The sequence below is a fragment of the Paraburkholderia caledonica genome (genome assembly GCF_000383275.1).
In the GTDB taxonomy this organism is placed as follows: Bacteria; Pseudomonadota; Gammaproteobacteria; order Burkholderiales; family Burkholderiaceae; genus Paraburkholderia; species Paraburkholderia caledonica.
Genome location: NZ_KB911034.1, coordinates 173,014 through 287,970, shown reverse-complemented (window position 1 = coordinate 287,970; position 114,957 = coordinate 173,014). Strand labels below are relative to the sequence as shown.

The 114,957-nt window shown below is 62.5% G+C and carries 104 protein-coding genes and 2 tRNA genes (2 of these 106 cut by a window edge); 53 read left to right on the top strand and 53 right to left on the bottom strand.

What is annotated here, in order from left to right; genetic code table 11:
- The 3 genes from H281_RS0101380 to H281_RS0101370 all read left to right on the top strand — a co-directional run.
- Positions 1-481, top strand: the 3' portion of a protein-coding gene (locus H281_RS0101380) for a PhzF family phenazine biosynthesis protein (protein ID WP_020065299.1). 422 nt of this gene lie to the left of the window's left edge; 481 of the gene's 903 nt are visible here — the last part of the coding sequence; its start codon lies off the left edge, out of view; it ends in the stop codon at positions 479-481.
- A 587-nt stretch (positions 482-1,068) separates the two neighbouring features.
- Positions 1,069-3,420 carry a bifunctional diguanylate cyclase/phosphodiesterase gene (locus H281_RS0101375; protein WP_020065298.1) on the top strand — a complete coding sequence of 784 codons (2,352 nt, stop codon included), beginning with the start codon at positions 1,069-1,071 and terminating at the stop codon, positions 3,418-3,420.
- A 200-nt stretch (positions 3,421-3,620) separates the two neighbouring features.
- The gene (locus tag H281_RS0101370) at positions 3,621-4,829 is read left to right on the top strand and encodes a chromate transporter (protein WP_027804198.1); all 1,209 of its coding nucleotides are present in this window, start codon (positions 3,621-3,623) and stop codon (positions 4,827-4,829) included.
- 84 nt (positions 4,830-4,913) lie between these two features.
- Here H281_RS0101370 and H281_RS0101365 read toward each other — a convergent pair whose 3' ends face one another.
- The 5 genes from H281_RS0101365 to H281_RS0101340 all read right to left on the bottom strand — a co-directional run bounded on the left by H281_RS0101365 (position 4,914) and on the right by H281_RS0101340 (position 12,992).
- Positions 4,914-5,372, bottom strand: a complete 459-nt coding sequence (locus H281_RS0101365; RefSeq protein ID WP_020065296.1) for a CopD family protein — start codon at positions 5,370-5,372, stop codon at positions 4,914-4,916.
- 341 nt (positions 5,373-5,713) lie between these two features.
- Entirely contained in the window at positions 5,714-8,038 is a 2,325-nt protein-coding gene (gene parC / locus H281_RS0101355) for a DNA topoisomerase IV subunit A (protein WP_020065294.1), read from the bottom strand.
- A 69-nt stretch (positions 8,039-8,107) separates the two neighbouring features.
- Positions 8,108-10,093 (bottom strand): DNA topoisomerase IV subunit B, encoded by a 1,986-nt coding sequence (locus H281_RS0101350; protein ID WP_020065293.1) that lies wholly within the window; start codon positions 10,091-10,093, stop codon positions 8,108-8,110.
- A gap of 408 nt (positions 10,094-10,501) precedes the next feature.
- A complete protein-coding gene (abc-f, locus tag H281_RS0101345; protein WP_020065292.1) occupies positions 10,502-12,451 on the bottom strand; it encodes a ribosomal protection-like ABC-F family protein in 1,950 nt (649 codons plus the stop codon).
- Positions 12,452-12,590: 139 nt separating this feature from the next.
- Positions 12,591-12,992 (bottom strand): DUF4399 domain-containing protein, encoded by a 402-nt coding sequence (locus H281_RS0101340; RefSeq protein WP_020065291.1) that lies wholly within the window; start codon positions 12,990-12,992, stop codon positions 12,591-12,593.
- 218 nt (positions 12,993-13,210) lie between these two features.
- Here H281_RS0101340 and H281_RS0101335 point away from each other — a divergent pair, with 218 nt between their 5' ends.
- Positions 13,211-13,402, top strand: a complete 192-nt coding sequence (locus H281_RS0101335) for a rubredoxin (protein ID WP_020065290.1) — start codon at positions 13,211-13,213, stop codon at positions 13,400-13,402.
- A gap of 365 nt (positions 13,403-13,767) precedes the next feature.
- Positions 13,768-13,842, top strand: a tRNA-Arg gene (locus H281_RS0101330).
- Positions 13,843-13,900: 58 nt separating this feature from the next.
- Here the strand turns inward: H281_RS0101330 and H281_RS0101325 are convergent.
- The 4 genes from H281_RS0101325 to H281_RS0101310 all read right to left on the bottom strand — a co-directional run bounded on the left by H281_RS0101325 (position 13,901) and on the right by H281_RS0101310 (position 16,571).
- Positions 13,901-15,001, bottom strand: a complete 1,101-nt coding sequence (locus H281_RS0101325) for an acyltransferase family protein (RefSeq protein ID WP_020065289.1) — start codon at positions 14,999-15,001, stop codon at positions 13,901-13,903.
- 67 nt (positions 15,002-15,068) lie between these two features.
- Entirely contained in the window at positions 15,069-15,773 is a 705-nt protein-coding gene (locus tag H281_RS0101320; RefSeq protein WP_020065288.1) for a glutathione binding-like protein, read from the bottom strand.
- A gap of 158 nt (positions 15,774-15,931) precedes the next feature.
- Positions 15,932-16,153, bottom strand: coding sequence for a hypothetical protein (locus H281_RS0101315; RefSeq protein WP_027775606.1), 222 nt, complete (start codon positions 16,151-16,153; stop codon positions 15,932-15,934).
- Between the two features lie 226 nt (positions 16,154-16,379).
- Positions 16,380-16,571, bottom strand: coding sequence for a CsbD family protein (locus tag H281_RS0101310; RefSeq protein ID WP_020065286.1), 192 nt, complete (start codon positions 16,569-16,571; stop codon positions 16,380-16,382).
- Positions 16,572-16,772: 201 nt separating this feature from the next.
- Between H281_RS0101310 and H281_RS0101305 the strand changes: the two genes are divergently transcribed.
- Together H281_RS0101305 and dcm are read left to right on the top strand one after the other, a co-directional pair.
- The gene (locus tag H281_RS0101305; RefSeq protein ID WP_020065285.1) at positions 16,773-17,099 is read left to right on the top strand and encodes a hypothetical protein; all 327 of its coding nucleotides are present in this window, start codon (positions 16,773-16,775) and stop codon (positions 17,097-17,099) included.
- 291 nt (positions 17,100-17,390) lie between these two features.
- Positions 17,391-18,665 carry a DNA (cytosine-5-)-methyltransferase gene (gene dcm / locus H281_RS0101300; protein ID WP_020065284.1) on the top strand — a complete coding sequence of 425 codons (1,275 nt, stop codon included), beginning with the start codon at positions 17,391-17,393 and terminating at the stop codon, positions 18,663-18,665.
- Positions 18,666-18,823: 158 nt separating this feature from the next.
- Here the strand turns inward: dcm and H281_RS0101295 are convergent, their stop codons facing one another.
- Both H281_RS0101295 and H281_RS0101290 read right to left on the bottom strand, forming a co-directional pair.
- Complete coding sequence (locus H281_RS0101295; RefSeq protein WP_020065283.1) at positions 18,824-19,519, bottom strand: alpha/beta hydrolase; 696 nt, start codon at positions 19,517-19,519, stop codon at positions 18,824-18,826.
- A gap of 159 nt (positions 19,520-19,678) precedes the next feature.
- Positions 19,679-19,852 (bottom strand): hypothetical protein, encoded by a 174-nt coding sequence (locus H281_RS0101290; RefSeq protein ID WP_241077827.1) that lies wholly within the window; start codon positions 19,850-19,852, stop codon positions 19,679-19,681.
- 43 nt (positions 19,853-19,895) lie between these two features.
- Between H281_RS0101290 and H281_RS34210 the strand changes: the two genes are divergently transcribed.
- Positions 19,896-20,498: a LysR substrate-binding domain-containing protein gene (locus H281_RS34210; RefSeq protein WP_020065281.1), complete on the top strand. Its 603-nt coding sequence runs from the start codon at positions 19,896-19,898 to the stop codon at positions 20,496-20,498.
- 77 nt (positions 20,499-20,575) lie between these two features.
- On the opposite strand, the gene H281_RS0101280 is transcribed toward H281_RS34210, so the two are convergent.
- The gene (locus H281_RS0101280) at positions 20,576-21,190 is read right to left on the bottom strand and encodes a hypothetical protein (RefSeq protein ID WP_027804197.1); all 615 of its coding nucleotides are present in this window, start codon (positions 21,188-21,190) and stop codon (positions 20,576-20,578) included.
- Positions 21,191-21,624: 434 nt separating this feature from the next.
- On the opposite strand from H281_RS0101280, the gene H281_RS0101275 reads away from it, so the two are divergent.
- The 5 genes from H281_RS0101275 (at position 21,625) to H281_RS0101255 (ending at position 25,380) form a co-directional block, all read left to right on the top strand.
- Positions 21,625-21,894, top strand: coding sequence for a hypothetical protein (locus tag H281_RS0101275; RefSeq protein ID WP_020065279.1), 270 nt, complete (start codon positions 21,625-21,627; stop codon positions 21,892-21,894).
- Between the two features lie 95 nt (positions 21,895-21,989).
- Positions 21,990-22,421 (top strand): hypothetical protein, encoded by a 432-nt coding sequence (locus H281_RS0101270; RefSeq protein ID WP_020065278.1) that lies wholly within the window; start codon positions 21,990-21,992, stop codon positions 22,419-22,421.
- A 222-nt stretch (positions 22,422-22,643) separates the two neighbouring features.
- Positions 22,644-23,090 carry a very short patch repair endonuclease gene (locus H281_RS0101265; RefSeq protein ID WP_027804196.1) on the top strand — a complete coding sequence of 149 codons (447 nt, stop codon included), beginning with the start codon at positions 22,644-22,646 and terminating at the stop codon, positions 23,088-23,090.
- Between the two features lie 159 nt (positions 23,091-23,249).
- A complete protein-coding gene (locus H281_RS0101260) occupies positions 23,250-23,753 on the top strand; it encodes a YbhB/YbcL family Raf kinase inhibitor-like protein (protein WP_020065276.1) in 504 nt (167 codons plus the stop codon).
- Positions 23,754-23,931: 178 nt separating this feature from the next.
- The gene (locus tag H281_RS0101255) at positions 23,932-25,380 is read left to right on the top strand and encodes an MFS transporter (RefSeq protein ID WP_020065275.1); all 1,449 of its coding nucleotides are present in this window, start codon (positions 23,932-23,934) and stop codon (positions 25,378-25,380) included.
- Positions 25,381-25,522: 142 nt separating this feature from the next.
- Here H281_RS0101255 and otsA read toward each other — a convergent pair whose 3' ends face one another.
- The 6 genes from otsA to H281_RS0101225 form a co-directional block, all read right to left on the bottom strand.
- Entirely contained in the window at positions 25,523-26,950 is a 1,428-nt protein-coding gene (otsA, locus tag H281_RS0101250) for an alpha,alpha-trehalose-phosphate synthase (UDP-forming) (protein WP_020065274.1), read from the bottom strand.
- 225 nt (positions 26,951-27,175) lie between these two features.
- Entirely contained in the window at positions 27,176-27,451 is a 276-nt protein-coding gene (locus H281_RS37180) for a hypothetical protein (protein ID WP_084690001.1), read from the bottom strand.
- 153 nt (positions 27,452-27,604) lie between these two features.
- A complete protein-coding gene (locus H281_RS0101240) occupies positions 27,605-27,820 on the bottom strand; it encodes a hypothetical protein (RefSeq protein WP_020065272.1) in 216 nt (71 codons plus the stop codon).
- Positions 27,821-27,911: 91 nt separating this feature from the next.
- Complete coding sequence (locus tag H281_RS0101235; RefSeq protein ID WP_020065271.1) at positions 27,912-29,312, bottom strand: sigma-54-dependent transcriptional regulator; 1,401 nt, start codon at positions 29,310-29,312, stop codon at positions 27,912-27,914.
- Between the two features lie 297 nt (positions 29,313-29,609).
- A complete protein-coding gene (locus H281_RS0101230; protein WP_020065269.1) occupies positions 29,610-29,873 on the bottom strand; it encodes a hypothetical protein in 264 nt (87 codons plus the stop codon).
- A gap of 206 nt (positions 29,874-30,079) precedes the next feature.
- Positions 30,080-30,397: a DUF883 family protein gene (locus H281_RS0101225; RefSeq protein WP_020065268.1), complete on the bottom strand. Its 318-nt coding sequence runs from the start codon at positions 30,395-30,397 to the stop codon at positions 30,080-30,082.
- Between the two features lie 307 nt (positions 30,398-30,704).
- Here H281_RS0101225 and H281_RS0101220 point away from each other — a divergent pair, with 307 nt between their 5' ends.
- From H281_RS0101220 to H281_RS0101210, 3 genes are all read left to right on the top strand, one after another.
- A complete protein-coding gene (locus tag H281_RS0101220; RefSeq protein WP_020065267.1) occupies positions 30,705-31,763 on the top strand; it encodes a sigma-54 interaction domain-containing protein in 1,059 nt (352 codons plus the stop codon).
- Between the two features lie 238 nt (positions 31,764-32,001).
- On the top strand, positions 32,002-32,616 hold the full coding sequence (locus H281_RS0101215) for a hypothetical protein (protein WP_027804194.1): 615 nt from the start codon (positions 32,002-32,004) through the stop codon (positions 32,614-32,616).
- Complete coding sequence (locus H281_RS0101210) at positions 32,613-33,155, top strand: hypothetical protein (RefSeq protein ID WP_020065265.1); 543 nt, start codon at positions 32,613-32,615, stop codon at positions 33,153-33,155. The genes H281_RS0101215 and H281_RS0101210 overlap by 4 nt, the downstream gene beginning before the upstream one ends.
- 105 nt (positions 33,156-33,260) lie before the next feature.
- Here H281_RS0101210 and H281_RS0101205 read toward each other — a convergent pair whose 3' ends face one another.
- The 3 genes from H281_RS0101205 to H281_RS36710 form a co-directional block, all read right to left on the bottom strand.
- Positions 33,261-34,607, bottom strand: coding sequence for an ABC transporter ATP-binding protein (locus H281_RS0101205; RefSeq protein WP_013338552.1), 1,347 nt, complete (start codon positions 34,605-34,607; stop codon positions 33,261-33,263).
- A gap of 94 nt (positions 34,608-34,701) precedes the next feature.
- Entirely contained in the window at positions 34,702-36,453 is a 1,752-nt protein-coding gene (locus H281_RS0101200; protein WP_020065263.1) for an ABC transporter permease, read from the bottom strand.
- Positions 36,454-36,741: 288 nt separating this feature from the next.
- Entirely contained in the window at positions 36,742-37,002 is a 261-nt protein-coding gene (locus H281_RS36710) for a hypothetical protein (RefSeq protein WP_020065262.1), read from the bottom strand.
- 241 nt (positions 37,003-37,243) lie between these two features.
- On the opposite strand from H281_RS36710, the gene H281_RS0101185 reads away from it, so the two are divergent.
- Entirely contained in the window at positions 37,244-38,929 is a 1,686-nt protein-coding gene (locus H281_RS0101185; protein WP_027804193.1) for a sensor domain-containing diguanylate cyclase, read from the top strand.
- A 113-nt stretch (positions 38,930-39,042) separates the two neighbouring features.
- Positions 39,043-39,309 carry a double-stranded DNA-specific endonuclease gene (locus tag H281_RS0101180; protein ID WP_020065259.1) on the top strand — a complete coding sequence of 89 codons (267 nt, stop codon included), beginning with the start codon at positions 39,043-39,045 and terminating at the stop codon, positions 39,307-39,309.
- Positions 39,310-39,460: 151 nt separating this feature from the next.
- Here H281_RS0101180 and H281_RS0101175 read toward each other — a convergent pair whose 3' ends face one another.
- Both H281_RS0101175 and H281_RS0101170 read right to left on the bottom strand, forming a co-directional pair.
- Positions 39,461-40,777, bottom strand: coding sequence for an ATP-binding protein (locus tag H281_RS0101175; RefSeq protein WP_020065258.1), 1,317 nt, complete (start codon positions 40,775-40,777; stop codon positions 39,461-39,463).
- Positions 40,761-41,486, bottom strand: coding sequence for a response regulator (locus tag H281_RS0101170; protein ID WP_013338547.1), 726 nt, complete (start codon positions 41,484-41,486; stop codon positions 40,761-40,763). The genes H281_RS0101175 and H281_RS0101170 overlap by 17 nt, the downstream gene beginning before the upstream one ends.
- 220 nt (positions 41,487-41,706) lie before the next feature.
- On the opposite strand from H281_RS0101170, the gene H281_RS0101165 reads away from it, so the two are divergent.
- Positions 41,707-42,243: a periplasmic heavy metal sensor gene (locus tag H281_RS0101165; protein WP_020065257.1), complete on the top strand. Its 537-nt coding sequence runs from the start codon at positions 41,707-41,709 to the stop codon at positions 42,241-42,243.
- 215 nt (positions 42,244-42,458) lie between these two features.
- Here the strand turns inward: H281_RS0101165 and H281_RS0101160 are convergent, their stop codons facing one another.
- Complete coding sequence (locus tag H281_RS0101160; RefSeq protein WP_027804192.1) at positions 42,459-43,169, bottom strand: pirin family protein; 711 nt, start codon at positions 43,167-43,169, stop codon at positions 42,459-42,461.
- Positions 43,170-43,571: 402 nt separating this feature from the next.
- Here H281_RS0101160 and H281_RS0101155 point away from each other — a divergent pair, with 402 nt between their 5' ends.
- From H281_RS0101155 to H281_RS0101130, 5 genes are all read left to right on the top strand, one after another.
- Positions 43,572-44,348 (top strand): ABC transporter substrate-binding protein, encoded by a 777-nt coding sequence (locus H281_RS0101155; RefSeq protein WP_020065255.1) that lies wholly within the window; start codon positions 43,572-43,574, stop codon positions 44,346-44,348.
- A 308-nt stretch (positions 44,349-44,656) separates the two neighbouring features.
- Positions 44,657-45,346 carry an ABC transporter permease gene (locus H281_RS0101145; protein WP_020065253.1) on the top strand — a complete coding sequence of 230 codons (690 nt, stop codon included), beginning with the start codon at positions 44,657-44,659 and terminating at the stop codon, positions 45,344-45,346.
- Entirely contained in the window at positions 45,343-46,056 is a 714-nt protein-coding gene (locus H281_RS0101140; protein WP_020065252.1) for an ABC transporter permease, read from the top strand. Before H281_RS0101145 ends, H281_RS0101140 begins: the two co-directional genes overlap by 4 nt.
- 42 nt (positions 46,057-46,098) lie before the next feature.
- Positions 46,099-46,878 carry an ABC transporter ATP-binding protein gene (locus H281_RS0101135; RefSeq protein ID WP_020065251.1) on the top strand — a complete coding sequence of 260 codons (780 nt, stop codon included), beginning with the start codon at positions 46,099-46,101 and terminating at the stop codon, positions 46,876-46,878.
- Positions 46,879-47,495: 617 nt separating this feature from the next.
- Positions 47,496-48,617, top strand: coding sequence for a porin (locus H281_RS0101130; RefSeq protein ID WP_020065250.1), 1,122 nt, complete (start codon positions 47,496-47,498; stop codon positions 48,615-48,617).
- 231 nt (positions 48,618-48,848) lie between these two features.
- Here the strand turns inward: H281_RS0101130 and glnK are convergent, their stop codons facing one another.
- A complete protein-coding gene (gene glnK / locus H281_RS0101125) occupies positions 48,849-49,187 on the bottom strand; it encodes a P-II family nitrogen regulator (RefSeq protein ID WP_006048444.1) in 339 nt (112 codons plus the stop codon).
- Between the two features lie 148 nt (positions 49,188-49,335).
- Positions 49,336-51,081: an NAD+ synthase gene (locus H281_RS0101120; protein WP_020065249.1), complete on the bottom strand. Its 1,746-nt coding sequence runs from the start codon at positions 51,079-51,081 to the stop codon at positions 49,336-49,338.
- A 156-nt stretch (positions 51,082-51,237) separates the two neighbouring features.
- On the opposite strand from H281_RS0101120, the gene H281_RS0101115 reads away from it, so the two are divergent.
- Both H281_RS0101115 and H281_RS0101110 read left to right on the top strand, forming a co-directional pair.
- Positions 51,238-52,407 (top strand): GNAT family N-acetyltransferase, encoded by a 1,170-nt coding sequence (locus tag H281_RS0101115; RefSeq protein ID WP_020065248.1) that lies wholly within the window; start codon positions 51,238-51,240, stop codon positions 52,405-52,407.
- A gap of 9 nt (positions 52,408-52,416) precedes the next feature.
- A complete protein-coding gene (locus tag H281_RS0101110; RefSeq protein ID WP_020065247.1) occupies positions 52,417-52,743 on the top strand; it encodes a GIY-YIG nuclease family protein in 327 nt (108 codons plus the stop codon).
- Positions 52,744-52,755: 12 nt separating this feature from the next.
- Here the strand turns inward: H281_RS0101110 and H281_RS0101105 are convergent, their stop codons facing one another.
- Together H281_RS0101105 and ppa are read right to left on the bottom strand one after the other, a co-directional pair.
- A complete protein-coding gene (locus tag H281_RS0101105; protein WP_020065246.1) occupies positions 52,756-54,864 on the bottom strand; it encodes an FUSC family protein in 2,109 nt (702 codons plus the stop codon).
- Positions 54,865-55,185: 321 nt separating this feature from the next.
- Entirely contained in the window at positions 55,186-55,713 is a 528-nt protein-coding gene (gene ppa, locus H281_RS0101095) for an inorganic diphosphatase (protein ID WP_027775628.1), read from the bottom strand.
- Between the two features lie 277 nt (positions 55,714-55,990).
- Between ppa and H281_RS0101090 the strand changes: the two genes are divergently transcribed.
- The 9 genes from H281_RS0101090 (at position 55,991) to H281_RS0101045 (ending at position 65,952) form a co-directional block, all read left to right on the top strand.
- Positions 55,991-57,430: an aldehyde dehydrogenase family protein gene (locus H281_RS0101090; RefSeq protein ID WP_020065243.1), complete on the top strand. Its 1,440-nt coding sequence runs from the start codon at positions 55,991-55,993 to the stop codon at positions 57,428-57,430.
- A 51-nt stretch (positions 57,431-57,481) separates the two neighbouring features.
- Positions 57,482-58,240, top strand: coding sequence for an SDR family oxidoreductase (locus H281_RS0101085; protein ID WP_020065242.1), 759 nt, complete (start codon positions 57,482-57,484; stop codon positions 58,238-58,240).
- Between the two features lie 222 nt (positions 58,241-58,462).
- A complete protein-coding gene (locus H281_RS0101080) occupies positions 58,463-59,782 on the top strand; it encodes an MFS transporter (RefSeq protein ID WP_020065241.1) in 1,320 nt (439 codons plus the stop codon).
- A 619-nt stretch (positions 59,783-60,401) separates the two neighbouring features.
- Entirely contained in the window at positions 60,402-61,079 is a 678-nt protein-coding gene (locus H281_RS0101065; RefSeq protein ID WP_020065238.1) for a CsgG/HfaB family protein, read from the top strand.
- Between the two features lie 55 nt (positions 61,080-61,134).
- Positions 61,135-61,500, top strand: coding sequence for a DUF4810 domain-containing protein (locus H281_RS0101060; protein WP_020065237.1), 366 nt, complete (start codon positions 61,135-61,137; stop codon positions 61,498-61,500).
- Positions 61,501-61,514: 14 nt separating this feature from the next.
- Positions 61,515-62,180 carry a DUF799 domain-containing protein gene (locus H281_RS0101055; protein ID WP_020065236.1) on the top strand — a complete coding sequence of 222 codons (666 nt, stop codon included), beginning with the start codon at positions 61,515-61,517 and terminating at the stop codon, positions 62,178-62,180.
- Positions 62,181-62,661: 481 nt separating this feature from the next.
- Positions 62,662-63,012 (top strand): hypothetical protein, encoded by a 351-nt coding sequence (locus H281_RS35795; RefSeq protein WP_084689999.1) that lies wholly within the window; start codon positions 62,662-62,664, stop codon positions 63,010-63,012.
- A gap of 190 nt (positions 63,013-63,202) precedes the next feature.
- A complete protein-coding gene (locus H281_RS0101050) occupies positions 63,203-64,225 on the top strand; it encodes an LLM class flavin-dependent oxidoreductase (RefSeq protein ID WP_020065235.1) in 1,023 nt (340 codons plus the stop codon).
- Between the two features lie 110 nt (positions 64,226-64,335).
- A complete protein-coding gene (locus H281_RS0101045) occupies positions 64,336-65,952 on the top strand; it encodes an MFS transporter (protein ID WP_020065234.1) in 1,617 nt (538 codons plus the stop codon).
- A gap of 60 nt (positions 65,953-66,012) precedes the next feature.
- Here the strand turns inward: H281_RS0101045 and H281_RS0101040 are convergent, their stop codons facing one another.
- From H281_RS0101040 to H281_RS0101025, 4 genes are all read right to left on the bottom strand, one after another.
- The gene (locus tag H281_RS0101040) at positions 66,013-66,729 is read right to left on the bottom strand and encodes an O-methyltransferase (protein ID WP_020065233.1); all 717 of its coding nucleotides are present in this window, start codon (positions 66,727-66,729) and stop codon (positions 66,013-66,015) included.
- Positions 66,730-66,833: 104 nt separating this feature from the next.
- Positions 66,834-67,130, bottom strand: a complete 297-nt coding sequence (locus H281_RS0101035; protein WP_027804190.1) for a 4Fe-4S dicluster domain-containing protein — start codon at positions 67,128-67,130, stop codon at positions 66,834-66,836.
- 2 nt (positions 67,131-67,132) lie between these two features.
- Positions 67,133-67,441 (bottom strand): hypothetical protein, encoded by a 309-nt coding sequence (locus tag H281_RS0101030; RefSeq protein ID WP_020065231.1) that lies wholly within the window; start codon positions 67,439-67,441, stop codon positions 67,133-67,135.
- A 12-nt stretch (positions 67,442-67,453) separates the two neighbouring features.
- Positions 67,454-68,035 carry an RNA polymerase sigma factor gene (locus H281_RS0101025; protein WP_027804189.1) on the bottom strand — a complete coding sequence of 194 codons (582 nt, stop codon included), beginning with the start codon at positions 68,033-68,035 and terminating at the stop codon, positions 67,454-67,456.
- 218 nt (positions 68,036-68,253) lie between these two features.
- Between H281_RS0101025 and H281_RS0101020 the strand changes: the two genes are divergently transcribed.
- The gene (locus tag H281_RS0101020) at positions 68,254-68,511 is read left to right on the top strand and encodes a hypothetical protein (protein WP_020065228.1); all 258 of its coding nucleotides are present in this window, start codon (positions 68,254-68,256) and stop codon (positions 68,509-68,511) included.
- Positions 68,512-68,710: 199 nt separating this feature from the next.
- Here the strand turns inward: H281_RS0101020 and H281_RS0101015 are convergent, their stop codons facing one another.
- From H281_RS0101015 to hemC, 3 genes are read right to left on the bottom strand one after another with little or no spacing between them, the layout of a single operon-like run.
- Positions 68,711-69,901: a heme biosynthesis protein HemY gene (locus tag H281_RS0101015; RefSeq protein WP_020065227.1), complete on the bottom strand. Its 1,191-nt coding sequence runs from the start codon at positions 69,899-69,901 to the stop codon at positions 68,711-68,713.
- A gap of 2 nt (positions 69,902-69,903) precedes the next feature.
- Positions 69,904-71,922, bottom strand: a complete 2,019-nt coding sequence (gene hemDX / locus H281_RS0101010) for a fused uroporphyrinogen-III synthase HemD/membrane protein HemX (RefSeq protein ID WP_020065226.1) — start codon at positions 71,920-71,922, stop codon at positions 69,904-69,906.
- Positions 71,922-72,959 carry a hydroxymethylbilane synthase gene (gene hemC / locus H281_RS0101005; RefSeq protein ID WP_020065225.1) on the bottom strand — a complete coding sequence of 346 codons (1,038 nt, stop codon included), beginning with the start codon at positions 72,957-72,959 and terminating at the stop codon, positions 71,922-71,924. Before hemC ends, hemDX begins: the two co-directional genes overlap by 1 nt.
- A 422-nt stretch (positions 72,960-73,381) precedes the next feature.
- On the opposite strand from hemC, the gene ppc reads away from it, so the two are divergent.
- Entirely contained in the window at positions 73,382-76,591 is a 3,210-nt protein-coding gene (gene ppc, locus H281_RS0101000; protein ID WP_020065224.1) for a phosphoenolpyruvate carboxylase, read from the top strand.
- 54 nt (positions 76,592-76,645) lie between these two features.
- Here the strand turns inward: ppc and H281_RS0100995 are convergent, their stop codons facing one another.
- A complete protein-coding gene (locus H281_RS0100995) occupies positions 76,646-77,398 on the bottom strand; it encodes a class I SAM-dependent methyltransferase (protein ID WP_020065223.1) in 753 nt (250 codons plus the stop codon).
- 173 nt (positions 77,399-77,571) lie between these two features.
- On the opposite strand from H281_RS0100995, the gene H281_RS0100990 reads away from it, so the two are divergent.
- The 5 genes from H281_RS0100990 to H281_RS0100965 all read left to right on the top strand — a co-directional run bounded on the left by H281_RS0100990 (position 77,572) and on the right by H281_RS0100965 (position 82,772).
- Positions 77,572-78,396: a helix-turn-helix transcriptional regulator gene (locus H281_RS0100990; RefSeq protein WP_020065222.1), complete on the top strand. Its 825-nt coding sequence runs from the start codon at positions 77,572-77,574 to the stop codon at positions 78,394-78,396.
- A 195-nt stretch (positions 78,397-78,591) separates the two neighbouring features.
- A complete protein-coding gene (gene argH, locus H281_RS0100985) occupies positions 78,592-79,998 on the top strand; it encodes an argininosuccinate lyase (protein ID WP_027804187.1) in 1,407 nt (468 codons plus the stop codon).
- 187 nt (positions 79,999-80,185) lie between these two features.
- Entirely contained in the window at positions 80,186-80,725 is a 540-nt protein-coding gene (locus H281_RS0100980) for an energy transducer TonB family protein (protein ID WP_027804186.1), read from the top strand.
- A 408-nt stretch (positions 80,726-81,133) separates the two neighbouring features.
- Complete coding sequence (locus H281_RS0100970) at positions 81,134-82,441, top strand: MFS transporter (protein ID WP_020065218.1); 1,308 nt, start codon at positions 81,134-81,136, stop codon at positions 82,439-82,441.
- A gap of 151 nt (positions 82,442-82,592) precedes the next feature.
- Positions 82,593-82,772, top strand: coding sequence for a hypothetical protein (locus H281_RS0100965; RefSeq protein WP_020065217.1), 180 nt, complete (start codon positions 82,593-82,595; stop codon positions 82,770-82,772).
- Positions 82,773-82,817: 45 nt separating this feature from the next.
- On the opposite strand, the gene H281_RS36705 is transcribed toward H281_RS0100965, so the two are convergent.
- Entirely contained in the window at positions 82,818-82,955 is a 138-nt protein-coding gene (locus H281_RS36705) for a hypothetical protein (RefSeq protein WP_164701812.1), read from the bottom strand.
- A gap of 534 nt (positions 82,956-83,489) precedes the next feature.
- Entirely contained in the window at positions 83,490-84,491 is a 1,002-nt protein-coding gene (waaC, locus tag H281_RS0100955) for a lipopolysaccharide heptosyltransferase I (protein WP_020065215.1), read from the bottom strand.
- Between the two features lie 209 nt (positions 84,492-84,700).
- Between waaC and H281_RS0100950 the strand changes: the two genes are divergently transcribed.
- Positions 84,701-86,218 carry a chloride channel protein gene (locus H281_RS0100950; protein ID WP_027804185.1) on the top strand — a complete coding sequence of 506 codons (1,518 nt, stop codon included), beginning with the start codon at positions 84,701-84,703 and terminating at the stop codon, positions 86,216-86,218.
- A gap of 80 nt (positions 86,219-86,298) precedes the next feature.
- Here the strand turns inward: H281_RS0100950 and minE are convergent, their stop codons facing one another.
- From minE to H281_RS0100910, 8 genes are all read right to left on the bottom strand, one after another.
- Positions 86,299-86,556: a cell division topological specificity factor MinE gene (gene minE / locus H281_RS0100945; protein WP_020065213.1), complete on the bottom strand. Its 258-nt coding sequence runs from the start codon at positions 86,554-86,556 to the stop codon at positions 86,299-86,301.
- A 14-nt stretch (positions 86,557-86,570) separates the two neighbouring features.
- On the bottom strand, positions 86,571-87,386 hold the full coding sequence (gene minD / locus H281_RS0100940) for a septum site-determining protein MinD (RefSeq protein WP_020065212.1): 816 nt from the start codon (positions 87,384-87,386) through the stop codon (positions 86,571-86,573).
- A 102-nt stretch (positions 87,387-87,488) separates the two neighbouring features.
- On the bottom strand, positions 87,489-88,313 hold the full coding sequence (minC, locus tag H281_RS0100935) for a septum site-determining protein MinC (protein WP_027804184.1): 825 nt from the start codon (positions 88,311-88,313) through the stop codon (positions 87,489-87,491).
- Positions 88,314-88,564: 251 nt separating this feature from the next.
- Positions 88,565-89,098 (bottom strand): GNAT family N-acetyltransferase, encoded by a 534-nt coding sequence (locus H281_RS0100930; RefSeq protein WP_020065210.1) that lies wholly within the window; start codon positions 89,096-89,098, stop codon positions 88,565-88,567.
- A 180-nt stretch (positions 89,099-89,278) separates the two neighbouring features.
- Positions 89,279-90,064: a type I methionyl aminopeptidase gene (gene map / locus H281_RS0100925; protein WP_020065209.1), complete on the bottom strand. Its 786-nt coding sequence runs from the start codon at positions 90,062-90,064 to the stop codon at positions 89,279-89,281.
- A 261-nt stretch (positions 90,065-90,325) separates the two neighbouring features.
- A tRNA-Ser gene (locus H281_RS0100920) sits at positions 90,326-90,415 on the bottom strand.
- 168 nt (positions 90,416-90,583) lie between these two features.
- A complete protein-coding gene (gene serS / locus H281_RS0100915) occupies positions 90,584-91,879 on the bottom strand; it encodes a serine--tRNA ligase (protein WP_020065208.1) in 1,296 nt (431 codons plus the stop codon).
- Between the two features lie 63 nt (positions 91,880-91,942).
- Entirely contained in the window at positions 91,943-93,256 is a 1,314-nt protein-coding gene (locus H281_RS0100910) for a replication-associated recombination protein A (protein WP_020065207.1), read from the bottom strand.
- Between the two features lie 259 nt (positions 93,257-93,515).
- Here H281_RS0100910 and cytX point away from each other — a divergent pair, with 259 nt between their 5' ends.
- Positions 93,516-94,832, top strand: a complete 1,317-nt coding sequence (gene cytX / locus H281_RS0100905) for a putative hydroxymethylpyrimidine transporter CytX (protein WP_027804183.1) — start codon at positions 93,516-93,518, stop codon at positions 94,830-94,832.
- 92 nt (positions 94,833-94,924) lie between these two features.
- Here cytX and speB read toward each other — a convergent pair whose 3' ends face one another.
- Positions 94,925-95,914: an agmatinase gene (gene speB / locus H281_RS0100900; protein ID WP_020065205.1), complete on the bottom strand. Its 990-nt coding sequence runs from the start codon at positions 95,912-95,914 to the stop codon at positions 94,925-94,927.
- A 193-nt stretch (positions 95,915-96,107) separates the two neighbouring features.
- On the opposite strand from speB, the gene H281_RS0100895 reads away from it, so the two are divergent.
- Complete coding sequence (locus tag H281_RS0100895; protein ID WP_020065204.1) at positions 96,108-97,019, top strand: LysR family transcriptional regulator; 912 nt, start codon at positions 96,108-96,110, stop codon at positions 97,017-97,019.
- Between the two features lie 83 nt (positions 97,020-97,102).
- Here the strand turns inward: H281_RS0100895 and lolA are convergent, their stop codons facing one another.
- Both lolA and H281_RS0100885 read right to left on the bottom strand, forming a co-directional pair.
- Positions 97,103-97,831 (bottom strand): outer membrane lipoprotein chaperone LolA, encoded by a 729-nt coding sequence (lolA, locus tag H281_RS0100890; RefSeq protein ID WP_020065203.1) that lies wholly within the window; start codon positions 97,829-97,831, stop codon positions 97,103-97,105.
- A 428-nt stretch (positions 97,832-98,259) separates the two neighbouring features.
- Positions 98,260-100,575: a DNA translocase FtsK gene (locus tag H281_RS0100885; protein ID WP_020065202.1), complete on the bottom strand. Its 2,316-nt coding sequence runs from the start codon at positions 100,573-100,575 to the stop codon at positions 98,260-98,262.
- Between the two features lie 354 nt (positions 100,576-100,929).
- On the opposite strand from H281_RS0100885, the gene trxB reads away from it, so the two are divergent.
- From trxB to H281_RS0100865, 4 genes are all read left to right on the top strand, one after another.
- Complete coding sequence (gene trxB, locus H281_RS0100880; RefSeq protein WP_020065201.1) at positions 100,930-101,931, top strand: thioredoxin-disulfide reductase; 1,002 nt, start codon at positions 100,930-100,932, stop codon at positions 101,929-101,931.
- A 192-nt stretch (positions 101,932-102,123) separates the two neighbouring features.
- Complete coding sequence (locus H281_RS0100875; RefSeq protein WP_020065200.1) at positions 102,124-102,897, top strand: Smr/MutS family protein; 774 nt, start codon at positions 102,124-102,126, stop codon at positions 102,895-102,897.
- Positions 102,897-103,517 carry a trimeric intracellular cation channel family protein gene (locus H281_RS0100870; RefSeq protein ID WP_027804182.1) on the top strand — a complete coding sequence of 207 codons (621 nt, stop codon included), beginning with the start codon at positions 102,897-102,899 and terminating at the stop codon, positions 103,515-103,517. Before H281_RS0100875 ends, H281_RS0100870 begins: the two co-directional genes overlap by 1 nt.
- A gap of 194 nt (positions 103,518-103,711) precedes the next feature.
- The gene (locus H281_RS0100865; RefSeq protein ID WP_020065198.1) at positions 103,712-104,629 is read left to right on the top strand and encodes a LysR family transcriptional regulator; all 918 of its coding nucleotides are present in this window, start codon (positions 103,712-103,714) and stop codon (positions 104,627-104,629) included.
- An 82-nt stretch (positions 104,630-104,711) separates the two neighbouring features.
- On the opposite strand, the gene H281_RS0100860 is transcribed toward H281_RS0100865, so the two are convergent.
- The 4 genes from H281_RS0100860 to H281_RS0100845 form a co-directional block, all read right to left on the bottom strand.
- Positions 104,712-105,827: an ABC transporter ATP-binding protein gene (locus tag H281_RS0100860; RefSeq protein WP_020065197.1), complete on the bottom strand. Its 1,116-nt coding sequence runs from the start codon at positions 105,825-105,827 to the stop codon at positions 104,712-104,714.
- Positions 105,828-105,940: 113 nt separating this feature from the next.
- The gene (locus H281_RS0100855) at positions 105,941-106,798 is read right to left on the bottom strand and encodes a carbohydrate ABC transporter permease (protein ID WP_020065196.1); all 858 of its coding nucleotides are present in this window, start codon (positions 106,796-106,798) and stop codon (positions 105,941-105,943) included.
- Positions 106,788-107,726, bottom strand: coding sequence for a carbohydrate ABC transporter permease (locus H281_RS0100850; protein ID WP_027775665.1), 939 nt, complete (start codon positions 107,724-107,726; stop codon positions 106,788-106,790). Before H281_RS0100850 ends, H281_RS0100855 begins: the two co-directional genes overlap by 11 nt.
- A gap of 243 nt (positions 107,727-107,969) precedes the next feature.
- Positions 107,970-109,217, bottom strand: coding sequence for an ABC transporter substrate-binding protein (locus H281_RS0100845; RefSeq protein ID WP_020065193.1), 1,248 nt, complete (start codon positions 109,215-109,217; stop codon positions 107,970-107,972).
- Positions 109,218-109,767: 550 nt separating this feature from the next.
- Here H281_RS0100845 and zwf point away from each other — a divergent pair.
- From zwf to H281_RS0100825, 4 genes are all read left to right on the top strand, one after another.
- Positions 109,768-111,231 (top strand): glucose-6-phosphate dehydrogenase, encoded by a 1,464-nt coding sequence (gene zwf / locus H281_RS0100840; RefSeq protein ID WP_020065192.1) that lies wholly within the window; start codon positions 109,768-109,770, stop codon positions 111,229-111,231.
- A 49-nt stretch (positions 111,232-111,280) separates the two neighbouring features.
- Entirely contained in the window at positions 111,281-112,027 is a 747-nt protein-coding gene (gene pgl, locus H281_RS0100835) for a 6-phosphogluconolactonase (RefSeq protein WP_020065191.1), read from the top strand.
- On the top strand, positions 112,005-113,921 hold the full coding sequence (locus tag H281_RS0100830; protein WP_027804181.1) for a bifunctional transcriptional regulator/glucokinase: 1,917 nt from the start codon (positions 112,005-112,007) through the stop codon (positions 113,919-113,921). The genes pgl and H281_RS0100830 overlap by 23 nt, the downstream gene beginning before the upstream one ends.
- 160 nt (positions 113,922-114,081) lie before the next feature.
- A protein-coding gene (locus H281_RS0100825) for a bestrophin family protein (RefSeq protein ID WP_020065189.1) crosses the window boundary here: on the top strand, positions 114,082-114,957 show its 5' portion. The gene runs 51 nt beyond the window's last position; only the first 876 of its 927 coding nucleotides appear in the window; the start codon lies at positions 114,082-114,084; its stop codon lies off the right edge, out of view.

The window sequence follows — 114,957 nt, the reverse complement described above, 5'->3', positions numbered from 1 at the left end:
GCAATACGCCGCACTGTCTACGGCTTTGCGTAGCGACGCGATAGACTTCGGCGCTACGCCGAGCGCCGTCGACAATGGCGCGCCGTGGCTCGTCGTCCGCGTGAATTCGGCGCGCGATTGTCTCGCGCTGCAACCCGACGCCGCAGCGCTCGCGCGCATCGTGCAATCGGTCGGCACGCACGGTCTCGCCGTTTATGGTCCGCACGAGGCCGGCGGCCCTGCCACGTTCGAAGTGCGCTGCCTGATGGCGGGCGGCGCGTTCGGCGTCGGCGAAGACCCTGTTACGGGCAGTGCCAATGCGGCGCTCGCCGGTTTGTTGAGTGCGCAGAATCTACGGCCGGGCGCGAGCTACACCGCGCGCCAGGGCACCGCGCTCGGACGCGCCGGTCAGGTCTTCGTGCGCTACGACGACACGAACAGCAAGACGTGGATCGGCGGCTCCTCGGTGACTGTCGTCGACGGTACGTTCCGGATGCCGTGACCGGCCCATCGTTTGCTTACATCTCACCGCATTGAATGGAGCAATCGCAAGGCTCCTGCAAGGCAGTGAAGAAGCAAACGCACGCAACTTGCCCCATTCGCCACGCTTAACCACGTTTAGCCACAAAAAGCCGCTCGCTGTGCTGAGCCGATGCAATTCGCATAAAGACCGCCCGAAAAGACCACGCACGTGACAGCCGCCATGCCGGAACGCCGAACCTCGATGCAGCATCCGAATACCAGTTCCAACGCCGTTCTATCCCGCTCATGCTCCGACTCGCGGACCGGCGGACTATGGAGCGCGCCAAGGAACCAGGCGGAAAACCGCAGCCCGGACGGACCGCAAAACAGCCTCGATACAGGCGCGGACCGCGCCAGCGTATACCCGATGCCGGGACCCTTCCTTAATCCAGTGGCATTAAGTAATATCGAAACGTACTCGACAAAGTGCGAACGATCAGGCGCCAGGCCACGCCCTTTCTTGCGCAGTAGTTCCGGCAACTTGGTCACCATGCAGCCATCCATGAAAACAGCGCCGACGACCCTCGCGCGTTCGCAACCGGCCCCCAGTCGGGTACGGGCCGCCTGATGAGCAAAACCCGCTTCTCCGATCAGCGCGAAGCCAAAAGCCGCCGCGATCCAGCTGCGTCCAGACGGCGTGCGCTGTTCGCGATTCCCGCGCTCGGCGTACTGGTGCTGGTGCTTCTGTGGACCGTGATCTTCGCGCGTCTTTCCGTCGAGAAAGAAGCCACTTATCGCGAGGCCATGGCGTCTGCCGCGATTCTCTCGGCAGCGCTCGAACAGCATACGATCAAGGCGATTCACCAGGTCGATCAGATCACGCGGTTCGTCAAATACGAGTTCGAGAAGACACCGGGACGTTTCGATCTTGCCAGCACGGTTGAAAAAGGCGTCGTGCAAAGCGAGACGCTCGTGCAGGTATCGCTGATCGATGAACGCGGGCAGTTGATCGCCAATACGGCCGAGCTCAATCCCAAGCGCATCGATCTGTCGGACCGCGAACACTTCAAAGTCCACGAGCACGAAAACGACGACCAGTTGTATATCAGCAAGCCGGTGCTCGGCCGCGTGTCGGGCCACTGGACGTTGCAGATGACGCGGCGCCTGAATCATCCGGACGGCACGTTTGCGGGTGTCGTCGTGGTATCCGAAGACCCGAGCTATTTCACGAGCGACTTCTACAACAACGCGGCGATCGGCCGCGAAGGCGTGATCGCGGTCATCTCCGACAACGGCAGGGTGCTCGCCCGCCGCACCGGCAGCGCCGTGAATGCGAACGGCTCGTTCTCGGCGAGCGGCTCGTATCCGACGTCGGAACACGTCTCGGGCACCTATGTCGATTCGATCGACAACGTCACGCGCATCGTGTCGTACCGGCATATCGACGGTTATCCGCTCGGCGTGCTGGTCGGTCTGTCGCAAGCCGAGGAGTTCGCCGACTACAACCATACGCGCAACGTCTATCTGCTGATGGCGGGGTTCATCTCGCTCGCCATGCTGAGCTTCTTCGCCGTGGCAACCGGCCTGATCGGCAAGCTGCTCGGCCGCGAGCGCGAAATGACGCATCTGGTCGAATACGACCTGCTCACCGGCTTGCGCAATCGCTATGCAACCTTGCGGACGCTGCGCCACGAAGTCGCGCAACCGGCCAACCTGGGCCGCCTCGCGATTCTGTTTATCGACCTCGACAACTTCAAGACGGTCAACGACACGCTCGGTCACAACGCCGGCGACATCGTGCTGCAAATGACGGCCTCGCGGCTCTCCACCGCGGTCGCGGACGACGGCACGCTAAGCCGCATCGGCGGCGACGAGTTCGTCGTCGTCATCAAGGGCGAGGACGTCGAGAAGCGCGCGGTCGCGCTCGCCGAAGCGGCAGCTGAAGCCTTCGCGAAACCGTTCGAGGTGCGCGGCAGTTCGTTCGTGCTGCATGCGAGCATCGGCATCGCGCTTTACTCGGTCGCCAACGAGAGCGAGATCGACCTGTTGAAAAAGGCCGACCTCGCGATGTACAGCGCGAAGGATGCGGGCAAGAACTGCTACCAGTTCTATTCGCCGCAACTGTCGCATCGCGCCGACCATCTGATGAAGTGGGAACAGCAGTTGCGCGTCGCGCTTGCCGAAGGGCAACTGTTTCTCGCCTACCAGCCGAAAATCGACCTCACGCGCCGCTGCATCACCGGCTTCGAGGCGCTGGTGCGCTGGAACCATCCGCAGCACGGTCTGATTCCGGCCAACGAATTTATTCCGGTCGCGGAGTCCACCGGCCTCATCGTGCCGATCGGCGACTTCGTGATCGAGACCGCGTGCCGGCAACTGGCCGTGTGGCAGCAGCAAGGCTACGACACGCTGTCGCTCGCGGTGAACATTTCGGCCGTGCAGTTCTGGCGCGGCGATCTGTACGAAACGGTGTCGCACGCGATCGAGGAAAGCGGCATTTCGGCACGCCGCCTGGAACTCGAAATCACGGAAACGGCGATGATGGAATATCCGGAACTCGTCTCCGAAAAGATCTTTGCGCTCAAGCGCCTTGGCGTGCGGATCGCACTCGACGACTTCGGCACTGGCTATTCGTCGCTGTCGTATCTGAACCGTTTTTCCGTGGATACGCTGAAGGTGGACCGGTCGTTCGTTCAGGCCATTCCGGGCGACCGCAGCGTTTGCGTGATGGTCACCGCGATCGTCAATCTGGCGCGCTCGCTCGGGCTGACAGTGGTTGTCGAAGGAACGGAAACGGAAGAGCAGATTGCGTGGCTCGCCGCGCTCGGTCATATCGAGGCGCAAGGTTTTCTGTTTTCGCGTCCGGTTCCTGTCGACGCAATTCCGGCGCTGCTCGAACGTTTCGGCGTGTGCGGCATGACGGGCCGGCATCCCGTTCAGGAAACGAATACGAGCGCCAGCACCAGCACGAACGGCTAGGCAGTCGCGCCGACGGCGTCGGTTGCAAGGCTTTGACTTTCGATGCTGCAATCGAGAAGCCCGCCCATACCGCAGTCACACAAAACGGGCTACATTCTCGCTGTATTGCAATCTCGCGCGGTGCCGCCAGACCGGTCGGCCTCGCGCAACACCCACACGATCCACAGGACGGACGCCCGCTCAGCGGGCGCCGTGGCGCCATGCAGACCATAACAAGCCACGATGCGGCAAGACGAGGGGAACGGGAACCGCTATGGACGCTGTTTCGGGTCGTGTTCGGCCTGTCGGCATTGTCATGGGGCGGCCTCGCGCTGATGGCCCAGCTCGAGAATCACTACGTCGAACGTGAAGGACGGCTCTCGCGGGTCGCGTTCTCCGATCTGATCGCGCTTGCGTGGATGGTCCCGGGGCCGGTGGGCTGCAACGCCGCCGTGCAACTCGGACACGCGCTGCGCGGACGCGCCGGCGCATGGGTCGCGGGCATTGCCAGCGTGCTGCCCTTTTTCATGCTGATGACGCTCTTCGCGATCTTCTATCGCACGCCGATCGTCCGCGCCGCCGCGTCGCAGACTCTGCTGAATCACTTCAGCGTCGTACTCGCCACGTTGATCGGCATCACCTGGTACAAGCAGACACGTGCGCTCGTGCGCGGTAAGCTCGAATGGACCGCGGCGGTCGTCGGCTGTATCGCGCTTTTCTATGCGCACAGCCCTGCCGCTTATGTGCTGATGCTAAGCGCGGCGTTCGGTGCGGGCTGGGTGGTCAGCCCCGTGCGCGACACGCGCTTTGCCGTGTCGTTCGCGCGCGTCGACTGGCAGATCCTCACGATGCTGTGCGTGTTCGTGCTGCTGTTCGCGCTACCACTGCCGCATCGCTACGATCTCGCGCTGCTATGGCCGCGGCTCGCGGGCGCGGGCATGACGCTGTTCGGCGGCGGTTTCTCCGCATTGCCGGTGCTCAAGACACTGTTCGTCACGCCGACGATCGGCATATCCGACAACGACTTCACGCTGGCGTTTTCACTGTCGCCGCTATCGCCGGGGCCGCTTCTGAATGTCGTGCCGTTCTTCGGCTATCTCGTCGACGGGTGGGCTGGCGCGCTCATCGCCACGCTCGCGTTGTTCGTGCCGTCCGGATGCCTCGTGGTGCTGGCGCAGCAGCACCTGCATCAATTGAAGATGAACCAGCAATTCGAGCACGGCATGCGGATTCTGCGCGCGGTCACCACGGCCTTCCTTGCGGTGGCCGTGCTGCGTATCGCCGGACGCGTGCCGTTGCAACCGGTCTATCTGATTACCGCGCTATTCTCGGCGATGTGTTTCGCGAAGCTGAAGGTGCCCGTGTACGTGGTGTACGGTACCGTCGCGGTCGTATGTGGACTGTGGCTCGCGTACGGCGCGTTGCTTTAGCCGCGCGCCCGGAGATTCTCCGGCGCTGTGCAGCGTCAGGTCAGCGACCGTGCATCGACAGCTCAACGAGCCGGCAAGCGTCTGTCAAAACCCGCGCGACAGCACGGCGAACCCGACGGTCACCACGCCAAGCACGATATTGATCAGCACCAGACGCCGGATCGTGCCGACTGCCTGTGCGCCGTCAGGCCACTTCTGCGCCTGCACAGCACGGCGAATGCGCGGAAACACCGCGAAGCGGATATGTCCGAAAATCAGCATCATGACGATGCCAAGGCCGGCCATTGCATGCAACGGCCACGTGGCGTGGCCGCCGCCGAATTGCATTAGCAGGAAGCCGCCCGTCAGCAGAATGACCAGCACCGAAGCAGCAACCCAGTTGAAGAAGCGGCCAAACACCGACTCCCACAACGGCAAACGCAATTGCGGCGAAAGATCGGCAATTGCCGGGCGCAAGCAGAAATGCGCGAAGACCATCCCGCCGATCCATATCGCGACTGCGAGCAGGTGTAGAAACAGCGCGAGTTCGATAGCCTTGTTCATGTTGTATTCCTCTCCGACGACGCCACACCGCTTATGACGAATGATATGAGCAGCGGCTATTGAGCGCGTTCGACCGCACGCCATGCGTGCAGTTCCAGCAGGCCCAAGGCTTTCTCGTCGTTTTTCTTGTTGTTATTGCAGCGCGCCTGTATCTCGACGGAATACCGCACTTCGACACCGTAACGCCGCCCCCGAATTTTCTGCAACGTGCCCCGCAGTTACGGCGTGGTAACTGCGTGGTAACTGCGTGGTTGCCGCGAGCCACTGCGGCACACTTCACCAGGCACGGCCAGCGCCTCGCATGCTAGCAGACGCCGGCCGTATTGGAACGTCAATCTTCGTCAAGCGGCCAGCACGGGGCGCATACCTTCGAGCTTCAGCCTGGTTTCGGGCGCGCGCCCTTTGCGCGCCCGCTTGCCGACATGCGACGCCAAAGCGGCGCCGCTCAGCTTTTCTTCGTCCAGACGTCCGCCGCGACGCGCGCCGATCAGCATGACCCCCGCCGCGTTGATCGCGAGCGCCTGAACCAGCGTTTCCTTGTCGTCGAGCGCCATTAGCGTGACGCCGCGACCGCCGCCAGAGAGCGTCTTCATTTCGTCGAGACCGAATACCAGCAGGCGCCCGCTCGACGACAGACACGCGACCTGCGTCGCGTCCGGCAGCATCGGCATGGGCGCGAGCGGCACAGCGCCGGCGTCGATCGTCATGAACGACTTGCCTGCCTTCAGGCGGCTCACCATGTCGCCGACCTTCGCGATGAAGCCAAAGCCGTTGCTCGACGCGAGCAACAATGCCTGGTCAGCCGAAGCCGCGTAGTAATGCATCAGGTGGCTGCCCGATTCGAGTTCGATCAGCGACGTCACCGGCACGCCGTCGCCACGGCCGCCCGGCAGCGACGCCACCGCGACCGAATAGACGCGGCCATTGCTGCCCCACGCGACGAGCGTATCGGGCGTGCGGCACTGGAACGCGGCGTAGAGACCGTCGCCGGCCTTGAACGTGAAGCCAGCCGTGTCCAGCCCGTGCCCCTTCAGCGCACGCACCCAGCCCTTTTGCGAGACCACGACCGTGACAGGTTCATCGACCACGCGCGCTTCGTACGTCGCGCGCTTTTCCTGCTGGATCAGCGTGCGGCGCTCGTCGCCGTACTGCTTCGCGTCGCCTTCGATTTCCTTGATGAGCAGGCGCTTCATCGCCGATTCGCTGCCGAGCAGTTCTTCGAGCTTCGCTTTTTCGTCGCGCAGTTCGGCAAGCTCTTTCTCGATCTTGATCTTCTCGAGACGAGCCAACTGACGCAGCCGGATTTCGAGGATGTCCTCGGCCTGGCGATCGGACAGACCGAACGCGGCCATCAACGCGACCTTCGGTTCGTCGGACTCGCGAATGATGCGGATGACTTCGTCGATATTCAAAAAGACGATCATCCGGCCTTCGAGGATGTGGATCCGGTCGTCCACCTTCGTCAAACGGTGACGCGTGCGGCGCGTGACCGTCGCGAAGCGGAACGCGATCCACTCGTGCAGGATTTCGCTCAAGCCCTTCTGACGCGGCCGGCCGTCGCCGCCAACCATCACGAGATTCAGCGACGCATTCGACTCGAGACTCGTATGCGCGAGCAGCGTGGTGACGAACTCCGTCTGATCGATGCGGCTCGACTTCGGCTCGAACACGAGGCGCACGGGCGCGTCCTTGCCGGACTCGTCGCGCACCGCGTCGAGCAAGGCCAGCATGGTCTGCTTGCCTTGCAACTGTTCGGGCGTTAGCGCCTTCTTGCCAAGCTTGATCTTCGGATTGGTCTGTTCCTCGATTTCTTCGAGCACCTTTTGCGCGGCCGTGTTCGGCGGCAATTCGGTGATGACCAGTTGCCACTGGCCGCGCGCGAGGTCTTCGATCTTCCAGCGTGCTCGGACCTTCAGGCTGCCGCGGCCGGTTTCGTAGGCCGCCGAAATTTCCGCTTCGCTCGAAATGATCTGGCCGCCGCCGGGGAAATCCGGACCCGGAATGTGCTGCATCAATTCGGCATGCGCAATTTTCGGGTTGCGGATCATCGCGACCGCGGCGCCTGCGACTTCTCGCAGGTTGTGCGACGGGATTTCGGTGGCGAGGCCCACGGCAATGCCCGAGGCGCCGTTGAGCAGGACGAACGGCAGACGCGCGGGCAAGAGCCTCGGCTCGTCGAACTCGCCGTCGTAGTTCTTCATGAAGTCGACCGTGCCCTGATCGATTTCATCGAGCAGCAGCTTGGCGATCGGCGTCAGGCGCGCTTCGGTGTAGCGCATGGCCGCCGCGCCGTCACCGTCGCGAGAACCGAAGTTGCCCTGGCCGTCGATCAGCGGGTAGCGCATCGAAAAGTCTTGCGCGAGACGCACCAGCGCGTCATAGGCCGACTGGTCGCCGTGCGGGTGATATTTACCCAGCACGTCGCCAACCACGCGCGCCGACTTGACCGGCTTCGCGTTGTCGGACAGACCCATGTCGTTCATTGCGAACAGGATGCGGCGTTGCACCGGCTTCTGGCCGTCGCACACATCCGGCAGCGCGCGGCCCTTGACCACGCTGACCGCGTAGTCGAGGTACGCACGTTCAGCGTAATTGCCGAGCGTCAAAAAATCGCCTTCCGGCGGCGGTGGCTCGGTGAACAGGTCGAGAGTGTTATCGTCGTCCATCTAGATTCCGTATCGTGTTTGGCGTGAAGTTTCGTGCTTCCGTGCGACATGCGAGCGCTGTAAAACCGCTCAGATATCCGCTTCCACTTCATTGCCCTTTTCTTCCAGCCAGCTGCGCCGCGATGCCGCTTCGCCCTTGCCCATCAGCATGGTCATGCGCGCGACCGTGGCGTCGTAGTCGAGCTCGCCGAGCGCGACCGGCGTGAGTCGCCGTGTGTCCGGGTTCATCGTCGTATCCCACAGTTGCTCGGCGCTCATTTCGCCGAGGCCTTTGAAGCGGCTGATCGACCATTGCGTGTCGCGCACGCCGTCTTTGCGCAGCTTGTCGAGAATCGCTTCGAGTTCGCCTTCGTCGAGTGCATAGAGCTTTTGCGCCGGTTTCTTGCCGCGCGCGGGCGCGTCGACGCGAAAGAGCGGCGGGCGCGCGACGCACACATGCCCGCGTTCGATCAACTGCGGGAAATGCTTGAAGAACAGCGTGAGCAGCAACACCTGAATGTGCGAGCCGTCCACGTCCGCGTCCGACAGAATGCAGATCTTTCCGTAGCGCAGGTTCGACAGGTCGACCTTGTCGTCCGGACTATGCGGATCGACGCCGATCGCCACCGAAATGTCGTGCACTTCGTTATTCGCAAAGAGACGGTCGCGCTCGGTTTCCCACGTGTTCAACACCTTGCCGCGCAACGGCAGGATCGCCTGATATTCCTTGTCGCGGCCCATCTTCGCGGAGCCGCCGGCCGAATCGCCCTCGACGAGAAACAACTCATTGCGGCCGATTTCCGTCGACTCGCAGTCGGTCAGCTTGCCTGGCAGCACAGCCACGCCGGAGCTCTTGCGCTTCTCGACCTTCTGCCCTGCTCGCGTGCGCGCCTGCGCCTGCTTGATGACGAGGTCCGCAAGCTTCTTGCCGTGCTCCACATGCTGGTTCAGCCACAATTCGAGCGCCGGGCGCGCAAACGACGACACGAGCTTCACCGCGTCGCGGCTATTCAGACGCTCCTTGATCTGCCCTTGGAATTGCGGATCGAGCACCTTTGCCGACAGCACGAACGACACGCGCGCAAACACGTCTTCAGCGAGAAGCTTCACGCCCTTCGGCTGCAGGTTGTGCAATTCGACAAAGCTCTTCACCGCCTGATACAAGCCGTCGCGCAAGCCCGATTCGTGCGTGCCGCCTGCGGGCGTCGGGATCAGGTTGACGTACGACTCGCGCGTGAGCGACCCTTCCTCGCTCCACGCGACGACCCACGCGGCACCCTCGCCTTCGGCAAAGGTTTCTTCGCTCGATCGCGAGTTTTCGGCGTAACGCTCGCCTTCGAAAAGCGGAATGAGCAGGTCACTGCCGTTCATGCCTTCGAGCAGATAGCCGCGCAAACCGTCTTCGTATTTCCAGCTTTGCTGTTCGCCGGTTTTCTCGTTGATAAGCGTGACTTCGACGCCCGGCAACAACACTGCCTTCGAACGCAGCAGCCGTTGCAATTCGCCGAGCGGCAGATTGGGCGAGTCGAAGTACTTCGGGTCCGCCCACGCGGTAACGCGCGTGCCGGACTTCTTTTCGCCCTTCGCTGCGGCGCGCACTTCGAGCGGCTTCGCCACGTCGCCGTGCGCAAAGCTCAGCGCGGCAACCTTGCCGTCGCGCCACACGGTGACGTCGAGGCGCGTGGACAGCGCGTTGGTGACGGACACGCCGACGCCGTGCAAGCCGCCCGAGAACGTGTAGGCGCCGCCGGCGGCTTTATCGAACTTGCCGCCCGCGTGCAGCCGCGTGAACACGATTTCCACGACCGGCACGCCTTCTTCCGGATGCAGGCCGAACGGAATACCGCGGCCGTCGTCTTCGACCGATACCGAATGGTCCGCGTGCAACGTGACCGTGATTTGCCGGCCGTGGCCGCCGAGGGCTTCGTCCGACGCGTTGTCTATAACTTCCTGAATGATGTGCAGCGGATTCTCGGTGCGGGTGTACATGCCGGGCCGTTGCTTGACCGGCTCGAGACCCTTCAACACCTTGATCGACGCTTCGCTATACGCGGCGTTTGGCTTTTTCGTGGACATGGTTGACTCGGGTGCGTCGGTTCATCGTTGTCCACAGGTCCTGTGGACAGGTCCGTGGACAATGCGTTGAGTTTTCAAAAAAAGCGAAACGAAACAACGTGGTTAGGTGGGGTGCCCGCAGCGCGGGCAAACTGTTTTGCCGCAGGGCTTCCGCGCGCATTCCACGTGACGGCCACGCGGTTGTGTGCGCGGGCTCTTATCGACACGCAGGATAACGGCCCGACGCACGGCACTATTGCCGCGCATCGTTGCCGCCGGTGCGAACGCCGAGGGAAGCCTGTTCGCGGGGTATTTTACTGATTTCAAACCTGGCGGCAATTCACGGCTCAAGCGATCGGCCTTCCGGACAAGGCGTCGCCCATGCAAAAGCAAATGCGCCGACGACGCAACACGTCAGCGCTCGCCGCTTTATTTGCGGCGCTTTTCCAGTTCGTCCCAGCGCTCGAGCGCGAGCAGCAGTTCTTCGTCGATCGCGGCGTAGCGTTCGGAAAGGCGCTTGCCCTCCTGCGCGTCTTTCGCGAATATCGAGCCGTCTTCAAGCTGAGCACCAATGGCTTTCTGCTCCGCTTCAAGAGCGGCAATTTTCTCCGGCAACGCTTCCAGTTCGCGCTGTTCCTTGAACGACAACTTGGCCGCGCGTTGGGTGTTGCGGCCAGCGGGACTGTCCTTGGAAGCCGCGCTGTCTTTCGCGCTGTCTTTGGCCGCGTCCTTGTTCGCCTCTTTCTGCGCTTCCTGCGCCATTTGCTGCGAGCGCTGGCTCTGGATCTGCCAGTCTGTGAAGCCGCCTACGTATTCGCGCCACTTGCCCCCGCCTTCCGACGCGATCACCGACGTCGCGACGTTATCGAGAAACGCGCGGTCGTGGCTGACGAGCAGCACCGTGCCGTCGTAGTCGGTGAGCAGCTCTTCCAGCAGTTCGAGCGTGGGAATGTCGAGGTCGTTGGTGGGTTCGTCGAGCACCAGCACGTTGGCCGGCCGCGCGAAAAGACGTGCGAGCAGAAGACGGTTACGCTCGCCGCCCGACAACGATTTGACCGGCGAACGGGCGCGCTCCGGTGCGAACAGGAAGTCGCCCAGGTAGCTCATGACGTGCTTTTTCTGGCCGTTGACTTCCACCCACTCGCTGCCGGGGCTGATCGTATCGGCGAGACTTTTGTCCAGGTCCAGCTGCGCGCGCATCTGGTCGAAATAAGCCACTTGCAGATTGGTGCCGACGCGCACCGTGCCTTCGTCAGGCTGCAATTCGCCGAGGATGATCTTCAGCAGCGTGGTCTTGCCCGCGCCGTTCGGACCGACAAAGCCGATCTTGTCGCCGCGCATGACGGTCGCCGTGAAACTGTCGATCACGGTGCGCGACCCGTAGCGCTTCGTGACGTCCGTCAGTTCGGCGACGATCTTGCCCGACTTCTCGCCCTGGCCCACGTCGAGCTTGACGTTGCCTTGCACGTTGCGGCGTTCTGCGCGCTGGTTGCGCATTTCGACGAGCCGTGCGATCCGGCCGACGCTGCGCGTGCGGCGCGCCTCGACACCCTTGCGAATCCACACCTCTTCCTGCGCGAGGAGCTTGTCGGCCTTCTCGTTTTCAACGCGTTCAATTTCCAGCTGCTGTGCCTTGCGCGTCTGATAAGCCGAGAAATTGCCCGGATATGAAAGCAGACGCCCGCGATCCAGTTCGACGATGCGCGTCGCGACACGGTCGAGAAACGCCCGGTCGTGCGTGATGAAGAGCAGCGCCGCCCGCTGCGACACGAGCAGATCTTCGAGCCAGCGGATGCCGTCGAAATCCAGGTGGTTGGTCGGCTCGTCGAGCAGCAGTACGTCAGGCTGCACGACGAGCGCACGGGCGAGCGCCACGCGCTTTTGCATGCCGCCCGACAGCGAACCGACGCGCGCCTCGCCATTCAGGCCGATCTGCTGCAGCGTGGTGGCGACGCGCGTGCTCCAGTTCCAGGCGTCCGCCGCGTCCAGCGACGATTGCAGCGTGTTCATGCGTGCCATCAGCGCGTCGTGCTGTGCGCCTTCCGGTTCGTCCGCAAGCTGGTTGGCGACCGCGTCGTACTCGTCGAGCAGCGCGCGGGCGTGCGTGAGACCGGCGGCGACTGCATCGAACACCGTGTCGTCCGTATCGAACTCCGGCTCCTGAGGCACGTACACCGTGGTCAGATTCTGCTGGCGCGTGACGAGTCCGTCGTCGGGCTTGGCGAGTTCGGCGACGATTTTCAGCAACGACGACTTGCCCGCGCCATTGCGGCCGATCAGCCCGACGCGTTCGCCCGATTCGAGAGAGAAGTCCGCGTGATCGAGCAACGCGACGTGACCGAATGCCAGTTGGGCTCCGGTAATGGTGTAAAGCGACATGGAGAATTGGAGAAGACAGCGATGAGTCGGAACTGCTCATTGTACCGGGCGCGCGGGCTGGTGCCTGTAAGCCTGAAGACATAGGACGAATCACCGGGCCGCGCATGCCCGCCCTTGCCCCTTCGCAGGGGCGCCCCCATCACTTCACATGCACCGTGATCGTCTTGCTGAGGTCGGGGCCATAAGAACGATGCGCGCCGTCGCCAAATTGCAGCGTCAGCGCGTGATCGCCCGGCGGCAGTGTCAGATCCGTTTCGGTCTGCCCTTTGCCGAAGTGCAGCGATTTGTCGTTCGCGGGAATCACCTCGCCTTTGGGGAGCGGCTTGCCGTCCACCAGCAGATGATGATGGCCGGTGCCGTCCGTCATCGTGCCGGCCGGCGCGATCTTCATGCCCTCGACGCGGAACATCACGTGGACCGGATTGCTGACGCTCGCGCCGTCCGTCGGCTGCACGAACGACACGCTTGCAGCCTGCGCTGCACCCGACGCCGCCAGCAACGCGGCCAGTGCCGCGCCGCTCAACCATCTGCTTCTGAACATGGCTTCTCTCCTGGTTGGAAACATAAACCGCGTGGAAACGCCGAGCCGCTGCGAGTCCGAGGATACACGCTCTACGTGACACGCCCTCACGCAAGCCCTGCGCGGAACGTCGGTAACTCGGGGCATCGGACGAATTCCTGTAGTATTGCGGGTCGCCGCCATGCCCAAAAAAGGGGCAGACTGGGCGGATCATTGCATTGAAGAGAGATGAGTGCGTCGTGAGCGAAGTAACGGAAGTGACAGAATATAAAAGCTGGGTGTGTCTGATTTGCGGCTGGATCTACAACGAGGAAGAAGGTCTGCCCGAAGAAGGCATCGCCGCGGGCACCCGCTTCGCCGCGATTCCGGACGACTGGCGCTGCCCGCTGTGCGACGTCGGCAAAGCGGAATTCGCGGTGGTCGAATTTTGAGGCTGAGCGGCTTGGCTGTGGTGTGCCAGCCTTGACCGGCCGGACGTTGAGATAAGGCGTCGGTAGTTCGCGCGGCCCAGCAGGTCTTGCCTGCTGGGCCGCTTGTTTTTTGGGGCGGGCTCGGGGAGCGAGCCGGGTCTGATACTCTTCTTCGCCGGTGCGGTCGTCAGGCGAAACGTCGGCGATAGTGACGCGTCAGCGGGCTCCGATCGTGTATTGGCGGGCTTTGAAGGCGGCATTCGTTTCCAACGTTTTTGCTATACTCTTGCCCTCGCTTGCATAGCTGGACATGTGAGCCGCTGCCGCCGAATGTGGGCGCAGCGAGCAAAAATCAGGGGCCCGGTCCGCCCCGCAAAGTTATCCATCTCCCTGTAGTTCAATGGATAGAACAAGTGCCTCCTAAGCGCTAGATGCAGGTTCGATTCCTGCCAGGGGGACCAACCCGCCTCACAGCCTCGCACGGCCTTTCACATCTCTCACGCCGTCCCACGCAACGCCTCAGTTGCGCGCAGGCTCTGCCGTCGCACGAGTCCGCCTGATCAGGCGCTTGCCCATTCTGTTCATCGGTCCTTCGAGCCATTGGTACGAAGCGAGCCCGACGGCGACCGACGCCAGCACCACGACTACACAGACCAGATCGCCAGGCATACGATGCTGCCGGTCGAATATCTGCAGCAGCTTGACGCAGACCGGCACCGAAAAAACGTGCGTCAGATACAGCGAATAAGAAGAGTCGCCAACGAGTTTTAGCAACGCGTTCCAGCGCACCATGTTCTCCACCGACAACCCGGCCACAACTACGGCGAACGCAGGCAACCCAAAGACCAGAAAGCGGTTCGTTTCAGTAAGGGCCGGCGCGAACACTTTGCCGGCGGCCAGGATCGACACGACGATCGCTGCCGCCACTGCTATCGGCACCGCGCGTCCCGTCGCATAAACCCAGCCGACGAGAGTGCCAAATACAAACTCCATCACGATCGGGTTTGTATAAAACGAAAATGCGACTCCGCCTGTGTGAACGAAATGCAGCGCGGACATAACCGCCAGGAACGCCGCGACAGCCAGCAGCCGATAACGCGTTAAACACATCGAAACGGCGAACACGCCGTAAAACCACATCTCGTAGTTGAGCGTCCACCCGACGCCGACCACCGGCGCCGTCACGTGGATCCAGTTCAGCCAGGGGAAAAACAGATAGGAGGCCACCGCATGCCCGACATTCAGCGACGCGTTTCCGAATGCGCCCGGCACGACGAGAAGCAAGACAATGAAAAGCGACGTGAGCGCCCAATAAAGAGGAACAACGCGGGCAATGCGGGCAACGATGAATGCCTTTGCGGAAGCCGCGCCGGGCGGTTTGCCATGCGTAACCAGCACCATGACAAAGCCGGAAATGACGAAAAAGACATCGACGCCGATTTCACCGAAACGCGAAATCTGATGAAAGAAATGCGTCGCCCAGCCGTATGTGGCCACATTCCCTTCGGCATGAAATGCGACCACGCCCAACGCGGCCAACGCGCGCAAAGTCTGAATGGACCTGAACTGCCGTATGCCGCCCACACGGTCTGCAATACGGTCCGCCATGCGTTCTGCCATACGCTCCGCTATACGTTATCAAAACGACGCGCGGTCCGGCGCGGACCGCCGTCGTACCAACGAACGCCTACACCCGCTTCGGACTATCCAGTCCCCGAACAACAGCTGGACGCGCGACGAACGCGGCCAGGACGCGCTTCACGTTCGGAAAATCCTCTATGCCGACGAGTTCGCCCGCTTCGTAGAAACCGATCAGATTGCGCACCCACGGGAACGTCGCGATGTCCGCGATCGAATACTGATCGCCGAGAATCCACTCGCGCCCTTCGAGACGCTGCTCCAGCACGCCGAGCAGTCTTTTCGATTCGGCGACGTAGCGATCGCGCGGACGCTTGTCTTCGTATTCCTTGCCTGCGAATTTATGGAAGAAGCCAAGCTGGCCGAACATCGGGCCGATGCCGCCCATCTGAAACATGACCCACTGAATCGCCTCGTAGCGGCCGGCGGCGTCCTTTGGAATCAGCTGGCCGGTTTTGTCCGCGAGATAAATCAGGATCGCGCCGGACTCGAAGAGCGGCAGCGGTTTGCCGTCAGGTCCGTTGGGATCGATGATCGCGGGAATCTTGTTGTTGGGATTGACCGACAGAAATTCCGGTGTCATCTGATCGTTCGTGTCGAAGCGCACCAGATGCGGCTCGTAAGGCAAGCCGGTTTCTTCAAGCATGATCGACACTTTGACGCCGTTCGGCGTAGGCAACGAATACAGCTGAAGGCGGTCCGGATGCTCAGCAGGCCATTTCTTCGTGATCGGGAAAGCGGACAAATCTGTCATGTGATGGTGTAAACCCTGTGCGGAATGGCGGAAATCGCATTGAGCGGCAGAGATCGACGGGGCGACCGGCCTCGCCTGTGTCAATGCGGAGCGCCAAATATAAACCGAGTCGGCGCAACGGGTGCGGGACGCCGGCGAGTCCGCGATTCAGCTTGCGTTCACCACAAGTCCTTCGTCGCGCCGCCCGCGCTCAGGTCATAGCCTTCGCGCCACAGCGCGGCACCCACCGTCAACAGCAGCGCCCTGCGTTCGACGTCGAGTTGCTCCCACATCGACGCGAGCCAGGCTGCAAAGCTTGCGCAAGTCTCGTCCAGATCGACGGGCGCTTTGCCTTCCAGGTACTGCCGTTCGAACATCGAAAGCACTTTTTCCGGTGTCATTGTCGCGGCCTCCATGTTGGATGCAGCCAGTCTAAAGGCCCGACAGCCCGCAGCGCACGTTCGGCGCGCCAAAGCCGGGTTACTCCCAGGCCCGGCCGACGATGCAGCCGGAAACCGGACACGCCGACGGCAGCCCGGCGCGCCTCCTGCCGGCGACCCGAAATGACGCCGCCAATGAGAAAAAGGCGCCGAAGCGCCTTTTTCCCTACGACCGCATCAAGCCAGATTACGGGGTGTTGCGCTTGGCTTGGTCCTTCGCGTCTTCCTTTGCGTCGCCGTAGCTCTTCTGCACCTTGCCCGCGCCCTGCTGGAGATCGCCCTTCAGTTCCTTGGCGGGATTATCCGTCGCCTTACCCACGGCTTCGTTGATCTTTCCCTTGACCTGTTCGCCCACACCTTTTACCTGGTCCTTGTTCATGTTCGGCTCCACTTATTTGAATGCCGACGCGAAATTGCGCCAGTAACCTGATCGAGCAACGGCCATGCCTGAGGGCCGTTGCTGACCGCGTCGCAAAATGCGGTGCCGCGCGACGGGCTTTCCATCAAGCCCCCGGAAATTTTTTCATCAAAAGGCTAAAGTTTCCCTCCAGCCTGCCGTAATAGGTGCCATGGAGGAGCCATGGACCGCAAACCCATCACCCTGTCGGCATCATCGAAAGCCGGTTTGATCGACGGCGACATCACCCATATCGCGCGCGCGATGCGGTTGTCGTTGCAAGGCGACCTCGCTGGCCCTATTCTGCCCCCGACCTACTGGCGCGAGCGTCTTTACAAGTTGCTCGACACGGGCAGCCTGACGCACCCGCAGCTGTGCGCGGTGGACAGTCTTCTGTTGCAGCTCGACCAGTTCGAGGCCGAGCCGCCTCTGGCATGGGACGAACTCGCGCCCGCCACCGCTGCACTATTTCCACCTACGCACGAAACCGGCGCCGGACATCTCGCCTAGCGCGGCGGTCGCCCGCTGTTGTTGCTTCGGAGTTGCGCTGGTGCGGAACGAAGCGGGGAGCAGGCGCGAGATGTTGGTGTCGATATAAAAAAAGGCCGCGAACTATGCCGCGGCCTTAACACGTCGCAACGCAGGGACCTCGCGTCACGCTGCAAGCGTACACATCCAACTGTGACAAGCGCATTTCGCCGCTCAAGGCTCCGGCGGGACATATCGCGCCCCAAAATTCCTGGACAGGCGGTGATCGAACGGTCAAAATGTCCGCCAAAATTCCCAGCGAGAACAAGCGACATGACAATGGCCACCAGGCACGACCTGCTCCTACAAGCGCTGCAGGTCTACAGTCAGGCTGAAATCGCGGCGCGCTGCGGAAAAGACGTCAGAACCATTCGACGCTGGAAAACGGACCAAAGCTGTCCCCGCATCGCCGAAGCCGCTTTGCGTGAGATGCTGCATACCAATGCGCGAAATTCGCACCCCGAAAGCCGGGCGGATTTCCAGTTCATCGATCTTTTTGCGGGAATCGGCGGAATTCGACGCGGCTTCGAGGCGCACGGCGGTCAGTGCGTGTTCACAAGCGAATGGAACGAATTCTCCAAAAAGACGTACCAGCAGAACCACCAGGACGCCAGCCACGTACACCAGTTCGTCGGCGACATCGTGTCCTACGCGGAAGATTCGGTGCCGTCGCATGACCTGCTGCTGGCCGGCTTTCCTTGCCAGCCTTTCAGCATCGCAGGCGTAAGCAAGAAGAATTCGCTCGGCCGTCCGCACGGTTTCGAGTGCACGACGCAAGGCACGCTTTTCTACGATGTCGCGCGCATCATCGACGCTAAACGCCCGGCCGGTTTCGTGCTGGAAAACGTCAAGAACTTGCTCTCGCACGATAAAGGCAACACGTTCAGAACGATTCTCGACGTACTGCGCGACGAGCTGAAATATGACGTCCACTACAAAGTCATAGACGGGCAACACTTCACGCCGCAGCATCGCGAGCGGATCGTCATCGTAGGTTTTCGCGAGCCAACCCGGTTTTCTTTCGACGATCTGCGCGTACCGGCAACGGGGCCGCGTCTCGCGTCGATTCTGCACAAGACCGACGGCACCGAGCCGGTGTTGCCGCACGACGGCGAGCGTTTCTTCGACCACGTCGGCCGCAAGGTGCAGCCGAAGTACACGCTGACGCCGAATCTGTGGGCCTACCTGCAGGCTTACGCCGAGAAACATCGCGCGGCCGGAAACGGCTTCGGCTTCGGCCTCGTCACGCCGGGCAGCGTCACACGCACGCTGTCCGCGCGTTATCACAAGGACGGCTCTGAGATTCTTCTCGCGCAAGGCAACGGGGAGCGGCCCCGCCGTTTAACGCCGCGCGAATGCGCACGTCTGATGGGCTTTCCCGACGACTTCGTGATTCCCGTGAGCGATACGCAGGCATATCGCCAGTTCGGCAACAGCGTCGTAGTTCCGGTCATGCAGGAAGTGGCGCGCATCATGAGCCCGCATTTGAAAGAGCTTCTCGCGCGCGAGCGCGAACGTTCGCGGGAAACGTTGACTGCGTTTGCTTAGTTGCGTTGCTTCTTGCGTTGCTTGTTGCGTTGCTTCTTGCGTTGCTTGTTGCGTTGCTTGTTGCGTTGCTTAGTTGCGTCGTGTAATCACGACCAGTAAAGCGGGTCTGTCAATCCAATACGCAACAGATTCGACAGGCCCACCCATCGACGTTGCGATCACCTGGCCAGTTCTGTGGCCGCCTCATGAATCAATGCGGCGACCTCCACCGGTCGCGAAGCAAGCGACGCATGGCTTGCGGGCAGCGTGACTACCTTTCTTGCATTCATCCGGGCGGACATCATCTTCTGGTTGTCGGGGTGGATCATTCTGTCTTCACTCGAGATCTGGTACCAGGAGGGTTTGTTGGCCCACGCAGGCGAACTGATTCGGTCTCCGAACGTTCCGCCGAGCGGTGCTTTCTGCGTCACAGCCATGACGAGTCCCTCGTCGGAAGTAAGGTCCTGACAAAAGCTCTCATGGAACTTCCCGGCTTTAAGCCATAGATAGCCATCGCTGTCAGGTTCGAGATGCGGCGCAGCCTCGGGAACATGCTGCTCCGTAATGCCACCGGGGCTCTCCCCCTCGTCCGGCGCAAACGCCGCGATATACACGAGGCCAACGACGTCCGGGTGATTTCCTGCCTGTGTGATGACGGCGCCTCCATACGAATGTCCCACCAGCAAGACCGGTCCGTTCTGCTGAGCGATCATCTTGCGGGTACGCTCGACGTCATCGGCCAGCGACGTCAGTGGCAATTCCACAGCGCGGATCGACTGGTGACCCCTGCGCGCCAATTCGATGATGACCTTGCTCCAATGCGCAGCGCCGCCCCAAAAACCATGTACCAGCAAGATCAAAGGCTGATTGCTCATTTGCGTGACTCCATTCGAGTGATTTGATTTTTCGCCGGCCACGGCAGGTACGATCGACGCTTCGACACTCGTGACCGTGCTCCGATCGCCGCGGAAAGAGCGGGATCGATTGGATCATAGGTCCAGGAAATCACAACACCGAAAAAGTTTATGTGGTGGTTACCCGCATACCGCGGATAGCGCAATCGTGTCCAAATGCGCTTGCAGGATTTCGATGAAATGCCGCGCGAGCAACGAAGGCGCGGTGTGCGCAGGCATTGCCATGCTCACGGCTACGTCGATTGCCGGCGTCAGCGGCTTGACCAGCAATTGACCTGCGAATGTACTCGCCACATACTGTTTTCTTCCGGAAATATTCATCCAGTTCCGCAAGAGAATGCCGAATGTCCAACTGGAGATGTTCGAAGGGCTTATGTCGATTGCGAATCCCCGTTTGCGCGACGGGAGCGTCGAGCTATTCGTGGGACGGCAGGCGCCGGACATCGCCAATACGGAATTCAATTTCCGCCCGCTCTTTTCTTGCGGCCTGGCCGTTGTCGCGCGGCAGGGCCACCCGCTTGCGCAGTCGCGCTCTCTTGCCGACCTCATTGATGCCGACTGGCTCGTCTCGCTCGACTCGGACATGGAGTGCCGTCTCTCGAAGAAGATGTTCTATCGCAATGGCTTGCCGGAACCACGTAACGTCCACTTCACCCATTCATTGACAGTGGCCGCATCAGTACTGCAAAGAACCGATGCAGTTTCTATCTTTCCGTGGCCGCTCGGAGAGATTTGCGTGACGCGCTACAAGTTCTGCGCTTTTCCGCTGAGAGAAGAACTTGCCGACACGTCGGTCGGCATCGTCTCGCGCAACGGGAATCCTCTCAGCGCGGCGGCGAATTGCCTCGTCGACATACTGCTGGAAACGATCCGCGACAGCGACAAGGCAGGAACGGCAGAAGCGAAGCGGGTTCTGCAATCGACGGAACTGCTTTTCTAGCACGCTGACAGTTAAGTCGTGCCGGCGTGTAGGTACTGCTGCGAACGGCAGTACCTACACGCCGGCTGTTCATAGGATCAACGAATTGGTTTGCCGTCGCGCGTGATCAGAATCGCTGTTTCTGCATGATATTTCGCGTGCACGCTGTCACCAACGGCAATCTTATCGAGAGGTACGTCAGGCGCTATCTGCAACAGCATGCTGCGCGTGGGGCCACGCAATACGATCTGCCGATTCTTACGATCCAAACGCTGCACGGTTGCGACAATGTCGACGTTGCGAAGCTTGACGGACATACCGTGAGATATCGGCGTCGCCGTCTCTTCCTCGACGCGCGAACGGACGCCCTTCGTCTCTAACTTTTCCGCCGACAGCAGCAATGCGCCTGAGTACTCGACGTGAACTTCGTCGCCTACCTTGAGCAGTCTCACGTCCGCAACCTCGGGATCGACTTCCACGACCACCGTTTCTCCGCGCGCTCCCTGGACCGTGATGCGACTCGTCTGCACATCGACATTGATGATACGGCTGGTAAGCCGGGCCATCGCATCTGCACCCACCGCACTGGCCGCAGTGGCTGGCGCAGGCGCACGCGTCACTTGTGCGTGGGCCGCTAGTGGGTGACTCAGCAATATGGCCGTAGCAAAGGCGAGGTTCAGCATACCCGGCGATCGTAGTGTGAGTGCACGCATGTCTTGCTCCTGTTCCTGATTATTAAGTGTGGCCAAAGTCTCGTGACAACTCGCAGCGTTTGAACGATTCGGTCATTCGATCGGTGTCAGTAGCGAACGTATCGCGAGCCGATAGGGACTGTGAAGAAGCGCGATCGTGAACGCGTTAATCGCCTGCGAACAGCATGCGCAAATGGCGTAGGAACTTCAGGGGACACGGGTGCGGGACGGATACATAGCACCGGCGGAACGCGATGTGTTTGCATCGCGCTTAATGAGTTCGTGTTCGGTTTTCCTTTACACGTACGTCATTTCCGTTCTTTCCGCTCACTGTCGCTTGCATTAACTTCTCATCACGTTGCAGCGAGTAACGAACCCCGAGCCTCCACTTTCAAGGTCTGAGTGGTGGACTTTCGCGGCCGCTTAACGCGGCCGTTTTTTTCGCAGGAGCGTCTATGAAGAAACTCGTTTCCACTGTGTTGTTCTGCCTGTTCAGCGCCGCATCTACATGCAGGGCACAGACCGAAACGGAAAAACCGTCAGCGGGCACAAACGACCAGATCGTCCAGATGCATCAGCAGATCTCCGCGGCCAATCGCACCTATGACGCAAAGGTGGCAGCAGAGAAACGCGTCTATCTGCGGCAGAAAGCAGCCGCAGGCAAAAAGCGCGACGCGTCCATCGCCGCGGCGCGCGACGGTGTTCCCTCATCTGGAACGCAGTAAGCGGTTGCATTGAAGCGGCCGGAAAACGCATGTTCCGGCTCGCGATGTGAAGACGATCCAGCACTGGTAAAACAGGAAGAAGAGAGGCGTCGAACATGAAAAGAGACCATACCGCGCGAGCGTCGTCGCGCGACAACTATCAAGAGCCGGACGCGTGCACCGTCGTCGCTTCGGATAACGAAGCGGAGAAGAACAAGGAGGCGGCAAAGCGCAAGAGGCTGAGTGCGTCGAACCTCGACGCCATCATGACGCCGGGAGTCCGATACACCTGCGTCGCGCTCGCGAACCAGTTGAACAGCAGTACGCGGCAAGTGAAGGCTTCGCTGAGCCAGTTAGTCAGCGCCGGCACGATTCGCCACGTGCAGGAAGACCGCATCGGCAGATACTGGGTTCCCACCAAGGAAGAGAGGCGCGAGTTCGAGCAAGGGCGTCGTGAACGCAGAAGGCCGCTTGGCCATATGCTCGAAGGTTACGACTCCGAGTTGCGCCGGATACAAAGTCTCTGCATGCTCGTGCGCCGATCGTGATCGTGACGACAGCCGTTTTTGCGTAAACTGGCAAATGCCGGCATCCGCCGGCTTGCTTGCGCGCATCGGATTAATCTGCCGGCGACGCCCGATGTGGCGCGCATCGTGCTCCCGCGTATGCAATCGCTGCTTACCGAGGAGCCATCGAATGAGTCGACAGAAGTCCCTTCCTCACACGCCGACGCACTGCGGCCGCGCGCGGTGCGGCTTCGAAAGCTAGCAATGGTCGATATCGTCGATAGCGCGACCCGCAGCCGCATGATGTCCGGCATTCGCGGGCGCAACACCAAGCCCGAAGTTCTGATCCGCAGCCTGCTGCATCGGCAGGGCTTTCGCTTTCGTCTCGATGCGCGCGATCTGCCGGGACGTCCCGACATCGTGCTGCCCCGTTACCGCGCCGTCGTGCTCGTACACGGCTGCTTCTGGCATGGCCACGACTGTCATCTTTTCAAATGGCCGCAGACGCGCCCCGAGTTCTGGCGCGAGAAGATTGGCCGTAATCGCAGCAACGACGACAAGGTGCGCGCCGCGTTGCTCGCCGGCGGCTGGCGCGTCGCGGTCGTATGGGAATGCGCTTTGCGTGGCGCCAACCGCGATATAGAAGGGGTGCTGACGCGGCTCGTCGAATGGCTGAAAAGCGATGCGCCGAGCTTCGAGGAGCGCGCGTAGCACGTTACACCGGGCGTTGCGGCGAGCGAACCGAAAGCACGCGGTGATACACTCAATCGGCTTACCCGAAGCGACGCTCGGCCGTCCGGCATGACGTCGGCGCGGCGCTGAAACCGTTCGCTTCGGCCATCGAAAACCCGTCAAGAAGGGAGGCACATAATGGCTGATTTCCGTCTCTGGTCCGACGATTTCTCCAACAACGGCTTCATGCCGAAGGCACACGAATACAGCGACAAAGCCTTTGGCGTCGATGGAGAAAACATCTCGCCCGCGCTGCAGTGGGAAGGCGCGCCGGCCGACACGCAGAGCTTCGCGCTCACCGTGCACGATCCCGACGCGCCGACTGGCAGCGGGTTCTGGCACTGGGTGGTGGTGAACATTCCCGCCGACGTGCGTTCGTTGCCGCGCAACGCCGGAAAGGCCGACGGCTCGCTGCTGCCGCAAGGCGCGCTGCAGGTGCGCAACGACTACGGCACGGTCGGCTTCGGCGGTGCTGCGCCTCCGCGCGGCGACAAGACACATCGCTACATCTTCCGCCTGCATGCGCTGAGCGTGCCGCATCTGCCGATCAATGCAGAAACCACCAATGCGGTCGCGCGTTTCATGACGCATATGAACGAGATCGACTCGACGACTCACACCGGCCTCTACGAACTCAAATAACGGCAAGCTTGCGATGCCGCGCCGCCCGAGCGCGGCGCGCATGTGACATGGGCGATGCCGGCGCGCTCATCCGTTGCGCGCCGGCATCGCCGCGTCCCGCGAACCGTTTTGCAACGGCGCGCGATACCCACGGCTCGCTGTCCGACCGGCGGTTTGTCCAAGGCACATTCAACAACCGATGCACGCACAACCATCGCGCAATAGCGGCGCAGTACCGCCCGACGCAGAGCAGACAGGCGCGGCCGACAGCGCCGCGGCGTCCAACCCCGAACACGGCCTGCCGACGCCGCAACGCTATTGGGCGATGCTGGTCATTGCGCTCGCCCTCACGCTGGCAGTACTGGACAGCGCCATTGCCAATGTCGCGTTGCCCACTATCGCGCGAAACCTCCGGGCGAGTGCGGCCGGCTCCATCTGGGTCGTCAACGCGTATCAGCTTGCCATCACCATTTCGCTGCTGCCGCTGGCGTCGCTTGGCGACCGCATCGGCTATCGGCGCATTTATCTTGGCGGCCTGATTCTGTTCACGATCGCGTCTTTCGGCTGCGCGCTCTCCACGTCGCTGTCGACGCTCGCGATTGCACGCGTCGTGCAGGGCTTCGGCGCGGCGGGTGTCATGAGCGTGAACACGGCGCTCGTCCGCATGATCTACCCGCCGACGCAACTCGGGCGCGGCGTCGCAATCAATGCGATGGTGGTCGCCGTGTCCTCGGCTGTAGGACCCACCGTGGCCTCGGGGGTGCTCGCCGTGGCCTCGTGGCCGTGGCTCTTCGCGATCAATGTGCCGATCGGCATCGCGGCGATCGTGGGCGGCTTCAAGGCTTTGCCGATGAACCGCGGCCACGATTCGCCATACGACCTGTTGAGCGCGGTCATGAACGCGTTCGTATTCGGCCTGCTGATTTTCGCAGTCGATGGTCTCGGGCACGGCGAACGGCTCGGCTACGTCGCCGTGGAATTCATCGGCGCGGTGGTGATCGGCTACTTCTTCGTGCGTCGTCAATTGAGCCGGCCGGCGCCGCTGCTGCCGATCGATTTGCTGAGGATTCCGATCTTCGCGCTGTCGATCGGCACCTCGGTCTGTTCGTTTTGCGCGCAGATGCTCGCTTTCGTGTCGCTGCCTTTCATGCTGCAGGACACGCTCGGTTTCTCGCAGGTCGATACCGGTCTCCTGATGACGCCATGGCCCGCGGTCATCATCGTCGCTGCGCCGATTGCCGGCGTGCTGTCGGACAAGGTGTCGTCAGGCTGGCTGGGCGGCGTCGGACTGGCCACCATGACCGTCGGACTGCTGCTGCTCGCCACGCTCGGAGCGCATCCCGAGCCGGTGCAGATCGCATGGCGCATGGCGTTGTGCGGCGCCGGTTTCGGTATCTTCCAGTCGCCTAACAACCGCACGATGCTGTCATCGGCGCCGCGTGAGCGCAGCGGCGGCGCAAGCGGCATGCTGGGCACCGCGCGCCTGACCGGGCAGACGCTCGGCGCCGCGCTTGTCGCATTGATTTTCGGAGTGGCGCCGCACAACGGGCCAGTCCTCGCGCTGTATGTGGCCGCAGGGTTTTCCGCGGTGGCAGCGGTGGTCAGCACCCTGCGCGTAACGCAACAGGCGAAGGCGCGGCCGGCCTGATCAACATTTTTTGTGAACTCAACGCAAAAAGGGCGCGGATCGTTGCAAACGATCCGCGCCCTTCTCTTTCTTGTCTTCGACAACCTCGCTCAGACGTGACGAGCGCGCGCGGCTCCGCGAGAGCCGCGCTGCCGCAAAATTCCTATGACGACGCCGTCACGTCAGCGAGCTTTACCGCTTTGGCCGTCACGGAAGACGCCGTAGCGACGTTGCGCAAATCGCCGAGGAAGGTATCGCGCCACACGGACAGGTTGTTCTCGCGCATCGGCGCCATCATGTCCGCATGGCGGGCCTGACGTTCGGCGAGCGGCATCGAAAGTGCACGTTCCAGCGCTTCGGCCATCTGCGAGAGATCGAACGGATTGACAACCAGAGCACCCGGCAGTTGCTCGGCCGCGCCGGCGAATTGCGAGAGCACCAGCACGCCCGGATCGGCCGGATCTTGCGACGCGACATATTCCTTGGCGACCAGGTTCATGCCGTCGCGCAGCGGCGTCACGTAGCCGACCTGCGATTGACGGAAAAGCGCCATCAGCAGATTGCGTTCGTACTTGCGGTTCAGGTACTGGATCGGCGTCCAGTCGAGTTGCGCAAAGCGGCCGTTGATACGCCCCGCCTCGCCTTCCAGCGTCTGACGAATCCGCTGATAGGTCTGAACGTCCGCGCGCGTCGGCGGTGCGATCTGCACGAGCGACACACGCCCGTGCCATCCCGGCGCATTCAGCAGCAGGCGCTCGAACGCCTGGAAGCGTTCGACCAGACCCTTCGAATAATCGAGGCGATCGACGCTCATGATCAGCTTGCGGCCGCGCATGCCGTCGCGCAGGCTACGCACCGGCTTGCGGTCGGTGAACTGCTCGGCGGCCTTGGCGATCGCGTCCGGATAGATACCGATCGGATACGCACCCACCTTGAGGAAACGGTTGTAGGCGTGAACCATGCCGTCTTCACTCGACGTGCCATGATGGCCACGCTCGATGAAATCGACGAACGACTGGCGATCCGCCTCCGTCTGAAAGCCGATCACGTCGTAGCTGCACATCGCCTTCACGAGTTCTTCATGCGGCGGGATCGTGCGTAACACCTCGGGGACCGGAAACGGAATGTGCAGGAAGAAGCCAATCGGGTTCTTCACGCCGAGGTCGCGCAGGCAGCGCGCAAACGGCAGCAAGTGGTAGTCGTGAACCCAGATAATGTCGTCGGGCCTCAGGAGCTCCTTGAGCTGCTTGGCGAGCGTCGCATTGACGCGCTGATAGCCTGCATATTCCTGTCGATCGTAACGCGACAGGTCATTGCGATAGTGAAACGTCGGCCACAGCGTCGCATTCGAAAAGCCGCGGTAATACTGGTCGTAGTCACGCTTGGTCAGGCCAACGGTCGCATAGGTCACGTTGCCTTGTTTCTCAATCAGCGGCGGGGACGGCTCGCTCACCGTCTCACCGCTCCAGCCAAACCAGACTCCGCCGGTTTCCTTCAACGCATCCAGCACGCCGATCGCCAGGCCGCCCGCTGCGGGCCGCCCTTCCTGGGTCGGCGCAACACGATTCGATACCACGATCAGTCTGCTCATTGGTGCTCCACCTAGTTCAGTTGTTTCGTTGCATACGGACATGTGCCAGAAAGGTGCATGCAAGTCGCGTGCCGTTTTTGCGGAAGCGGAGGACAAAAAATGTATGCAAATGTGACGGGCGAGCAAAAACCCGCAGCACGGGACCGCCGCGAAGAACTTCCTTCCGTTTCCTACGACGAACCGGCGAACGCCGTTCTCGCGTGATTAGTTGCTGGGCAGAGAGCCTCACGCGTCCTGCTCGGAGCCCAAGTCGCGCTGGTAGTCGAGGCCTTCCGGGCGGACGCCGCCCTGGTTGTATTCCCCGTCAGGTGGTGCGTGCGGAGCGACGCGATTCTGCGCGGACGGATCGTGGTGAGGCGCCTGAGGGGCGGGTGCGGCCGATGAATCAGGCGCGGGCGCGGGGGGCGACTCGGTAGAAAGCGGCGGACCATTCCTGGTCGCCGGGGGACGGCCGTCGCGCTTGGAGTGACGCGCCGAACGCCGCAGTGCTGGATGTCTCATGGTCGATGCCTCCGGGCAAAGCCGCGCCGCCCAGGCAGTGGCGGCATCTACAAGTCTCGGAACGACGCCGTAACTGCCGGTAAAACGTGCGCCGCATTTGTAACATGTACACAAGTTTGCGGCGCGTGGCTAGGGCGCAACCCGCTCGCCATGTCAGAGTTGCAGAGAGATTGGCGGGCGCTGACTGGCTTGGGGAGTTTGCGTGGGCTGCGGCGGCGGATCGCCGATCGGCGGCTCGACCGGTTCGATCGGCTGCGGACTCGGGTCGGGCACAGTGTCGGGCTCGCCCGGCGTCGGCGGCTCGATCGGCTCCGGACGATGTGCATGCTTTTGAAGCGACGACGCGGGAGCGGCAACGTGTTCCGGCATGTCAGTGATCCTCGTTATGCGTTCTACCGAAACGCAGCAAGGGTTGTGCCGTTACCGAAGCGCTCCCGGCCAAAGCGGGGGCGACTGAACGCTAAGCGTCCGCGCCGCCCAGCGCGCGCGATTCGTCGGCGGAATCGCCTTCTTCACGCGCGTCATTGCCGTATTCCACGAGGCGGTTATACAGCGTCTTCAGGCTGATGCCGAGAATCTCGGCCGCGCGCGTCTTCACGCCGCCGCACTGCTCGAGCGTGGCCAGAATCAGCTGACGATCCGCTTCTGCGAGCGACGTGCCGAACGGGATGGTGATCGCCGTACCGGCCGCCGGCTTCGACAGCGTGATCTGCAGCGGCACGGTGGCCGTGCTGTCCGAATCCGTGCCCGACATGATGTGCGCGCGCTGCACGTAGTTCTTCAGTTCGCGCACGTTGCCTGGCCACGGGTACGACAACAACATCTCCTTCACCGCGGGCGGGAAATGTTTGCGCGTGCCGTGACGTTCGTTGAGTTCGTCGAGAAACGCCTGGGCCAGCAACTCCACGTCTTTGCCCCGGTCGCGCAGCGGCGGCAAGCTGATCGGGAATACGTTCAGCCGGTGGTAAAGGTCCAGCCGCAGCTTGCCTTCCAGCACCGCCTGCTCCGGATCGCGGTTGGTCGCGGCGATCAGGCGCACGTCCGTTTCGATTTCCTTTGTCGTGCCCACGCGCATGAACATGCCCGTTTCGAGCACGCGCAAAAGCTTGACCTGCAGCTCGATCGGCATTTCCGTGATTTCGTCGAGGAACAGCGTGCCGCCGTTCGCGCGCTCGAAATAGCCCTTGTGCTGACGGTCGGCGCCGGTGAACGAGCCGCGCTCGTGACCGAACATTTCCGATTCGATCAGATTCGGCGAGATCGCGCCGCAGTTCACGGCGAGAAACGCATGCTTGCGACGCAAGCTCAGTTCGTGCAGCGTCTGCGCGGCCACTTCCTTGCCGGTGCCCGATTCGCCGACCAGCATGACCGAAGCCGCCGTGGGCGCAACGCGGCCGATCTGGTCGTAGACCTCCTGCATCGCCGGCGAATTGCCGAGCATCAAACCAAAGCGGCCCATGCGGCGCAATTCGCCGCGCAGAGTGCCGATTTCCGCCTTCAGGTCGCCGGCACGCGGCAGGCGCGAAAGAATCGCCTTCACGCGCTGCATGTTGATCGGTTTGACCAGGTAGTCGGTGGCGCCCATTTTCAGCGCGTTCACCGCCGACTCCACCGTGGCGTGGCCGGTGATCACGATCACTTCCACGCCGGAGCGCGGATCGAGATCTTCGAACAAGTCGACCCCGCTGCCATCCGGCAGCTTCAGGTCGGTAAAGACAACATCCGGCATTTGCCGGACGAGTTGAATGCGCGCTTCGCGCAAATCGCCCGCGGTGGCGGTGGTCAATCCGTCTTCCCCGATGATGGCGGAAAGCGCCTCGCGGGTACCTGCGTCGTCATCGACAATCAGTACATGTGGCATCGCGTCTCGAAAGCCTGCAAGCGTGGGAGAAGAGCATGCGGCGGGGCATGCTAAAAAGGGCGACGACCCTCGCGCGGGCGGCGGCGAATGCGACTCGATGTGAGCGCACGCCAACCTGCATCAAGCAAGGGACCGCCGATTTCATTCAATACTGCAACAATACACGCAGAAAGCAGGACGTGATCGGCACTATTGTTCTGTATTTACCTATTATACGGCTTTACTGAGACAAATTAACAGTACCGCCAAGGCGCCGCATCCCAGGGATTTCATGCGGCGCCCTGGCGAAAAGCAAGCTTAACTGCTGTGCGGGAACGGCCACGCGTCGGGATGTGCGGAGCCGTTTGCTCCATGGGCGCCGGGGCCCGTGCTCGCCGTCAGAGCCGCGCCGGGCGCGGACGACGACGACGGCGCGGTAACGGCGCCGCCCTCGCCTTCCCAACGGTGCAACTCACGTCCTGTTGCTCCCTGCGCGGCACGGTTTCGCTGGACATAGCGGACCGCGAGGAAGCCGCCGAGCGCCATCAGCGCGCCGAAGATACCAATTTTGGGTCGAGCCATCGTGAACTCCTTGTGGTCGTTGAATGGAGAAAGGTGGCGGCGGCGCATCGGCCGCCGGTCACCGTCGATAAATCGCGAGGCGTGGGCCGGGATCAAGGCGTGGCAGTTTCGCTCTGCGCAGGTCCCAGCGAGCGCGCAGCGGGGACCTGGCCATGACCAGCGGTATTGAGCTGAAATTCAGTCAATCATCAGCTGATAGCCGATCGTCACCGTGCAGTCAGGACGCCCAGTACAAAGCCCACGCCGGCTGCAATGGCGACCGAGCTCCACGGGTTTTGCCGCACGTAACGTTCCGTGTTGACGGTCGCCGAGCGATAGCGGCGCTGAGCGTTATCCTGCGCATCGCCGAGTGCGGATTGCAGCGTTTCCACATGGGTGCCCAGTTTCTGGCGCAATGCGCCTACGCCCTCGCCCGGCACATTGGCAGCGAGTCGCAGCATTTCTTCCGAGTCTTTGAGCAGCACCCGCAGATCCTCGACGATCTTCTGGCCGCCGAGTGCAAGCTGTTGCGTCGTGTCAGTCATCGTTTCACTCCTCGTCTAGGGTCAGCGTTCGCGCGCCGCGTTGCTAGCGGCGAAAGCGCACGCGTGTCGGGAGGAAGGCGCAAACCCTGTGCCCGGTAACTTTAGCGAACACGCCTACAGGCAGCATTCACCCTTGGCACTTTCGACCGACTTGCGGCCACAGTTCATCGATAGCTGACACATAGATTGCAGGAAGCGCCGTCGAAGTGGTTAAATCGACTTTTGTGAGATACGACTTCAAGAGCTGTCTCGTTCCCAGGCCTGCGCGCCGCAACAACGAACTCATTTGCACAGGACTTCCCCGTTTATGGCGTCAATCGATGTGGACTCGCCCACTGTGTCCGCTGGCGGCAGCGCTTCCGCTCAGGCGAAGCAGCGCGTCACGGACGGCATCGCGGGACTGAAATCGTACGGCCTGCTTTACGGCTCGTCGCCGGTGATGCTCGACTTGTACGAGCAGATCGAGCGCGTCGCGAGCACCGACGCAACCGCGCTGATCATCGGCGAATCGGGCACCGGCAAGGAGCTGATCGCCCGCACGATTCACGATCAAAGCAGCCGCAAGGACGCGCCCTTCGTCGCCGTCAATTGCGGTGCGATTCCCGACGAACTGATCGAGGCCGAACTTTTCGGCCATGAAAAAGGCAGCTTCACCGGCGCCGTTCAAGGGCGCATCGGCTACTTCGAGCATGCGAACGGCGGCACGCTGTTCCTCGACGAAGTCACCGAAATGGCGCCCGTGCGTCAGGTGAAACTTTTGCGCGCGCTCGAAACCGGCACGTTTTATCGGGTGGGCGGCAATGAGCTGATCAGCGGCAACGTGCGCGTGATCGCCGCCACCAATCGCGACCCGGCCGTGGCCGTCAAGGAAAACGGCCTGCGTGAAGACCTGATGTACCGTCTGGCGGTTTTCCCGTTGCGCGCGCCGCCGCTGCGCGAGCGCGAGAACGACCGCGAACTGCTCGCCCAGCACTTTCTCGCGCAACTCAATCAGCAGGAAGGCACCAGCAAGAGCTTCAGCAAGCGCTCGATCGAAACGCTGCGCACATGGTCGTGGCCGGGCAACGTGCGCGAGTTGAAGAACGCGGTGTACCGCGCGTTTATCCTCGCCGAGAAAACGGTCGAGTTGCCGCATCCGCATCTTGCGTCGAAGGTGAAGCGGCCAGTCACGCAAGGCGACGCGATGAGCGTATGGATCGGCACGCCACTCGCCGACGCTCAGAAGCAGATCATTCTCGGCACGCTGAAGTACTGCGGCGGCGACAAGCGGCGCGCGGCAAAAGCGCTTGGAGTAAGCCTGAAGACGCTTTATAACCGCCTGAGCGCGTACGGCGACGAAGGCGCGGAAGAAGATACCGAACATTAACCGCGTCTGCTCAGAACTTCCTCCCGCAATCAGTTCGCACCACCAATCAAACCGGCCTGTCATTGAACAGAATCCGGTTTGACCCGCACCATCTTTTGCAATTTCTTGCACTTTTCCGCTGCCATTTACAAAACGCATCCTGCAAAATGCAGCAGCCCATTTTTCGTCGATGGGAAGAGGCGCTGCTTGTTCTGGGCGGCCTCTGCACGCGAACACGTAAGAAAAGTAGAGACAGGGAATGCGAAAGAAAATGGTGTGGGCCGAGTGGTTGAGACCGCGCTTGAAAACCCGCTTGAAAACCCGCCTGGAACGATCGGTCGCGCGCCGGCGGCCTGATGCCGTCAAGTTGGCCGTATTGGCGGTGGCGGTCTCGTCGGCGCTAAGCGGCTGCAGTTCGCTCTATACCGAAGGCGCCACGGCCGGCGCGGGTATCGCCGGCGCCGCGATTGCGGCGCAGGTTACCAATAACGCCGCCGTCGCCACCGGTATCGGTCTTGGCGCAGTGGCCGCAGCGAGAGCCGGCGTGCAGTACTCGGAGCGGGTGGTCCACCGGAACACGCAGGACGGCATCGCGAAGATCGCCGGACCGCTCGAAGTCGGCGCCGTCGCACCATGGAGCGTCACGCACTCCGTTCCGATCGAAGACGACGAACACGGCCGCGTCACCGTCAGCCGAACGATTAGCGCGGGCACGCTGGACTGCAAGGAAATCGTCTTTTCAGTCGACCACATCGCCACTAAGAACGTGCCTGCAAGCAGCGCGTTTTACGTCGCATCTATCTGCCGCGACGGCGAAAACTGGAAATGGGCTTCGGCCGAGCCCGCCACCGAACGCTGGGGTGCACTGCAATGACGGCGCATGCGCTTGCGACTGGAAAGCCGCTGCGTCGCCTGAGCCTGACAGCGGTTGCAGCCGCGCTATGTGTCAGCGCGACTCTGCTCACGAGCGGTTGCGCGTCGATCGGCGCGGCAAGCGGCGCCGCCGCCGGTGTCGCGTCGGGTCTCGTCACGTCGAACCCGGCGGTCGGCATCGGTGTGGGTATCGCCGTTCAGGCCGCAACGGACGAAGCCGTGGGCCGCTATATGCGCAGCATGCACACCGACCAGCAGAACCTGATCGCGGCGTTGGCGGGCGCCATGCCCGTCGGCGAAACGCGACCCTGGTCGGTCAAACACACGCTGCCCATTGAAAACGGTCACGGCGAAGTGCGCGTCACGCGCGCGTTCGGCTCAGCGCTCGCGCTTTGCAAGGAATTCGTGTTCTCGGTGCGGGACGGCGACGGTCCGGGCGCTCACGAAGACTGGTACACCGCCAGCGCGTGCCAGCAGGACAAGGGTTGGAAATGGGCTTCTGCGGAACCGGCCGTCGAACGTTGGGGCAATTTGCAGTAGCGCGGACGCGCCAGCAAACATTGTTCTGATCACACGGCAGAACGAAAAAACGGCAGGGTCTCCCCTGCCGTTTTCAATAAGCGACGCGCAGAAGCGCCGTCGCGCTCACGACTCCACGTCTTCCAGACTGAAGATTTCGGTCTGATCGTTGTACGAGAAAATCTCGCCGTAACGGCCCCAGTTGATGACCGCGTCGAGCGTTTCCTCGGCGGCGCTGTCGGACAGAAAATCCTCGAGTTCCTGTTCGAAGCGCACGCGTGGCGCGCGATGCCCCGGCCGTTCGTTCAACACCTTCTTGATTCGCGCGGCGAGCGGCACATGACGCAACAGGTGCTCGGCGAACATCATCTTCCGTTCCTGCGTACCGAATTCCGCGAACACGCGTGCGGGCGGCGTCAGGAAAATATCGCCTTCGCGCACGTCCGCGAAACCGAGGTGCTGAAGCACTTCGGCCACGGGGAACAGATCGTCCACCTCCAGATGCAGCGAGCGTGCGATTTCCGGCATGTCCGCGCGGCCGTGATACGGCGCGGCGGCCAGCGTCTCGATCAGACCAGCCATCAGGTTGGTCGACACATGCGGCAGCCAGCTGTGCAGCTCCAGACCCTTCCTCGTTTTCTCGTCCGTCTGACGCGCGGTCATCTTGGCGTAGATTTCGTCGACCAGACGGCGGAACGCAGGGTCGAGACGATTGCGCGGATGCTTGAACGGCACCTTGATCTCGGCAATCACCCGGCCCGGGTTCGACGACAACACCAGAATCCGGTCGCACATGAACACGGCTTCCTCGATGTTGTGAGTAACGATCAGCACGGCCTTGATCGGCATGCGGCCCTGCGTCCACAAGTCGAGCAGGTCGGTACGCAGCGTTTCGGCGGTCAGCACGTCGAGCGCGGAGAACGGTTCGTCCATCAGCAGCAGCGTGGGATCGACCACCAGCGCCCGCGCGAAGCCGACGCGCTGGCGCATGCCGCCCGACAACTCGCGTGGATAGGCGTTCTCGAAGCCGTCGAGGCCGATCAGGTCGATTGCCGCGAGCGCGCGTTCTCGCCGCTCGCGCGCGGCCACGCCTTGCGCCTCGAGCCCGGCTTCCACGTTTTGCAGCACGGTCAGCCACGGGAACAGCGCGAAGGTCTGAAATACCATCGCGACGCCCTTCGCGGGACCGTCGAGCGGCTTGCCCATATAGGTGACTTCGCCGTCGGTCGGCTCGATCAGACCGGCGATGATGCGCAGCAACGTCGACTTGCCCGAGCCCGAACGCCCGAGAAGACCGACGATCTCGCCTTCGCGCAGCGACAGGTTCGCGTCGTCGAGAACGAGTAGTTCGCCCTGCGACTTGTTGAAACCGCGGCACACGTCCTTGACACGCAGGATCTCTTCGCCGAGGCGCGGCGGCTTCGGCGGCGTCTGGATCGGCGCGGCGGTCATAGCAGCTTTAGGATTTTGCATCGCGTTATGCCTTCAATTCTCAAGAAACGCCGGGCCGCCCGAGCTTTGCACGGCCCCGTTGTGGGCCCGGCGCGAGCGGCAAAGTGGGGCGCGCTTAGTCCAGCCGAAGCTTGGCTTCGGCGTACGCGTACATCGGACGCCACAGCAGGCGGTTGAAGAGCGTCACGAACAGGGACATCACCGCAATACCCACGATGATCTTCGGATAGTCGCCCGCTGCCGTGGACTGCGCGATATAAGCGCCGAGCCCGTGCGCCGCAACCTTCGTGTCGCCCCACTGCACGAATTCCGCGACGATGCTCGCGTTCCACGCGCCGCCCGACGCGGTGATCGCGCCCGTCACGTAGTACGGGAAAATGCCCGGCAACATGGCCTGACGCCACCATTGCCAGCCACGAATGTGGAAATTCTTCGCCGCTTCCCGATAGTCGTTCGGATACGAGGTCGCGCCGGCAATCACGTTGAACAGGATATACCACTGGGTGCCGAGCACGATCAGCGGCGACAGCCAGATGTCCGGGTTCAGGTGGAAGCGAACGATCACGATCACGAATACCGGAAACAGCAGATTGGCCGGAAACGCGGCGAGGAACTGCGCGAGCGGCTGAATCTTCTCGGCGAGCGCCGGCCGCAAGCCGATCAGCACGCCGACCGGTACCCAGATCACGGACGCGATGGCGATCAGCACCACCACCCGCAACAGTGTGATGAGGCCGAGCATGAAAACGTGGCCGACTTCGTCGAGAGAAACGCCCGTGCGCACGTATATGAAGACGCGATACACGACATAGACGGTGCCGATCAGGACCAGCGCCGCCCACACGATGTCGCCAAGGCGCGAGCTCTTCTGTATCTGCGGGATCTGGAAACGCGGCCTTTGCAACGCGGGCAGCCGGAACGGCACGCGCGCGGCCTTCGCAAACATCCAGCCGAGCGGCACGAGCAAGCGGTGAATCAGGCGTGTGCGGCGGATCAGATCGAGCAGCCACGATTCCGGGGCGTCGCCCGAACTCGTGGTCTCCATACGGAATTTGTCAGCCCATGCGACGAGCGGACGGAATAGCAACTGGTCGTACGCGAGAATCACGACGGTCATCGCGAGAATCACCCAGCCGATCGCGTGCAGATTCTTGACGACGATCGCCTGCGCGAGATAGGCGCCGATGCCTGGCAGCGTGATCGTGTTGTTGCCGACGGTGATGGCCTCGGAGGCGACCACGAAGAACCAGCCGCCGGACATCGACATCATCATGTTCCAGATGAGACCGGGCATCGAGAACGGCACTTCGAGTTTCCAGAAGCGCTGCCACGAAGTGAGGTGAAAGCCGCGCGAAACTTCGTCGAGATCGCGCGGCACCGTGCGCAGCGACTGATAGAAGCTGAACGTCATGTTCCACGCCTGGCTCGTGAAGATCGCGAAGATCGCCGCGAGTTCGGCGCCCAGCACGCGGCCCGGAAACAGCGCGAGAAAGAACGTGACCGTAAACGATATGTAGCCGAGCACCGGCACCGACTGCAGGATGTCGAGAATCGGCACCAGCACGAGACCCGCCCGGCGGCTCTTCGCGGCAAGTGTGCCGTAGACCAGCGTGAATATCAGCGACGCGACCATCGCCGCGAGCATGCGCAATGTCGTGCGCATTGCATACTCGGGCAGGTTCGCGGGGTCGAGCGAGATCGCCTGGGTCTTCAGCGTGGACATCGGCGCGAGCGTCTCGTGAAAGCCGATCGCCGCCATTGCGATGATGCAGATGATCAGCGGAAAGGCGACGAAGTCCCAGCGATTGGGCAGCACCCGCCATGCCGACGCATTGGCGGTGCGCTTCAGGTTGAAGCTGAAATCCATCAGACCCACTCCTCATTCATACAGGCGAACAAACGCGCGAACGAGGCCGCGACTTCGGCGCGGCGGTCTGACGATCGGTCCGGAAAGCGGAAATCAGGCATGGCAAAACGCGTGTGCGCGGTAAATCGTTAGCGTTGGTGACACGTGGACCAGCGACGGAAGTGCCCACGGGTAAGCCGCCCCGCAACCCCCAACCGTCAAGCCAGAATCCTGTCGCCGCAGGCGCCGCCCGTAGGCTGGCGAGCTTTCCTTTGTTTTGGACGGCACGACACTACACCATCCTATGTTTCAGGCACAACCTTTGAAGGCAAATCGCGACAACTTATAGCGGCCGCCTGACAACAGCCCGGCAATGACCTGACAGCGGCCTTCCGCCGGCAGCAAGCAGCCGTTCCGCAAGCCTATTTTTTGGGCAGCCTCACGACCATTGATCGAAAGGCCGGTCAGGCTCATTGATGCCGCGATTGCGGAATTACGCTTCGCTCTGTCACGCGGGGGCATCAAGAAACCGGCCGGGCTGCCGTTAAGAGCCTGATGGGTGAAGCCCATGAGATCTCACGCCTCAATAACGGTGGCGTCTGGCCCCATGCCGGTTAGAATCCACAAAGATGCACTGCGTTGGTGGCTTATCCCGAGCACCAGCGACGGCGCACAAACGGCCGTTCCCACAATCGCGAAACGCGGGGCGAAACAGCGCCGCGGGGCGAAACAGCGCCGCGGGGCGAAACAGCGCCGCGGCGCTGCCACGAATAGCAAGTTGCATGTCTAAGCCAGACGGATCAGAGGGTCGATGAACAGGACAACCTTGCGCCAGGCAACCGGCCCGATCGTCTTCGTGCTGATCTTACTGGCTTGCTGGTTCGTGGCCGGCATGGTCGCGGACCGGATGGTACAGCAAGAACTTGCCGCGACCTTGCACGCCCAGCGCCAGATGTCGGCCTCTATCGTCGACAACATGGCGGAGGTGATAGCAAGCGACCTCGCGATGTCGCGGGCCATTCCTGCAACCATGGCCGAAATGGACGTGGTTCAGAACGCATTGGTGCAATCCCGGAATTATGCCGCGAACGGCGAGACGACGGAACCCGCCCTGCGCGCCGCGTTGCTAAAAGACCCGCGAATGACCGCCGTAAGCACCTTCCTGCACCGCGCGCAGGGCTTCTCCGGTCTCGATCAGGTGTGGCTCGTGAATGCGAATGGCATCTGCGTGGCCGCGAGCGATGTCCTCACCGATATGCCGCGCAGTTCCTTTGTCGGCGTCGACATGCGCGTGCGGGCTTATCTCACGAGCGCCCTGCTCGGCGCGTTCTCGGAAGCCTATGGCGTAGGCCGCACGAGTGGCGAGCCCGGCATCTTCATCGCCGTGCCGGTCTATGCGGACGGAGAACTCACAGGTGCAGTCGTCGCCAAGGTGGGGATCGCGCGGCTGCGGCACTGGGTCGCCCATGCGGGGACCTTCGTCGCCGACGGTAACGGCGTCATCATCATGGCGCACGACAGCAAGCTCGAAGGCCACGCACTGCCGGACTCCCCAGTGACGAAGATGCGCGCAGCGGAGCGCAAGCTGACCTATCGCCGCGACACGTTCCCGGACATCCAGATACACGTGGACGCGCAGGTGCGCGAGGCAGCGCCGTGGGTGTCGGCCGCTGTCGCGGAACAGCTGTTCGCTTCGGCGGGGCAGCCGGGACCGTCGCTGTATCAGACTCGCGGCGGTCTGAATTCGGGGCTGTCGGCGCACCTCGTCGAGCCGTTACCCGCCTGGCCCGAACTGCTGCGCAACCATAAGCGCGATCATCTGCTGGTATTCCTGACGCTGGCCGGCACCGTCGCGCTTGCATGGGTGATCACCGTCTCGTACGTGCGCGAGCGGCGTCACCATCGGGCCACGCGCGACCTTGCCGAACAGTTGCAATCGGCCAATACGCTGCTGTCGGCGGAGGCGCGTCATGACGCATTGACCGGCGCGCTGTCGCGCCGCTATTTCCTCGACTTGCTGCGCCATGAAATCGACCGTGCGCATCTGGGCAATCAGCCACTATGCATGGCTATCGCGGACCTCGATCACTTCAAGCAGATCAACGACCGCTTCGGCCATGCCGCGGGCGACCGCGCGCTCGAACATTTCGTCGACACGTGCCGTGCGGAACTGCGCGGTGCCGATGCGATCGGCCGGCTCGGCGGGGAGGAGTTCGGGTTGCTGCTGCCGGCCACCGATCTTGCCGGGGGCCGCGAAGTGGTCGAACGCTTGCGCCTGCGCCTGAAGGCCGTGCCGTCGGCGAAGCTGCCCGCCTCGGTCACGCTCAGCGTGAGCATCGGCATCACCGAACTTTCCGTGGACGACCTCCCCGAACGGATCATGAGCCGCGCCGACACGGCGCTCTACGCCGCGAAGACCGGCGGCCGCGACCGCACCGAAGCACTGCCGCCTGACGACACCGCGCCGTCCGCGCGCACGGTGGCCAACATCTGGTAACCGCGTGTCCGCTGTCTGACGCAACGCAAGCCGAAGCGCCGGGCTTCCCGCAAGCAAGCAGGTATGATCGACACTGACCTTGGTTGTCGCTACCGCTTTAACGGGAGATTCGCATGAAGGGAAATCTGGTCATCGTTTGCCGCGATCAGGATGCTGACGCGTTCGACCATCTGCTGGCCGAATACGGCGCGTTTCAGACGCGCCTGTCGTCCACGGCCTGGTATCTGAAGCTGGATGTCGCGCCGGAGGTCATTCAGGAAGAAATCCTCGCGCGCCTCGGCAAGTACACGACGCACTATATTTTCGAAGCCGAAACCGTGACCTGGAATACGGTGGATAGCGAAGCAGCGAATGCGCTGAACACGCTCTTCTCCGACTAGCGCGGCGCTTGGCCCAGCTCGATGCCGCGTTCTGGTTCCGCACCCGTGTTCCTCGCGACGGCTTCAAAAGAGGCTCGAGCAGTGGGCATCGTGCCAAGGGCGCGGACAACAGCAGCGAAAGACGCGGCGCACGGCCGCGCCTCTGACCACATCACCAGACGCTTTCCGAGGCCGTCTTCACCTGAGGCACGGCGGAAAACGGAAAGCTCATCAAGACCCGCAAGCCACGGCCGCCGTGGTTGCCGATCTCCCACTCTCCGCCCGCGCGCCGGACCAGCCGCTCGACGATGGCGAGCCCCAAACCGCTGTGACCGTTGCCGCCGCGCGCCGGGTCGAGCCGCACGAAAGGCCGGCTTGCATTGACGAGATCCTGCGCGGCAATGCCCTTGCCGTTGTCGCTCACCGACAGCGTGAAGCCTTCTGCGGTGCGTGCAGTGGCAACGACGACTGGCGGCGCGCCATAGGCGTGCGCGTTGTCGAGCAGGTTCGACAGAATTCTATCGAGCGTCGCGGCGGGAAGGCGGAAACCGGGACCCGCCCGCAGGTCGGTTTCCACGGTCGGCGCGCCCGAGGCCACTGCGCGATAACTGCGCACAACCCGTTCGCATTGCGCGTCGACTTCGACCGGTTCGCTGCGGTCGGCGCCGTCGTGCGCGAACACCAGGAACTGCTCGACGATGTGCGTCATGGAATCGACATCGCGCACGACGCCGTCGCGCATCTTGGCTTCATCCATCATTTCGGCACGCAGCCGCAAGCGCGCGAGCGGCGTCTTCAGATCGTGTGCGACGCCCGCGAGCATCACCGCGCGGTCGTTCTCGGTACGCGCGACTTCCTGAACCATCTGATTGAAGCCGTGCGTCAATTGCCTCAACTCGCGCGGTCCGCGCTCGGGCACGGGCGGCACCGGCAGGCCACGTCCGAACCGCGCAACCGCCTGTGCTAGCGAGCGCAGAGGCTGCTGCAGCGCCCATGCGGCGAAGAGTGCCGCCATGACCGCGAACGAGAAGATCATGACGAGCCACAGCACGGTGCGGTCGAGCGAACGCGGCGGTCGCAGCGGCTGAACCGGCACGACGATCCAGCTGTGGTCGGCGGTTCCGCGCACCCACAACGTGGGCGGGCCGCCCGGCAAGCCGGCGCGCACCTGCGTGCCGGACGGCATGCGGTCGCGAACGTCTTCGATAAAACGTTCCAGTGGCGGCGGCATGTTCGGGGATTCCGGCGGCACCTCGGGGCTCGTCGGATCGACGAGCTTCACACGCGAGGGCAACGGCTGGTCGGGGTTACGGACGACGTGCTGACGCACCGCGTCAACGAGGAAAGTGGCTTCTTCGACGGCGTAACGCGCTTGCAACTGGTTGCGCTCGAGGCGCATGAGCGCGTACCACGCGAAATGCGACAGCAGCAACACCGCGACGACCAGCAATGCCAGCCGCCCGAACAGCGAATCAATGGGCCGGCGCATGCTGTTCGCCGTCGGGCACGAACACGTAGCCCCGCCCGCGCACTGTCTGGATGAAGCGCGGCGTGGACGGATCCGTTTCGAGGATGCGCCGCAGACGCCACACCTGCACGTCGATGCCGCGGTCGGTGCCGTCGTACTCGGGACCGTGCAGCAACTCCAGCAGACGCTCGCGCGTCAGCGTACGCATGGGGTGGTTCACGAAAATTTTCAGCAGCGCGAACTCGCTTCCGGACAGCGTAAGCGGCTTGTCCTCCAGATGCAGCGTGCGCGACTGGAAGTCCAGCGTGAAACGGCCGAAGCTGAATGGCTCGCGCTGCTCGGGAGCAGCCGCCGACGGCAGCGTGCGGCGACGGCGCAAGACTGCCTGCACGCGCGCAAGCAGTTCGCGTGGATTGAACGGCTTGCCGAGGTAGTCGTCAGCACCGAGTTCCAACCCGACGATCCGGTCGACGTCGTCAGCGCGCGCGGTCAGCATGATGACGGGAATGTCGTCGCCCGATGCGCGTAGCTTGCGCAACGCCGTGAGCCCGTCGACACCCGGCATCATCAGGTCGAGCACGATCAGATCGGGACGCTCGCGCTCGAGCCTGCGTTCGAGCGAGCCCGCGTCGTGCAGCACCGACACTTCGATACCCTGGCGGGCCAGATAGTCGCGCAGCAGATCGCGCAATTCGACGTCGTCGTCGACAACAAGTATTTGAGTAGCCATGGAATGAAGTTTAACGCGCGACAGGAACGGTTTTCGATTTCAAGCAGGCCTCAAGGGTTACCGGGTGTTACCGTGAAAGCTGCACGTAATGGCCCGTAACAGCGGCACCAGGGCACGTAACACAGCGGTCGATGCAGTTCTCTACGCTGTGTCTTACCGAATGCAGGCCGTCAAAAGTGATCGGATGCATCGTCGGCTATTCCATTACAAGGAGCATGACATGTCCACCAGAAAAATCTCGCGCGCCCTCGCCGTTGCCGCCACCGCTCTCGCCATCGGCGCGGGCGCAGCCTATGCGGCTCAACCCGCTCACGAGGCCCACGGCGGCCCCGGCGGTTGGCATGGGCACTTCATGAAGGAACTCACGCAACTTCATGACCAGTTGAAGCTGAACGCGGATCAGGAAAAGCAGTGGCAAGCCGCGCTCGACACCATGAAGCAGAGCCACGAGGCGATGCGCGCGAACCACGAGCAGATGAAGGACCAGTTCAAGTCCGCGCAGCAGCAGCCGATTCTCGATCTGAACGCAATGGCGGCCGCGCATCAGCAGATCGAGCAGAAAGACGCTCAGTTGCGCCAGCAAACCACCGACGCCTGGCTCAAGTTCTATAACGGCTTGAATGATCAGCAGAAGACAACCGTCAGCACCGCGCTGAAGCAGCGCTTTGCGAAGATGGAATCGCGTCACGAGAAGATGCGCGAGCGCTGGCAGCATCACCAGCAGGGTGCGGCATCGGCGCCTGCTGCAAATCAGTAAGCCACCCCAGTAAGCCACGCGCAACCGCGCAGCCAAATGCGCGACTCGCGTGGTCGCCTTCAAAAAAAACGCCACGGAGCTTCTCCGTGGCGTTTTTGGTGTCTTCTCAGCTTCTATTAGCGCGGTCCCGGCGAGTGATCCAGGGGAGACCTCGCGCTTGCGAGGTCGTTGCGCGCTCAACCAGTTAGGCCAGGACCGCCTGCAGCCAACGCTCTTTAGCCTTCGAGCCGGCCGAGGTCGAACAGCAGCACTTCGGCGTTATGGCCTTTTTCCAGCGTCACCGTATCTGTTTCGCTGAGCTTGGCCGCGTCGCCCGCCTCAAGCGCCTCGCCGTTCACCGTGAGCGAGCCGCGTGCCACGTGCACATAGGCGAGTCGTCCTTCGGGCAGTGTGAACGTTGCCTGCTCGGTGCCGTCGATCAGCGCGGCGTAGATCGACGCGTCCGCGTGGATAGTCACCGAGCCGTCGCGGCCGTCGGGCGAAGCGACAACCCGTAGCCGGCCGCGCTTGTCGGCGGCCTCGAAGTGCTTCTCTTCGTAACCCGGCTGATCGCCCGCGCGTTGCGGAATCACCCAGATCTGCAGCAGATGCGCCTCTTCGTCCTGCGATGCGTTGAACTCACTGTGCATCACGCCGGTGCCGGCGCTCATGCGCTGCACGTCGCCCGGACGGATCGTGGAGCCGTTGCCCATGCTGTCGCGATGCGCAAGCGCCCCTTCGAGCACATAGGTAACGATCTCCATATCGCGGTGTCCGTGCGTGCCGAAGCCCTGGCCACCCGCTATGCGGTCTTCGTTGATCACCCGCAGCGGACCGAAATGGACATGCTCCGGGTCCCGATAGTCGGCAAACGAGAAGCTGTGATATGAGTCGAGCCAGCCGTGGTTGGCGTGGCCGCGTTCGTCGGAACGGCGAATTTCGATCATGAGGTACTCCCTGTCAAATCTGGCGATGGCCAGAATGTATGGGCTGCGCGCCCGCCGCACAATCGGCGCGAATGCACCGGATCGTTTCGCAAATCCGCGTAATCGCACGAGGCCGCGGCCGATCTCACTCTGGCTGAACCCGCCTACGCGTCGCGCATACGCAACGCGTGCGCCGCCGCGCCTGTCCGACCGGCATTGCGCACTGGCGCCGCGCCCCTGTTCGGGTAAAATACCGCGCTTTTCATCGTACATGGTGGCCGCAAAAGCGCCTGAACGCCGAAACGCCGCGCAGGGGACCCATAGCGGCGCGACAATTTTGGCCGCCTAGAATAGCGGCGCCGGCCACAAGCCGGCGTTCGTCGGGATCGGACACCACGACGATCAGTTTGACCCAGGAGAAACATGAAGAAGCTCGCACTGTGCGTAGCGCTCGCCGTCATGGCCACCGGCGCCATGGCAAAAGAATGGAAAACCGTACGCATCGGGGTCGACGCCAGCTATCCGCCGTTCGAATCGAAGGCGGCCAGCGGCCAGGTCGTCGGATTCGACGTCGATCTGACCAAAGCGCTGTGCGCAAGAATGAACGTGAAGTGCGTGTGGGTCGAGCAGGATTTCGACGGCATCATCCCGGCACTGAAGGGCAAGAAGTTCGACGCGATCGTGTCGTCGCTGACCGTCACGGACAAGCGTCGCGAGCAGATTGATTTCTCCGACAAGCTGTTCGACGCGCCCGCGCGCATGATCGCCAAAGCCGGCTCGCCGCTCCTGCCCACCGCTGAATCCCTGAAGGGCAAGCGCATCGGCGTCGAACAGGGCACGACCCAGGAAGCCTACGCCAAGGCTTATTGGGAGCCGAAAGGCGTGACCGTCGTGCCGTATCAGAATCAGGACCAGGTCTACGCCGATCTCACCTCCGGCCGGCTCGACGCCGCGCTGCAGGACGAGATCCAGGCCGACGCCGGCTTCCTGAAGACGCCGCGCGGTAAAGGCTTCGCGTGGGCCGGTCCTGAAGTGAAGGACCCGAAAACCATCGGCGAAGGCACGGCCATCGGTCTGCGCAAGGAAGACGCCGATCTGCGGACCATGTTCAATCGGGCTCTTGCACAGGTTCATCAGGACGGCACGTTCACGAAGCTCGAAAAGCAGTACTTCGACTTCGACATCTATCCTGGGCACTGATCGGACACTGAGCACGGTTCACAGGCGGGCCACCGCTTCAGGCACTTCGCCTGCTCGCGCGAGGCGCGGGCACCATGGAACTCGGGGCTCGCCCGCATGGGCTTCCCCCGGGCTTCGTAATACAGTCGGTCTAGTTTCAAAGAGAGTCGAAAAGCGCGCTGCAAGATCGCCAACGGTCATGCAGTCATGATTTGCACAGCGGTACGCTGTGCACCGCGGATCACGGCGAGCGAAGCTCGCGGTACATGCGGTGCAGAGCCGGCCGCGTCTTTCGCGGTGCGTCGCAAACGCATCGTCAAGGACCCGATATGTTCCTTCAAGGCTACGGCCCGCTGCTTCTCAACGGCACCTGGCAGACCGTCAAACTGGCGGTGTTGTCTCTGGCGCTTGCTTTCTTGCTGGGCCTCGTCGGCGCGGCGGCGAAACTGTCGAAGAACCGCTTCTCGCACGGTGCCGGCACGGTCTACACCACGCTCGTGCGCGGCGTGCCCGACCTCGTGCTGATGCTGCTGCTCTTCTACAGCATCCAGATCTGGCTAAACAATCTGACCGACCTACTCGGCTGGGATCAGATCGACATCGACCCGTTCGTGGCCGGCGTCGCGGTTCTCGGCTTCATTTACGGCGCGTACTTCACCGAGACGTTCCGCGGTGCCTTCCTCGCCGTGCCGCGCGGCCAGCTCGAAGCGGGTGCGGCCTACGGCATGACGAGCTGGCAGGTGTTCTCGCGCATCATGTTCCCGCAAATGATGCGCTTCGCGCTGCCCGGCATCGGCAATAACTGGCAGGTGATGGTCAAAGCTACCGCGCTCGTGTCGATCATCGGCCTCGCGGATGTGGTCAAGGCTTCGCAGGACGCGGGTAAAGGCACCTTGCGGTTTTTCTTCTTCACCCTGTTCGCGGGGGCGATCTACCTCGTCATCACCACAGTGTCCAACTTCGTGCTGATGTACCTCGAAAAGCGTTACTCGACTGGCGTGCGAAAGGCGGATCTATGATCGAGATCATTCAGGAATACTGGCGCAACTATCTTTATACCGACGGCTATCGCTTCACCGGCCTCGCGATCACGTTGTGGCTGCTCGTGGTGTCGATCGGCCTCGGTTTCTGCCTGTCGATTCCGCTCGCCGTGGCGCGCGTGTCGAAGAAGAAATGGCTTTCCACTCTCGTGTGGCTCTACACGTACATCTTTCGCGGCACGCCGCTCTACGTGCAGCTACTGCTTTGCTACACGGGCTTGTATAGCCTCGAGATCGTCCGCAATCACGAGCTGACCAACGCGTTTTTCCGCGAAGGTATGAACTGCACGCTGCTCGCGTTCACGCTGAACACCTGCGCCTATACCACCGAGATTTTCGCCGGCGCCATCAAGGCTACGCCGTATGGCGAAATCGAAGCGGCACGCGCTTACGGCATGTCGTCGTTCACCCTGTACCGGCGCGTGATTCTGCCTTCGGCGCTGCGCCGCGCGCTGCCTTATTACAGCAACGAAGTCATCCTGATGCTGCACGCCACGACTGTCGCATTCACCGCGACCGTGCCGGACATTCTAAAGATCGCGCGCGACGTCAACTCCGCGACGTATCAGTCGTTCAACGCGTTCGGTATCGCCGCCCTGCTCTATTTGTGCATTTCTTTCGCGCTGGTGTGGCTGTTCCGCCGCGCCGAGCGCCGCTGGCTCGCTTACCTGCGGCCGCAAGGCAAGTAACCGGCGCATTGCGCCAGCACGTAAGCACGCCCAAGGATTCTGATGAACACAACGAAGCAAAAGCTCTTCGTCGACGAGCTTCACAAACAGTACGGCGATAACGAAGTTCTCAAGGGCGTCACGCTGAAGGCCAACGCCGGCGACGTGATCAGCGTGATCGGCTCGTCCGGTTCCGGCAAGAGCACGATGCTCCGCTGCATCAACTTTCTCGAACAGCCGAACGCCGGGCGCATTTTCGTAGACGGCGAAGAAGTCCGCACGCAGATCGCCAAGAACGGTGCGTTGCGCGTGTCCGACCCGAAGCAGTTGCAGCGCGTGCGCACCAAGCTGTCCATGGTGTTCCAGCACTTCAACCTGTGGTCGCACATGAACGTGCTCGAGAACATCGTCGAAGCGCCCGTGAACGTGCTCGGCCTCAAGCGCAAGGAAGCCGAAGATCGCGCTCGCGAGTATCTGGAGAAGGTCGGTCTCGCGCCGCGCCTGGAGAAGCAGTATCCGTCGCATCTGTCCGGCGGCCAGCAGCAACGCGTCGCGATCGCGCGCGCTCTGGCGATGCATCCCGACGTGATGCTGTTCGACGAACCGACTTCCGCGCTCGATCCCGAACTGGTCGGCGAAGTCCTCAAGGTCATGCAGACGCTCGCCGAGGAAGGCCGCACGATGATCGTTGTCACGCATGAGATGGCATTCGCGCGCAATGTGTCGAACCACGTGATGTTCCTGCATCAGGGCCGCGTAGAAGAAGAAGGCCATCCCGACGAAGTGTTCCGCAACACGCGTAGCGAGCGCCTCAAGCAGTTTCTTTCCGGAAGTCTCAAATAGCGGACATATCGGAGAACCTGGTATTTGAGACAAACTCATGTGTCTCATTTACCGCTTGTAGTGAAAGTAGTTTTACAAGGCGCTTACGAGCGCCTTTTTTGTTTCGGTCACCTGCGTAATCCATGCATTTCGACCGCGAAAACCCCGCCGTACAGCCCCTCCAGCCCCTCGTTTTCGCACTACCTTGCCGTTTTGGAAGCGTCAATAGTGGCAATCCTTAATCTTGCTCCCGCCGATCCGTGATTCCCTTGTCACGCAAGGGATTCAGCTATTTTTCAAGGCGCTTGAAAGCGCCTTTGCACACATCCGTATTGCAATTTGGAGACACAGGTCAGCGCCGGTACTAATTTCTTCTCCCACACAAGTGTATTTTTGATAAATTAGTAACCAAAGTAGCAAAACAAAGTTCATTAAAAGTAGTTTTACTTCAAAGCACAGAGGAGAACCGGTCGGCGAGGGATCGGCGTGACGACGAGACAGTCCCAAGGCTGCACGTCAGGACAGGAGACCTAATCCGCCCGCTAATCTCCCTGGTACCGATTTCTGTTCGGAGCGCTTGCGTCCGAACACCATTCGCAGTACTGGGTTTCACTTTTTGACAGGGTATGGAGGAGAAGATGAAGAAAGCTTTGCTCGCCGCTGCGCTGATGTCGGCCGGCGTTGTTGCGCATGCCCAAAGCAGCGTGACACTGTATGGTCGCCTGGACGCGGGTATCGAATACATAAGCGGTCTGCCGAACGCCAACTACACCGGCTCCACGTCGCGCTGGCGCGCGGAAAGCGGTGACTGGGGCACGAGCCTCTGGGGCATGAAGGGCGTCGAAGACATCGGCGGCGGCAACAAGGTCCTGTTCCAGTTGGAAGGCTCGTTCAACACCATGACGGGCGCAGGTCCTGGCGGCGGCGGTCTCTTCAATCGTTGGGCAACGGTCGGTCTGTCGAACAATACGTACGGTACGTTCACGATGGGTCGCATGCTCTTCATCTCGAACGGCGTGTGGGACTTCGACCCGTTCGGTCAGTCGAACTGGTCGTCGGCATCGCTGGTGCGTGGCCGCAACTGGCCGCAATCGAGCAACAACCTCGCTTACCAGTCGCCGAAGTTCTACGGCTTTGACGTGTACGGTCAGTACGCACTGTCGAACGCAACGAACTGGAACGGTAACGGCACGACGCCGCAAGGCCGTGAAGCAGGTCTGCAGCTGACGTACACGTCGTCGCTGTTCCAGGTTCGCGGTATCTATGACGAAATCCGCAACTCCGCAAACGGTAACTTCACCGACCCGTTCACCGCATCGCGCGAATACACGGCAGCCTTCAACGTGTTCCTCGGTCAGTTCAAGATCCAGGGCGCATACCAGGCAGTCCGTACGTCCGCCGCTGCTAGCGCTGCAGGCACGTCGCCGACGTCGCTCGATCACGAATGGGGTGGTGTGACGTGGCAAGCCACGCCGGCCGCAGCCCTGATCGCGGCGGTGTATCACGTCAACGCCAACAAGAACGGCGGCAACGCAACGATCTACACGATCGGCGGTTCGTACAACCTGTCCAAGCGCACGCTGCTGGACATCCAGGTTGCGACCGCGCGTAACAGCAAGACCGCTAACTTCGGTCTCGACGCGAACGCTGCAGGCCCTGGCGGCAACATCACTTCGGGCGGCACGACTACGTACAACGAAAACCCGCTGCCTGGCCACAGCCAGACCGGTGTGTACGCAGGTATTCAACACTCGTTCTAATCGAACGGTGTTCCCCGAAGGCACTGCCTTCGGGGCTTAGAAGTTCTTCAAGAGAATCTTTTTCACGCTGCTGCGAGAGGCGCGTATCGGTGCGATGTCCGAAAGGGTATCGCACCGTTTTTTATGGCGCACGGCGTTTTGCGATGTTGCGCGAAGGTTGCGCGAAGGTTGCGTGGTGCTTGCGCGGACCTTGTTTCGGCGCCGGCGCACCGCTTCGGTGCGCGAGCGGCTTTACACTGCCGCTTCGTTTTCTTCGCCGGTACGGATTCGGATCACGCGCTCGACGTCCGCGACGAAAATCTTGCCGTCGCCAATCTTGCCGGTGCGGGCTGCGCCGATGATCGCGTCGATCACCTGATCGCACTGATTGTCGGCCACGACCACCTCGATCTTCACTTTCGGCAGGAAGTCGACCACATACTCTGCACCACGATAGAGCTCGGTATGGCCTTTCTGGCGGCCGAATCCTTTGACCTCGGTGACGGTCAGGCCTGTGAGGCCGACTTCAGCGAGCGCCTCGCGCACTTCGTCGAGTTTGAACGGTTTGATGACTGCGGTGATGCGCTTCATGGCGAACCTCGTCTCGTGACTGGAAGAGTGGAAAGGAAATGGATGATTTTTATTCTACGCCGCACCGGATGCGTTGCGGCAGTCCAGCGACGCGCGCCGCCGCGACCCGCCGCCCTTTAGGGCAGTCCGGCGCAAGCGGCGCGCCTCTTCACTCCACCGGTTCGGTGTAGCGCGACGTGATCGGATAACGCCAGTCGCGACCGAACGCGCGATGCGTAACGCGAATGCCGATCGGCGCCTGTCGGCGTTTATATTCGTTGATCTTGATGAGCCGCGTAACGCGCTTCACGTCTTCGGCCGCGTAACCCGCGGCGATGATTTCCGCGAGCGAGCGGTCCTCTTCCATATACATGCGCATGATCGCGTCGAGCACGTCATAGGGCGGCAGGCTGTCCTGGTCGGTCTGGTTCTCGCGCAATTCCGCGGACGGCGCGCGCGTCAAAATCCGCTCGGGTATCACATTCTGCTTGCCGAACGCCGTGGCTTCATTGCGGTAATGGCAGAGGCGATAGACGAGCGTCTTCGCGATGTCCTTGATCACCGCGAAGCCCCCGGCCATGTCGCCATATAGCGTGCAGTAACCCACCGCCATTTCGCTCTTGTTGCCGGTGGTCAGCACGATCGAGCCGAACTTGTTCGACAGCGCCATCAACAACGTGCCGCGAATACGCGCCTGAATGTTTTCCTCGGTGGCATCTTCCGGGCGGCCCTCGAATTCCTGCGCGAGCGAGCTGCGGAACGCGTCGAACATCGGCGCGATCGCAATTTCGTCGTAGCGTACGCCGACGCGGCGTGCCATTTCCGCGGCGTCAGTGGTCGAAATGTCAGCCGTGTAGCGCGACGGCATCATCACTGCGCGCACGCGCTCGGCGCCGAGTGCGTCGCACGCGACCGCCAGCACCAGCGCCGAATCGACGCCGCCCGACAGACCGATGAGCGCGCCAGGAAAGCCGTTCTTGTTGACGTAATCGCGCACACCCATCACGAGCGCCGCATAAACCTGCGCTTCGAGCGAAAGCTCCGGCGCGATGCCGCCGTTGCCGCCGCTGTTGCTGCCGCCGTTGCCACCGTTTGTTTCGCCGCGCACCGGGCGAGCCGCGTCGAATTCGACGATTGCGGTCGCCTCCTCGAACTGCGGCATCTTCGCGACCAGTTCGCCCTGCGCGTCGAGCACGAACGACCCGCCGTCGAACACGAGTTCGTCCTGCGCGCCGACCATGTTGACGTAGACCATCGGCAGCCCGGTCTCCCGAATCCGCGCTCGCAGAATGTCGAAGCGCACCGCTTCCTTGTTCAGGTGGAACGGCGAGCCGTTCGGAATCAGCAGCACCTGCGCGCCCGCGGCCTTCGCCATTTGCGCGGACGACGCATGCCACGCGTCTTCACAGATCACCACGCCGTACCTGACGCCGTCGAGCTCGAACACGAACGGCTGCGCGTCTGATGCGAAATAGCGCTTCTCGTCGAACACCTCGGTGTTGGGCAGATCCTGCTTTCGATAGGTGCCCGCTACCTTGCCGTCGACAAGCAGCGAAGCCGCGTTGAACGTATCGACCGGCGGCACGCCGCGCTGGATCGGCGCGTTTGCATTACCATGACCCTGGGCCGCGCTGTCGCCCACCTCGCGTAACGGATGGCCGACAATCACATGCAGGCCGGCGAACGGCTTCAGTTGCGCGGCGAGATCGGCCAATGCAGCAGCGCTCGCGGTATAGAACGCGGGGCGCAGCAGCAGATCTTCGGGCGGATAGCCGGATAACGCGAGTTCCGGCGCGACCAGCAGCTTCGCACCGGCGTTGTGCGCGTCACGCGCGGCAGCGACGATTTTCGCGACGTTGCCGGCGAAATCGCCGACGGTGACATTGATTTGAGCGAGAGCGATTCGTGTCTTCATGGCAGGATCGACGGGCAAGCGAAGAGCTTGCGGAGGGCTTGCAAATAAAGCGGCTTGTTTTGGGCTCGACGGAACGGCCAACTCGGATAAACGAACGACGCAGTGCTTGACGTTGTATAACGCGCGCCGCGTCGCTCATTGGGACAGTCACACAAGTTGAATCAGGAACGCTTTGATTATCGCACGGGCATTCTGGCGTCGCCCTCCGAGGTGGACGCGGCCGAATGGAACGCCCTTCTCGCTCAGCAGCCACAGCCCACGCCTTTTCTGCGGCATGAGTTTCTAAGCGCGCTGCACGCAACCCGTTGCGCGGTTGCAGACACGGGCTGGGCGCCGCAATTCGTCACGCTGACCGACCCGCTGACCGGCAAGCTCGCGGCGGCCGCGCCGGTTTATCTGAAGGGTCACTCGTATGGCGAGTACGTGTTCGACTGGGCCTGGGCCGACGCCTACAAGCGCAACGGCTTGCCCTACTACCCGAAGCTCCTGTGCGCCGTGCCGTTCACGCCCGTGCAAGGCAACCGGCTGCTGTCCGTCGACGCGCACGCGCTGCGGCATCTCGCGGCCACATTGATGGCGTTCGCCGAGCAGGCCGATGTGTCCTCACTGCACGTGCTGTTTCCGACCGAAGCCGAAGCGGGTGCGCTCGCCGACATGGGCATGATGCAACGCGAAGGCGTGCAGTTCCACTGGCTCAACGACGGCTACCGCGACTTCGACGATTTCCTCTCGACGCTCGAACAGAAGAAGCGCAAGAACATCCGCGCGGAACGCCGCAAAGTACATGAGGCAGGCGTCACGATGCGCAGGATTCGCGGCGAAGACATTCGGGACGCCGACTGGCGCTTCTTCAGCAAGTGTTATCGGCAAACTTACCGCGAGCACTTTTCGACTCCGTATCTGAACCTCGATTTTTTCCGCATGATCGGCGCGTCGATGCCGGAGAATCTGCTGCTCGTGATCGCCGAATATGAAGGCAAGCCGATCGCGAGCTCGCTCGTCGTTTATCAGCGCGACGCGAAAACAGGCGGCACGCTATACGGCCGTTACTGGGGCGCGCTCGAACACGTGCCGTGCCTGCACTTCGAAACCGCGTACTACCAGCCGCTCGAATTTTGCATCGAAGAAAAGCTCGGCGCATTCGAAGGCGGCGCCCAGGGCGAACACAAGATGGCCCGAGGCTTTTTGCCCACGGTCACGCGCTCGGCGCACTGGCTCGCGCATCCCGCTTTCGCCGATGCCGTCGGCCACTTTCTCGACAATGAAAAGAACAGCATCCACGCGTATGTGGACGAGCTGCGCGAACACAATCCGTTCAAAGGCTGAAGCGCGTCCATGGCGTGGTTTCTTTATCTGCTCGAATGCTCGGACGGCAGCGTCTATACCGGCATCGCAACTGACGTGCAAGCGCGCTTCGACAAACATCTGAGCGGCGCCGGCGCGCGCTACACCCGTTCACGCAAGCCGGTGCGCGTGCTGGCATCGTTCGAACTGGCGGACCGCTCCAGTGCTTCGCGTGCCGAGTATTGGGTGAAGCGTCTTGCGCCCTCGGAAAAGCGCGTGCTCGCAGCGGGTGGACGCACGCTCGAGTCGGTGGTGCCGGTCACGGAACCCGATTCAACCAACGCCGAAGAGGCGACCGAGGAAAACGGCGCTGCCTGACGGCGCGGTTGCCTAGCCCCGCGCCTCGCGCATGCGTTCGGTGAGCAAGCGCTGCATCAGCGCAAGCTCACCCACCGCATCGGCTTCGAGCGACGTCAGCCGCTCGCGCGCCGGAAGGTCGTGCCGCAGCGGCAAAATCGTTCGATTCAGCGCGGCCTCGATATCGGCGTTCACAGCCGCGAGCCACATGCGAAGTTCATCGTGGCTATCCTGCATCTCGCGCCGGTTCGCACTCAGCCGAAGCTGCGTCGCCGTGCCCGCCATCTTTCGCAGCAGACTCAATACCGTCAGCGTTACCGTATCGACTAGCGAATCCTCCAGCTTTTCGAGGCGAATCCGTGCGATGGCTTCCTCGGCGTTGTTGCTGCCGAGACCGGCCGCGCGGCGCAAACGCTCCATATCTTTTTCACTTCGACGAGGCGATTCGAGCGCCGCGATCAGATACGCGAGATTCGCGCGGACCGCGTCGCTGAGATACGTGCGGTAGTCGCCCTTCTCCCGCGTCGGCCACAAATAAAACGTAGCGAAAAGCGCCAGCACGCAGCCGAGCACATTGTTGCCGAGCCGTGTAAGCGCGTATGCGAATTCACTTGCGCCCGGTGTCGCGAAGTCGGCCACGAGCACGAAGGTCGGCGTGAGGAACAGCACGAACAGGCTGTAGCTGACGGGGCGCAATGCCATCGTCGCCATGACGAGCGGAAAGACCGCGAGCGAAATGCCGAGCGGCGAATGAATCGCATAGCCGATGCCCGCAGCCAGCACGCCGCCGACGATGCTGCCCGCCGCCCGCTCGATACTGCGCGGCCAGGTCGCCGCGATCGAAGGCTGCAGGATCAGCAGCGTCGCCATCGTCGCCCAATAGCCGAACGGCAAGCCGAGCGCGCGGATCACGAGAAAGCCCGCGGTCGTCGTCACGCCCACGCGCGCCGCGTGACGCAAACCGACCGACTTGAGCGACAGGTTCGCCTTCAGCGTCGCCCAGACGCGCGCAAGCGTTGCAGCGACGCTGTCCGCGAAGCGCGGCGGCGGCGCTTGCACCGGCGTGAAATCGACGAGCTCGAAGTCTGACTTGAGTTTCACCGGCTCCATCAGCGCGTTCTCAAGGCGCCCCGCGAGCCGCCGCACACGGAGTTGCAACTCGGCGAGAAGCTCCCAGCGCCCTTCGTTCGCCTGTGCGCCGATGCTGCGCAGCGTCTCGCCCATGCCGGTGAGGAGACGCGCCGCGCGTGTCGCGCGCCGTTCATCGCCGGGCATTTTTTCGCACGCACCGGAGACGGCGATCAGATAGGCGAACAACGCCTCGCCTTCGGTCAGCAACGCGAGCAGCGTGTCGTAGGCCTCACGTGCGCCGGTTCGCGTCGCCGGCACGCTGGCCAGTGCCTTGCGGGAGCGTTCGAGCGCCGCGCGCGCATCCGCGCGGAATTTCGCGGCGTGCGTCGCCCACTCGCGCGGGGTGCTGCGCTGCTGAAGCAGACGCGCGCTGTCGAGCGCGATGTCCGCGAGCCGCACATACACCGTCCGCAGTGAAGCACGGCTCGCGCCGAATGGATGGATGCGCCAGACGGTCAGGCTCAACGCGACCGCGAACAGACAGCCGATCAGATAGACGCCGAGAAATGCAAGACCTTCGCGCACATCGCGCATCGGCCGGTCAACCATCACGACACAAGCGGTCGCGGCGAGAATCGTCACTTGCGACGTCGCAGCGCCCCAGATGCGTCCGAACGCGCCGAGGCTCGTGAAAATAAGCAACGCAAGCGCGGCGAACGCCGTTCCCTCTGCCGACGCGAAAGCGGTCAGTCCGCCGCATAGCGTGGAGAGAAGCGCGAAGCCCATCATCGAGGCAAAGCGGGCGCGGTTCGAACCGGCGGCATCCGCGAGACAGGTCCAGAACGCGCCGATCGCGGCCCAGGCGAAGGTGGGATCGTGCAGCAGATTGCCGAGCGCGAGCATCGCCGTGGACGCGCATGCGGCGCGCAAGCCCTCGGAGAGACTCGCCTCGCTGGCGGAAAACGACACCATCCATACCGGCCGCTTGCGATAGATCGCCGTCGCGATCGCATACAGCCGATTCGACCATCGGGGCGAAGAAGATGCCAGGTTGGACTTGCGGTTCATCATCCGGACGGTGTGCTCCCAAAGCGGGCTTACTGCTGGTTTGGTGCGGGCTTGTTGCGGGCTCGCTGCTGCGCTTTCGCAGACGTCCCGGCAGTGAGCCGAATCCACCGCGGGCCACAAATAATAAGGGTTTACACCGAGATATAAAAATGGCTTCGGTTCATCTTCGGGATGCACTGCGGCTATACCGGCATTTCGACGCTCGACGTCACAATCCTCACATCGAATAAAAAACCGCGCGGCCCCTTCGGGCTCGCGCGGTTTTTTGCATGAGGCGACTGGATCGGCGAAGCAGTGATTCTTCCGATCAGCGCGTCGAGCCGCTTACTTCTTGTGGTTCGCCACGCCTTCGCTGATTTCCTTGTGCGCGGCTTCGATACCCGCCCAGCCTTCGACCTTCACCCACTTGCCCTTCTCGAGCGCCTTGTATTGCTCGAAGAAGTGCTTGATCTGGTCTTTCAGGTACGCCGGGACGTCGTCGATCGACTTCAGGTCGGCAGTCATCGGGCAGATCTTGTCGTGCGGGACGGCGATCAGCTTTGCGTCCACGCCGGATTCGTCGGTCATTTGCAGCATGCCGAGCGCGCGTGCGCGGACCACCGAGCCTGCCAGCAGCGGGAACGGCGTGATCACCAGCACGTCGACCGGGTCGCCGTCGCCCGACAGCGTTTGGGGAATGAAGCCGTAGTTGGCGGGATAGCGCATGCCGGTGCCGATGAAACGGTCGACGACGAGAAGGCCCAGATCCTTGTCGGCTTCGTATTTCACCGGGTCGCTCTGCGCCGGGATTTCGATGATGACGTTGAAATCGTGCGGAAGATCTTTGCCTGCGGGGACGTGATTGAAGCTCATGAGCGCTCTCTGGTCAGGATGGAATTTGGAGCACGGCATGCGGCGCGTGGACTCGAGGGCATGCATCGTAAACCTTGCCTCGAGCAGGAGCGCAGCCGCCGGACAGTGCGGAATGCGCCATTATAGCCAATCGGCCGATGGCATCCGCCGCCGGATCGGCGCGATAATCGTCTGGCGTCTCTCGATTGTGCCTCTGGTTTGTGAACACCGCGTAACGGCATCCGCTTCGGCGTCTGGCTGAACGTACGCCGGCTGCGCGACATCTCAAGGAGTCTGCATGGAAGAAGCCCGACACTTCATTGGCGGCGAATGGTCCGCTGCTTCAGGCGGCGAGACGATCGCCGTGCTCGATCCCTCGGACGGCCAGCCGTTCACGCAGCTTGCGCGGGGCACCGCGGCGGATATCGACGCCGCCGTCCACGCCGCGCGCCGCGCGTTCGAAGGCGCCTGGGGCGCGGCAAGCGCGGCGGAACGCGGACGTGTGCTGTATCGGCTGTCGATGCTCGTCGCTGCGCGCCAGGAAGAACTGGCGCAACTCGAAGCCCGCGACACCGGCAAGCCGCTCAAACAGGCGCGCGCCGATTCCGCCGCGCTCGTGCGCTACTTCGAGTTTTATGCCGGGGCGGCCGACAAACTGCATGGCGAAACACTGCCCTATCAGGCCGGCTATACGGTGATGACGATCCGCGAGCCGCACGGCGTGACCGGCCACATCGTGCCGTGGAATTATCCAATGCAGATTTTCGGCCGCAGCGTGGGCGCGGCGCTTGCCGTGGGCAACGCATGCGTCGTCAAGCCGGCTGAAGACGCGTGTCTCTCGGTGCTGCGCGTTGCCGAACTGGCGGCGGAAGCCGGCCTGCCCGCAGGCGCGCTGAATATCGTCACCGGTTACGGACATGAAGCGGGAGCGGCGCTCGCACGTCACTCGGGCATCGATCACATTTCGTTCACAGGCTCGCCCGAGACCGGCAAGCTCGTCACACAAATGGCCGCCGAAAACCACGTGCCGGTCACGCTCGAACTCGGCGGCAAGTCGCCGCAACTCGTCTTTGCCGATGCGGACCTCGACGCCGCGTTGCCCGTACTCGTGTCGGCGATCGTGCAGAACGCCGGGCAGACGTGTTCGGCGGGCAGCCGCGTGCTGATCGACCGCGCGATTTACGAGCCCTTGCTCGACCGGCTGAGCAGCGCGTTCAACGCGCTGCGCGTGGGCCCCTCGCACGCGGATCTCGACTGCGGGCCGCTTATTAACGCGAAGCAGCAACGGCGTGTGTGGGACTTTCTCTCCGACGCGCAACACGACGGCATAGCGATGGCCGCGCATGGCGAGGTGATTCCCGAAGCGCCGGAAAGCGGCTTCTATCAGGCGCCCACGCTATTGCGCGATGTGCCCGCGAGCCACCGTCTCGCACGCGACGAAGTGTTCGGACCCGTGCTCGCCGCGATGTCCTTTAGCGACGAAGACGAAGCGCTCGCGCTCGCGAACGGCACGCAATACGGCCTCGTCGCGGGCATCTGGACACGCGACGGCGCGCGGCAAATGCGCCTCGCGCGGCGTCTGCGCTCGGGCCAGGTGTTCATCAACAACTATGGCGCGGGCGGCGGCGTCGAACTGCCGTTCGGCGGCGTCAAGCATTCGGGCCACGGGCGCGAAAAGGGTTTCGAGGCGCTGTATGGCTTCACGGCGCTAAAGACAATTGCGATCCGGCACGGCTAGTTCGCAAGCTGGGCTTATCCATCACCACTCACAACAAACAGCGGAGACACTATGCGGTTGACAGGTAAAACGGCCATCGTCACGGGTGGCGGCTCGGGTTTCGGCGAAGGCATCGCGAAGACCTACGCGCGCGAAGGCGCGAACGTCGTGGTCAACGATCTGAACGGCCCCGCCGCCGAGCGCGTCGCGAGCGAGATTGCGCTGGCCGGTGGCAAGGCCATCGCCGTCGCGGGCAACGTCGCGCAACGCGAGGACTGGCAGAAGCTGCGTGAAGCGGCACTCGAAGACTTCGGCAGCGTGCAGATAGTCGTCAACAACGCGGGCACCACGCATCGCAACAAACCTGTGCTCGAAGTCACCGAAGCCGAGTTCGACCGCGTGTACGCGGTGAACGTCAAAAGCATCTACTGGAGCGTGCAGGAGTTCGTGCCGTATTTCCGCGAGCAAGGCGGCGGCAGCTTCATCAACATTGCGTCGACGGCGGGCGTGCGGCCGCGCCCCGGACTCGTCTGGTACAACGGCAGCAAGGGCGCGGTGATTATCGCGAGCAAGTCGCTCGCCGTGGAGTTGGGCCCGGACAGGATTCGCGTGAACTGCGTGAATCCTGTGATCGGCGAAACGGCGCTGCTGTCGGAATTCATGGGCGTTGAAGATACGCCTGAGAACCGTCAGCGCTTTCTCACCGGCATTCCGCTCGGGCGCTTCTCGACGCCGCAAGATATTGCCAACGCCGCGCTCTATCTGGCTTCGGACGAAGCGGAGTTCATCACCGGCGTGTGTCTTGAAGTGGATGGCGGGCGCTGCGTGTAGAGCTTGCGTTCTACGTTGACGTTGGCGCTGCGTTCGGCTTCGGCTTCGTCGTCGCAGCGCCGCTCATGGCGCTCATAGACGCGCCCTGAGCAAGCCGCGTTCACGCGCGGCGCTTGACGGGCTTAGTGTTTTCCCCCGGTATCTAATTGCCGTGCGAGCCGCGCCGCACGGCTAGAATCAATCGACGCGGCACTTCAATTCGACAAGAAAAGAGGAGACACCATGGCTAGTCCCGCAAATCCGCTCCACCATCCCGGCGCGGGCGCGCCGCCTTCCACCTTCGAAGAGGCGACCTATCGCAAGGTCAACTGGCGGCTCGCGCCGCTCCTGATGCTCTGCTACGTGGTCGCGTATCTGGACCGCGTGAACGTCGGCTTTGCGAAGCTGCAAATGACGAGCGACCTCGGCTTGAGCGATGCGGTTTATGGCTTTGGCGCGGGCATTTTCTTCGTCGGCTATTTCTTCTTTGAGATTCCGAGCAATGTGATCTTGCACAAGGTGGGCGCGCGAGTGTGGATCGCGCGGATCATGGTCTCCTGGGGCGTGATCTCCATGCTAACCATGTTCGTCACCACGCCGACCATGTTCTATGTGATGCGCTTTCTGCTCGGCGTCGCGGAAGCCGGCTTCTTCCCCGGCATCATTCTGTATCTCACGTACTGGTATCCGTCGCACCGGCGCGGACGGATGACGACGTGGTTCATGACGGCTATCGCGCTGTCGGGTGTGATTGGCGGGCCGGTGTCGGGCTATATCCTCAAAACGTTCAATGGCATGAACGGCTGGCACGGCTGGCAATGGCTTTTCTTGCTGGAAGGGATACCGTCGGTACTCGTCGGCATACTGGTGTTCGTTGCGCTCGACGACCGCATTTCGAAAGCAAAGTGGCTCACGAAAGAGGAAAAGGAACTGCTCGAGCGCCACGTTTCCGCCGAGGAAGCCACCAAGCACGACATGCCGATCCGTCAGGTGCTGACGAGCGGCCGCGTGCTGATGCTGAGCTTCACGTACTTCTCGTTCGTGATGGGTCTGTACGGCGTGAGCTTCTGGCTGCCGACTATCATCAAGGCGACCGGTGTGACCGATGCGTTCGCGATCGGTCTGCTGTCGGCGGTTCCTTTCGCGGCGGCGGTCGTCGCGATGGTGTTCGTTGCGCGCAGCGCGGATCGTACGCGCGAACGGCGCTGGCATATCGCGTTGCCCGCTTTCGCCGGCGCGATTGGTTTGGTGCTGTCGGTTGTGTGGGCGCAGAACACGCTGCTTGCAATGGCTTCTCTCACGCTCGCGACTATGGGCATTCTCACTACGTTGCCTTTGTTCTGGAGTTTGCCTACGGCGATTCTCGCTGGAACGGGTGCGGCTGCCGGCATCGCGATGATTAATTCGATTGGTAATCTCGCGGGGTTTTTGAGTCCGTATGCTGTCGGCTGGTTGAAGCAGGCCACTGCCGCTAATGATTCGGGGATGTATATGCTTGCGGCGTTTATGGTCGTTGGCGGGTTGCTGGCGATTAGCGTGCCGGCGAAGATGGTTAATCGGTGAGTTGAAGCGTTGTTTGTGGTGGGGCCCCGGTGGCTGTGTGCTGCCGGGGCTTTTTGTTTTTGGGAGATAGTGGGGTGGCGTCGCAGGAGCGAGCGACATTGGAGCGGATTGGCTCTTCGTCAGCAATGTGGCGGATCGCCGACGTTGTCGGCATCTAGCATAGGAACGGCAGCTTCCTGGATCATCGAACTCACGCTCACGACCCTTTCCATCGCATCCAAATAAAACTGAAAAGCGCGTCGATAATATGCGTCGCGCATTAAATCGCAACTTTCCTAAAGTTTCCGGTAAACCCGCCGATAGATCCGTGTGGAAACTTGAGTACTAGTTTAAAAAACACGCTACACCAATAAGAACCGGGGAGCTTCGGCGCGCACGCTCGCGTGCCGGAAGCGAGAAACTTGCAACGCCGATGGAATAACCACGCGTGCGGCGACGCACTGCACCTTCCACGTTCGCCGTATCCACATACGCGCGGCTCGGACGCCTCGCGCCTTGCGCGAGCGCACCGCCGCCGCGCAGCGACACATCTCGCTGCTCCCCATTCTCTTGCCGCTTTCGCTCGTGCGCCCCGCGCGCACGCTGACTGATGTTCCCGTTCCAACACCAAGGAGAATCGATGAAAGTGTCAAAAACTTGTGGCGTCGTCCTCGCCGCCGCCGCGATTGCGGCACTAGGCGGCTGTGCGACAGAGTCGTCGCGCTCACTCCCGGTTGCGCCGGTGGCCAGCGCGCAGCGCCCGCCCGTCGGCAAGGCCGTGCAAATCTCGGTCGGGAAGTTCGACAACCGCTCGAGCTATATGCGTGGCATTTTCTCCGACGGCGTCGATCGTCTCGGTAGTCAGGCCAAGACCATTCTGATCACTTCGCTGCAACAGAGCGGCCGTTTCAACGTGCTCGACCGCGACAACCTCGACGAAATCCGCCAGGAAGCCGGCTTCACCAAGAAGGCGCAGGCGATCAAGGGCGCGAATTTCGTCATCACCGGCGACGTCACCGAATTCGGCCGCAAGGAAGTCGGCGATCACCAACTATTCGGCATTCTTGGCAGCGGTAAGAACCAGATTGCATATGCGAAGGTCAGCATCAACGTCGTCGATACCACGACTTCGGAAGTCGTCGCCTCGGCGCAGGGCGCGGGCGAATACAGCCTCTCCAATCGCCAGATCATCGGATTTGGCGGCACCGCGAGCTACGACTCGACGCTCAACGGCAAAGTCCTCGACCTCGCGATCCAGGAAGCCGTCAACCATCTGGCCGAACAGGTCGACGTGGGCGCATTGCGCACCGCTCGCTGAGCGCGCGTCGTCCACATTTATTGCTCGATAAAGCAACGAATACTACGGGGTTCCCATGAAATACACCGGCATGCTTCGAGGCCTTCGCCTGCCCGTCACGACAGCAATGCTGCTGCTCGCGGGCTGCGCGAACACTACGCCACCGCTCTATCAGTGGACCGGCTACCAGCCCAGCGTCTACGACTACCTGAAGGGTGAAAAGGGCCCGCAGGAACAGATCGACGCGCTCGAAAAGGCGCGGCAGCAAATCAACGCGAAGGGCAACACGCCACCGCCCGGCTTCCATGCGCAACTGGGCATGCTGTACGCGAACGTCGGTAACGACACGAACGCCATGCAGGAATTCGACGCCGAGAAGCAGCTCTTCCCGGAGGCGGCGACCTACATGGACTTCCTGATGAAGAAACCGAAACAACAATAAGCGAGCGTACCGATATGTCCAGAATCTCTTCCCTCAAGCTCTCGCTGGCGCTGTCCGCGCTCGCGCTGCTCGCCGCTTGCGCGCAGCCCGCGAAGCACTTGGATTACACGGCGTTCAAGCATGCGCATCCGCGCTCGATCCTCGTGCTGCCGCCCGATAACACGACCACGGACGTGAATGCGTCGAACAGCGTGCTCTCGCAGATGACGATGCCACTCGCCGAGGCGGGCTACTACGTGATCCCGGTCGCCGTAATGGAGGAAACGTTCAAGCAGAACGGCGTCACGACGGCGGGTGATATCCAGCAGACATCGCCGGCGAAGCTGCGAGAGATCTTCGGCGCGGATGCGGTCCTGTACTCGACGATCTCGCAATACGGCACGCAGTATCGCGTGCTGGTCAGCGCGACGGTGGTGACGGCGTCGGCGAAACTCGTCGATCTGAAGAGCGGCGATGTGCTCTGGCAAGGCGCCGCGACGGCCAACAGCGAAGAAGGCAACAACAACGGTGGCGGTGGCCTGATAGGCATGCTCGTGATGGCTGCGGTCAAGCAGATCGCGAACTCGCTCACGGACAAGAGCCACGATATTGCCGGTATCACGAGCTATCGTCTGCTGCACGCGGGGGCGCCGACGGGCCTGCTCTACGGTCCGCGCTCGCCAAAGTACGGCACGGACTAAGCGGCGTTCGCGCTTGCGACGAGTCTCGCCGAGGCGTTTGCATCGGCGAGACCAGGCACTACCTCGGGAAGGTTGACGGCGTCGGTCAGCCACGTTCCGAAGATCGGTCGGTCTGGCCGAGTACACGCTCGGCGGCAGAACTTCGCGAACGCGACGCCCGCCCTTCCCCAGGAATATCGATCACCACTCTGCACTGCGCGGCGCGACTTACAACGCCGCCCCCAACACCGCCTACTGCCCCCCGCATGCCGACCACCATCGACGTGCAAAATTTCCCTCGTAACAAACTCCGCTGCGGTCGCGAATAGCCGGTCAAAGGCAGCCAGTGCCTGCCAGTACCTGCCAGTGCGAACACCCAATTTCAACCTACACTTGAATAGCGCACTCGGCGACGTGCTTCCTGCAGGACGCAGGCCGTCGCCGGCGATCGCTCACCTGGCGGCCCGTCTTCGCGGGGCAATAGTGACGCCTGGAGGCAATCATGATCCGAGCAATCTGCACGCTTCTTTCGCTTGCTGGTCTTTTCGGGGCGAGCGTGAACACGTTCGCTGACACTATCCGAATCGAATCGGGCACCTATGGCGCCAATTGTGGTGCTCATCATGGCAATTCGACCCGTGCGTTGGCTCTGCACTGTAACGCTGTCGATACCTGCCGCTACCCGGTTTTCTCGCCGGCGACCTCTCGTATTCGAAGGGCCTGCAAAGCCGATTTCGTTGCCGAATGGTCGTGCGGGTCGCGAGAATCTCATCAGGCAACAGTCAGCTCTGCCGCGAATAACGGAGGAATTCTCGTGCTGACTTGCGTTCCTTCCATCGGTGCAGGCAAATAGGCGATTCGACAAGGGCAAGCGTCTGACTCGCGGTTAATCGGCATCACCGGCGTCCACCGATTTTGCACCTCGATCAGCAACGCAATACCCGAGCGCGCAATCGTCGGCACACCGCTCCGCAGCCAGCGCCATCTGCCCGACTCGGGCAAGATGCAGTTATCGCCCACCTACGCATGCTCGCAGGACTGTTATGAAAAAGATCGGCTTTCTCTCGTTTGGCCATTGGAGTCCATCGCGACATTCACTCGCACGTTCAGCCTCTGATGCGCTCCTGCAATCCATCGAGCTCGCTGTCGCTGCCGAGGAACTCGGGGCCGACGGCGCGTTTTTTCGCGTGCATCATTTCGCGCGCCAGCTAGCGTCGCCGTTCCCGCTTCTGGCTGCGGTCGGCGCAAAAACGAGCCGCATTGAGATCGGCACCGCTGTCATCGACATGCGTTATGAAAATCCGCTCTACATGGCGGAAGACGCCGGGGCGGCCGATCTGATCGCGGGCGGGCGCCTGCAACTTGGCATCAGCCGAGGTTCCGGCGAACAGGTGATCGACGGGTGGCGTTACTTCGGTTATGCGCCCAGCGAGGGCGAGACGCATGCCGATCTCGCGCGGCACCACACCGAGGTATTTTATGAGGTGCTGCGCGGCGAGGGATTTGCGGAACCGAATCCGCGACCGATGTTTGCAAACCCGCCGGGACTGCTTCGGGTCGAGCCTCACTCCGAGGGGCTACGCGACCGGATCTGGTGGGGTTCGGGCTCAGATGCGACGGCGGTCTGGGCGGCCGGAATGGGCATGAACCTCCAGTGCTCGACACTGAAGAACGATGAGTCGGGCCGCCCTCTTCACGTCCAGCAAGCCGAGCAGATCCGGGCGTATCGGCAGGCGTGGAAAGAAGCCGGACACACGCGAGAGCCGCGCGTGTCGGTCAGCCGCAGCATTTTCGCGCTGATGAACGATCGCGACCGGATGTATTTCGGACGCGATGCGAATAGCGACGACACGGTCGGTCTGCTCGACGACAACATCCGAACGATTTTTGGGCGCAGCTACGCGGCACCTCCTGATACGCTCGTGAAGCAACTTGCAGCGGACGAGGCGATCGCGGAAGCCGACACGCTACTGCTGACCGTCCCGAACCAGCTTGGCGTGGAGTACTGCGCACACGTCATCGAGTCGATCCTGACGCATGTTGCCCCGGCGCTTGGCTGGCGTTAGTACGACGGACTGGCGCCCGCCGGCGGGAACGTTCTGGCGACGGTCTACGTTTGCACGCCACTTCGCTCCAGTTGCTATGCTAGTCACCATCGACCAGCACTGGAGCGAGCATGGCCGACCCGCACGTTCTTGATAACGACCCACATCCCACGCACGGCGTCGCTGCTCAAGCGAGCCCGTGCGACGAGCTCATCATCCGCGCGCAGCCTACTGCGCTAGACAGTCCGTGCCGGCGCAAACGTCTTGCGCTCGCCGCGACGATCCTCGGCTCGAGCATGGCGTTTATCGACGGCTCTGTCGTCAATGTCGCATTACCCGCCATTCAGAGCGAGTTGCACGCGAGCGTCGCGTCGATGCAGTGGATCGTCAACGCCTACCTTCTCTTTCTGGGATCGCTCGTACTGGTGGGCGGATCGATGGGCGACAAACTCGGCCGCCGCACGGTGTTCATCGCTGGTGTCGCGGTCTTCACGCTGGCGTCGGCCGCTTGCGGGCTCGCGCCGAACGCGGGCTCACTGATCGCCGGGCGTGCGGTGCAGGGCATTGGCGCTGCGCTCTTCGTGCCCAGCAGCCTCGCGATCATTGGTGCCGTGTTCGACGGCGAAGAGCGCGGACGGGCAATCGGTACGTGGGCAGGTGTCGGCGCGATCACGTCGGCGCTGGGTCCCGTGGCCGGCGGCTTGCTCGTCGACGCGTTGTCGTGGCGCGCGATCTTCTTTCTCAACGTCCCGCTCGCAGGGGCAACCATTGCGCTCGCTGTTTTGTCGGTGCCGAACAGCCACAAGCCAGACGCGCCTCAACAGTTGGACTGGCCTGGCGCGCTGAGCGCGGCAGCGGGGCTCGCCGCACTTACCTATGGCCTGACCGAGGCGTCGGCGCGTGGCTTCGCGCATCCCATCGTACTTTGCGCCATCGGCGTTGGGATGCTCGTGCTGGCTGCATTCGTGATGATCGAAGCGAAGAGCCGTGACCCGATGATGCCGCTCGAAGTGTTCCGCTCGCGCGATTTCACCGGCGCGAACCTGGTCACGCTGCTGCTCTACTTCGGTCTGGGCGGCGCATTTTTCTTCCTGCCGTTCACGCTGATCCGCGCACACGGCTACACCGCCACAGAGGCGGGCGCAGCGTTGCTGCCGGTGCCCGTGATCATCGGCTCGTTGTCGCGCTTGACGGGCGGTCTGACGACTCGCTTCGGTTCGCGGGCCCTATTGAGCGCTGGCCCGTGCATCGCCGGAATCGGTTTTGCGATGCTTGCGCTGCCGTTCGTGCGCGGCAGCTTCTGGACCGGATTCTTCCCCGCGCTCGTCGTGCTCGGGCTCGGCATGACCATCACGGTCGCACCACTTACGACGACCGTGATGGCCTCAGTGCCGGGCCACCGCGCAGGCGTCGCCTCCGGCATCAACAACGCGGTCGCACGCGTGGCGAGCCTGCTGGCGGTTGCGGTACTGGGCATTGTGTTCGTGTGGTCGCATAACGCAGCGCTGTCGGCGCGCCTGGACGAACTGCAGGTTCCTCACGATGCACGCCAGACCGCGTTACTGCAATTGGACGCGCAACCCCGTGCCGCAGCCACCGATGCTCTTCCTACGCATTCGCAGACACTCGCCGCGCAGGCGGAAGCCGACGCCATTGTTGACGCGCTGCGCGCCGTCGCGCTGGTGTCCGCAGCATGCGCGTTCGCAGGAGCGGCGCTCGCCTTCGCCACCATCGAGCCGCGCAAGTGACGCGCTTCGCTCACCGAACATGTCTGCTCGCGGCATCCCGGAAGCCCGTTCTTTGCCAGCTTAAGAAACGACGACTGTAAATTCGAGCCCTGATTCGAAGTCGAGCGTCGTTGTCGAAAAGCGCGGATCGTTGTCAAGGTAGCGCTTGTACGGCTGAACGGCGTCCTCGGCCGTGTACATGTTGTCGGCGAGAACGATAGAGCCAGGGCGCAGCAGCCGCTCAATCTGCTTGAAGAGATTCAGATAGGTGTTGGCCCATACGTCGATAAACACCATATCGAAAGTGCCTTCCAGTTGGGCAACGGTCTGAAAGGCGTCGCCCTCCCACAGGTCAACATAAGCCTCTACGCCCGCCGCTTTGACGTTGGCCCGAAGTTGCGCACACTTGAGCGCGTCGGATTCGGTCGCTGTCACCATTCCACTGCCCAACGTGCGAAGGGCTTCGGCGAGATATAGCGTGGACACGCCGCAAGAACTGCCGAGTTCGAGGATTCGAGCCGGTTTATGCGCAAGCACCATGTTGTGCAGAAACTTACCCGTTTTCGCTGACACGGCTAACGATAAAGGAGTGCCTTGCGACGACTCGAAATCTTCGCTGGACAGTCCCAGCGTTTCGAGAAACCGCCCGCGCAGTCGAGGTGCGAGCGTGTCGTATTCCTCCGCGAGAGTCAGGAATTCGTCGCTCGATCCATCGAACTGCGCCTGTGCGCGGGCTATCACTTCTGTCTGACTCTGTTCGTGAAGCCGCCGCAAAAGAACTGCGCTTGACGAGGTCATGTGCGCTCCTTGACGAGATCGGTAGTGTTGATGATGCGCCCGGCGCTGCCCGGTTCATTGGGCAGCGGGCGATGTCGTTACGCCATCAGTAAAGACGTTGCACGTTATGCCGTTCTGGCGAGCTTGATTGCGCGTTCAGGACATGCGCTCACGCAGAGACCGCACGACCGGCACGCGTCCGCGTTCGGCGTGTAGGCGACTTTCATTCCATGCACACGCAGCTTGAAGCGATGCATGAGACCGAGGCTCAGATAATCGCCTTCGTCGATGCGCCGGATCTCAAACACATTCTCGGGGCAGACATCCAGACAATCGCCCTTACCTTCGCAACGTTTCAGGTCGACGACTGGCGCAATCACGCCCGGCTTCTGTTTGCAGTCCGCCGTTGATATCTCGCGCATGTTCATTCTCCCTCGCGCCGGGCGCGGCCTGATCGCCATGCAGTCTGAAAATGCTCCCGCTCCTCCGGCGTCATGGCTTGCCATTTGCGCCAATGACGCCGTTCGCGCCAGCCGCCGTGTCCTCGGAACCCGCCAAACAGGATGCGGCTCAAAACCAGCAAGCCCAGCGCATGCGCGAAGTCGATCGTGCGAGCGCCGACGAATAACGCCGGAATCACCCAGTTCCATAGACTCATGACCACCCACCCGAGCACGCCAATGGCGACCACCACAAGCAGTACCTTACCCACGCATCTGATTCGAAATTTCATCCGTCGACTCCTCTAAATACCCAGTTCGTCATAAATGGCTTGCAGCCGGGCGCGCAGGTGCAAGACCGCGTAGCGTTTGCGCGCAAGCAGCGTATTCAGCGTGACGCCGCTTTCCGCCACCATGTCTTTGAAGGACCTTCCTTCCAGCTCGTGGCCGATAAACACCTCGCGCTGGTTCGGCGGCAACTCGTCAATCGCGTCCTGCAATGCTTTGAGCAATAGCGCGCGAGCGTAGAGCGCTTCGGGACCCGCGTCGGGCGACGGCAGCGCGAGGTCGAGGCGATACTCACTGTCGGTGTCGTCGTCGCCCTCGGACAGGTCTGTCAAAGGCTGCTCTCTTTTCTTACGAAATCGATCGATGATCCGGTTGCGCGCGGCCCGGAAAAGCCACGCGCTCGCCTGTTCGACCGGCGCGGGCAGCCGGTACGCCTGCACGAATTCATGGAAGACGTCCTGCAATATGTCCTCGGCATCGTCGGGATCGCGTATTCGTCGCCGGATGAAATTGACGAGCCTCGTGCGCTCACGCACCACGGTCGCGGTGATGTCGTCGTCGCGTTCGGTCATCGTGTGCGAGGTGGGTGGCGGTTCCATGCGTCTGAAGACGTTTCAGGCGCGCGAATATTGTGGCGGGTGCGAAAATTCTTTTCCGTTCGCAACCGTGAATTGGGCGGGTTCAGCGCTCCTGTTCCGGGAATTGCTCACGCAGATCCAAGCTACAGTTGATGCACTTGTAGCGAGGCAGATCAACAATGAGCAGATATCAGACGGTCCTTCTGGAAATTTTGGCTAGTGAGGGATTCGAGGATTGCATGTCCCCGGGGGCGCCAGTCTCGTCCGCGAGCATTGCAGACGAAGTGACGCAGCTGTGCGCCGACATGCAAGGGCAACTGACGAGGCTCGCACAGTTCCGCGATTATCCCGACCTGATGCTGACGGCGGTGGACGAACTGATGATCAACGCCGACGTTCTGCGCGTGCTGGCCGCGGCTCGGCTGAAACTGGAACTGGCGGCGGCAGAGGACGGTTCCAGTACGCTCGCCGCACCTGAAGGAGCGGTACTCCACTAGTCTCCCAGAGAGACTGGCCAGCTAGACAGAGCGCCGCTCGAATGTGCATTCGTGCACGGCGCTCAAGCTCCGAAATTTCGGGCTGCACGGTAATGCGGTGCGAAAGTTGGGAAGTTGAAGACTTCCCGTCGAGCAACACGCGACGAGCGACGACATCGTCAGACGCTCTTCGCATTGCTGCCCAGCGCAAAGAGCGATCTCACACGATGTTCATCGCCAACGCACTCTCGCGATAATGCTGGCTCGCCTTCTCCGTGTCCCCCAACTGCTCGTGAAGCCGAGCCAACGCACGGTGCGAGCGAATCTTCAGCGTCTCATTGTCAGCAAGCTTCAGCGCACGCTCCAGGAACGACTGCGCCTTCCCCCACAACTGCTGATGCAGACACAACCGGCCCAACGCGAACAGCAAGTCCGCGTCGTCCGGACGATCCTTTTGCCACGCTTCGGCCTTCTGGATGAGCGGCAACGCATCGCCGCCCGCAGTATCCGGATAACGACGCAGCAAGCGCGCGTCCCAATTCTGCGCGAGCGCTTCTTCAACGATCTTGCGCGCCTCCTGCGGACGATTCAGCGCCACCAGCAGTTCCGCAGCTAGATCGGCGAGACGCGGCGAATGACGCTCCGTCGGCGTCAGCGAATTCCACAGTTCGAGTAACGCATCGGCGTTATGCCGACGATCGCGCAGCAGATTCTCCGCCGCCAGTTGCCGCAAGCGCACCGCCACCGCCGGGTGAATCGCCTCGCGCTTTTCCAGCGTCTTGACGAGCTTGAGCACCTCGCCCCAGTTCTTCAATTGCTGCTGCGCGCGCAACATGATCTGCTGAGCGTGAATGCGCCGCGCGCCCTGCGATTGCATTTCGGTGAGCGCGGTCAGCGCGCCGTCCGCGTCGCGGCCGTCGGCGCGCATGTCGGCGGTAGCCATCAGACGGGCGTCCTGCCAGTCGGTTTCGTCGATCTGAGCGAGCCATTCGTCGCGCCGCGCGTATTCATGCATGCGATGCGCCGCAGTAGCCGCGATCAGGCCGGCCGCGCCCTTGTTGTCGCCGTTCGCGAGCGCGTCTTTCGCGGCCTTCTCCGCGCGGGAAAAGCGCCCGGCGTACAGGTTGCCGATCGCGTCACGCAGCGCGGCATGCGCCTTCGCGACGCGCGAGCGCGCACGGTACGCGGCCACACGCTGCGGCATGCGCCAGATATTGCGCACGATGCGCAGCAGCGCATACAGCAGAATAAACAGCACCACGAGCCCAACCACGAACAGATTGAGCGACATGTCGACGCGGTACGGCGGATACACCAGCATCACCTGGCCCATGTCGAAGCGTCCGACCACCGCGAGCGCGACCGCGACGGTGAAGAGCAGCGCGAGCCATAGAAGTCCCCGGATCGCCATGATTAACCTCGGCCCCGGTATTGATTGACGGCTTGCAGGCTCGTATTCAGGTTCGGCAATTCGACCGCGGCCGATCCGGCCTCGACCTGCTTGACGAGATCGACAACGTTCTGTGTTTTCTTCGACGACATGTCGAAGTAACGCGTCAGCGCCGTCTGCGCGCCCTGCAGGTCGGACTTCAGCGTGGTCTGGTTACGCGAGAGCAGCGCAAGACGCGCCGACAGCAAACGCAGCTTCACATTCTCACGCACGAAGTAGCCCTGGTCCGGCGCGACCATCATCGCGTCTGCGTTGTCGATGCGGCGCACCTGCACGAGGCTCGTCAACTGCTGGCCGATGCCGCTCGTCAACTGGTTCCACCACACTTTCCAGCGCGGCTCGCCGGTGGCCGCGGACACCTTGGCCGTATCTGCCCATGTGGCCGCACGCGGCGTGGCATGGGCAATCGGCGCTTCGCCGGAAAGCGGCAGGCTGTCGATCTGATCGACCGCATTGTCCAGCTTGATCGCAAGACCCGTCAGGTCGGTGGAAGGCGCGGCCTTCAGTTTGTCGATGTCCTGCGCGATGGCCTTACGGACCGCGACCGCCTGCGTGCTATCGGACGCCGCGAGCCGCGTGTCGGCGCTTTGCAGCGCGAAAAGCGCAAGCTGCGTGTTGCCGGTCAATTGCAATTGCTGGCTTGCGGCAGACAGCATCTGACCGACTTCCGCGAGCGTCCAGTCGTCGCGATTGCGCGCGAGATCCGCGTACTGTTGCTGCAGCGCCTGCTGTGCGGCCTGCGCATCGGCGAGCTTGCCTTCCAGTTGCGCAACCTGCGAGTCGGACTGACGCACCGTAGCGAGCGCCTGCTCGGTTTTGATACGCAGTTCGTTGGTTTGCGTGTCGTTCGCCTGCTGACGTTGCGCGATGTTCTGCTCGGTGCGCTCCACCTTGCGATTGAGCGCATAGCCGCCCACGCCCGCGGCACAAGCAAGAACCACGACGACAAACCACAGCAGCGGTCCGCTCGCGCTGCGGCGCTTTTGCGCTTCGTAGGGCGTGAAGGGTTGGTTCGGCGGCAACGCGGCGGTCGCGGCCGGCTGGGGTGAAGCGTTCGTGGATGCGTTCGTTTCAGTCATGCGTGATTTAGCCGGTGAATGAGCCGGATTGGACGGTACCGGTTGAACTACGGTCGGCAGATCGGCGAGCAAGGTGCGGGCAATGCGCTCGTCGCCCGCGCCTGACACCGTAATCCTATCAAAACCCAATGCCCGCGCGGTCTCAGCAATACGGGGATGAGGCGTGACGAGCGCGGCGTGCTTGAGCTGCGCGAGTTCGTCGGCGGTGAGATGCTCTTGCGCGAGTTCGTGCAGATTGCGCACGCCTTCGGAGCTGGTGAGAAGCCAGGCATGCGGTTCGCCCGCAAGCAGTCGGTGCACACGAGCCCACGCGCCAATCGACGGTTCGGGCACGAGCCGCCGGTACGCGGCGACCGTCTCCACCTCGGCGCCGGCCTCGCGCAAACGGTCGGCCAGCCACTCGCGGCCACCGTCGCCGCGCACGATCAGAACACGCTTGCCTTCGAGATTCGCCTCGCCGAGCGCAGAGTCGATCGCGGCGAAGAGGCCTTCGGAGTCGAAGCGCCCGTTATCGTCGTCGGCGCCGGATGCGGGACTGATGATCTGGTGAGCCGACGCGCTGACGCCGTGACGCGCGAGCGCCTGCACGCTGCCCGGCCCGACCACGCCGACCGGCAATGCGCGCGGCCAGATCGCGCCGCTCTTAGCGAACGCATGATCGATCGCGTTCGGCGACACGAATATGACGAGCGCATAGCGTTCGAGAGAGGCGAGCGCGGCGCGCAACGGTGCGTCGTCGGCGACGGGCGCAATGTCGATCAGCGGGAAATCGAGCGTCGCCATGCCGGCCGCGGTGAGGCGTTCTATCAGTTCGCTCGACTGACCGGACGGTCGCGTAATCACGACCGTGAACACCGCCTTGCCGGCGGATGACGATGCGTTGCCGGGAATGTCGGCCGCCATCAGTCGCCGGACACCGGGGTGCCTGCCGAGCCGGAGTCCGCGCCGGAGCTTGCACCGTCTCCCGGCGCCGCGGGACCGCTCGCCGTGCTGAGCGCGCGCACGATGTCCATTGCGCCTTGCTGTTCGAGTGCGCTCGCCACTTCGCTGCCCAAGGCGATTGCGCGTTCGACGGTCGGCGCGGGTGCCGACGCCTGCGCGCTCAGCACGCGCTGGCCATCGGGCGTCGCCACGATGCCGCGCAGATGCAGCGCGCCGTCATGCCATGTGGCATACGCGGCGAGCGGCACTTCGCAACTGCCGCCGAGCGAACGCGACACCATGCGCTCCGCTTCGACGGCTGCCGCCGTATGTTCGTGATGCAGCGGCGCGAGCCATGCCGCGAGGTCGGCGCGATCGGCGCGAATCTCGATGCCGAGCGCGCCCTGCCCTGCAGCAGGCAAGCTGTCGTCCGGATCGAGCAGCGCACGGATACGCTCAGCCAGACCGAGGCGCTTGAGGCCTGCCGCAGCGAGAATGATCGCCGCGTAATCGCCGCGATCGAGCTTGGCGAGGCGCGTATCCAGATTGCCGCGCAGCGGCCGCACCTGGAGATGCGGATAGCGCATGCGCAGCATCGCTTCGCGGCGCAGGCTCGATGTGCCCACCACCGCGCCGGCCGGCAGCGCGGCTAGCGAGTCGTAATCGTTCGACACGAGTGCGTCGCGCGGATCTTCGCGCTCCATGATCGTGGAGAGCGCGAAGCCCGCGGGCAATTCCATCGGCACGTCTTTCAGCGAATGCACCGCGAGATCCGCGCGGCCATCGGCGAGCGCCGCTTCGAGTTCTTTGACGAACAGTCCCTTACCACCCACCTTCGACAAAGTGCGATCGAGAATTTGATCGCCGCGTGTCGTCATTCCGAGGATTTTTACGTCACAAGATGGATATAATTTGTGCAGCGCACATCGCACATGCTCCGCCTGCCACATGGCGAGGCGGCTTTCTCGCGACGCAATCACAAGCGTGTGGGGTGGCGCGGCAAACGTCTCGGTGTTCATTAGCTTGTCGATTGAATGACGGGATGGAATAACAAAGAATGTTAGCACGCGCCCTCGCGCTCACCCCCCGGTTCGCCCGCCTGTGGCCCTTACGGAACAAGGCTCGAATCGAGGCGCGCAGAGGCGCCGTGCCAACGCGGTATCAATGGAGGAGACGGGCTTCGCGCCATGCGCCGCTGTCTGGCTGCAACCTGTCCACGCACGCTCGTTCGCGCACCGCGCCGCCGTATGCGCGATGATCCAATGCGGCGCAACATGCGCCGCGTGCAGAGCTTGTGCGGTCGCGCGGCCTTCCTCCCCGGCGTATTGCCATCGGTGCATACCGCTTCAAAGCAGTTCACGTTGCAGTTCCAGTGCAGTTTTGAGTTCCGCAGTAGCAGTTCATCACTTAACAGACCCTGGCTTCCCTGAGGAAACCCATCGTGACGTCTTCCGGATCGGCGCGCCCTGCCCGCCGCAACACTGCATCGCCCAACGCTTCCACTGTCGACGCCGACGCGTCCACAGCCTCCGCATCGTCTAGCGCAGGCGCCGCCCAGCCCGGCAAAGCCAAACGGGCGCCCTCCAGCGCGAAGGCTGCGAACGCCGCGAAAGCCATCAAGGCCGATAAGACCACCGTGCCGGCCAAGCCGGAAAAAGCCGTCAAGGCTTCGAAAGCGGACAAGCCGGCGAAAACTGCGTCCGCCACGAGCAAGGCCGAGGTGAAGACGAACTCGAAAGCGCAAGCCAAAAACAAAGCGGAAGACAAGGCTGAAAACAAAGCGCCGAACCTGCAAGCCGTCTCCGGGGACACCGTCGTCGCCGCGCCGAAAACCAACGGCCGCACGCGCGCCGACAAGGACCATCCGCTCTTCCAGGACATCCGCTATCTGGGGCGGCTGCTCGGCGACGTGCTGCGTGAACAGGAAGGCGACGCCGTGTTCGACGTCGTCGAAACCATCCGCCAGACGGCCGTGCGTTTTCGCCGTGAAGACGACAACGCCGCCGTGCAGACGCTCGACAAGAAACTGCGCTCGCTGAGTCCCGAACAGACGGTCAGCGTGGTGCGCGCGTTCAGCTACTTCTCGCATCTCGCGAATATCGCCGAAGACCGCCACCGCAATCGCCGTCACCGGATTCACGCGCTGGCCGGCTCCGCCGCGCAGCCGGGCACCATTGCCTATGCGCTGGAGCGGCTCGTCGAAGCGGGCGCGGCCGCCACGCCCGTGTTGCAGCAGTTTTTCAACGACGCGCTGATCGTTCCCGTTCTGACGGCGCACCCAACCGAAGTGCAGCGCAAGAGCATTCTCGACGCAGAGCACGACGTCGCGCGCCTGCTCGCCGAACGCGATCAGCAGTTGACCGACCGCGAACGCGCGCATAACGAAGCAATGCTGCGCGCGCGCGTCACGTCGCTGTGGCAAACGCGGATGCTGCGCGACTCGCGGCTCACGGTCGCCGATGAAATCGAAAACGCGCTGTCGTACTACCGCGCGACCTTCCTCGAAGAAATCCCCGCGCTGTACACCGATATCGAAGAGGCGCTCAAGGAACACGGCCTCGAAGCGCGTCTGCCGCCGTTCTTCCAGATGGGCAGCTGGATCGGCGGCGACCGCGACGGCAATCCGAATGTCACGGCTGAAACGCTCGAACATGCGATCGCGCGCCAGGCCGAGGTGATCTTTGAACACTATCTCGAGCAGGTGCACAAGCTCGGCGCGGAATTGTCGGTGTCGAATCTGCTCGCCGGCGCGAGCGACGAACTCAAAGCGCTCGCGGAAATCTCGCCTGACCGTTCGCCGCACCGCACGGACGAACCTTATCGCCGTGCGCTGATCGGCATGTACACGCGGCTCGCGGCAAGTGCGCGCGTGCGTCTCGGTGAAGGCAGCGTGCCGCTGCGCAGCGCGGGCCGCGGCGCAGCGCCGATTCGCGCGACGCCGTACGACGACGCGTCCGAATTCGTGCGCGATCTGCACGTGCTGATCGATTCGCTCGCCGCGCATCATGGCGCGCCGCTAGCCGCGCCGCGTTTGGCACCGCTCGCTCGCGCGGCCGAAGTGTTCGGCTTCCATCTCGCGAGCATCGACTTGCGTCAGAGCTCGGACATCCACGAAGCGGTGATCGCCGAACTGCTGAAGCGCGCGGGCGTTCATGACGACTACGCCGCGCTCGCCGAAAGCGAGAAGCTCGAAGTGCTGCTCGCCGAGCTTGCTCAGCCGCGCCCGTTGCGCCTGCCGTATGCCGAGTATTCGGATCTCGTGAAGAGCGAACTCGGGGTGCTGGAACAAGCGCGTGTCACGCGCGAAAAATTTGGCGCGCGTGCAGTTCGCAACTACATCATTTCGCACACCGAGACGGTCAGCGATCTGGTCGAAGTCATGCTGCTGCAAAAAGAGACCGGCCTGCTGCAAGGCCGGCTCGGCGACGCGAACGATCCGGCGAGAGCCGCGCTGATGGTCATCCCGCTCTTCGAGACGATCCCCGACTTGCGCAACGCGCCGCACATCATGCGCGATCTGCTTGCGCTGCCGGGTGTCGACTCGATAATCGAACATCAGGGCAACGAGCAGGAAGTCATGCTCGGCTACTCGGACAGCAACAAGGACGGCGGCTTTCTCACGTCGAACTGGGAGTTGTATCGCGCGGAACTCGCGCTCGTGTCGCTCTTCAACGAACGCGGCATCACGCTGCGTCTTTTCCACGGACGCGGCGGCACCGTTGGCCGTGGCGGCGGCCCGACTTATCAGGCGATTCTGTCGCAGCCGCCCGGCACCGTCGACGGTCAGATTCGCTTGACGGAACAAGGCGAAGTGATCGCGAGCAAGTTCGGTAATCCAGAGATCGGCCGGCGCAATCTTGAAACGGTGGTGGCTGCGACGCTCGAAGCATCGTTGCTGCCGCATGGCACGGCGCCCGCGGAACTGCCGGTATTCGAATCCACGATGCAGCAATTGTCCGACGCGGCCATGGCCTCGTATCGCGCGCTCGTGTATGAAACGCCCGGCTTCAAGGAGTATTTCTTCGAGTCCACGCCGATCTCGGAGATCGCCGAACTGAACATCGGCAGCCGTCCCGCGTCACGCAAGTTGCAGGATCCGAAGCAACGCAAGATCGAAGATCTGCGCGCAATCCCGTGGGGTTTCTCGTGGGGCCAATGCCGGCTGTTGCTGACCGGCTGGTATGGTTTCGGCACTGCGGTGGCCGCGTATCTCGACGACGCACCGAGCGATGCCGAGCGCGGACGCCGTCTCGCGCAACTGAAGAAAATGCACAAGACCTGGCCGTTCTTCTCGACGCTGCTCTCGAACATGGACATGGTGCTCGCGAAGACCGACCTTGCGGTGGCCTCGCGCTACGCGGCGCTCGTCACCGACAAGAAGCTGCGCAAGCATGTGTTCGAGCGGATCGTCGCGGAATGGGAGCGTACGTCCAAAGTGTTGTCGGAGATCACCGGCAAGAGCGAACGGCTCGCGGAAAATCCGCTGCTCGCGCGCTCGATCAAGAACCGCTTTCCGTACCTCGATCCGCTTAATCACCTGCAGGTCGAATTGCTCAAGCGTTACCGCGCGGGCGACACCAACGCGCGCGTGCGGCGCGGGATTCATCTGAGCATCAACGGTATCGCGGCGGGGTTGCGCAATACCGGTTGACGATTCGGAGTGGCAGTGGCGCTTGCGAGCGCCACTGCCATGTCCGCATGCCTCTCAAGCCGCTTCGACCATCAACGCGTCCAGCTTGAAAGAGCCGTCTTCCTTTACGTCGAAATAGTGCCGCACTTCATCCGGCGAATTGCGCCACAGCGACTGGATCGCCACCACGCGCTCCTCAGGCGTGCGCATGCGCGAAACCCACGAACTGAATTCGATGTCGATACGCCAGCGCTCGCGAATCGAGGCCTTGAAACCTGCGGCTTCGAAGAGCGCGATCCATTCGTCGGCGCGGTAATCGCGAATATGTGAGCCGTCGCGCAGGAGTTCGATTGCCTGGATATGCGTGTCCAGCAACGGATGGTCGATACCGGCAATGTCGATGAACAGCACCCGGCCACCCGGCTTCAGCACGCGCCGCACCTCGGCAAGCGCCGGCGCCACGTCGTGCCAATGATGCGCGCTCATCCGGCTGATGACCCAGTCGAACGCGTGATCGGCGAACGGTAATTTCTCGGCCGCGCCCTGCTGCGTGCGAATGTTGGCGAGGCCGCGATCCTTCGCGGCGCCTTCCACCGTGGCGAGCATCGGCGCAGCGATGTCGTAGGCGACCACTTCTTTGGCATGCGGCGCGACCGCGAAACTCGCGTGGCCCGCGCCGCAGCCCATGTCGAGCACCGTCGCATCCGGCGTCGCCGCGATCGACTCGGCAAGCGTGCGCAGATCCGCGCCGGTTGCGTGGGTCGGACTCGTCAAATAGGCGGCGGCGGTCGACCCGAAGGCGTCGGCGACCTGATCGTGATGCTTCATGAATAGCTCCGGTTGTCTGCGTGGGACTGTGTTGTGCGTCCGCGTTTCTGGTGCTGGCAGCGCGGCCTGCCGTTCGAGCCGCTACGCCGCTACAATAGAGCCCGCCGTGTACCAGTACAAGTTAAGCAATTATTCTGGTATCTATACCACCCTCCTCACGTCGCACCAAACGAATGACCACGCGAACGAGCACGCCCTCTTCCGCCGACAACCCGCCGCCGCTCGATGCCACGCCCGCCCGCGCGCTGGGCGACTTCATCCGTGCGCACCGCGAGCGGCTGTCGCCGCAAGCGGTCGGCCTGCCGCCCGGCCCGCGCCGCCGCACGCCCGGCTTGCGGCGGGAGGAAGTCGCGCAGCTGTGCGGCGTGAGTCCGACCTGGTACACATGGATCGAGCAAGGGCGTCCGGTTTCCGCTTCCGCGGACGCGCTCGCACGTATCGCCGTCGCGCTGCAACTGTCGCGGGCCGAGCGGGCGTATCTGTTCGAGCTGGCCGCCCAGCGCGATCCGGCCGAGCCCGACCCGGCCGCCGCCGACGCGCCCGCGACACTGCTCGAAACCGTCCAACTCGTAGACGCGCCCGCCTATGTGCTGGACCGTCAATGGAATGCGCTCGCGTGGAACGAACGCGCGGCCAATCTTTTCGTCGGCTGGCTCGACGGTTCGCATGACCGCAATCTGCTGCGCTATACGTTCACGGAACCGGCGGCGCGCGAGTTGATCGTCGACTGGGACACACGCGCGCGTCGTCTAGCCGCCGAGTTTCGCGCGGATTCGATCCGCCATCTGAACGACGCGCCAACGCGTGCGCTGATCGACTCGCTCACCGCGGCGAGCGACGCATTTGCGCGCTTCTGGGCTTCGCAAGACGTCGGAGGCCGCGAAGGCGGACGGCGCGAATTCAATCATCCGCGCGACGGCCGGCTCGTCTACGATCAGATTACGTTCAAGCCCGCGCATCGCGAAGACCTCAAGCTGGTAGTGCTGGTGCGCGAATAGGCCGTCGCGCGAGCCGCCATTGCAGGGCGCGGGTCCGTCGTCGGCGCGGCGTTGCGCCAGTGTTAAAATCCCTGTCTTTCCATGCTTCGACGGTGCGCTTGCAGACATGCTAGGCGCATCCGCGTCGTCAGCTTTTTACCGCTCGCCCGATCGCCATTTAACAGCTGCATAACTGCCGTTTAACTGCCCAAAACCATGACGTCCCAACTGCACAAAAAAGGCGAAGCCTGGTCGGCTCGCTTCTCGGAGCCGATGTCGGAGCTCGTCAAACGCTATACGTCGTCGGTTTTCTTCGACAAGCGTCTCGCGCTCGTCGACATTGAAGGGTCGCTTGCGCACGCCTCGATGCTGGGCGCGCAAAAGATCATCGCCGCCGAAGACCTCGCCGCGATCCAACGCGGTATGGCGCAGATCAAGGGCGAAATCGAGCGAGGCGAGTTCGAGTGGCAACTCGACCTGGAAGACGTTCACCTGAACATCGAAGCGCGCCTCACCGCGCTGATCGGCGACGCCGGTAAGCGTCTGCACACGGGCCGCTCGCGTAACGACCAGGTCGCGACCGACATCCGCCTGTGGCTGCGCGGCGAGATCGACCGCATCGGCGGGTTGCTGAAGGAACTGCGCACGGCGCTGCTCGACATGGCGGAGAAGAACGCGTCGACCATCATGCCCGGCTTCACGCACTTGCAGGTCGCGCAGCCGGTGACGTTCGGTCATCACCTGCTCGCCTACGTCGAAATGTTTTCTCGCGACGCCGAGCGCATGCTCGATTGCCGCAAGCGCGTGAACCGTCTGCCGCTGGGCGCCGCGGCACTCGCCGGCACGAGCTATCCGATCGACCGTCACGCGGTGGCAAAGACGCTCGGTTTCGACGGCATCTGCGCAAACTCGCTCGACGCTGTGTCCGACCGCGACTTCGCAATCGAATTCACGGCGGCGTCGGCGCTCGTCATGACGCACATCTCGCGCTTCTCCGAAGAACTCGTACTGTGGATGAGCCCGCGCGTCGGCTTTATCGACCTGGCCGACCGCTTCTGCACGGGTTCGTCGATCATGCCGCAGAAAAAGAACCCCGACGTGCCCGAACTCGCGCGCGGCAAGACCGGCCGTGTGAACGGTCATCTGATGGCGCTGCTCACGTTGATGAAAGGCCAGCCGCTCGCGTACAACAAGGACAACCAGGAAGACAAGGAACCGCTGTTCGACACGGTGGACACCGTTGCCGATACGCTGCGCATCTTCGCTGAAATGGTCGCGGGCATTTCGGTGAAGCCGCAAGCCATGCGCGACGCCGCATTGCAAGGATTCTCGACGGCAACCGATCTCGCCGACTACCTCGTCAAGCGCGGCCTCGCATTTCGCGACGCGCACGAAGCCGTCGCGCTGGCCGTGCGCATCTGCGCGGATCGCGGCTGCGATCTCGCGGACCTCACGCTCGATGAAATGCGGGCGGAATTGCCGAACGTCGCGCATCTGATCGGCGACGACGTGTTCTCGTACCTGACGCTCGAAGGCTCGGTTGCAAGCCGCAATCATCCTGGCGGCACCGCGCCCGAGCAGGTGCTGGCCGCGGTCAAAGCGGCACGGCAAGCGTTGAACTGACACGCGTCGAGTTGTGCGACGCGCCGGCATGGGCGCGTTCATGCACGGCGAATTGCGAAGGCGAACTCGTTGGCGAGTTCGCCTTTTTTGCTGGCGCCTAAGTTGAGATACCGGGGCGAACGCGGATTGAAACGCGGCGGTTTTTGACTACGATCTAAACAGGTTCTGCCCTCTTTAGTGGTTCATCATGCTTACCCGCACGCGCCTCCTTCGCCCCATGACTGAATGCCGCGCTCGCCGCGGCTGCGCATGGCCACTGTCTCTACGCGGCACCGCCTACACCGCGTTGCTCGCACTTGCCGTCGCCGGTTGCACGTTCACCCCGCCGCCGCCACGCGCGGCCGTCCCGACGCCGCCCGCCGCGGTCAACAGCGCGACACTCGATCAGTATCGCGAGGCGGTCGCGCAGCGCATCGTCGAGCGCAATCCTTCGTATGTACTGCGCGGCAAGCCGCAAGCGATGCTGCGCTCGCTAGTCGTGGTGTCGTTCACCGTCGATCGCAACGGGCACGTGGTGGCGTCGTCGGTGTATCGCACGAACGGCGACGACGAAGCGGAAAGCACCGCGCTCGCCACGTTGCGACGTGCATCACCGCTGCCATTGCCGCCGGGCAAATTGCTGAACGGCCGCGGCCAGCTTGAACTGTTCGAAGATTGGCTCTTCAACGACGACGGCAAGTTCCAGTTGCGCGAACTGGCTTCGCCGCAATCGCTGACCATCGACTGAACGCGGCCTGGCCGATCGGCCAGCCGCCTTGCTGCGCGCGCGCCGCGCTCGCTATAATTTTCCGATTCCCTCGCCGGAGCCTCCGGCACGGTGCAGGCCGCCCGCTCATCCGCCGGCGCGGCTTGCAGCCACCTGTCGCGGCGCCGCGTCATCCACGCGCGCCACGCAAACGCCTTCGCTGCGTGGCGGCGTGATCGCCATGCACGCGCACAAGGCGCATTCGCGCGCGAGTCCTCACGACCAACGCTGTATGCTGCGGGTTCGTCGCCCGTCAGCGTGATGGCCGACGCGAGTTCGACTCAAGCGCACGAACCTGAACAAAGATGCCGATTGACCGCGCCGCTGCGCAGCCACACTGCGCCCCTATCGAGCGAGGCAACGCGGCATCACGATACATGGAGACCCTGCATGTCCACATCGCCGATTTCCGCGGCCGAGCCCAATGCGGCCGGACACACCAACAGTGCGCGGATCATCTTCGCGAGCTTCATCGGCACCGCGATCGAGTTCTACGATTTCTACGTCTACGCGACCGCCGCGGCGCTCGTCATCGGCCCGGTGTTTTTTCCGCATGGCTCGGCAACGGCTCAGGCCCTGTCGGCCTTCGTCACGTTCGGCATTGCGTTCGTCGCGCGGCCGATCGGCTCGTTCCTGTTCGGCCATTTCGGCGACCGCATCGGCCGTAAATCGACGCTCGTCGCGTCTTTGCTCGTGATGGGCGTCTCGACCACGCTGATCGGCTTCGTTCCGGGCTACGACTCCATTGGCAGTCTTGCACCGATCCTTCTGTGCATCTTGCGTTTCGGCCAGGGCATTGGCCTCGGCGGTGAATGGGGCGGCGCGGCGCTGCTCGCCACCGAAAACGCGCCTGCCGGCAAGCGCGGCTGGTTCGGCATGTTCCCGCAACTCGGACCGTCGATCGGCTTTCTCGCGTCCAACGGCCTCTTCTTCGCGCTTGCGATGTCGTTGAGCGACGCGCAGTTCCGGAGCTGGGGCTGGCGCGTGCCGTTCCTCGTAAGCGCGGTGCTGGTCGCGTTGGGGCTTTACGTGCGGCTCAAGATCGCGGAGACGCCGGCCTTCCAGGCCGCCATTGAGCGTCAGGAGCGCGTGAAGGTGCCCATTGCGACGCTGCTGTCGCGGCATTGGGTGCCCACGCTGCTGGGCGCGCTCGCGATGGTGGTCTGCTACACGCTGTTCTATAACGCGACCACGTTCTCGCTGTCGTATGGCGTGTCGGTGCTGCACATTCCGCGGCAAACCTTCCTCGGGCTGCTGTGCATCGCCGTGGTGTTCATGGCGCTTGCCACGCCGCTGTCCGCCTGGGCAAGCGACCGCTATGGCCGCAAGCCGGTGCTGATCGTGGGCATCGTCGCAGCGGTCCTGTCGGGCTTCACCATGGCGCCGCTCCTCGGCAGCGGACAAACGCCGCTGGTGCTGCTGTTCCTCGTCATCGAACTGTTCCTGATGGGCGTGACCTTTGCGCCGATGGGCGCGCTGCTGCCCGAACTGTTTCCGACCAACGTCCGTTATACCGGCGCGGGTGTGTCGTACAACCTGGGCGGGATTCTCGGCGCATCGGTTGCGCCGTACATCGCGCAAATGCTGGCCGCGCGCGGCGGGCTGCCGTGGGTGGGCGCGTATGTGTCGATCGCCGCGGCCGTCAGCATGATCGGCGTGCTGTGCATGCGCGAGACGCGCGACTCGCGCTTGATGTAATGCGGCGATAGACAGGGAGGGGACCTCGGCGGGTTGATCACTGAAGTCCCCGCCTGGCGGAGGTTTCGCTGAGTGAATCCCCTGCCTTGCGCGCCTTTTTGACTTGCCTATACTCGACCTGAATGACCCTATGGCAAGCAGGGAGGCCCGGATGAACCTTCACTTACATAATGCCGACGTCGTGACGATCATCGCGCTCGCGTTGTTGTGTTCGCTGCTGCTGGCGCTGCGCTTTCGCCCCGCCACCTGGAAAGGCATTGTCGTCGAGGCGCTGGCGGCGAACGCGGCAGCCATTACCGCTGTCATCGCGTTCGAGATGCTGGTGGCCTGACGCCCGCACCGTCAGTTGCGGACCGGCTTTGCGCCGGCCTCGAACTTAACGGTAGTAATAGCCGTGATGGTGGTAGTAGCCGCCACCGCCGTAGTAGTAGCCCGGCGCCGGCGCGACAACGCAGCCGCCAAGCAGGGTTGCGAGTACGGTGCCGGCGATCAGAGTCAGGAGCAGGCGTTTCATGTTGTTCTCCATCGAGTCAGTTCGTTCGAGAAATCTCGAATGACTCGATTGAACACGACGTACCGCTGCCAGAACGTTGCCAGTTGTAAGGGAAGATCACGCGCGTGTTACACGTTCGCCGTTCCGCGCGACTCGTCCGGACACATGGCAATGCACGCTCACATCCGATGAAAACACCGCCTATACTGACTTGAAGATGCCGGTCGGTAATGAGCCTTGAGTGTATTGCCTCGCGGCCTTCCTGAAGGCGGTATTGGCGTCTGCCAGGCGCGGCTTGCGAGCACCGTTCAGCCTATGTTCACCAACACGCGCAACGGGCGCGAGCGCTCCGCCGACCAACGAAAAGCGACAGATTTAACAACCGTGTAATGAGCGCTTTGCGTCTCGCACGGTTGCGCAGCAAGCCGAATCGTTTTCGCCCAGCGTTCCCCGACGCGGGCGTTTATAGGGGCGTCACGTCATAGTGCCGGTGACATAGGCACTCTGCGCGCGACGCCCTTTTCTTTGAGCAAACGATTGCGGTCGAGGCTGCGCTCAAGCCGCGGCAGAACCTTGCCCGGCGACGGCCGGCGGCTTGCTGTGTACGTAGTCGATGGCATCGAGCACGGCGCTGATGGGCGGCACCGAAAGGCCGTCGCCAACCGAGATCGAGCGGAATGGTGCTTCCACGCCGCAATGTTCAGGCGACGTCGATACGAAAACCATGACCGTGCGCTTCAGCAACGCATGTGCGAGGTGGACAAAACCGGTGTCTGCGCCGACCACCAACGAGCACGCGTCGATCATTTGCGCGATTTCCGTCACGGTCATCTTCGGCAGGACCTTCGAGCCTGGTACTTGCGCGGCGATCTGCTCGGCCTCGATGCGCTCGCCTTCCGAACCCCACGGCAAGACCACGCGGAAGCCGCGTTGCGAAAGCTCGGTGCCGACCACCGCCCAATGCGAGATCGGCCACTTCTTGTCGTCTTTCGACGTCGCATGAAAAAGCGCGGCGACGGGCGCGCGCTCACCTTCGAACGGCGGCCTCGCCGGCTCCGGCAACTTCAGGTCGTAGACGGGCGGGCCTTCAACTTCGTAGCCGAGAGCCTCGCCCGCGCTGATACGCATGCCATGCCACGCATTGCATTGCGGACGCGGACCAAAACGCCCCGTGTACGCGAACGCAGCGCCCCGCTCCCCCAGGTCCTGAGACTGGTAGCCGATGCAACGCGACGAGCGGGCCAGAAACGCGATGATCGCGCTTTTGTACACGCCGTGAATGTCGATGATGTAATCGTAGCGATACGCACGCAGCTCCGCGATGGACGCAGCGATCGCCTTGAAGTCGGCCCACCGGCGCGCTTTCTTGAAACGCCGCAGCGGCGCGAACAGTACACGGTCGATGCCCTTGCACCATTGCGCCGCTTCGGCGAATGCTTCGTCTGCGGCCCAATCCACTTGAACGCCAGGAAATGCGCGTTTGATATCCGCTACGACGGGCAGCGCTTGCACGATATCGCCGAGGGAGGTGACCTTGACGATAAGGACTCGCTTCATTGAGGGCCTTCGGTTGTTCAACGTCAAAATATTTTAGCCGACGAATGGAATAGTCTTTGCTGAAACGGGCAATGCGGCCGCCGGAAAACAATACGGCGTCTTACATCGCGCGCCTTACAGCTTACCTTTTTACTTCATTTCACAAAGCTTTCATACGGTTTTACGTTTTCCGCACGCTTTATACTTCATCCTTTGCACATCCAGATCTCATGTCGCGAGCGCAACCTCTTCTTTCTTCCGGGATCGTGCGTCGCGCGAGACGTCTTTGGCGCCAGTACGGCATTTTCTGGCTCGGGGCGATCGCGGTCGGGCTCGTGGCGGTGCTCTACGCGCGGCTGATCGACTGGGGCTACGAGGAATTCCGCACGGTGCAGCGCGAGCACGTGTGGGCGCCGCTCATCATCACCCCCGCGGTGGCCGCGCTCGCCGTATGGCTCACGCGCAAGTTCTTTCGCGGCGCCGAAGGCAGCGGCATTCCTCAGGTAATCGCCACGCTTCATTCAAAACCCGGCGAATATGGCGCGCGGCTCCTGTCATTTCGCATTCTGTTCGGCAAGATCGTGGTGTCGTTTCTGGCGATTCTCGGCGGATTTACGATCGGCCGCGAAGGTCCGACCGTGCAAGTTGGCGCGGCCCTCATGTTCAACCTGCGCAGACTGTATCCACGTTCGAACGCACTGATCGAGCGGCAACTGGTGCTGGCCGGCGCGGCAGCGGGTCTATCGGCGGCGTTCAATACTCCCCTCGCGGGTATCGTGTTCGCCATCGAGGAACTGACGCGCAGTTTCGAAGCCCGCGCGAGCGGCGTGCTGATCACCGCCATCATCATTGCCGGTGTGATCGCGCTGGGACTGAACGGCAACTATACGTACTTCGGCACCATTCAGATCGGCGCGCACTTTCCCGATCTGCTCGCGCTCGCGGTGCTGCTCACGGCCATCATCACGGGTATTGCGGGCGGCGTGTTCTGCTGGCTGCTGCTGAACACCGCGCGCTGGATTCCCGCGCCGCTGCGTCAATTGCACGGCGAGCGGCCCGTCGCGTTCGCCGCGCTGTGCGGCTTCGTGATCGCGGGAGTCGGCCTGGTTTCGGGCGGCACCACGTTCGGCAGCGGCTACGCGGAAGCGCGCGGTTTGCTCGACGGGCACGAACAGCTGTCGGTGTTCTATCCGTTCCTCAAAATGATTTCGATGGTCGGCTCGTACCTGCCCGGCATTCCAGGCGGCATCTTCGCGCCTTCGCTGTCGATCGGCGCGGGCTTCGGCAATCTGCTGCACATGGTGTTCGGCTCCATGCAACTGCCGATGCTGATCGCGCTCGCCATGGTCGGCTATCTGGCCGCCGTCACGCAGTCGCCGATCACGTCTTTTGTGATCGTGATGGAGATGATCAACGGTCACGCGCTCGTGATCTCGCTGATGGCCACCGCGCTGATCGCGAGCCGCGTGTCGCGCTTTTTCGCGCCGCCGCTTTACGAGGCGCTTTCCGAGCGCTACATGGCGCCGCTGCCGCGCCCGGCGCCTGCTCCGGTGCCGGAAGTGCCCGCGGTGGATGCGCCAGAAGTCGACGCATCGGAGCCGGTGGCGGAAGTCATTGCCGCAGATAGTTCCAACGAGACGTCCGCTGACAGTTCAGCTGATGCCTCCGCTCGCGCTTCCGCCGACGACCCGACCGCTCGACCCGCTGATAGACCGACTGAAGGCGGTTCGCCCGCACCTCGTCCGTAAGCCGCGCTCGCCGATGTTCGCGCGGCGCGCGCATCGACTCTCGCCGACCGCGACCGCGAACGCGAACGCGACCAGCAGACTTATAAGGTCTGCGGAATCTCTATCTTGACCTCGAGTACCTCGAGGTCGTCCTGACGCTCGAGACTCACGCGGATGTCGTCGTCGGAAATCCGCACATACTTTGAAATCACGGCGACCAGTTCGCGTTGCAACGCAGGCAGATAATCGGCGGGAGCATGACCGCCGGCGCGCTCGTGCGCGATGATCAACTGCAGGCGTTCCTTCGCTACCGACGCGGATTTCTTCTTCTCGCCCAGCAAAAACGAAAGAATCGACATAACGTGCGCTCCCCTTACTTGGTGCCGAAGAGGCGCTGCAGCAGCCCGGGCTTCTGGTAATCGGTAAAGCGAAGCGATTTCTGCTCGCCGAGAAAACGCGATACGACGTCTTTATAAGCTTCGGCCACGTCGGTGCCGTCGAGATGCACTGCAGGCAGACCCTGATTCGACGCGTGCAGCACCGCTTCGGATTCCGGGATCACGCCGATCAGGTCGATGCGCAGGATTTCCTGGATGTCGGTCAGCGACAGCATCTCGCCTTCGCTCACGCGCTTCGGGTTGTAGCGCGTGATCAGCAGGTGCTCCTTGATCGGCTCCTTGCCTTCAATCGCGCGCTTGGTTTTCGACGACAGGATGCCGAGAATGCGGTCCGAGTCGCGCACCGACGACACTTCCGGGTTCGTCACGATCAGCGCTTCGTCTGCAAAATGCATGGCGAGGAGCGCGCCGGATTCGATACCGGCCGGCGAGTCACACACGATGTATTGGAAGTCCATCGCGATCAGGTCGTTGATGACCTTTTCGACGCCTTCCATGGTCAGCGCGTCTTTGTCACGCGTTTGCGAGGCCGGCAGAATGAAGAGGTTCTCGCACTTCTTGTCCTTGATCAGCGCCTGGTTCAGATTGGCTTCGCCCTGAATGACGTTGATCAGGTCGTACACGACGCGGCGCTCACAGCCCATGATGAGATCGAGATTGCGCAGACCGACGTCGAAGTCGATCACGGCGGTCTTGCTGCCACGCAATGCGAGGGCCGATGCAAAACTCGCGCTCGTGGTCGTCTTGCCCACGCCACCTTTGCCCGATGTCACCACAATGATTTTTGCCATTACCCTTACCTTGTGTTCGTCAAATTCGTCAATTATGTGCGGCCATATTTCGCCCCCGACGCCGCGCGCCGTCAACGTTCGGCGCAGCGGATCCGACAGCGCTTACGTGAGCCGCAATGGTTCGATCATCAACTTTTCGTCTTCGAGCCAGATCTGCACCGGCTTGCCGAGCACGTCGGCCGGCAGCGGGTTCTCGGTCGTCCGATAGATGCCCGCGATCGAGATGAGTTCCGGTTCGAGACACGTGCAGAAAATGCGCGCGTCGTGATTGCCTTGCACGCCTGCGAGCGCACGGCCGCGCAACGGCGCATAGATATGGATGTTGCCTTCAGCGATAACTTCCGCGCCGTAGCTCACGAGCCCGAGCACGACGAGATCGCCCTTTGCGTAGATGCGCTGACCCGAGCGCAGCGGCTTCTCCACCACCATGGTTTGCGAAGACGTGGCAAGGCGCACGGGCTCGGCGGCCGGCGCAGGCGCGGGCTCAACCGATGCGGGTGCGGCCGTCTGATTCGCAGGCGCCGTACTTGTGCCTGAGTTTGCTGCGTCGGCCAAGTCCGCCGCCGATGCACCCGCGGCTTCTTCGTCAGCCGATTTTGCGGACGCGCCGCGGCGGTCGCGCGCTTCGAGCAACGGCAGCGCCGACTCCGCCGCCCACGACTGCTGCGTGTCGGCAACCACGCCGACCGGACGCATGCGCACGCTCTCGAGCAACTGTGCGATCTCGGCGAGCGGCACGCGTTCGTTGCCGGCGAGCCGGCGCACGTCTATCGCGACGACGTCGTTAGCGAAAAATTCGGGGGTCGCCTCGAAGCGCCGGGTCAGCTCGGCACGCATGGCATCGAGGTCGGTTGTCTTGACCACAAACAGGAGCGTGTCGACGGAACCGCTGCGGAGTTCGAAAAAGGGCGATTTCTTGGGCGACATAACGTTCGGCAAAAATTTTGCGTATTTTACAGGCGTCCGCGCGCGCGGCGAGATTTTTTGCCGGACAACGAGCGGCTGGATGTTCAGATGTGCCTGCGCGGAAACGATCGAACCGCGCGGCACATGAACGGGCGAGGCGGGAACGCTGCTGGAATGCAGAGGGAAGTGCGGACGAAAATGCGGATGGTGATGCGGACAGAGACGCGGACGGAAATTCGAAACAGGCGGCGGACGTTGCGCTACTCGGCAGTTCACTGGTCGACTGCTGTCGACGTGGACGGCACGTGGCGAACCAGCAGACTTTCGACCTGCTCTGGCGCACGCGCGACGCGCCGATGTTCGCCGGTCGGCCCGAAACCGAGCGCTTCGTAAAAGCGCATTGCGTTGCGATTCGAGTCGGCGACCCACGCGTAGATTTCCGCCGCGCCCTCGTTGGCAAGCCAGCCGCTAGCCGTATCGACCAGCAACTCTCCGCCGCGAAGATGCCGGACCGCAGGCGCCACCCACAGTTCGCACACGAACGCGCGGCGCTCATCGGCTTCTTCGAAGTGCGCTTCGACCAGTCCGGCCGGATGACCCTCGGTGTAGAGAATGAAAGTGCTGATGGCGGCAGAAACCGCGTGTTCTGCGGCGACGGCGTCAAAGCTCGCGGCGTCCGCGGACAATGCGTCTTCTAGCGTTGCGCCGAACGCATAGGGCGCCTCACGCAGGGACGCTGTACGAAGTTCGCGAAAAACGGCGCCCTGATCAGCGGCGATACGGCGAACGGTCAGTGACGGACTCATGCAGACGAAAACCCCTTGAAACCTTAAGCCGTAGCTTTAACCGAACCGGCGCGAGAGTCAATTCATTCTTTGACGGGCGATCTTATCGCGCAAGCCGGTTCACGCAAAGCGCGCAGGCAACCCCGAGCATTTCGCGCGCCTGGCGCCATACCCGTCGACGTCATGCGCAGCGTGTTTGCCTCACGGTGCTGCGTAGCTGCCGGTGCCGTCCGGCCAGGGCGTGAGGAGTTCGTAGCCGTCGTCGGTGACCGCGATCATGTGTTCCCACTGCGCTGACAGCGAGCGGTCTTTCGTGACCACCGTCCAGCCGTCGCGCAATACCGTGGTACCGGCGCGGCCCGCGTTGATCATCGGCTCGATCGTGAAGACCATGCCGGGCTTCAGACGTATGCCTTGCCCCGGTTGCCCGTAATGCAAAACCTGCGGGTCTTCGTGATAAACCTTGCCGATGCCGTGGCCACAGTAGTCGCGCACGATCGAAAAACCATCGCGTTGCGCGACCTTCTGGATCGCGTGGCCGACATCGCCAAGTGTCGCTCCCGGCTTCACTTCGCGAATGCCCGCAAGCATTGCCTCATAGGTCGTGTCGACCAGTTGACGAGCCACCGTGCTCGGCTGGCCGACGCAATACATGCGGCTCGTGTCGCCGAAGTAGCCGTCTTTGATGATCGCCACGTCGATATTGATGATGTCGCCGTCTTTCAGCACTTCGCTGCGGTTCGGAATGCCGTGGCAAACCACCTGATTGACCGATGTGCACACCGTCTTTGGAAAACCCAGATAACCGACGTTGGCCGGAATCGACTTTTGCGTGTTGACGATGTAGTCATTGCACAGTGCGTCCAGCTCGTCGGTGGAGACACCGGCCTTCACGTGCTCGGCGATCATGGCCAGCACGTCGGCCGCAAGGCGGCCAGAGATACGCAGCTTGGCAATGTCGTCAGGAGTCTTGTAGGTAATGGCCATGTATTCGGTCGATGGGTTCGCAGGTAGGTCGATATTCAATCGAACGGCCAATTGTACAGAGGATCGGCGCGGGGGGCCGGGCAAAGCGGGGAAGAGGATGGTGAGTCAGCGGGTTGATGACTCAGCGGCAGGTGGAATTCCCCGCGCGCAGCAATAAGTTAGCATCGCTTATGAATGCCAGACTCATATCCGACGTTAGAACGACGGGTCATTTGACACGCCGAAACGAAAACAGGCCCCGAAGGGCCTGTTTTCTGAATTTGGCGGAAAGGGTGAGATTCGAACTCACGGTACCCCTAAAGGTACACCGGATTTCGAGTCCGGCGCATTCGACCACTCTGCCACCTTTCCGTGTTTTCCGACTTGCCACAACGAGGCGGTTTTGTCAGATCCAAGCGGGTCGCTGCTTGGGAGAGAAAGATTATAGAACAGCTGATCTGGATTTCCAAGTACCTCGCCGAAAAAATTTCGACGATTCCCGGCGATCAAATCACGCGGTTGGCGTCCACCCGACGCGAATCAGGCCGCCGGCACTTCCAGCCGCTCGACGCCGCCAAGGTATGGCCGCAGCGCCGCCGGCACCGTCACGGAGCCATCGGCGTTCTGGAAGTTCTCGAGCACGGCCACGAGCGTGCGACCCACCGCAAGACCCGAACCGTTCAGCGTATGAACGAGTTCCGGCTTGCCTTGTGCGTTCCGGTAGCGCGCCTGCATCCGGCGAGCCTGGAACGACTCCGTGTTCGAACAGCTCGAAATTTCGCGATAGGTGTTCTGCGCCGGCAACCACACTTCGAGGTCGTAAGTCTTGGTCGCCGAGAAGCCCATGTCGCCCGTGCACAGCGTGATCACGCGGTACGGCAATTCCAGCTTTTGCAGAATCGTCTCGGCGTGGCCGACCATCTGCTCCAATGCGTCATACGACGTTTCCGGCGCCACGATCTGCACCATTTCGACCTTGTCGAACTGATGCTGACGGATCATGCCGCGCGTGTCGCGCCCATACGAGCCCGCTTCCGAACGGAAGCACGGTGAATGGGCGGTCAGCTTGATCGGCAACGCGCCCGCTTCGACGATGCTGTCGCGTACCGTGTTCGTCAGCGAAATTTCCGACGTGGAGATCAGATACTGCGTGACCGTGTTTTCGCCGCCGCCCTTCTCGACGCGGAACATGTCGTCGGCGAACTTGGGCAACTGGCCGGTGCCGTACAGAATTTCCGGATTCACGATGTACGGCGTGTAAATCTCCGTATAGCCATGCTGCTGCGTGTGCGTGTCGATCATGAACTGCGCGAGCGCACGATGCAGCCGTGCAATCTGCCCGCGCAGCATCGTGAAGCGCGCGCCCGACAGCTTGGCGCCGGTCTCGAAATCGAGGCCGAGCGGCGCGCCGACATCCACGTGATCCTTGACTTCGAAATCGAACTGACGCGGCGTGCCCCAACGGCGCACCTCGACGTTGTCCGCTTCGTCGCGTCCTGTCGGCACGCTCTCATGCGGAAGATTCGGCACGCCAAGCAGAAGATCCGACAGACGTTTTTGAATGTCGTCGAGTTTTGCCGCCGACGCCTTCATCTCGTCGCCGATGCCGCCGACTTCCGCCATCACGGCCGAAGTGTCCTCGCCCCGCCCTTTCATCGCGCCGATCTGCTTCGACAGGCTGTTGCGGCGCGCCTGCAGTTCTTCGGTGCGAGTCTGGGTGTCGCGGCGTTCCGCTTCGAGCGCGGTAAAGGCCGCCACGTCGAGGGTATAGCCGCGGTCGGCGAGGCGCTTCGCGACGCCGTCGAGGTCTTTGCGCAGCAACTGGATGTCGAGCATGGGATGGGGCGGTATTCGTTGTATGAAGGTGGGATTTTAGCGCACCGGCGGCACCGGACAGGCTCAACTCTTCTTGGGCTTGTTCTCGTTGCGCCACTGCGCGTCGAGTTCGGCAAGACGCGCCATCTTGTCGCCTATCTTGCCTTCGAGGCCGCGCGGCGTCGGCGTGTACCAATGCGGATCGCGCATGTTCTCGGGCAAGTACGTCTCGCCGGCCGCGTATGCATCCGGTTCATCGTGTGCATAGCGATATTCGTGGCCGTAGCCGAGCTCCTTCATGAGCTTGGTCGGTGCGTTTCGCAGATGCACCGGTACGCCGCGCGACTTGTCCTTGCTCACGAAGCGGCGCGCCTCGTTGTACGCGTTGTAGCCGGCATTGGACTTCGGCGCGACGGCCAGGTAGATGATCGCCTGCGCGAGCGCGAGTTCGCCCTCGGGCGTGCCGAGCCGCTCGTAGGTCTCGGCGGCGTCGAGCGCAATGCGCGCGGCGCGCGGGTCGGCCAGACCGATGTCCTCCCACGCCATCCGGACGATGCGGCGCGCCAGATAGCGCGGGTCCGCGCCGCCGTCGAGCATGCGGCAGAACCAGTACAGTGCGCCGTCCGGGCTGCTGCCGCGCACCGACTTATGCAACGCGCTGATCTGGTCGTAGAAAGCGTCGCCGCCCTTGTCGAAGCGGCGCAGATTCTCGGCGAGCGCGCTGCCGAGCAACGCGCCGTCGATCTCCGTGGTCTTCTGCTGCGAAGCCGCGCGCGCGACGATCTCAAGGTTGTTCAGCAGCTTGCGGCCGTCGCCGTCGGCGGAACCGATCAGCGCATCGCGCGCTTCGTCGGTAAACGTCAAGCCGCCGAGTTCCTGTTGCGCGCGCTCGAGCAGTTCGCCCAACTCTTCCTCGGTGAGACTTTTGAGCACGTAGACCGCGGCGCGCGACAGCAACGCGCTGTTCACTTCGAACGACGGATTCTCCGTAGTCGCGCCGATGAACACGAAGAGCCCCGACTCGACATGCGGCAAGAACGCGTCTTGCTGACTCTTGTTGAAGCGATGCACTTCGTCGACGAACACTAGCGTCTGATGCCCGTTCGCGCGATGAATCTGCGCGGTCTCGACCGCCTCGCGAATGTCCTTCACACCGGACAGCACCGCCGACAACGCGATGAATTCCGCATGAAACGCGTCGGCCATGAGCCGCGCGAGCGTGGTCTTGCCGACGCCGGGCGGGCCCCAGAGGATCATCGAATGCGCTTCACCGGATTCGAAGGCGACCCGCAGCGGCTTGTTCGGGCCGAGCAGATGCTTCTGACCGATTACTTCGTCGATATTGCGGGGCCGCAGGCGTTCGGCGAGCGGAACATTGGCACGGGTTTCTTCGAACATGACGTTTTGGGGATAATGTCGGCTTTTCCGGACGCGGCCCGCATGATGGTCCGTGTGATGATCGGCCTGAAGGCGGCATGCTGCCGGACGAGAGCGCAAAACCCGCACGACCAAGGCGCGAGGCGTGGGAAACGTCCTGCATTATGACAGTGACCGCGCGAGGACGAGCGGCGCGCATCCTGAACATGCACGCCGACTCGCATACAAGAGCAACCGGAACAGCAACAGCAACAGCAACACGACTCAGGGACAAGACCCGATGGCACAAGATCCACTCGCCGGCGACGCCGGTGCCACCTACGCGCCGCTCACGCCGGTACCCGACGCGCGCCGCGCCTTCCGTACCGGCGACGCATTCGCGCTCTGGTTCTCGCTCGGCATCGGCCTGCTGGTCGCACAAGCCGGCGCGCTGCTAGTACCGGGGCTGTCGCTGCCGCACGCGCTGCTGGCGATCGTGATCGGCAGCGCGATCGGCGTGGTTCTGCTCGCGCTCGCGGGCGTGATCGGCACGGACACCGGGCTCGCGGCGATGTCCTCGCTGCGTCCGACGCTCGGCGTGCGCGGCGCGTCGGTGCCGGCTGTGCTGAACGCGGTGCAACTGGTCGGCTGGGGTTCGTTCGAAGTCATCGTCATGCGCGATTCCGCCGACGCTCTTGCGAAGCAGGCGTTCGGCCTTTCCATGCCGCTCGTCTGGACCATCATCTTCGGCTTGCTCGCGACGCTGCTCGCGATCAGCGGCCCGCTCTCGTTCGTGCGGCGCTTTCTGCGCACGTGGGGCATCTGGCTGCTGCTCGCCGGCGCGGCATGGCTCACGTGGAGCCTGCTCGCGCAGCACGATCTGAGCGCGATGATGCGCCGCCCCGGCACTGGCGAGATGTCGTTCGGCGGCGCTATCGACCTCGTGGTGGCAATGCCGCTTTCATGGTTACCGTTGATCGCGGACTACACGCGCTTCGGCCGCCGCGCCGGCGACACGTTCCGCGGCACGCTGCTCGGCTATGGCATCGCGAACATCTGGTTTTATGCATTGGGCGCGATCTATGGTCTCGCCGCCGGTGGCGGCGACGCGCTGCTGACAAGCGCGCTTGCGCAAGCTGGCGGCGGGCTCGCGTTGCTGCTCATTCTGATCGACGAAGTGGACAACGCATTTGCCGACATTCATTCAGCAGCGGTGTCGACGGGCACCTTCTGGGCGCGCGGCAGTGTGCCGATGCTGTCGGCGGCGTTCGGCGCGCTGTGCACATTGATCGCGCTGCTTATACCGATGGCGAAGTATCAGAACTTCCTTCTGTTGATCGGCTCGGTGTTCGCGCCGCTTTTCGGCGTGGTGCTGGTCGATCACTTCATCGTGCGCAAGCGCCGTATAGAAGCCGCCATGCTCGCCGACGTACGCGGCCGTTACGGCTTCTCGGGCGGCTGGCATCTGAGCGCGTTCATTGCGTGGGCGATCGGCATTGCCGCTTATCAGGCGATCAACCAATGGCTCCCGAATCTCGGCGCGACGCTGCCCGCGCTGGTGATCGGCGCGGTGTGTTATCTCGCGTTCGTGTCGACGCGTAAAGCCGCGTACGCGTGAGCGGCTCAATGCGCCGTAATTAAAGAAAAGGCCTGCATTTGCAGGCCTTTTTCGTTGCATCCGCCGCGCATCGCAGCGGATGGCGACCAAGCTCAGCGAGCAGCAGACCGGTACTCGACGCCTGGCAGCACGCACAACAACTCGAACGCGAGGTTCGCGGCGAGCAGCGCCGTCGTGCCAAACGGATCGTACGGCGGCGCCACCTCCACCAGATCGCATCCGACGATATTCAAGCCGCGCGCGCCGCGAATGATTTCGAGCGCCTGCGGCACGGTCAGTCCGGCAATTTCAGGCGTGCCGGTGCCGGGCGCAAAGGCCGGGTCGATACCGTCGATGTCGAACGTGATATAGACCGGGCCGTCGCCCATGCGCTCGCGCACGCGCGCCATTAGCGGCGCAAGCGACTGGTTCCAGCATGCCTCGGCCTGCACGACGTCGAAGCCCTGATCGCGGCACCAGTCGAAATCTTCTGCGGCGTAGCCCGTGCCGCGCAGACCGATTTGCACGACGCGCTCGCAGTCGAGCAGCCCCTCTTCGACCGCGCGACGAAACGGCGTGCCGTGGGCGATTTTCTCGCCCATCATCGTGTCGTTGACGTCGGCGTGGGCGTCGACGTGAATCAGGCCGACCTTGCCGTGCTTGCGATGAATCGCCCGCAAAATAGGCAACGCGATGGTGTGATCGCCGCCAAGGGTGACCGGCTTGCAATCGTGCTGAAGTATCTCGTCGTAAGCGGTTTCGATCCGGGCGATCGAATCGTGCAGGTTGTACGGATTAATCGCGACGTCGCCCAGATCGGCCACGCGCAGAGAATCGAATGGCGCCGCGCGCGTTGCCATGTTGTAAGGGCGCAGCAGCACCGATTCGCTGCGAATCTGGCGCGGCCCAAACCGTGCGCCGGTGCGGTTGGACGTGCCCAGGTCGAACGGCACGCCGACGAAACATGCGTCGAATCCCTCTGCCGAGCCCACGTTCGGCAGGCGCATCATCGTGGCAATGCCGCCAGAGCGCGGCATTGCATTGCCGGACAGCGGCTGCGGCCGTTCACCGGCTTCAGGAGAAATGAAAGAAGAAGTATTCATCGTATCTCGGCAATGAAAAGAAGACGCAGCTTTTCAGAGTCTGCGAACCGGCTACATTGCGGGCGCTCATGCATTCCGGAGGCACTCCGAACGCCTGCAAGCCGGGTGAATCTCCATTCTTGAGCACATCCTGTCAACTTAAAATAGCCGCGCAATAACCTTTACATCGATCCATGGCGATGTATCCTGACGCATGTTCTCCCAACTCACCGACCTCGATTTACGACTCATCCGCGTGTTCCTTGCGATCGTCGACGCGGGCGGCGTCTCGTCGGCCCAAGCCACGCTCAACGTCGGCCAGTCGACCATCAGCACGCAACTCGCCACGCTCGAAACGCGCCTTGGGTATCGGCTGTGCGAACGCGGCCGCGGCGGCTTTCGGCTGAGCGCGCGCGGCGAACAGTTCGCCGACGCGGCTCGCGCGCTGCTCGGTGCCGTCGACAGCTTCGGCATGCAGGCGCGCAATGTCGGCCGCAAGCTGGTGGGCACCCTCGACATCGGCATGATCGGGCACACGCCCGTATCGGCAAGTGCGCGCATTAGCAGCGCAATCGGCCGGTTTCGCTCGCGCGATCAGTCGGTGCGATTTTCGATTCTGGTGCGCTCACCCGGCGAGCTCGAAGAGTTACTGCTCAATGGGCGGATTCAGGTGGGCATCGGGTACTTCTGGCATCGCGTGCCGTCGCTCGAATACACCGAGGTGTTTGCCGAAGACCAGTTCGCGTATTGCGCGAAAGGACATCCGCTGTTTGCTTCAGCCGGCGGCGTGTCGCCCGAGCAAGCTGCAACGCACGAATGGGCGTGGCGCAGCTATCCGTTGCCCGAAGCCGAAAGTTCGACCACGCCGCACAACGTCACCGCGGTCGCGGACAACATGGAAGCGGTCGCGATGCTCGTGCTATCCGGGCATCACCTCGGCTACCTGCCCGGGCACTTCGCGGCGCCGTTCGTCGAGCAAGGGCTGCTCGCCGCGTTGAATCCGGAGCTAATGCGCTATCGCGTCGCGTTTCATATGGTCACGCGGACGCGGCAGCATAGAACGGACATTGTCGAAGCGTTCATCGACGATATGAAGGCAGCCCATGCCGTCGAAGCGAAAGCGTAGCGCGGTCGCTGCGTTGTACCGGTAATAAAAAAGCCGCGCGTTCAGCGCGGCTTCTCTCGCAAACATCAATGCACGGCGAGCGGTTAGCCGTTGATCACGTCAGCGCCTTTCGGCACGGTAAATTTGAACGCATCCGCGGGCAGCGGCGGATTCTTCTGGATGTTCGAGAAGGTCAGCAACGTCACGTTGCCGAATACGTCGTGCAATTCCATTGCTTGCAGATTGCCGTCCTTGAAGCCGATGCCCACGCGCTGAAATTGCGTGTCTTTCGCTTTCGGCGTGAGTTCGAGCCAGTCGATGCCGGCCTTGACACCCGCATCGCGCAACGTGAAGTTCTTATCCAGATCGTTGCTGCCGAACAGGATTGCCGCCGGGCTCGCGCCGAGCGCGCCGCCGAGGCTTCGCACCGTCACCTGGTTCAGATCCTTGTCGTACACGTAAAGCTTGTCGCCGTCCGCCTGCAGCAATTGCGAGTAGGGTTTTTCGTATTGCCAGATGAACTTGCCGGGACGCGCGAACGTGAATGTTCCGCTCGACGTACCGTTCTTGCCGCCGCCCGTGGTGGACAGCACGCCGCTTGCGCCGCTCGCTGCTTGCGCCTTGCTGGGCGCGCGCACTTCCTGCTGCACGAAGGTGCCGCGCGCCGAGTGAACTTGCGCGACGAACGCCTTCAGCTGCTCGGTGCCGCTCGCGAACGCCTGCGAAGCGACGAGCATCGACGCGCCGATCGCGGCTGTACCGACGCCGCGCGCGATTGCGCGGGCAAACCGGACGACGCTGCTGGATGCATGCTGATGCACAAATAGCTGCATATGATTTCTCTCCCTTGATTTGAATTCGTTGAGCGATTGCTTTGTCTGGCCTCGATTGACTCTGATTGGCTCTGATTGCGGCGCATCGACATGAGCAGTGTTTGCCGATGGCCGTGAGCACAGCGTGACGCTTGCTGTGCGAGGCTCGGGGCGAACGCATGAGACTTCGGTCCCTGCGGTCTGTTGCGCTGAGCCTCAAACCGAGCTTAGGCAGGCAGGCTTAAACGAGCCTTAGAAGTCGGCGTCGAAGAGGACCCTGAACCTGGATCTTCGCGGCGGATCTTTGGACCGCGTCCTTGATGTCCACATTGAAAGCGGACATTCAAAGCCGACCATGAAACAGGCCGCTGCAGCCATTGGGACCACGCCTCAGAAGCCCATCCGCGAAGCAGGCCCGGCAAGCGGCAAAAAACTTCCCGCCATAACGCCTACTCTGCCTCTCGCGCCGGTGCCAGAATTTCGCGATTGCCGTTCGACGACATCGCCGACACCACGCCTGAATTTTCCATTTGCTCCAGCAGGCGCGCCGCGCGGTTGTAGCCGATGCGCAAATGCCGCTGCACCAGTGAAATCGACGCGCGCTTGTTTTTCAGCACCACGTCCACTGCCTGATCGTAAAGCGGATCCGATTCGCCGTCGCCTGATCCACCCGCTCCCGCGCCCGCCGAGCCCTCGTCGCCCTCACCGGTCACGCTCCCTTCGAGAATGCCTTCGATATAGTTCGGCTCGCCCTGCTCCTTGAGCTTGTCGACGACGCGGTGCACTTCTTCGTCCGACACGAACGCGCCGTGCACGCGGACCGGCAAGCCGCTGCCCGGCGGCAGGTAGAGCATGTCGCCCATACCGAGCAGCGATTCCGCGCCCTGCTGGTCGAGAATTGTGCGCGAGTCGATTTTGGACGACACCTGGAACGCCATCCGCGTCGGCACGTTCGCCTTGATGAGCCCGGTAATCACGTCGACCGACGGACGCTGCGTAGCGAGAATCAAGTGAATTCCGGCGGCGCGCGCCTTCTGCGCAATACGCGCGATCAGTTCCTCGACCTTCTTGCCGACCACCATCATCAGGTCTGCAAGTTCGTCGATCACGATGACGATGTTGGGCAGGCGCGTGAGCGGCTCCGGTTCGTCCGGCGTGAGGCTGAAAGGGTTCGGCAGCTTTTCTTCGCGCTTGGCGGCTTCGTCGATCTTGTTGTTGTAGCCGGCGAGGTTACGCACGCCGAGCTTGCTCATCAGCTTGTAGCGCCGCTCCATTTCGGCGACCGCCCAGTTCAGCGCGTGACCCGCCTGGCGCATGTCGGTCACCACCGGACAGAGCAGATGCGGAATGCCTTCGTAGACGCTCATTTCGAGCATCTTCGGATCGATCAGGATCATGCGGACCTGGTCGGCGCTCGCCTTGTAGAGCAGCGACAGGATCATTGCGTTGATACCGACCGACTTGCCCGAACCGGTCGTACCCGCGACGAGCAGGTGGGGCATCTTCGCGAGGTCCGCGCATACGGGCTTGCCGCCGATATCCTTGCCGAGCCCCATGGTGAGCGGCGATGCGGCGTCCGCATACACCGCCGAGCCGAGAATTTCGGACAGGCTCACGGTCTGGCGGCGCTGATTCGGCAGTTCGAGCGCCATGAAATTTTTGCCCGGAATCGTCTCGACGACGCGGATCGATACCAGCGACAGCGAACGCGCGAGGTCTTTTGCGAGATTCACGATCTGGCTGCCCTTCACGCCAGTGGCCGGTTCGATCTCGTAGCGCGTGACGACCGGACCCGGATACGCGGCGACGACGCTTACCTCGACGCCGAAGTCCTTGAGCTTTTTCTCGATCAGACGCGAGGTGAATTCGAGCGTATCCGCCGAAATGGTTTCCTGCGCGGCGGGCGCCGGATCGAGCAGCGAGATAGGCGGCAGCGTGGAATCGCCAGGCAGATCGGTGAAAAGCGGCACTTGCCGTTCTTTCTCGACGCGCTCCGACTTGGCGGGCGTGACGACCGGCGGCACGATCACGACGGGCTCGTGCTCCTCAATACGCACGCGGCCCTTCTCGACCTTGCCTTCGCGCTTCACCGCCGCAGCTTCGCCCAGCTTGCGGTCACGGCCCGCCTCGCGGCGCAGCTTCGCGAAGGTCACAGCCGAAATGATCGACTCCCCGAGCTTCTCCGATACCGACAGCCACGAAAACCGGAAATACAACGACAGGCCAATGCCGAGCACGATCAGCAGCGCGAGGGTGCCGCCCGTGAAACCGAGCGCATGCGACACGCCGCGCGCGACCGCTTCGCCGATCACGCCACCGGGCGCGCGCGGCAATTGCACCTTGAGCGACCACATGCGCAGCGCCTCGATGCCGTCGCAGGCAAGCAGCACCAGCATGAACGCAAAGGCGTCCGCGAGCCAGCTGGCATCGCGCGGCGCGTCTTCCTGCAAGTCTTCGTGACGGGTGATGCGCTTGTAGTTCGCGGAGATATGGCGGCCGAGCAGCACAATCCACCAGTAAGCGGAGAGGCCGAACAGCAGCAGCAGAATGTCCGAGGTCCACGCGCCTACGCGGCCCGCCCAGTTGGCGATGTGATCCACCTGCGCGGCGTGCGTCCAGCTCGGATCCCGCCGGCTGTAGCTGACGAGCGCCATCAGCAGGAAAACGCCGAGCGCGACCTGCAGAATCCAGCGGATTTCGGTGAAGAGACGCGACATGCGGTGCGGCAATGCCTGCGCGCTCGCGGTATAAGGAGCTTTTGCCATTGATCCTGTTGCTTGTGTGGCCGATCCGGTGTGCCGGGGCGCAGCCGAGCCGCGCTGGGCGCGGCTGCGGGCGCGACACCGGCGACCCGAAACTTCGATCCGGCCTATTGTAAACGCAGTGCCCCGCGCGAGGCTGTAAATGACGGTAACCTGGCCGATTGGCCACACGCAGGCGTCCAATCAACGCGCGACCGGCTCGAAAGCACGCGCCGTGGGCTATCGCCGCGATCAGAAAGCTTCATGGAGCAGCCCGCCGCCCCGCCCTTTATAATGCCCGACTGATACCCATCTACAGTTTCAGCCAAGTCGCGCAGCCTCGCATGGGCGAGCAGCGCGCCGTAAAAGGATTCGATCATGCCCGCAACTTCCACGAAACACGCCAAGGTTCTGATTCTCGGTTCCGGTCCCGCCGGTTACACGGCAGCGGTCTACGCGGCGCGCGCGAACCTCGCGCCGGTGCTCGTCACGGGTCTCGCGCAAGGCGGCCAGCTGATGACCACGACCGACGTGGAGAACTGGCCCGCCGACGCCAACGGCGTGCAAGGCCCGGAACTGATGGCGCGCTTTCTGGAGCACGCTGAGCGCTTCAACACCGAAATCATCTTCGACCACATTCACACGGCCAAGCTGAACGAAAAGCCGATCCGCCTGATCGGCGATTCGGGCGAATACACGTGCGACTCGCTGATCATCTCGACGGGCGCATCGGCGCAATATCTCGGCCTGCCGTCAGAAGAAGCGTTCATGGGCAAGGGCGTGTCGGCCTGCGCCACCTGCGACGGCTTCTTCTACAAGCAGCAACATGTGGCCGTGATCGGCGGCGGCAATACCGCCGTTGAAGAAGCGCTGTATCTGTCGGGCATCGCGAAGAAGGTCACGGTGATCCACCGTCGCGACAAGTTCCGCGCCGAGCCGATCCTGATCGACCGCCTGCTTGCCAAAGAGAAGGAAGGCGTCGTCGAGATCAAGTGGAACCATACGCTTGACGAAGTCACGGGCGACCAATCCGGCGTAACCGGCTTGCGCATCAAGCACACGCAGACTGGCGAGACGACTGACATCGCGTTGCAAGGCCTGTTCGTCGCGATTGGCCACAAGCCGAACACGGACATCTTCGAAGGCCAACTGGAGATGAAGAACGGCTACATCATCACGAAGGGCGGCCTGAACGGCTTCGCAACCGCTACCAGCGTGCCGGGCGTGTTCGCCGCCGGCGACGTGCAGGACCACGTGTATCGTCAGGCCATCACGAGCGCAGGCACCGGCTGTATGGCAGCGCTCGACGCGCAACGCTATCTGGAAACCATCAACGAGATGGCCGGCGAGCACGCAATGAGCCAGGAAGCGGAGCGTTGATCGGCTGCGTCTCTTCGCGAACGCAACGGTAAAATGGCGGCTGGGCCTTGCCCGGCCGCACGCTCGATCAAAGGCCGCGGCTCCAAGCCCGCGGCCTTTTGCATTCAGACGTGCGTCACGGCCACGCAAGGCGCCGCTTGATCTACTTTCGATCGATTCTCGATCGACTCATTTTCCGCGTGTATTACCGCTATGCCCAAGAACCAGCCTCATCCGAACGAGCCCAAGCGTGTCGGCGCCGCCGCGCGACCCGCGCCGGAACCGGCGGCCCCCGCCGCCAGGCCGGCAATCGAGCCGGCTGCGGGTCTGGCGGGCCTGGGCGCGCTGCGGGATGCGTTGAAGGTCGACAGCGAGCGGCGCGAGCGTGAACGCGCAGCCGCGGCGGCTGCACAGCGCGAAGCGGCTGCAGACGCCAACCTGTTTCGTCGCGAAATCGGCGAAGTCGCGCCGCTCGCGGTGCCGCCGCGCGCATCGTTGCCGCGCAATCCTCCGCCGCCGCTGCCGGTGCAAACCCGGCTCGACGAAGAAGCCGTGCTGCACGAAGCGATTTCCGACGAGTTCGACCCAGAGGTCTTGCTCGACACCGACGAAACACTCTCCTATTGCCGCCCGGGCGTGAGCCAGGAAGTTGTGCGAAAACTGCGGCGCGGCGACTGGATCGTGCAGGCACAGATCGATCTGCACGGTATGCGGCGCGAGGAAGCGCGCGAGGCTCTGGCTGAGTTCATCCGCGAATCGGTAAAGCGCGGCTTGCGCTGCCTGCGCGTGATTCACGGCAAGGGCTTGGGCTCGATCGGCAAGGAACCCGTGCTCAAGGGCAAAGTGCGCGCGTGGCTCGTGCAGAAGAGCGAAGTGATCGCGTTTTGCCAGGCACGTCCGCATGACGGCGGCGCAGGCGCTGTGGTCGTGCTGCTACAGCCGGGCGCTACGCCGGCTCACGCAAGAGCTTTGGCGGAGCCACGGTGATCCATCCCAGGCTGACGCTCGCGCTGACCTTCATGGAGGCGCTGGCGATTTTCGCGTACGCCATCTCCGGTTTTATCGAGGCCAAGACCCGTCGGCTGGACGCTGTGGGCACCTTTCTCGTCGCCATCGCCACCGCGTTTGGAGGCGGCACACTGCGCGACGTCCTGCTCGAGCGCCGTCCGTTCTATTGGGTCGAGCATCAGGAATATCTGATCGCGATTTTCGCGATGTCGCTGTTCGCCCCCACGCTGCTGAAAGCCACCTCGCGCCTGCTGTCCGAGCGCGTGCTGCTGGTGGCCGACGCGATCGGCCTCGGGCTTTTCAGCATCGCCGGAACCTCGATTGCGCACGACGCCCAGATGCCATGGTTCACGTCCGTGCTGATGGGCGTGGCGACGGGCGTGTTCGGCGGCGTGATCCGCGACGTGCTGTGCAACGAAGTGCCGTTGATCCTGCGCGACTCGCGGCCGTACGCGACATGCGCTTTTGTCGGCTGCTGGCTGTATGTGCTGCTGGATTATGTGAATTTCGACACCGTGTATAGCGTGCTGATCGCCACCGCGTTTATTCTGCTGTCGCGGCTCGCCACCTTCCGGTTCAACGTGCGATTGCCGCATTAGCCGCATTAGCCTGATCAGGCCGAACTAGCCGCACGGCCGCCTCCGCCGTACTCGGCGCCGTGCCGGCTGTTCCCGGGCAACGCGTCCTACGAAGACTCTAGCCGCCGCCCGCCACACCCGATGCGGACAACATTAATTCGAGCCTATACACTTCACGTCGAACCTATTTCCGCCAATCACTCACAAGGCCAAACATGGACCGTTTCGAAGCGATGGAGATATTTACGCGTGTGGTGGAAGCGAACAGCTTCACCAAAGTATCCGAATCGCTCGACCTGCCGCGCGCCAAAGTCAGCCGGACGATTCAGGCACTGGAAGAACACGTCGGCGTACGGCTGTTGAACCGCTCGACCCGCCAGGTCAGCGTTACCGAAGACGGCGCGCTCTTCTACGACCGCTGCGTGCGCATTCTGGCCGAAGTCGCCGACGCGGAGTCGTCGCTGTCGAACAAGCGCGAGAACCCGGTGGGCACGATTCGCGTCGATACGTCCGGCACGCTCGCCCGTGCGCTGCTTTTGCCCGCGCTCGACGACTTCTACCAGCGCTACCCCGAAATCGACGTGCGGCTCGGTCTCGCCGACCGCAACATCGACCTGATACAGGACGCCGTAGATTGCGTCATTCGCATGGGCACGCCGGAAGAGTCCAGTCTCGTCGCACGGCGTATCGGCCAGGCGCGCATCGTGACGTGCGCGTCGCCGGCGTATCTGGAGCAACACGGCACGCCCACCACGCTCGATGAGTTGAGTGGACACCACGCGGTCAACTATGTCTCGGCGCGAACCGGCAAGACGTTTCCGTTCGAATACGAAGTGAACGGTGAGATCGTCAAGGTCGCGATGAAAAGCGTGCTCGCGGTGAACGACGGCTCGGTCTATATTCGCGCGGGTGCGCTCGGCCACGGCATTATCCAGCCGTCGCGCTTCATGGTCGCGCATCTCATCGAGCGTGGCGTACTCAAGGAAATCCTCACGAACTACACGAGTCCCAGCACACCGCTGTCGATCCTTTACGCGCATCGCCGTAATCTGAGTTCGCGGCTGCGCGCATTCACCGAATGGGTGACGGAGCTCGTGCGCAACAACCCGGATCTGCGCATCCCGGACGCTTGACGCCCTTCAGCGAAAAGCCCCTTGTGTCTCGCGACACAAGGGGCTTTCTTCATTCAGACCAGTAGCAGCCGTCAGATCCGGCTCAGGCGATCCGCTCTTCATTCGACGGATCGAACAACACCGCCTTCGACGTATCGAACAGCAGCGTCGTGTTCGTCAACGGCTGCGGGTTCGAAGCCGGGTGCACGCGGCTCACCACGCGCTTGCCGTTGACTTGCGCGAAGACGAGCGTGTCCGGACCGGTCGGCTCGATCACGTCGACCTTCACTTCGATCTGTTGCAACCGGGCGTGATCGCCGTGCGCGCCGCGCGCATCGGTGATGCGCTCCGGGCGCAAGCCGAGAATCACTTCACGTCCGACGTGCGACTTGACCTTCGCCGAGTCGAACGGCAGGTTCAACGCCGTGCGAGTGACGCCCGTATCCAGTTCGATGCCGACGCCCGCGCCCTGCTCGACGAGCTTGCCCTGGATGAAGTTCATCGGCGGCGCGCCGATAAAGCCCGCCACGAACAGGTTCGAGGGCGAGTCGTAAATTTCCTGCGGGGCGCCGAACTGCTGCACGATGCCGTCCTTCATCACCGCGATGCGATCGCCGAGCGTCATTGCTTCGATCTGATCGTGCGTCACGTAGACGATCGTCGTGCCGAGACGCTGATGCAGCAGCTTGATCTCCGAACGCATCTCGATACGCAGCTTGGCGTCGAGGTTCGACAGCGGTTCGTCGAACAGGAACATCACCGGATCACGCGCGAGGGCACGGCCCATTGCCACGCGCTGACGCTGGCCGCCGGACAGCTGGCCGGGCTTGCGATCCAGCAGGTGCGTGATCTGCAGCGTGTTCGACACACGGTCGACGATCTGCGCCTGCTCCTGCTTCGGCACCTTGCGAATGTTCAGGCCGAACGAGATGTTCTCGCGCACCGTCATGGACGGATACAGCGCGTACGACTGGAACACCATCGCGATGTCGCGATCTTTCGGCGACAGGTTGTTCACGGTCTTGCCGTCGATCTGAATCTCGCCCTTTGTCACGGTTTCGAGACCGGCGATCATGTTGAGCAGCGTCGACTTACCGCAGCCCGAGCCGCCGACGAGAATCAGGAACTGGCCGTCTTCGATGTCGATGTTGACACCCTTCAGAACCGGCACCCCGTTCGGGTAAGTCTTGTACACGTCACGGATGGAAAGGCTTGCCATGCTGTGAATCCTCTTGTCTCTGGTACTGCTTGAAAACGTCTTGTCGGTGACGGCGGTGCTGAGTGCCTTTCATGCACGAAGCGGCCGCCGCGCTCGGATGGTCTAGCCTGGGTTCAACCCTTCACCGCGCCGGCCGTCAGGCCGCGCACGAAATAGCGCCCGGCGACGATGTAAACCAGCAAGGTCGGCAACGCGGCGATGATCGCGCCGGCCATGTCCACGTTGTATTCCTTCACGCCGGTCGAGGTGTTCACGAGGTTGTTCAGCGCCACCGTGATCGGCATGGAATCGACGCCGGAGAACACGATCCCGAACAGGAAGTCATTCCAGATCTGCGTGAATTGCCAGATCAGGCACACCATGAAAATCGGCAGCGACACGGGCAGCAGGATCTTCGTGAAGATCGTGAAGAAACCCGCGCCGTCGATGCGCGCCGCCTTCACGAGTTCAGCCGGAATGCTGACGTAGAAGTTGCGGAAAAACATGGTAGTGAACGCGATACCGTAGATCACGTGCACGACCACCAAACCGGTCGTGGTGTTCGACAGGCCTAGAAAGCCTTCGAAACGCGCCATCGGCAAAAGGATCGCCTGAAACGGAATGAAGCAGCCGACCAGCAGCATCGTGAAGATCGGATCGGCGCCGCGAAAACGCCAGTGCGTGAGCACATAACCGTTGAACGCGCCGATGATCGACGAGAGCAGAACCGCCGGAATCACCATGCGCACCGAGTTCATGAAGAACGGCTGCATGCCGTCGCAGCGCACGCCGGTACACGCACCGCTCCATGCCTTGATCCAGGGCTCCACGGTCCAGTGCGAAGGCGGCGTAAGCAGGTTGCCGGTGCGCAACTGGTCGATGTCCTTGAACGACGTCGACAGCATCACGTACAGCGGAAACAGGAAGTACAGGGCAAACAGGACCAAGGCCGCGTAAATGACGGCACGGCTGATCGTCATCTTAGGCTGCATTGCGGGTGCTCCTCGATTCCAGATACATGAGCGGCACGAGCACGGCCACGACGGTTGCGAGCATCATCATCGACGATGCCGCGCCGACGCCGAGCTGCCCGCGATTGAACGAAAACGTGTACATGAAAATAGCCGGCAGCGACGACGAGGTGCCAGGACCGCCCGCCGTCAAAGCGACGACCAGGTCGAACGTCTTGATCGTGATATGGCAGAGAATCAGCAGCACCGAGAAGAACACCGGACGCATGCTCGGAATCACGATCTTGCGGTAGATGGTGGGCAGATTCGCGCCGTCCATCTGCGCGGCCTTGAAGATTTCACCGTCGACACCGCGCAACCCGGCAAGGAACAGCGCCATCACGAAACCGGTGGACTGCCACACCGCCGCGATCACGACGCAGAAAATCGCCTTGTCGGGGTCACCGAGCCAACTGAACGAAAAGCTCGTCCAGCCCCAGTCGTGGAAAACCTTTTCGAGGCCGATGCTCGGCGTCATGATCCATTGCCACGCCGTGCCGGTCACGATGAACGACAACGCCATCGGATAAAGAAACACGGCGCGCAGCGCGCCTTCATTGCGGATCTGCTGATCGAGCAGGATCGCAAGGAAGAGACCGAGGCCGATACAGATGCCGATGAACGGAATGCCGAACCAGCCGAGATTGGCTGCCGACGTCCAGAACACGTCGTTATCGAACAGTTCGCGATAACGGTCGAGACCGACAAATTCATAACGAGGCATCAGCCGCGAATTGGACAGCGACAGATAGCCTGTGATGGCGATAAAACCATAGACGAATACCAGACTGATCACGACGCTGGGTGCGAGCACCAGCTTCGGAATCCAGCGATCGGCAAGGGCCGCCATGGGCGACACGCGGCGGGCGGCGCTGGCCGTTTTCCCGTTTCCGCTGATAGAAGCAGTCACTACTCGACTCCTGCTGAAACTGTACCGTCTGGCCACTCGCATCGACGCACACGGCCAACCGGCAACGTGAGAACGTGACAAACGCGAAGCCGCAACGGCATAGGTGTGACTCTATGAAACCCAGGGTGAAGCCGCTTGCATCGGGCTGCATCGGCTAAAGCGCACATCGCGCGACGCGAACCGACACCCTCAGCGGCGCGAAGCGGCGCGTCCGGTCCCGGACGCGCCGCTTCGCTACTTCACTTACTTGGTCTTCGCTGCCTTCGCGAGCGCCGCAACTGCGCTCTTCGAATCCTGCTGCGAGTTCATGAACTTCGTGACCACGTCGGAGATCGCGCCGGCTGCTGCATCGGGTTGAGCCATGCCGTGTGCGAGCGACGGCACATAGCCGCCCGACTTGATCGCGACCTGTTCATCCGCGTACGACTTCTTCGCGCAGTCGTCGAACTTCGCCATCGACACGCCCAGACGAACCGGAATCGAACCCTTGTTCAGGCTGAACTGTTCCTGGAACTCCGGCGACATGATGGTCTTCGCGAGCGCCAGTTGGCCCGGCGTTGCTGCCTTCTGGCCTTTCTGCTGGAAGAACACGAACGAGTCGACGTTGAACGTGTAAGCCTTTTCCGTGCCCGGCACTGCTGCGCACACGTAGTCAGAGCCCGACTTCTTGCCGGCGTTGGCGAATTCGCCCTTCGCCCAGTCGCCCATGAACTGCATGCCGGCCTTGCCGTTGATGACCATTGCCGTAGCCAGGTTCCAATCACGGCCCGTGCGGCCCGCGTCGAAGTAGCCCTGGATCTTGCGGACCGTGTCGAACACACCGACCATCTTGTCCGAAGTCAGCGTCTTTTCGTCGAGGTCGACCAGCGCCTTCTTGTAGAAGTCCGCGCCTTGCGACAGAACCACGTCTTCCCACAGCGTCAAGTCTTGCCACGGCTGGCCGCCCATCGCGATCGGCTGGATGCCTGCCGCCTTCATCTTGTCGGCCACGGCGAAGAACTCAGGCCACGTGGTCGGCACCTTGCCGCCTGCCTTGTCGAGCGCTGCCTTGTTGATGTACAGCCAGTTCACGCGATGCACCGAGAACGGCGCAGCGACGTAGTGGCCGTCGGCGTGCATGATCTTGTCGATTTCCGGCGGCAGATTCTTCTTCCAGTCGCCGGCGACGGAGTCGATCGGCACCAGCACGCCTTGCGAAGCCCAATCCTGAATCAGCGGGCCCTTGATCTGCGCAGCGCTCGGTGCGTTGCCCGAGATCACCTGCGTCTTGAGTGCCGTCATGGCAGCCGCGCCCGCGCCACCTGCAACCGCAAAGTCCTTCCACGTGTAACCCTGCTTCGTCATGTCGTCCTTGAGGACGCCGACGGCTTTCGATTCACCGCCCGAAGTCCACCAGTGCAACACTTCGACCGACTCGGCAGCTTGCACGGCCGAGACGCCACACATCAGACCTGCGGCGCACAAAGCGCCCATGATCGCGCGAAATTTCATTGCTTATCTCCTCCAGACACCTGAACAAAAAACAAATGGCCCCTGATGTCGCCAGGGTGCTGTGGTTGGTTCAAACAGGCAAAACACTGGGCGATCGAGCACGGTCGGGCGCATGCGCGAGGCATGTGCCGGCGGACCGATGGCCGGCCGCTGGAAGCTCAAGAGATGAGTGGTTCGGGATGCAACTGACTGTCTCCTCTTTTGATTTTTGCCTGCCCGCTTCGCGCGGCAGACTCGAGGTGCCTTGCACGTCAACCGACGAATCTGCTTGCCGGCCCCGCACTCCCCGGCTTTCCGTAACGGCTGCCGGGACAGGCTGGCCTATGCCGGCACGCAATGTCCGTTAACATGCAGGGGACGCCTGCCGATTCGCGAAAACGCGCAACTGACCTGACAGCGCACGCTTTTTTCATCGAATTAGCGCTACCTCTTGATTTGGATTGTAGTTAAACTACAATTCAGTGTCAAAAAATATTTTATCGGACTACGGTCGCCTTTTTCACGGCAGTGAACGGTCAGCGCGGCGGCCCCAGGACATCGACGGAGACTCATGCAAACCGATTCAAGCTTCACCTTCGTTCTCTTCGGCGGAACTGGCGATCTGTCGATGCGCAAGATTCTCCCCGCACTGTATGAAGCGCACCGTGCGGGTGGCATGCTGGCCGACAGCGGCAAGATCGTCGCGGTGGCGCGCCATGCCGCGGATCGCGGCGAGTACATCCAATGGGTCAACGAGCACGTCAAGCCGCATGTGTCGAAGAACGGTGTCGACGAAACGGCATGGTCCAGCTTTCTCGAACGCATCGAGTTCGTGAAGATCGACCTGGGCAATCCGGAAGACTTCGCGCTGCTGCGCGATGCGGTGAAAGACCTGCCCGGCATTCGCGTGTTTTATCTGGCTACCGGTCCGTCGCTGTTCGTGCCGATCTGCCGCGCGCTCGCGTCGGTGGGCCTGAACGAAAACGCGCGCATCGTGCTGGAAAAGCCGCTCGGCTACGACCTCAAGTCGTCGAATGCAATTAACGATGCGGTCGGCGAAATCTTCGCTGAAGAACAGATCTACCGTATCGACCACTACCTCGGCAAAGAACCCGTGCAGAACCTGCTGGCGCTGCGCTTCGGCAATGCGCTGTTCGAGCCGCTGTGGCGCCGCGAGTGGGTGGAAAGCATTCAGATCACAATTGCAGAAGAACTCGGTGTCGAGGCGCGCGGGGATTTCTACGACAATACTGGTGCACTGCGCGACATGGTGCAGAACCATTTGCTGCAATTGCTTTCGATCGTCGCCATGGAACCGCCGCATTCGATGGACTCCGACTCGGTGCGCGACGAAAAGCTCCGCGTGCTGCGCGCGTTGAAGCCAATCAATCCGCTCGACATCGGCAAGGTCGCGGTGCGCGGTCAGTACCATTCCGGCGTGATTCGCGGCAACGCGGTCCCCGCCTATGCGACGGAACCGGGCGTGAAGCCGAACAGCACGACCGAAACCTTCGTCGCGTTGAAGGTCGAGATAGAAAACTGGCGTTGGGCCGGCGTGCCCTTTTTCCTGCGCACGGGCAAAAGGCTTGCGGACCGCGTCGCGGAAATCGTCGTGAATTTCCGCGCGGTGCCGCATTCGGCGTTGGGTGCTTCGGCGTTGCGCGCAGGCGCTAATCGTCTGGTGATCCGCTTGCAGCCGAACGAAACGATTCGTCTGTACTGTCTCGCGAAGCAGCCCGGCGAAGGCATGAATCTCGCGAGCGTCCACCTGGATCTCGCGTTCGACCAGTTCTTCCGCGAAGGGCAGATGGAAGCGTACCAACGCCTCCTGCTCGACGTGATCAACGGCCGCCTCGCACTCTTCGTGCGGCGCGACGAACAGGAAGCCGCGTGGCGCTGGGTCGAACCGATTCTGAACGAATGGAAGGCTTCGAACAAACCGCCGAAGCCTTATGCTGCGGGCACATGGGGTCCTGCCGCCGCGAGCGCGATGCTTGCGCAGCACGGCACCTGCTGGCTCGAAGAAGAGAACTGATTCGCGGCGGATTTTCGCAGCTCTAACAAAAAAGCAGCACGGAGGAGAAGTGATCGAGCTTCACGCTTTCGACGATCAACGCGCCCAATCCGACGCGTTGGCGAAGGCCGTAGGCGACGCGTTGCATGCATCGCTGGCCGCACAGACGGCAACGTCAGACGCCGGTATATCCGGCGCGTCCACAGCCGGTACGTCCACAGCCGGCGTGCGCCCGGCCCTGCTCGCCGTGTCCGGCGGCAGCAGTCCGCGCCCTTTCCTGCAGACGTTATCCACGCAAAGCTTCGACTGGCCGCACATTGCGGTGACACTCGTCGACGACCGCTGGGTGCCCGAGACGGACAGCGCGAGCAACTCGCAACTGGTGCGCGCCACGTTGCTGCAGAACGCCGCGAAGAACGCGACGTTCTGGCCGCTCGTCGACACCTCGCAGGATCTGCACGCGCATGTCGCCGCGCTGAACGCCGACGCGCGTTTCGCCAACGTGCCCGACGTCGCGATACTCGGCATGGGCGAAGACGGCCACACCGCGTCTATCTTCGCCGATGCGCCTGAATGGGATCACGCCATCAGCACGACTGAGCGCTTCGTCGCCGTGCATCCCGGCAGCGCGCCCCATGCACGTGTGAGCTGGTCTCTCTCCGCGCTCAAGGAAGTGAAGCATCTGTTTTTGCTGATTGCCGGACCGCGCAAGATGGACGTGCTGAACGCCGCCGCATCTTCGCTACAAAAAAATGCCATCTCGCAGTTGGCAAACGACAAGGGAGTGAGACTCGATGTCTACTGGTGTGCAAACTAAGGCTGTTCCGGGCGCGGGCCAGCACGCCGATGGACCGAGGCTGCTGGCCGACATCGGCGGCACGAATGCGCGCTTTGCGCTGGAAACCGGACCGGGCGAGATCGGCTCGGTGCACGTCTACCCGTGCGCGGATTACCCCGGCGTCGCTGAAGTTATCAAGAAGTACCTGAAAGACACGAAGATCGGCCGCGTGAATCACGCGGCGATCGCGATTGCGAACCCGGTCGACGGCGATCAGGTCAGCATGACGAATCACGACTGGAGCTTTTCGATCGAAGCCACGCGCCGTGCGCTCGGCTTCGACACGCTGCTCGTCGTGAACGACTTCACCGCGCTCGCCATGGCCCTTCCCGGCCTGACGGACGCGCAACGCGTGCAGGTCGGCGGCGGCACGCGCCGTCCGAACAGCGTGATCGGTCTGCTCGGTCCGGGCACCGGCATGGGCGTGTCGGGCCTGATTCCTGCCGACGACCGCTGGATCGCGCTCGGCAGCGAAGGCGGTCACGCTACGTTCGCGCCGGCCGACGAGCGCGAAGACATCGTGTTGCAGTACGCGCGCAAGAAATGGTCGCATGTGTCTTTCGAACGCGTGGCCGCGGGGCCCGGTATCGAAGTCATTTACCGTGCGCTGGCGGGCCGCGACAAGAAGCGCGTCGCGGCAAACGTCGACACCGTCGAAATCGTCAAACGCGCGTTGGAAGGCGAGCCGCTTGCGGCTGAATCCGTCGACGTGTTCTGCGGCATACTCGGCACGTTTGCGGGCAATATTGCGGTGACGCTCGGCGCGCTCGGCGGCATCTATATCGGCGGCGGGGTCGTCCCGCGGCTCGGCGAATTTTTCGCGCGCTCGTCGTTTCGCAAACGCTTCGAGGCGAAGGGCCGTTTCGAGGCGTATTTGCAGAACGTGCCGACCTACGTGATCACCGCGGAATATCCGGCGTTTCTCGGCGTGTCCGCGATTCTCGCCGAACAGTTGTCGAATCGCGCGGGCGGCAGTTCGTCGGCGGTATTCGAGCGGATCCGGCAAATGCGCGACGCGCTGACGCCGGCCGAGCGCCGCGTCGCCGATCTCGCGCTGAACCATCCGCGCTCGATCATCAACGACCCGATTGTCGACATCGCCCGCAAGGCCGACGTCAGTCAGCCGACCGTGATCCGCTTCTGCCGCTCACTCGGTTGTCAGGGTTTGTCGGACTTCAAGCTTAAGCTTGCGACGGGTTTGACCGGCACCATTCCGGTGAGCCACAGTCAGGTGCATCTCGGCGATACGGCGACGGACTTCGGCGCGAAGGTTCTCGACAACACCGTGTCGGCCATTCTGCAATTGCGCGAGCATCTGAACTTCGACCAGGTCGAACGCGCGATCGATCTGTTGAACGGCGCGCGGCGCATCGAGTTCTACGGACTCGGCAATTCGAACATCGTCGCGCAGGACGCGCACTACAAGTTCTTCCGCTTCGGCATTCCGACCATTGCGTACGGCGATCTGTACATGCAGGCCGCTTCGGCTGCGTTGCTCGGCAAGGGCGACGTGATTGTCGCCGTGTCGAAGTCGGGCCGCGCGCCCGAACTGCTGCGCGTGCTCGACGTCGCGATGCAGGCAGGCGCGAAGGTGATCGCGATTACGTCGAGCAACACGCCGCTCGCCAAGCGCGCGACGGTCGCGCTCGAAACCGATCACATTGAAATTCGCGAGTCGCAACTGTCGATGATTTCGCGAATTCTGCATCTTGTGATGATCGATATTCTCGCGGTCGGCGTGGCAATTCGCCGCGCAGTGCCGAGCGCGGACGTTGCGGAGACGGTGGCGAAAGCACGTCAAGGTGCCGACGACGACGCGACCGCAGTGCTCGACTGGCTCAGTCACGGCGCGGCTTCATCGGCGCGCGATTGATGCCGGGTTGATCTTTGTATGAAGGCCGCGCCATGCCGTGGCCTTCGCCCAACTTCTGAAATCCGGACCGAAGCATTGCCTGTGCGAGTACGCGCTTCAATGGCGCGACTCGAACAACAAGCGATAATAGAAACTCCATCGCTCACGGCAAAGCACACCGATGATCATCCGTCCGCATCTCCATTGGTTCCGCATGCTGCTCGCCTGGCGCGGCTCGGTGCTTCCGCAGTTGCTTCCCCGGCTCTTCCTCATTTTCGCGATCTCGATCGTTGCGGTCGCGGCGCACGATCATCTGCTGCCCATCTCGCTGAACCTCAACACGACTGCGCCGTTCTCGCTCATCGGCATCGCTCTCGCGGTGTTTCTCGGCTTTCGAAACAACGCTAGTTATGACCGCTGGTGGGAAGCGCGCAAGCTCTGGGGCCAATTGCTGAACGACGCGCGTTCGCTCGCTCGCCAGGCGCTGACCTTGCGAACGACGCAGTTGCCGAAAGAAAACCTGGCCGAGTTTTTCGCCGCGTTGGGCGCGTTGCCGCACGCACTGCGCCATCAGCTTCGCAGGAGCGATCCGCGCGAGGACCTCGCCGCACGCCTGCCGCCTGCGCTGTTTGAACGCGTTATGACATCGCGCTACAAACCGGCAACGTTGATGCTGGTTCTTGGCGAATGGGTGCAGCGTGAGGCGCAAAAGGGCTCAATTGATCCGATGGCCGTACTTGCGTTCGACCGGAATCTGAATGGCTTGTCGGATGTGATCGGCGGGTGCGAGCGCATCGCGTCGACGCCGTTGCCGTTCGCCTACTCCGTGATGATTCACCGCACGGTGTACTTCTTCTGTGCGTCGTTGCCGTTTGGCCTCGTCGACAGCATCGGCATTTTTACGCCGGTGTTCGCGGTGTTCGTCGCGTACACGTTCATGGCGCACGAAGCGATCGCGTCGCAAATCGAGGAGCCGTTCGGCACCGACGACAACGACCTTGCGCTGAGTACCATGTCTCTCATCATTGAAGACGCACTGCGAGACATGCGCGGCGAG

Bases quoted from the DNA above. Each gene is read 5' to 3' on its own strand.
- H281_RS0101120 (WP_020065249.1), bottom strand. From the start codon at position 51,081: ATGAAGACACGAATCGCTCTCGCTCAAATCAATGTCACCGTCGGCGAT.
- H281_RS34210 (WP_020065281.1), top strand. From the start codon at position 19,896: ATGCCGAATGTCCAACTGGAGATGTTCGAAGGGCTTATGTCGATTGCG.
- H281_RS0100930 (WP_020065210.1), bottom strand. From the start codon at position 89,098: ATGAGTCCGTCACTGACCGTTCGCCGTATCGCCGCTGATCAGGGCGCC.
- otsA (WP_020065274.1), bottom strand. From the start codon at position 26,950: ATGAGCAGACTGATCGTGGTATCGAATCGTGTTGCGCCGACCCAGGAA.
- H281_RS0100950 (WP_027804185.1), top strand. From the start codon at position 84,701: ATGTCGCGAGCGCAACCTCTTCTTTCTTCCGGGATCGTGCGTCGCGCG.
- H281_RS0101220 (WP_020065267.1), top strand. From the start codon at position 30,705: ATGGCGTCAATCGATGTGGACTCGCCCACTGTGTCCGCTGGCGGCAGC.
- parC (WP_020065294.1), bottom strand. From the start codon at position 8,038: ATGGACGACGATAACACTCTCGACCTGTTCACCGAGCCACCGCCGCCG.
- minC (WP_027804184.1), bottom strand. From the start codon at position 88,313: ATGTCGCCCAAGAAATCGCCCTTTTTCGAACTCCGCAGCGGTTCCGTC.
- H281_RS0101045 (WP_020065234.1), top strand. From the start codon at position 64,336: ATGGCCGACCCGCACGTTCTTGATAACGACCCACATCCCACGCACGGC.
- H281_RS0101015 (WP_020065227.1), bottom strand. From the start codon at position 69,901: ATGGCGATCCGGGGACTTCTATGGCTCGCGCTGCTCTTCACCGTCGCG.
- H281_RS0100865 (WP_020065198.1), top strand. From the start codon at position 103,712: ATGGACCGTTTCGAAGCGATGGAGATATTTACGCGTGTGGTGGAAGCG.
- H281_RS0100990 (WP_020065222.1), top strand. From the start codon at position 77,572: ATGACCACGCGAACGAGCACGCCCTCTTCCGCCGACAACCCGCCGCCG.
- H281_RS0101180 (WP_020065259.1), top strand. From the start codon at position 39,043: ATGAAGGGAAATCTGGTCATCGTTTGCCGCGATCAGGATGCTGACGCG.
- H281_RS0100910 (WP_020065207.1), bottom strand. From the start codon at position 93,256: ATGTTCGAAGAAACCCGTGCCAATGTTCCGCTCGCCGAACGCCTGCGG.
- H281_RS0101295 (WP_020065283.1), bottom strand. From the start codon at position 19,519: ATGAGCAATCAGCCTTTGATCTTGCTGGTACATGGTTTTTGGGGCGGC.
- H281_RS0101325 (WP_020065289.1), bottom strand. From the start codon at position 15,001: ATGGCAGAACGCATGGCGGACCGTATTGCAGACCGTGTGGGCGGCATA.
- H281_RS0101080 (WP_020065241.1), top strand. From the start codon at position 58,463: ATGGCTAGTCCCGCAAATCCGCTCCACCATCCCGGCGCGGGCGCGCCG.
- H281_RS0101140 (WP_020065252.1), top strand. From the start codon at position 45,343: ATGATCGAGATCATTCAGGAATACTGGCGCAACTATCTTTATACCGAC.
- H281_RS0101240 (WP_020065272.1), bottom strand. From the start codon at position 27,820: ATGCCGGAACACGTTGCCGCTCCCGCGTCGTCGCTTCAAAAGCATGCA.
- hemC (WP_020065225.1), bottom strand. From the start codon at position 72,959: ATGAACACCGAGACGTTTGCCGCGCCACCCCACACGCTTGTGATTGCG.
- H281_RS0101210 (WP_020065265.1), top strand. From the start codon at position 32,613: ATGACGGCGCATGCGCTTGCGACTGGAAAGCCGCTGCGTCGCCTGAGC.
- H281_RS0101155 (WP_020065255.1), top strand. From the start codon at position 43,572: ATGAAGAAGCTCGCACTGTGCGTAGCGCTCGCCGTCATGGCCACCGGC.
- H281_RS0100830 (WP_027804181.1), top strand. From the start codon at position 112,005: ATGTCTACTGGTGTGCAAACTAAGGCTGTTCCGGGCGCGGGCCAGCAC.
- H281_RS0101365 (WP_020065296.1), bottom strand. From the start codon at position 5,372: ATGAACAAGGCTATCGAACTCGCGCTGTTTCTACACCTGCTCGCAGTC.
- glnK (WP_006048444.1), bottom strand. From the start codon at position 49,187: ATGAAGCGCATCACCGCAGTCATCAAACCGTTCAAACTCGACGAAGTG.
- H281_RS0100885 (WP_020065202.1), bottom strand. From the start codon at position 100,575: ATGGCAAAAGCTCCTTATACCGCGAGCGCGCAGGCATTGCCGCACCGC.
- H281_RS35795 (WP_084689999.1), top strand. From the start codon at position 62,662: ATGATCCGAGCAATCTGCACGCTTCTTTCGCTTGCTGGTCTTTTCGGG.
- H281_RS0101085 (WP_020065242.1), top strand. From the start codon at position 57,482: ATGCGGTTGACAGGTAAAACGGCCATCGTCACGGGTGGCGGCTCGGGT.
- H281_RS0101265 (WP_027804196.1), top strand. From the start codon at position 22,644: ATGGTCGATATCGTCGATAGCGCGACCCGCAGCCGCATGATGTCCGGC.
- speB (WP_020065205.1), bottom strand. From the start codon at position 95,914: ATGAATACTTCTTCTTTCATTTCTCCTGAAGCCGGTGAACGGCCGCAG.
- H281_RS0100965 (WP_020065217.1), top strand. From the start codon at position 82,593: ATGAACCTTCACTTACATAATGCCGACGTCGTGACGATCATCGCGCTC.
- H281_RS0101170 (WP_013338547.1), bottom strand. From the start codon at position 41,486: ATGGCTACTCAAATACTTGTTGTCGACGACGACGTCGAATTGCGCGAT.
- H281_RS0101305 (WP_020065285.1), top strand. From the start codon at position 16,773: ATGGACCGCAAACCCATCACCCTGTCGGCATCATCGAAAGCCGGTTTG.
- H281_RS0100895 (WP_020065204.1), top strand. From the start codon at position 96,108: ATGTTCTCCCAACTCACCGACCTCGATTTACGACTCATCCGCGTGTTC.
- map (WP_020065209.1), bottom strand. From the start codon at position 90,064: ATGGCCATTACCTACAAGACTCCTGACGACATTGCCAAGCTGCGTATC.
- H281_RS0101350 (WP_020065293.1), bottom strand. From the start codon at position 10,093: ATGTCCACGAAAAAGCCAAACGCCGCGTATAGCGAAGCGTCGATCAAG.
- waaC (WP_020065215.1), bottom strand. From the start codon at position 84,491: ATGAAGCGAGTCCTTATCGTCAAGGTCACCTCCCTCGGCGATATCGTG.
- H281_RS0101225 (WP_020065268.1), bottom strand. From the start codon at position 30,397: ATGACTGACACGACGCAACAGCTTGCACTCGGCGGCCAGAAGATCGTC.
- H281_RS0101270 (WP_020065278.1), top strand. From the start codon at position 21,990: ATGAAAAGAGACCATACCGCGCGAGCGTCGTCGCGCGACAACTATCAA.
- H281_RS0101135 (WP_020065251.1), top strand. From the start codon at position 46,099: ATGAACACAACGAAGCAAAAGCTCTTCGTCGACGAGCTTCACAAACAG.
- H281_RS0101055 (WP_020065236.1), top strand. From the start codon at position 61,515: ATGTCCAGAATCTCTTCCCTCAAGCTCTCGCTGGCGCTGTCCGCGCTC.
- minE (WP_020065213.1), bottom strand. From the start codon at position 86,556: ATGTCGATTCTTTCGTTTTTGCTGGGCGAGAAGAAGAAATCCGCGTCG.
- zwf (WP_020065192.1), top strand. From the start codon at position 109,768: ATGCAAACCGATTCAAGCTTCACCTTCGTTCTCTTCGGCGGAACTGGC.
- H281_RS36710 (WP_020065262.1), bottom strand. From the start codon at position 37,002: ATGGGCTTCACCCATCAGGCTCTTAACGGCAGCCCGGCCGGTTTCTTG.
- cytX (WP_027804183.1), top strand. From the start codon at position 93,516: ATGGCACAAGATCCACTCGCCGGCGACGCCGGTGCCACCTACGCGCCG.
- H281_RS0101255 (WP_020065275.1), top strand. From the start codon at position 23,932: ATGCACGCACAACCATCGCGCAATAGCGGCGCAGTACCGCCCGACGCA.
- H281_RS0100995 (WP_020065223.1), bottom strand. From the start codon at position 77,398: ATGAAGCATCACGATCAGGTCGCCGACGCCTTCGGGTCGACCGCCGCC.
- H281_RS0101315 (WP_027775606.1), bottom strand. From the start codon at position 16,153: ATGACACCGGAAAAAGTGCTTTCGATGTTCGAACGGCAGTACCTGGAA.
- H281_RS0101375 (WP_020065298.1), top strand. From the start codon at position 1,069: ATGAGCAAAACCCGCTTCTCCGATCAGCGCGAAGCCAAAAGCCGCCGC.
- minD (WP_020065212.1), bottom strand. From the start codon at position 87,386: ATGGCAAAAATCATTGTGGTGACATCGGGCAAAGGTGGCGTGGGCAAG.
- abc-f (WP_020065292.1), bottom strand. From the start codon at position 12,451: ATGTCGCTTTACACCATTACCGGAGCCCAACTGGCATTCGGTCACGTC.
- H281_RS0101165 (WP_020065257.1), top strand. From the start codon at position 41,707: ATGTCCACCAGAAAAATCTCGCGCGCCCTCGCCGTTGCCGCCACCGCT.
- H281_RS0101040 (WP_020065233.1), bottom strand. From the start codon at position 66,729: ATGACCTCGTCAAGCGCAGTTCTTTTGCGGCGGCTTCACGAACAGAGT.
- H281_RS0101065 (WP_020065238.1), top strand. From the start codon at position 60,402: ATGAAAGTGTCAAAAACTTGTGGCGTCGTCCTCGCCGCCGCCGCGATT.
- H281_RS0101145 (WP_020065253.1), top strand. From the start codon at position 44,657: ATGTTCCTTCAAGGCTACGGCCCGCTGCTTCTCAACGGCACCTGGCAG.
- H281_RS0101310 (WP_020065286.1), bottom strand. From the start codon at position 16,571: ATGAACAAGGACCAGGTAAAAGGTGTGGGCGAACAGGTCAAGGGAAAG.
- hemDX (WP_020065226.1), bottom strand. From the start codon at position 71,922: ATGGCGGCCGACATTCCCGGCAACGCATCGTCATCCGCCGGCAAGGCG.
- H281_RS0101020 (WP_020065228.1), top strand. From the start codon at position 68,254: ATGTCCCCGGGGGCGCCAGTCTCGTCCGCGAGCATTGCAGACGAAGTG.
- H281_RS0101205 (WP_013338552.1), bottom strand. From the start codon at position 34,607: ATGCAAAATCCTAAAGCTGCTATGACCGCCGCGCCGATCCAGACGCCG.
- H281_RS0100970 (WP_020065218.1), top strand. From the start codon at position 81,134: ATGTCCACATCGCCGATTTCCGCGGCCGAGCCCAATGCGGCCGGACAC.
- H281_RS0100845 (WP_020065193.1), bottom strand. From the start codon at position 109,217: ATGAAATTTCGCGCGATCATGGGCGCTTTGTGCGCCGCAGGTCTGATG.
- H281_RS0100855 (WP_020065196.1), bottom strand. From the start codon at position 106,798: ATGCAGCCTAAGATGACGATCAGCCGTGCCGTCATTTACGCGGCCTTG.
- H281_RS0100980 (WP_027804186.1), top strand. From the start codon at position 80,186: ATGCTTACCCGCACGCGCCTCCTTCGCCCCATGACTGAATGCCGCGCT.
- H281_RS0101030 (WP_020065231.1), bottom strand. From the start codon at position 67,441: ATGAAATTTCGAATCAGATGCGTGGGTAAGGTACTGCTTGTGGTGGTC.
- H281_RS0101280 (WP_027804197.1), bottom strand. From the start codon at position 21,190: ATGCGTGCACTCACACTACGATCGCCGGGTATGCTGAACCTCGCCTTT.
- H281_RS0101215 (WP_027804194.1), top strand. From the start codon at position 32,002: ATGCGAAAGAAAATGGTGTGGGCCGAGTGGTTGAGACCGCGCTTGAAA.
- H281_RS0101035 (WP_027804190.1), bottom strand. From the start codon at position 67,130: ATGCGCGAGATATCAACGGCGGACTGCAAACAGAAGCCGGGCGTGATT.
- lolA (WP_020065203.1), bottom strand. From the start codon at position 97,831: ATGCAGCTATTTGTGCATCAGCATGCATCCAGCAGCGTCGTCCGGTTT.
- dcm (WP_020065284.1), top strand. From the start codon at position 17,391: ATGACAATGGCCACCAGGCACGACCTGCTCCTACAAGCGCTGCAGGTC.
- H281_RS0101200 (WP_020065263.1), bottom strand. From the start codon at position 36,453: ATGGATTTCAGCTTCAACCTGAAGCGCACCGCCAATGCGTCGGCATGG.
- H281_RS0100875 (WP_020065200.1), top strand. From the start codon at position 102,124: ATGCCCAAGAACCAGCCTCATCCGAACGAGCCCAAGCGTGTCGGCGCC.
- serS (WP_020065208.1), bottom strand. From the start codon at position 91,879: ATGCTCGACATCCAGTTGCTGCGCAAAGACCTCGACGGCGTCGCGAAG.
- H281_RS0101060 (WP_020065237.1), top strand. From the start codon at position 61,135: ATGAAATACACCGGCATGCTTCGAGGCCTTCGCCTGCCCGTCACGACA.
- H281_RS0101105 (WP_020065246.1), bottom strand. From the start codon at position 54,864: ATGATGAACCGCAAGTCCAACCTGGCATCTTCTTCGCCCCGATGGTCG.
- H281_RS0101260 (WP_020065276.1), top strand. From the start codon at position 23,250: ATGGCTGATTTCCGTCTCTGGTCCGACGATTTCTCCAACAACGGCTTC.
- H281_RS37180 (WP_084690001.1), bottom strand. From the start codon at position 27,451: ATGAGACATCCAGCACTGCGGCGTTCGGCGCGTCACTCCAAGCGCGAC.
- H281_RS0101235 (WP_020065271.1), bottom strand. From the start codon at position 29,312: ATGCCACATGTACTGATTGTCGATGACGACGCAGGTACCCGCGAGGCG.
- H281_RS0101110 (WP_020065247.1), top strand. From the start codon at position 52,417: ATGGCGTGGTTTCTTTATCTGCTCGAATGCTCGGACGGCAGCGTCTAT.
- H281_RS36705 (WP_164701812.1), bottom strand. From the start codon at position 82,955: ATGAAACGCCTGCTCCTGACTCTGATCGCCGGCACCGTACTCGCAACC.
- ppa (WP_027775628.1), bottom strand. From the start codon at position 55,713: ATGAGCTTCAATCACGTCCCCGCAGGCAAAGATCTTCCGCACGATTTC.
- H281_RS0101130 (WP_020065250.1), top strand. From the start codon at position 47,496: ATGAAGAAAGCTTTGCTCGCCGCTGCGCTGATGTCGGCCGGCGTTGTT.
- H281_RS0100860 (WP_020065197.1), bottom strand. From the start codon at position 105,827: ATGGCAAGCCTTTCCATCCGTGACGTGTACAAGACTTACCCGAACGGG.
- H281_RS0101230 (WP_020065269.1), bottom strand. From the start codon at position 29,873: ATGGCTCGACCCAAAATTGGTATCTTCGGCGCGCTGATGGCGCTCGGC.
- argH (WP_027804187.1), top strand. From the start codon at position 78,592: ATGACGTCCCAACTGCACAAAAAAGGCGAAGCCTGGTCGGCTCGCTTC.
- H281_RS0101160 (WP_027804192.1), bottom strand. From the start codon at position 43,169: ATGATCGAAATTCGCCGTTCCGACGAACGCGGCCACGCCAACCACGGC.
- trxB (WP_020065201.1), top strand. From the start codon at position 100,930: ATGCCCGCAACTTCCACGAAACACGCCAAGGTTCTGATTCTCGGTTCC.
- H281_RS0101050 (WP_020065235.1), top strand. From the start codon at position 63,203: ATGAAAAAGATCGGCTTTCTCTCGTTTGGCCATTGGAGTCCATCGCGA.
- H281_RS0101025 (WP_027804189.1), bottom strand. From the start codon at position 68,035: ATGGAACCGCCACCCACCTCGCACACGATGACCGAACGCGACGACGAC.
- H281_RS0101340 (WP_020065291.1), bottom strand. From the start codon at position 12,992: ATGTTCAGAAGCAGATGGTTGAGCGGCGCGGCACTGGCCGCGTTGCTG.
- H281_RS0101090 (WP_020065243.1), top strand. From the start codon at position 55,991: ATGGAAGAAGCCCGACACTTCATTGGCGGCGAATGGTCCGCTGCTTCA.
- H281_RS0101185 (WP_027804193.1), top strand. From the start codon at position 37,244: ATGAACAGGACAACCTTGCGCCAGGCAACCGGCCCGATCGTCTTCGTG.
- H281_RS0101175 (WP_020065258.1), bottom strand. From the start codon at position 40,777: ATGCGCCGGCCCATTGATTCGCTGTTCGGGCGGCTGGCATTGCTGGTC.
- H281_RS0101370 (WP_027804198.1), top strand. From the start codon at position 3,621: ATGCAGACCATAACAAGCCACGATGCGGCAAGACGAGGGGAACGGGAA.
- H281_RS0101320 (WP_020065288.1), bottom strand. From the start codon at position 15,773: ATGACAGATTTGTCCGCTTTCCCGATCACGAAGAAATGGCCTGCTGAG.
- H281_RS0101275 (WP_020065279.1), top strand. From the start codon at position 21,625: ATGAAGAAACTCGTTTCCACTGTGTTGTTCTGCCTGTTCAGCGCCGCA.